This is a genomic window from Pseudoxanthomonas sp. J35, from assembly GCF_000513995.1.
GTDB lineage: Bacteria > Pseudomonadota > Gammaproteobacteria > Xanthomonadales > Xanthomonadaceae > Pseudoxanthomonas.
The window spans coordinates 112873-222638 of record NZ_AZVB01000001.1 but is presented as its reverse complement, the minus strand read 5'-3'; the positions used below and the strand labels follow the sequence as shown (position 1 = coordinate 222638).

108 protein-coding genes and 3 tRNA genes (2 of these 111 only partly in view) are annotated in these 109766 nt (G+C 71.3%); 44 read left to right on the top strand and 67 right to left on the bottom strand.

All coding sequences use genetic code 11. The features are described from left to right. The 7 genes from PSEJ35_RS0101060 to PSEJ35_RS0101030 all read left to right on the top strand — a co-directional run. Positions 1-1653 carry the 3' portion of a TonB-dependent receptor gene (locus PSEJ35_RS0101060; RefSeq protein ID WP_028916164.1) on the top strand. Its footprint begins 1308 nt before the window's first position, so only the last 1653 of its 2961 coding nucleotides appear in the window; its start codon lies off the left edge, out of view; the stop codon is at positions 1651-1653. A gap of 106 nt (positions 1654-1759) precedes the next feature. Beyond that, the gene (locus PSEJ35_RS15035; RefSeq protein WP_037081981.1) at positions 1760-3979 is read left to right on the top strand and encodes a cellulase; all 2220 of its coding nucleotides are present in this window, start codon (positions 1760-1762) and stop codon (positions 3977-3979) included. Then, on the top strand, positions 3976-5913 hold the full coding sequence (locus PSEJ35_RS0101050; protein WP_028916163.1) for a sialate O-acetylesterase: 1938 nt from the start codon (positions 3976-3978) through the stop codon (positions 5911-5913). The genes PSEJ35_RS15035 and PSEJ35_RS0101050 overlap by 4 nt, the downstream gene beginning before the upstream one ends. Positions 5914-5966: 53 nt before the next feature. Next, positions 5967-7664 (top strand): DUF5597 domain-containing protein, encoded by a 1698-nt coding sequence (locus PSEJ35_RS0101045; protein WP_156924691.1) that lies wholly within the window; start codon positions 5967-5969, stop codon positions 7662-7664. A gap of 34 nt (positions 7665-7698) precedes the next feature. Then, positions 7699-10542, top strand: coding sequence for a TIM-barrel domain-containing protein (locus tag PSEJ35_RS0101040; protein ID WP_037081978.1), 2844 nt, complete (start codon positions 7699-7701; stop codon positions 10540-10542). 67 nt (positions 10543-10609) lie between these two features. After that, a complete protein-coding gene (locus PSEJ35_RS0101035) occupies positions 10610-12988 on the top strand; it encodes a glycoside hydrolase family 95 protein (RefSeq protein ID WP_028916160.1) in 2379 nt (792 codons plus the stop codon). Between the two features lie 349 nt (positions 12989-13337). Then, on the top strand, positions 13338-14771 hold the full coding sequence (locus PSEJ35_RS0101030) for a sugar porter family MFS transporter (RefSeq protein ID WP_028916159.1): 1434 nt from the start codon (positions 13338-13340) through the stop codon (positions 14769-14771). Between the two features lie 161 nt (positions 14772-14932). Here the strand turns inward: PSEJ35_RS0101030 and PSEJ35_RS0101025 are convergent. Further along, positions 14933-15007: transfer RNA gene (locus tag PSEJ35_RS0101025), tRNA-Glu, on the bottom strand. Between the two features lie 57 nt (positions 15008-15064). On the opposite strand from PSEJ35_RS0101025, the gene pcnB reads away from it, so the two are divergent. From pcnB to pgi, 6 genes are all read left to right on the top strand, one after another. Then, positions 15065-16435 (top strand): polynucleotide adenylyltransferase PcnB, encoded by a 1371-nt coding sequence (pcnB, locus tag PSEJ35_RS0101020; protein WP_343122505.1) that lies wholly within the window; start codon positions 15065-15067, stop codon positions 16433-16435. Beyond that, complete coding sequence (gene folK / locus PSEJ35_RS0101015; RefSeq protein ID WP_037081976.1) at positions 16432-16962, top strand: 2-amino-4-hydroxy-6-hydroxymethyldihydropteridine diphosphokinase; 531 nt, start codon at positions 16432-16434, stop codon at positions 16960-16962. Before pcnB ends, folK begins: the two co-directional genes overlap by 4 nt. Before the next feature lie 70 nt (positions 16963-17032). Next, positions 17033-17848 carry a 3-methyl-2-oxobutanoate hydroxymethyltransferase gene (gene panB / locus PSEJ35_RS0101010; RefSeq protein WP_028916156.1) on the top strand — a complete coding sequence of 272 codons (816 nt, stop codon included), beginning with the start codon at positions 17033-17035 and terminating at the stop codon, positions 17846-17848. A 39-nt stretch (positions 17849-17887) separates the two neighbouring features. After that, the gene (gene panC / locus PSEJ35_RS0101005; protein ID WP_028916155.1) at positions 17888-18730 is read left to right on the top strand and encodes a pantoate--beta-alanine ligase; all 843 of its coding nucleotides are present in this window, start codon (positions 17888-17890) and stop codon (positions 18728-18730) included. A gap of 131 nt (positions 18731-18861) precedes the next feature. Then, positions 18862-19242 carry an aspartate 1-decarboxylase gene (gene panD / locus PSEJ35_RS0101000; RefSeq protein WP_028916154.1) on the top strand — a complete coding sequence of 127 codons (381 nt, stop codon included), beginning with the start codon at positions 18862-18864 and terminating at the stop codon, positions 19240-19242. Then, positions 19242-20756, top strand: a complete 1515-nt coding sequence (gene pgi / locus PSEJ35_RS0100995; RefSeq protein ID WP_028916153.1) for a glucose-6-phosphate isomerase — start codon at positions 19242-19244, stop codon at positions 20754-20756. The genes panD and pgi overlap by 1 nt, the downstream gene beginning before the upstream one ends. Positions 20757-20800: 44 nt before the next feature. Here the strand turns inward: pgi and PSEJ35_RS0100990 are convergent, their stop codons facing one another. The 17 genes from PSEJ35_RS0100990 to PSEJ35_RS0100905 all read right to left on the bottom strand — a co-directional run bounded on the left by PSEJ35_RS0100990 (position 20801) and on the right by PSEJ35_RS0100905 (position 34734). Next, positions 20801-21073, bottom strand: a complete 273-nt coding sequence (locus tag PSEJ35_RS0100990) for a hypothetical protein (RefSeq protein WP_028916152.1) — start codon at positions 21071-21073, stop codon at positions 20801-20803. Further along, complete coding sequence (locus tag PSEJ35_RS0100985) at positions 21070-21831, bottom strand: prolyl oligopeptidase family serine peptidase (protein WP_084635390.1); 762 nt, start codon at positions 21829-21831, stop codon at positions 21070-21072. Before PSEJ35_RS0100985 ends, PSEJ35_RS0100990 begins: the two co-directional genes overlap by 4 nt. 106 nt (positions 21832-21937) lie before the next feature. Then, entirely contained in the window at positions 21938-22552 is a 615-nt protein-coding gene (locus PSEJ35_RS0100980; RefSeq protein ID WP_028916150.1) for a DUF1294 domain-containing protein, read from the bottom strand. 10 nt (positions 22553-22562) lie between these two features. Further along, complete coding sequence (gene mgtE, locus PSEJ35_RS0100975; protein ID WP_028916149.1) at positions 22563-23924, bottom strand: magnesium transporter; 1362 nt, start codon at positions 23922-23924, stop codon at positions 22563-22565. Between the two features lie 95 nt (positions 23925-24019). After that, entirely contained in the window at positions 24020-24952 is a 933-nt protein-coding gene (locus PSEJ35_RS0100970) for a 2OG-Fe(II) oxygenase (protein WP_028916148.1), read from the bottom strand. A 36-nt stretch (positions 24953-24988) separates the two neighbouring features. Then, on the bottom strand, positions 24989-26704 hold the full coding sequence (ptsP, locus tag PSEJ35_RS0100965; protein WP_028916147.1) for a phosphoenolpyruvate--protein phosphotransferase: 1716 nt from the start codon (positions 26702-26704) through the stop codon (positions 24989-24991). A gap of 97 nt (positions 26705-26801) precedes the next feature. After that, positions 26802-27071, bottom strand: coding sequence for an HPr family phosphocarrier protein (locus PSEJ35_RS0100955; protein ID WP_024868180.1), 270 nt, complete (start codon positions 27069-27071; stop codon positions 26802-26804). Further along, on the bottom strand, positions 27064-27456 hold the full coding sequence (locus PSEJ35_RS0100950; protein ID WP_028916146.1) for a PTS fructose IIA component family protein: 393 nt from the start codon (positions 27454-27456) through the stop codon (positions 27064-27066). The genes PSEJ35_RS0100955 and PSEJ35_RS0100950 overlap by 8 nt, the downstream gene beginning before the upstream one ends. Positions 27457-27555: 99 nt before the next feature. Further along, entirely contained in the window at positions 27556-28428 is an 873-nt protein-coding gene (rapZ, locus tag PSEJ35_RS0100945) for an RNase adapter RapZ (protein ID WP_028916145.1), read from the bottom strand. Continuing rightward, positions 28425-29378, bottom strand: a complete 954-nt coding sequence (gene hprK, locus PSEJ35_RS0100940) for an HPr(Ser) kinase/phosphatase (protein WP_028916144.1) — start codon at positions 29376-29378, stop codon at positions 28425-28427. Before hprK ends, rapZ begins: the two co-directional genes overlap by 4 nt. An 83-nt stretch (positions 29379-29461) precedes the next feature. Further along, positions 29462-29779: a ribosome-associated translation inhibitor RaiA gene (gene raiA / locus PSEJ35_RS0100935; protein ID WP_028916143.1), complete on the bottom strand. Its 318-nt coding sequence runs from the start codon at positions 29777-29779 to the stop codon at positions 29462-29464. A gap of 55 nt (positions 29780-29834) precedes the next feature. Next, entirely contained in the window at positions 29835-31292 is a 1458-nt protein-coding gene (locus PSEJ35_RS0100930; RefSeq protein ID WP_028916142.1) for an RNA polymerase factor sigma-54, read from the bottom strand. A 54-nt stretch (positions 31293-31346) separates the two neighbouring features. Continuing rightward, on the bottom strand, positions 31347-32066 hold the full coding sequence (gene lptB, locus PSEJ35_RS0100925) for an LPS export ABC transporter ATP-binding protein (RefSeq protein WP_024868186.1): 720 nt from the start codon (positions 32064-32066) through the stop codon (positions 31347-31349). Next, positions 32066-32590: a lipopolysaccharide transport periplasmic protein LptA gene (gene lptA / locus PSEJ35_RS0100920; RefSeq protein ID WP_028916141.1), complete on the bottom strand. Its 525-nt coding sequence runs from the start codon at positions 32588-32590 to the stop codon at positions 32066-32068. Before lptA ends, lptB begins: the two co-directional genes overlap by 1 nt. Further along, on the bottom strand, positions 32571-33128 hold the full coding sequence (lptC, locus tag PSEJ35_RS0100915; protein ID WP_028916140.1) for an LPS export ABC transporter periplasmic protein LptC: 558 nt from the start codon (positions 33126-33128) through the stop codon (positions 32571-32573). The genes lptA and lptC overlap by 20 nt, the downstream gene beginning before the upstream one ends. Then, positions 33125-33694, bottom strand: a complete 570-nt coding sequence (locus PSEJ35_RS0100910; protein ID WP_028916139.1) for an HAD hydrolase family protein — start codon at positions 33692-33694, stop codon at positions 33125-33127. The genes lptC and PSEJ35_RS0100910 overlap by 4 nt, the downstream gene beginning before the upstream one ends. Before the next feature lie 26 nt (positions 33695-33720). Then, complete coding sequence (locus PSEJ35_RS0100905) at positions 33721-34734, bottom strand: KpsF/GutQ family sugar-phosphate isomerase (RefSeq protein WP_028916138.1); 1014 nt, start codon at positions 34732-34734, stop codon at positions 33721-33723. Positions 34735-34800: 66 nt separating this feature from the next. Here PSEJ35_RS0100905 and PSEJ35_RS0100900 point away from each other — a divergent pair, with 66 nt between their 5' ends. From PSEJ35_RS0100900 to PSEJ35_RS0100890, 3 genes are read left to right on the top strand one after another with little or no spacing between them, the layout of a single operon-like run. After that, complete coding sequence (locus PSEJ35_RS0100900) at positions 34801-35031, top strand: BolA/IbaG family iron-sulfur metabolism protein (protein ID WP_028916137.1); 231 nt, start codon at positions 34801-34803, stop codon at positions 35029-35031. Between the two features lie 48 nt (positions 35032-35079). Then, on the top strand, positions 35080-36354 hold the full coding sequence (gene murA, locus PSEJ35_RS0100895) for a UDP-N-acetylglucosamine 1-carboxyvinyltransferase (RefSeq protein ID WP_028916136.1): 1275 nt from the start codon (positions 35080-35082) through the stop codon (positions 36352-36354). Further along, the gene (locus tag PSEJ35_RS0100890; protein ID WP_028916135.1) at positions 36354-36653 is read left to right on the top strand and encodes a hypothetical protein; all 300 of its coding nucleotides are present in this window, start codon (positions 36354-36356) and stop codon (positions 36651-36653) included. The genes murA and PSEJ35_RS0100890 overlap by 1 nt, the downstream gene beginning before the upstream one ends. Before the next feature lie 33 nt (positions 36654-36686). Here PSEJ35_RS0100890 and PSEJ35_RS0100885 read toward each other — a convergent pair whose 3' ends face one another. The 5 genes from PSEJ35_RS0100885 to purM are packed head-to-tail and all read right to left on the bottom strand — an operon-like array spanning position 36687 to position 40504. Next, positions 36687-37379: a DUF3108 domain-containing protein gene (locus PSEJ35_RS0100885; protein ID WP_051412396.1), complete on the bottom strand. Its 693-nt coding sequence runs from the start codon at positions 37377-37379 to the stop codon at positions 36687-36689. 2 nt (positions 37380-37381) lie between these two features. Then, positions 37382-38176 carry a DUF3108 domain-containing protein gene (locus tag PSEJ35_RS0100880; RefSeq protein WP_028916133.1) on the bottom strand — a complete coding sequence of 265 codons (795 nt, stop codon included), beginning with the start codon at positions 38174-38176 and terminating at the stop codon, positions 37382-37384. A 46-nt stretch (positions 38177-38222) separates the two neighbouring features. After that, the gene (gene purN, locus PSEJ35_RS0100875) at positions 38223-38888 is read right to left on the bottom strand and encodes a phosphoribosylglycinamide formyltransferase (RefSeq protein ID WP_028916132.1); all 666 of its coding nucleotides are present in this window, start codon (positions 38886-38888) and stop codon (positions 38223-38225) included. 43 nt (positions 38889-38931) lie between these two features. Beyond that, positions 38932-39366 carry a hypothetical protein gene (locus PSEJ35_RS0100870; RefSeq protein ID WP_028916131.1) on the bottom strand — a complete coding sequence of 145 codons (435 nt, stop codon included), beginning with the start codon at positions 39364-39366 and terminating at the stop codon, positions 38932-38934. Between the two features lie 7 nt (positions 39367-39373). Continuing rightward, positions 39374-40504, bottom strand: coding sequence for a phosphoribosylformylglycinamidine cyclo-ligase (purM, locus tag PSEJ35_RS0100865; RefSeq protein ID WP_028916130.1), 1131 nt, complete (start codon positions 40502-40504; stop codon positions 39374-39376). An 80-nt stretch (positions 40505-40584) separates the two neighbouring features. Here purM and PSEJ35_RS0100860 point away from each other — a divergent pair, with 80 nt between their 5' ends. The 3 genes from PSEJ35_RS0100860 to hda are packed head-to-tail and all read left to right on the top strand — an operon-like array spanning position 40585 to position 43561. Then, positions 40585-41676, top strand: coding sequence for a DUF2066 domain-containing protein (locus PSEJ35_RS0100860; protein ID WP_037081968.1), 1092 nt, complete (start codon positions 40585-40587; stop codon positions 41674-41676). Beyond that, positions 41673-42854: an AI-2E family transporter gene (locus tag PSEJ35_RS0100855; RefSeq protein WP_028916128.1), complete on the top strand. Its 1182-nt coding sequence runs from the start codon at positions 41673-41675 to the stop codon at positions 42852-42854. Before PSEJ35_RS0100860 ends, PSEJ35_RS0100855 begins: the two co-directional genes overlap by 4 nt. Further along, entirely contained in the window at positions 42851-43561 is a 711-nt protein-coding gene (gene hda / locus PSEJ35_RS0100850; RefSeq protein WP_037081965.1) for a DnaA regulatory inactivator Hda, read from the top strand. The genes PSEJ35_RS0100855 and hda overlap by 4 nt, the downstream gene beginning before the upstream one ends. Before the next feature lie 12 nt (positions 43562-43573). Here the strand turns inward: hda and PSEJ35_RS0100845 are convergent, their stop codons facing one another. The 9 genes from PSEJ35_RS0100845 to PSEJ35_RS0100805 all read right to left on the bottom strand — a co-directional run bounded on the left by PSEJ35_RS0100845 (position 43574) and on the right by PSEJ35_RS0100805 (position 50113). Beyond that, the gene (locus tag PSEJ35_RS0100845; protein ID WP_028916126.1) at positions 43574-44059 is read right to left on the bottom strand and encodes a hypothetical protein; all 486 of its coding nucleotides are present in this window, start codon (positions 44057-44059) and stop codon (positions 43574-43576) included. 29 nt (positions 44060-44088) lie between these two features. Then, positions 44089-44862, bottom strand: coding sequence for a PDZ domain-containing protein (locus tag PSEJ35_RS0100840; protein WP_028916125.1), 774 nt, complete (start codon positions 44860-44862; stop codon positions 44089-44091). Continuing rightward, positions 44853-45353, bottom strand: coding sequence for a hypothetical protein (locus PSEJ35_RS17375; protein WP_028916124.1), 501 nt, complete (start codon positions 45351-45353; stop codon positions 44853-44855). Before PSEJ35_RS17375 ends, PSEJ35_RS0100840 begins: the two co-directional genes overlap by 10 nt. A gap of 11 nt (positions 45354-45364) precedes the next feature. After that, entirely contained in the window at positions 45365-45748 is a 384-nt protein-coding gene (locus tag PSEJ35_RS0100830; protein ID WP_028916123.1) for a hypothetical protein, read from the bottom strand. Further along, on the bottom strand, positions 45745-46284 hold the full coding sequence (locus tag PSEJ35_RS15030) for a sigma-70 family RNA polymerase sigma factor (protein ID WP_051412392.1): 540 nt from the start codon (positions 46282-46284) through the stop codon (positions 45745-45747). The genes PSEJ35_RS0100830 and PSEJ35_RS15030 overlap by 4 nt, the downstream gene beginning before the upstream one ends. A gap of 38 nt (positions 46285-46322) precedes the next feature. After that, positions 46323-47018 carry an N-acetylmuramate alpha-1-phosphate uridylyltransferase MurU gene (gene murU, locus PSEJ35_RS0100820; protein ID WP_028916122.1) on the bottom strand — a complete coding sequence of 232 codons (696 nt, stop codon included), beginning with the start codon at positions 47016-47018 and terminating at the stop codon, positions 46323-46325. After that, positions 47015-48031, bottom strand: coding sequence for a phosphotransferase (locus PSEJ35_RS0100815; protein ID WP_028916121.1), 1017 nt, complete (start codon positions 48029-48031; stop codon positions 47015-47017). The genes murU and PSEJ35_RS0100815 overlap by 4 nt, the downstream gene beginning before the upstream one ends. A 166-nt stretch (positions 48032-48197) precedes the next feature. Beyond that, positions 48198-48467, bottom strand: a complete 270-nt coding sequence (locus tag PSEJ35_RS0100810) for a GlsB/YeaQ/YmgE family stress response membrane protein (RefSeq protein ID WP_037081961.1) — start codon at positions 48465-48467, stop codon at positions 48198-48200. A 140-nt stretch (positions 48468-48607) separates the two neighbouring features. Further along, positions 48608-50113 carry a M20 family metallopeptidase gene (locus PSEJ35_RS0100805; RefSeq protein ID WP_028916119.1) on the bottom strand — a complete coding sequence of 502 codons (1506 nt, stop codon included), beginning with the start codon at positions 50111-50113 and terminating at the stop codon, positions 48608-48610. Positions 50114-50323: 210 nt separating this feature from the next. Between PSEJ35_RS0100805 and PSEJ35_RS15025 the strand changes: the two genes are divergently transcribed. Together PSEJ35_RS15025 and PSEJ35_RS15020 are read left to right on the top strand one after the other, a co-directional pair. Continuing rightward, positions 50324-50695 carry a ComEA family DNA-binding protein gene (locus PSEJ35_RS15025; RefSeq protein ID WP_037081958.1) on the top strand — a complete coding sequence of 124 codons (372 nt, stop codon included), beginning with the start codon at positions 50324-50326 and terminating at the stop codon, positions 50693-50695. Positions 50696-50935: 240 nt separating this feature from the next. Further along, a complete protein-coding gene (locus PSEJ35_RS15020; protein WP_051412390.1) occupies positions 50936-51571 on the top strand; it encodes a HutD family protein in 636 nt (211 codons plus the stop codon). Here the strand turns inward: PSEJ35_RS15020 and PSEJ35_RS0100790 are convergent. The 15 genes from PSEJ35_RS0100790 to PSEJ35_RS15015 all read right to left on the bottom strand — a co-directional run bounded on the left by PSEJ35_RS0100790 (position 51565) and on the right by PSEJ35_RS15015 (position 66557). After that, positions 51565-53193 carry a sulfite reductase flavoprotein subunit alpha gene (locus PSEJ35_RS0100790; protein WP_051412389.1) on the bottom strand — a complete coding sequence of 543 codons (1629 nt, stop codon included), beginning with the start codon at positions 53191-53193 and terminating at the stop codon, positions 51565-51567. The two genes, PSEJ35_RS15020 and PSEJ35_RS0100790, sit on opposite strands and share 7 nt — an antisense overlap. Next, positions 53190-54170 (bottom strand): FAD:protein FMN transferase, encoded by a 981-nt coding sequence (locus tag PSEJ35_RS0100785; protein ID WP_028916117.1) that lies wholly within the window; start codon positions 54168-54170, stop codon positions 53190-53192. The genes PSEJ35_RS0100790 and PSEJ35_RS0100785 overlap by 4 nt, the downstream gene beginning before the upstream one ends. A 14-nt stretch (positions 54171-54184) precedes the next feature. Next, entirely contained in the window at positions 54185-55048 is an 864-nt protein-coding gene (locus PSEJ35_RS0100780; RefSeq protein ID WP_028916116.1) for a DUF4198 domain-containing protein, read from the bottom strand. Between the two features lie 22 nt (positions 55049-55070). Next, positions 55071-55580 (bottom strand): DUF2271 domain-containing protein, encoded by a 510-nt coding sequence (locus PSEJ35_RS0100775; RefSeq protein WP_028916115.1) that lies wholly within the window; start codon positions 55578-55580, stop codon positions 55071-55073. A gap of 13 nt (positions 55581-55593) precedes the next feature. Next, entirely contained in the window at positions 55594-56238 is a 645-nt protein-coding gene (locus PSEJ35_RS0100770; RefSeq protein ID WP_028916114.1) for a PepSY-associated TM helix domain-containing protein, read from the bottom strand. A gap of 113 nt (positions 56239-56351) precedes the next feature. Beyond that, positions 56352-58814 (bottom strand): TonB-dependent receptor, encoded by a 2463-nt coding sequence (locus PSEJ35_RS0100765; RefSeq protein ID WP_028916113.1) that lies wholly within the window; start codon positions 58812-58814, stop codon positions 56352-56354. Between the two features lie 119 nt (positions 58815-58933). Continuing rightward, positions 58934-59299 carry a hypothetical protein gene (locus PSEJ35_RS0100760; protein ID WP_037081955.1) on the bottom strand — a complete coding sequence of 122 codons (366 nt, stop codon included), beginning with the start codon at positions 59297-59299 and terminating at the stop codon, positions 58934-58936. A gap of 289 nt (positions 59300-59588) precedes the next feature. Beyond that, positions 59589-59921, bottom strand: coding sequence for a non-heme iron oxygenase ferredoxin subunit (locus tag PSEJ35_RS0100755; RefSeq protein ID WP_028916111.1), 333 nt, complete (start codon positions 59919-59921; stop codon positions 59589-59591). Further along, positions 59918-60460 carry a GNAT family N-acetyltransferase gene (locus PSEJ35_RS0100750; RefSeq protein WP_028916110.1) on the bottom strand — a complete coding sequence of 181 codons (543 nt, stop codon included), beginning with the start codon at positions 60458-60460 and terminating at the stop codon, positions 59918-59920. The genes PSEJ35_RS0100755 and PSEJ35_RS0100750 overlap by 4 nt, the downstream gene beginning before the upstream one ends. Before the next feature lie 37 nt (positions 60461-60497). Next, on the bottom strand, positions 60498-61766 hold the full coding sequence (locus PSEJ35_RS0100745; protein WP_051412388.1) for a cysteine desulfurase: 1269 nt from the start codon (positions 61764-61766) through the stop codon (positions 60498-60500). Beyond that, entirely contained in the window at positions 61763-63070 is a 1308-nt protein-coding gene (gene sufD, locus PSEJ35_RS0100740) for a Fe-S cluster assembly protein SufD (RefSeq protein ID WP_028916108.1), read from the bottom strand. The genes PSEJ35_RS0100745 and sufD overlap by 4 nt, the downstream gene beginning before the upstream one ends. Then, the gene (gene sufC, locus PSEJ35_RS0100735; protein ID WP_028916107.1) at positions 63070-63834 is read right to left on the bottom strand and encodes a Fe-S cluster assembly ATPase SufC; all 765 of its coding nucleotides are present in this window, start codon (positions 63832-63834) and stop codon (positions 63070-63072) included. Before sufC ends, sufD begins: the two co-directional genes overlap by 1 nt. A gap of 109 nt (positions 63835-63943) precedes the next feature. Beyond that, the gene (gene sufB, locus PSEJ35_RS0100730) at positions 63944-65422 is read right to left on the bottom strand and encodes a Fe-S cluster assembly protein SufB (protein WP_028916106.1); all 1479 of its coding nucleotides are present in this window, start codon (positions 65420-65422) and stop codon (positions 63944-63946) included. A gap of 16 nt (positions 65423-65438) precedes the next feature. Further along, positions 65439-65903, bottom strand: a complete 465-nt coding sequence (locus PSEJ35_RS0100725) for an SUF system Fe-S cluster assembly regulator (RefSeq protein ID WP_028916105.1) — start codon at positions 65901-65903, stop codon at positions 65439-65441. A gap of 78 nt (positions 65904-65981) precedes the next feature. Further along, on the bottom strand, positions 65982-66557 hold the full coding sequence (locus PSEJ35_RS15015; RefSeq protein ID WP_084635380.1) for a hypothetical protein: 576 nt from the start codon (positions 66555-66557) through the stop codon (positions 65982-65984). Between the two features lie 197 nt (positions 66558-66754). Between PSEJ35_RS15015 and PSEJ35_RS0100715 the strand changes: the two genes are divergently transcribed. Beyond that, on the top strand, positions 66755-67222 hold the full coding sequence (locus PSEJ35_RS0100715) for an SET domain-containing protein-lysine N-methyltransferase (protein ID WP_028916104.1): 468 nt from the start codon (positions 66755-66757) through the stop codon (positions 67220-67222). A 4-nt stretch (positions 67223-67226) separates the two neighbouring features. Here PSEJ35_RS0100715 and PSEJ35_RS0100710 read toward each other — a convergent pair whose 3' ends face one another. From PSEJ35_RS0100710 to PSEJ35_RS15005, 6 genes are all read right to left on the bottom strand, one after another. Next, positions 67227-67811, bottom strand: coding sequence for a DUF1439 domain-containing protein (locus tag PSEJ35_RS0100710; RefSeq protein ID WP_051412387.1), 585 nt, complete (start codon positions 67809-67811; stop codon positions 67227-67229). A 126-nt stretch (positions 67812-67937) separates the two neighbouring features. After that, complete coding sequence (locus PSEJ35_RS0100705; protein ID WP_028916102.1) at positions 67938-68240, bottom strand: DUF3861 family protein; 303 nt, start codon at positions 68238-68240, stop codon at positions 67938-67940. 104 nt (positions 68241-68344) lie between these two features. After that, a complete protein-coding gene (locus PSEJ35_RS0100700; RefSeq protein WP_028916101.1) occupies positions 68345-68893 on the bottom strand; it encodes a M23 family metallopeptidase in 549 nt (182 codons plus the stop codon). Between the two features lie 156 nt (positions 68894-69049). Then, positions 69050-69454, bottom strand: coding sequence for an HU family DNA-binding protein (locus tag PSEJ35_RS0100695; protein WP_028916100.1), 405 nt, complete (start codon positions 69452-69454; stop codon positions 69050-69052). Positions 69455-69606: 152 nt separating this feature from the next. Continuing rightward, on the bottom strand, positions 69607-70416 hold the full coding sequence (locus PSEJ35_RS15010; RefSeq protein WP_037081950.1) for an alpha/beta fold hydrolase: 810 nt from the start codon (positions 70414-70416) through the stop codon (positions 69607-69609). Continuing rightward, positions 70400-71515 (bottom strand): DUF3182 family protein, encoded by a 1116-nt coding sequence (locus tag PSEJ35_RS15005; protein ID WP_051412418.1) that lies wholly within the window; start codon positions 71513-71515, stop codon positions 70400-70402. Before PSEJ35_RS15005 ends, PSEJ35_RS15010 begins: the two co-directional genes overlap by 17 nt. Positions 71516-71656: 141 nt before the next feature. Between PSEJ35_RS15005 and PSEJ35_RS0100680 the strand changes: the two genes are divergently transcribed. Continuing rightward, a complete protein-coding gene (locus tag PSEJ35_RS0100680; RefSeq protein WP_028916099.1) occupies positions 71657-72523 on the top strand; it encodes an SDR family oxidoreductase in 867 nt (288 codons plus the stop codon). A 30-nt stretch (positions 72524-72553) separates the two neighbouring features. On the opposite strand, the gene PSEJ35_RS0100675 is transcribed toward PSEJ35_RS0100680, so the two are convergent. The 3 genes from PSEJ35_RS0100675 to PSEJ35_RS0100665 form a co-directional block, all read right to left on the bottom strand. Continuing rightward, positions 72554-74167, bottom strand: a complete 1614-nt coding sequence (locus PSEJ35_RS0100675) for an alpha-glucosidase family protein (RefSeq protein WP_028916098.1) — start codon at positions 74165-74167, stop codon at positions 72554-72556. 129 nt (positions 74168-74296) lie between these two features. Next, positions 74297-77044 (bottom strand): TonB-dependent receptor, encoded by a 2748-nt coding sequence (locus PSEJ35_RS0100670; RefSeq protein ID WP_028916097.1) that lies wholly within the window; start codon positions 77042-77044, stop codon positions 74297-74299. A 383-nt stretch (positions 77045-77427) separates the two neighbouring features. Next, on the bottom strand, positions 77428-79467 hold the full coding sequence (locus tag PSEJ35_RS0100665) for a glycoside hydrolase family 97 protein (RefSeq protein ID WP_037081947.1): 2040 nt from the start codon (positions 79465-79467) through the stop codon (positions 77428-77430). A gap of 280 nt (positions 79468-79747) precedes the next feature. On the opposite strand from PSEJ35_RS0100665, the gene PSEJ35_RS0100660 reads away from it, so the two are divergent. Both PSEJ35_RS0100660 and PSEJ35_RS0100655 read left to right on the top strand, forming a co-directional pair. Continuing rightward, positions 79748-81244 (top strand): MFS transporter, encoded by a 1497-nt coding sequence (locus tag PSEJ35_RS0100660; RefSeq protein ID WP_028916095.1) that lies wholly within the window; start codon positions 79748-79750, stop codon positions 81242-81244. Continuing rightward, on the top strand, positions 81241-82905 hold the full coding sequence (locus PSEJ35_RS0100655) for an alpha-amylase family glycosyl hydrolase (RefSeq protein WP_028916094.1): 1665 nt from the start codon (positions 81241-81243) through the stop codon (positions 82903-82905). Before PSEJ35_RS0100660 ends, PSEJ35_RS0100655 begins: the two co-directional genes overlap by 4 nt. A gap of 24 nt (positions 82906-82929) precedes the next feature. Here PSEJ35_RS0100655 and PSEJ35_RS0100650 read toward each other — a convergent pair whose 3' ends face one another. Next, complete coding sequence (locus tag PSEJ35_RS0100650) at positions 82930-83961, bottom strand: LacI family DNA-binding transcriptional regulator (RefSeq protein ID WP_028916093.1); 1032 nt, start codon at positions 83959-83961, stop codon at positions 82930-82932. Between the two features lie 377 nt (positions 83962-84338). Between PSEJ35_RS0100650 and thrS the strand changes: the two genes are divergently transcribed. The 10 genes from thrS to PSEJ35_RS0100600 all read left to right on the top strand — a co-directional run bounded on the left by thrS (position 84339) and on the right by PSEJ35_RS0100600 (position 94134). Beyond that, positions 84339-86243, top strand: a complete 1905-nt coding sequence (gene thrS / locus PSEJ35_RS0100645; protein WP_028916092.1) for a threonine--tRNA ligase — start codon at positions 84339-84341, stop codon at positions 86241-86243. A 61-nt stretch (positions 86244-86304) separates the two neighbouring features. After that, positions 86305-86826, top strand: a complete 522-nt coding sequence (gene infC / locus PSEJ35_RS0100640) for a translation initiation factor IF-3 (RefSeq protein WP_081720891.1) — start codon at positions 86305-86307, stop codon at positions 86824-86826. A gap of 810 nt (positions 86827-87636) precedes the next feature. After that, positions 87637-87834, top strand: a complete 198-nt coding sequence (rpmI, locus tag PSEJ35_RS0100635) for a 50S ribosomal protein L35 (RefSeq protein ID WP_028916091.1) — start codon at positions 87637-87639, stop codon at positions 87832-87834. Positions 87835-87847: 13 nt separating this feature from the next. After that, on the top strand, positions 87848-88207 hold the full coding sequence (gene rplT / locus PSEJ35_RS0100630; protein WP_024868244.1) for a 50S ribosomal protein L20: 360 nt from the start codon (positions 87848-87850) through the stop codon (positions 88205-88207). Between the two features lie 118 nt (positions 88208-88325). After that, a complete protein-coding gene (pheS, locus tag PSEJ35_RS0100625; protein ID WP_028916090.1) occupies positions 88326-89336 on the top strand; it encodes a phenylalanine--tRNA ligase subunit alpha in 1011 nt (336 codons plus the stop codon). Positions 89337-89466: 130 nt separating this feature from the next. Further along, positions 89467-91872 (top strand): phenylalanine--tRNA ligase subunit beta, encoded by a 2406-nt coding sequence (gene pheT, locus PSEJ35_RS0100620; protein WP_028916089.1) that lies wholly within the window; start codon positions 89467-89469, stop codon positions 91870-91872. A gap of 15 nt (positions 91873-91887) precedes the next feature. Continuing rightward, a complete protein-coding gene (locus tag PSEJ35_RS0100615) occupies positions 91888-92193 on the top strand; it encodes an integration host factor subunit alpha (RefSeq protein WP_024868247.1) in 306 nt (101 codons plus the stop codon). After that, positions 92186-92542, top strand: a complete 357-nt coding sequence (locus PSEJ35_RS0100610; RefSeq protein WP_028916088.1) for a MerR family transcriptional regulator — start codon at positions 92186-92188, stop codon at positions 92540-92542. Before PSEJ35_RS0100615 ends, PSEJ35_RS0100610 begins: the two co-directional genes overlap by 8 nt. A gap of 80 nt (positions 92543-92622) precedes the next feature. After that, positions 92623-92699: transfer RNA gene (locus tag PSEJ35_RS0100605), tRNA-Pro, on the top strand. Positions 92700-93021: 322 nt separating this feature from the next. Beyond that, on the top strand, positions 93022-94134 hold the full coding sequence (locus PSEJ35_RS0100600) for a TraB/GumN family protein (RefSeq protein WP_051412385.1): 1113 nt from the start codon (positions 93022-93024) through the stop codon (positions 94132-94134). Between the two features lie 145 nt (positions 94135-94279). On the opposite strand, the gene dxs is transcribed toward PSEJ35_RS0100600, so the two are convergent. The 6 genes from dxs to PSEJ35_RS0100570 form a co-directional block, all read right to left on the bottom strand. Continuing rightward, complete coding sequence (gene dxs / locus PSEJ35_RS0100595; RefSeq protein ID WP_028916086.1) at positions 94280-96196, bottom strand: 1-deoxy-D-xylulose-5-phosphate synthase; 1917 nt, start codon at positions 96194-96196, stop codon at positions 94280-94282. An 82-nt stretch (positions 96197-96278) separates the two neighbouring features. Next, positions 96279-96926 carry an HNH endonuclease gene (locus tag PSEJ35_RS0100590; RefSeq protein ID WP_028916085.1) on the bottom strand — a complete coding sequence of 216 codons (648 nt, stop codon included), beginning with the start codon at positions 96924-96926 and terminating at the stop codon, positions 96279-96281. Positions 96927-96979: 53 nt separating this feature from the next. Next, positions 96980-97456 carry an LEA type 2 family protein gene (locus PSEJ35_RS0100585; protein WP_028916084.1) on the bottom strand — a complete coding sequence of 159 codons (477 nt, stop codon included), beginning with the start codon at positions 97454-97456 and terminating at the stop codon, positions 96980-96982. Between the two features lie 48 nt (positions 97457-97504). Then, the gene (locus tag PSEJ35_RS0100580; protein ID WP_028916083.1) at positions 97505-98056 is read right to left on the bottom strand and encodes a lipocalin family protein; all 552 of its coding nucleotides are present in this window, start codon (positions 98054-98056) and stop codon (positions 97505-97507) included. Positions 98057-98161: 105 nt separating this feature from the next. Continuing rightward, positions 98162-98374 (bottom strand): hypothetical protein, encoded by a 213-nt coding sequence (locus PSEJ35_RS0100575; RefSeq protein WP_028916082.1) that lies wholly within the window; start codon positions 98372-98374, stop codon positions 98162-98164. Positions 98375-98609: 235 nt separating this feature from the next. Then, the gene (locus PSEJ35_RS0100570; protein ID WP_028916081.1) at positions 98610-99095 is read right to left on the bottom strand and encodes a DUF6491 family protein; all 486 of its coding nucleotides are present in this window, start codon (positions 99093-99095) and stop codon (positions 98610-98612) included. A 167-nt stretch (positions 99096-99262) separates the two neighbouring features. On the opposite strand from PSEJ35_RS0100570, the gene PSEJ35_RS0100565 reads away from it, so the two are divergent. Then, positions 99263-99338 (top strand) — tRNA-Phe (locus PSEJ35_RS0100565). A gap of 114 nt (positions 99339-99452) precedes the next feature. Here the strand turns inward: PSEJ35_RS0100565 and PSEJ35_RS0100560 are convergent. The 3 genes from PSEJ35_RS0100560 to ftsY form a co-directional block, all read right to left on the bottom strand. Beyond that, a complete protein-coding gene (locus tag PSEJ35_RS0100560; protein ID WP_028916080.1) occupies positions 99453-99725 on the bottom strand; it encodes an oxidative damage protection protein in 273 nt (90 codons plus the stop codon). Positions 99726-99739: 14 nt separating this feature from the next. Then, positions 99740-100792, bottom strand: coding sequence for an A/G-specific adenine glycosylase (mutY, locus tag PSEJ35_RS0100555; protein WP_028916079.1), 1053 nt, complete (start codon positions 100790-100792; stop codon positions 99740-99742). A gap of 77 nt (positions 100793-100869) precedes the next feature. Continuing rightward, a complete protein-coding gene (gene ftsY, locus PSEJ35_RS0100550; RefSeq protein ID WP_028916078.1) occupies positions 100870-102087 on the bottom strand; it encodes a signal recognition particle-docking protein FtsY in 1218 nt (405 codons plus the stop codon). Positions 102088-102144: 57 nt separating this feature from the next. Between ftsY and rsmD the strand changes: the two genes are divergently transcribed. From rsmD to PSEJ35_RS0100510, 8 genes are all read left to right on the top strand, one after another. Further along, entirely contained in the window at positions 102145-102822 is a 678-nt protein-coding gene (gene rsmD / locus PSEJ35_RS0100545; protein WP_028916077.1) for a 16S rRNA (guanine(966)-N(2))-methyltransferase RsmD, read from the top strand. A 12-nt stretch (positions 102823-102834) separates the two neighbouring features. Next, positions 102835-103329: a pantetheine-phosphate adenylyltransferase gene (gene coaD, locus PSEJ35_RS0100540; RefSeq protein WP_028916076.1), complete on the top strand. Its 495-nt coding sequence runs from the start codon at positions 102835-102837 to the stop codon at positions 103327-103329. Between the two features lie 60 nt (positions 103330-103389). Then, the gene (locus tag PSEJ35_RS0100535) at positions 103390-103893 is read left to right on the top strand and encodes a hypothetical protein (RefSeq protein WP_028916075.1); all 504 of its coding nucleotides are present in this window, start codon (positions 103390-103392) and stop codon (positions 103891-103893) included. 114 nt (positions 103894-104007) lie between these two features. Further along, a complete protein-coding gene (locus tag PSEJ35_RS0100530; RefSeq protein ID WP_028916074.1) occupies positions 104008-104286 on the top strand; it encodes a YfhL family 4Fe-4S dicluster ferredoxin in 279 nt (92 codons plus the stop codon). After that, positions 104283-106064: a gamma-glutamyltransferase gene (gene ggt, locus PSEJ35_RS0100525; protein ID WP_028916073.1), complete on the top strand. Its 1782-nt coding sequence runs from the start codon at positions 104283-104285 to the stop codon at positions 106062-106064. Before PSEJ35_RS0100530 ends, ggt begins: the two co-directional genes overlap by 4 nt. A 53-nt stretch (positions 106065-106117) precedes the next feature. Beyond that, positions 106118-107008: an MBL fold metallo-hydrolase gene (locus PSEJ35_RS0100520; protein WP_028916072.1), complete on the top strand. Its 891-nt coding sequence runs from the start codon at positions 106118-106120 to the stop codon at positions 107006-107008. Between the two features lie 45 nt (positions 107009-107053). Continuing rightward, positions 107054-107461, top strand: coding sequence for an MAPEG family protein (locus PSEJ35_RS17545; protein WP_028916071.1), 408 nt, complete (start codon positions 107054-107056; stop codon positions 107459-107461). A 38-nt stretch (positions 107462-107499) separates the two neighbouring features. Further along, the gene (locus PSEJ35_RS0100510) at positions 107500-109221 is read left to right on the top strand and encodes a glycoside hydrolase family 9 protein (protein ID WP_232207553.1); all 1722 of its coding nucleotides are present in this window, start codon (positions 107500-107502) and stop codon (positions 109219-109221) included. Positions 109222-109267: 46 nt separating this feature from the next. Here PSEJ35_RS0100510 and upp read toward each other — a convergent pair whose 3' ends face one another. Continuing rightward, positions 109268-109766, bottom strand: partial view of a uracil phosphoribosyltransferase gene (upp, locus tag PSEJ35_RS0100505; protein WP_028916069.1) — the 3' portion only. It continues 134 nt past the right edge of the window; only the last 499 of its 633 coding nucleotides appear in the window; its start codon lies off the right edge, out of view — the gene reads right to left on this strand; it ends in the stop codon at positions 109268-109270.

The window sequence follows — 109766 nt, the reverse complement described above, 5'->3', positions numbered from 1 at the left end:
GACCAGCAGTTCACCACGAACCCCGACAACTACTACTGGGGGTTCACCATGGACCACCAGGACGACAACGAGGCCGAGCAGCTAGCCTGGCGCGCCGACCTGAAGTACAGCTTCGACAGCGGCTTCATCCGTTCGATCAAGGGCGGCGTGCGCCTGACCCGGCGCGAGGCTACCAGCATCGACACCGGCTACAACTGGGTGGCGGTGATCCAGCCGTGGATGCAGTGGTGGCGCCTGCCGGGCGACCAGCCGCTGCCGGGCCTGGACCTCAACGACCAGATCAATTCCAGCCTCACCCACCTCAACACGTTCAACAACTTCTACCGCGGCAAGGCCAACACGCCCGGCGGCTTCTACGCGCCGGTGCTGTCCACCGCGCTGGGCTTCCCGGCCAGCTACCAGGCCATCCACGACGCGGCCCAGCCGTACTACCTGGACAACCCGCCGCCGTACGAGCCGACGCTGCCGGGCCCGCAGCACATCAACGACCAGGAGGAAGACACCACCGGCGGCTACCTGATGCTCAGCTTCGGCCTGGACGACGTGGCCTTCGACGGCAACGTCGGCGTGCGCGTGGTGCGCACCGAGAACTCGGCCAAGGGCTTCCTGGTCTTCCCGGACGAGTTCCGCGCGCCCTACCTGGGCGCGGGCGAATCGGAGCCGATCACCGCTTCCAACTCCTACACCGACGTGCTGCCCAGCCTGAACATGCGCTGGGAGGCGGTGGAGAACCTGATCTTCCGCTTCGCCGCGTCCAAGGCTATCGCCCGCCCGAACTTCAGCGACATGCAGGCCTACCAGGAGCTGCAGGTCGGCATCCGCGACTTCGACGATGCCGGCAACAGCTGCGACGGCACCAGCGTGGTGACGCCCGCCTGCCTGACCCTGACCGGAAGCTCGTACGACAACCCGTACCTGGAGCCGATGAAGGCCAACCAGTTCGACCTGTCGGCGGAGTGGTACTTCGATCCGGAGCACGGCGGCATGGCCTGGATCAACCTGTTCTACAAGGACATCAAGGACTACTTCCGCCGCCAGACCGAGGTGGTGTCGTTCCCGGGCGCCGACGGCAACAGCTACGACTACCTGATCAGCCGCCCGGTCAACGTCGGCACGGCCACCGTCCGCGGCGCGGAGGTCGGCTGGAACCAGTTCTTCGACTTCCTGCCGGCGCCGTTCGACGGGTTGGGCATGTCGGCCAACTACACCTACATCGACAGTTCGACCGAGGTGCCGGACAACATCGACGTGGTGCCGGTGGACACCGACGGCTCGCTGTTCGACGACCTGCCGGCCGACGGCCTGTCGAAGAACGCCTACAACGTGGCCGTGTTCTACGAGAAGGGCCCCTGGCAGATCCGCCTGGCCTACAACTGGCGCAGCAAGTACCTGCTGTCGGTCGGCCCGAACGGCTACAACGGCGACAACAACGGCATCGTCTGGAAGCTGCCGGTGTACAGCGACGACTACGGCCAGCTGGACGTTTCGATCTTCTACCGCCTCAGCGACCACGTGCAGCTGGGCCTGGAGATGAACAACCTCAACGACGCCGAGCAGCGCACGATCATGGACCAGAACGGGGCCGGCAGCCGGGTCACCTCCTGGTACCTCAACGACCGTCGCTACGCGGCGACGCTGCGCCTGACGTTCTGACCGCAGCGGGGGAGGGGAGCGCCGCTTCCCTCCCGCCGCCGGCTCCACCGGCTCCAGGGAGCGCGACCGGCCCGATGGCGGGCGCGCTCCACGAACAGAGAACCCGATGCACAGGCTCCACCCGGCGTCCGTCCTCATCGTGCTCCTGCTGGCCTGCATGGCGCCCGCGACCGGCGCCGGACAGGACCAGGTCCTCTACCGGTGGCGCAACGTCGCCATCGGCGGCGGCGGGTTCGTCACCGGGCTGGTGTTCCACCCTTCCGAGCCGGGGCTGCTGTACGCCCGCACCGACGTCGGCGGCGCCTACCGCCGCGACGCGGCAAGCGGGCGCTGGATCCCGCTGACCGACTGGCTCGGCCCGGCCGAGGCCAACCTCACCGGCATCGAAAGCCTGGCGCTGGACCCTGCCGATCCGCGCCGGGTGTACCTGGCGGCCGGCACCTATACCCACGAGCGCGCCGGCAATGGCGCGATCCTGCGCTCGGTCGACCGCGGCGCAAGCTTCGAGCGCACCGACCTGCCGTTCAAGCTGGGCGGCAACGAGCTGGGGCGCGGCAACGGCGAGCGCCTGGCGGTGGATCCGGGCGACGGCCGGGTGCTGTTCCTCGGCACGCGTGCGCACGGCCTGTGGCGCAGCGCCGACCATGGCGCCAGCTGGCAGCGCGTGGAGGGCTTTCCGGCACTGGCGACGGCGGAATCGGCCGCCGCGGTGGACCACGCCGGCCGCCGCCAGGCGATCGGCATCGTGTTCGTGGTGTTCGATCCGGCCAGCGGAACGCCGGGTTCGCCGACCCCGGTGCTGTACGCCGGCGTCTCCAGCCGGCAGAGCGGTCTGTTCCGCTCCCGCGATGGTGGCCGCACCTGGTCGCCGGTGGAAGGCCAGCCGACCGGGCTGCGCCCCAACCACATGGTCCGCGACGCGCGCGGCGACTTCCTGCTCAGCTACGGCGACGAGCCCGGCCCGGACCGGATGAACGACGGCGCGGTGTGGCGCTGGTCGCCGGCCAGCGGCCGCTGGACCGAGATCACCCCGGCGCCGCAGTCCAGCGACGGCGAGGGCGACGGCTTCGGCTGGGGCGCGGTGGCGGTGGACGCATCCGATCCCGACGTGATCGTGGCCACCACCTTCCGCCGCTGGAAGCCGCACGACGAGGTCTACCGCAGCACCGACGGCGGCCGCCACTGGACGCCGGTCCTGGCCGCGTCGGCGTTCGACCACACCGCCTCGCCGTGGACCGCGCAGGCCACGCCGCACTGGATGGCCGACATCGAGATCGACCCGCACGATCCGGACCGGGTGCTGTTCGTCACCGGCTACGGGGTGTGGGCCTCGCGCGACATGCGCGCGCTGGACCGCGGCGGTACCGTGCACTGGGTGTTCGACGATGCCGGGCTGGAGGAAACCGTTCCGCTGGACCTGCTCAGCACCACGCAGGGCGCGCCGCTGGTCAGCGGCCTGGGCGACATCGACGGCTTCCGCCACGACGACCTGGAGCGCACCACCACCCAGTTCACCGGCCCGCGCTACAGCAACACCGAAGGCCTGGACTACGCCGGCCGCGAACCGCTGCACCTGGTGCGCGCCGGCCACCTGCACCATCCGGATCCGGCGGTGGTGCGGGTGGCGCAGTCGCGCGACGGCGGCCGCAGCTGGACCGCGTTCGCGCAGGAGCCGCCGGCGACCACCGGCGAAGGGCGCATCGCGGTGGCGATGTCGGCCGACGGCGCGCGCGTGGTCTGGCATGCGCGCGGCGGCCCGCACTGGCTGACGGTCGACGCGGGACGCCACTGGCAACGCGTGGACGGCCTGCCGCGCGGCGCGGTGGTCGCCGCCGATCGGGTCGACGCAGCGCGCTGGTATGCGCTCGACCCCGCCGACGGTGGCCTCTACCTCAGCGAGGACGGTGGCGAGAGCTTCCACCGCGCGGGCGCCAGTACCGGCGCGGTCGATGCGCGCTACCGCGTCGACCTGCTGCCTGCGCCGGAGACGCGCGGCCTGGTCCATGTCGTTTCCGGCGATCGTGGCATCCTGCGCTGGAGCGGGGACGACCTCGAACGGATCCCTGGCGTCGAAGTGGTCCATGCCGCCGGCCTGGGCGCACCGGCGCCGGGGAACGAGGTGCCGGCGCTGTTCCTGGCTGGCGTGGTCGACGGCATCGACGGCCTGTTCCGCTCGGACGACGGTGGCCGGAGCTGGCTGCGCATCGACGATCCGCAACACCGCTTCGGCAGCCTGCGCATGCTCACCGGCGATGCCCGCGTATCCGGGCGCGTCTACCTGGCCACCGGCGGCCGCGGCGTCATCTACGGAGAACCTGCACGATGAAGCGACGTGTCCTCATGCTGGTCCTGGCCTGGCTGGCGCCGATGCTGGCGGCGACAGCCGCCACGCTGGAGCTGCCGCTGCTGTTCTCCGACGGCGCGGTGCTGCAGCGCGGCCGCCCGCTGCCGGTCTGGGGACATGCGGCGCCGGGCGCGCAGGTGGAAGTCGAGTTCGCGGGCAACCGCGGCAGCACCGTGGCCGGTGCCGACGGACGCTGGTCGCTGCAGCTGCCGGCGCAGCCGGCGGGCGGTCCGCACGTGCTGGTGGTGCGCGCCGGTGGCGAACTGCGCCGCATCGCCGACGTGCTGGTCGGCGAGGTGTGGCTGGCCTCCGGCCAGTCGAACATGGAATGGCCGGTGGCCAGCAGCCTGCACGCGGCCGAGGACATCGCCGGCGCCAACGATCCGCTGCTGCGCCACTTCAAGGTCCCCAAGTCCTGGGCGGCCACGCCGCAGACGCAGCTGGCCGGCGGGCAGTGGCTGGCCGCCACCCCGCAACACGTCGGCGGGTTTTCGGCGGTGGGCTACGCCTTCGCCCGCGAACTGCGCCAGGTGCTCGGCGTGCCGGTGGGCATCATCGACAGCACCTGGGGTGGCAGCGCGATCGAGGCGTGGATGGACGCTTCGATGCTCGGGCTGGATGCGGCGGCGCTGGAAGCGCGGATGGCCGAACGCCGCGCCGCCGATGCCCGCACCGAGGCGGCCACCCGCGAGCACGTGGCCCGGTGGCCAGCGGTGGATCCGGCTTCGGAAGCCTTCGCCGCCGCGGGACTGGACGACGCGGACTGGGCGCCGATCACCGTGCCGGCGCTGTGGGAAGCCGAAGGCTATGCCGGCATGGACGGCGTGGCCTGGTACCGCGCGCACTTCGACTTGAGCGATGCCGAGGCCGCCGCGGGCGTGACCCTGGGCCTGGGCCAGATCGACGACAGCGACGTGGCCTGGGTCAACGGCCAGCGCGTCGGCGCGACCACCAATGCCTACAACGTGCCGCGCGTATACCGCGTGCCCGCCGCCGCGCTGGAGCCGGGCCGCAACACCGTCGCGGTGCGGGTCGAGGACACCGGCGGTGGTGGCGGCATCGCCGGTGCCCCGGGCGAGGTCTTCCTCGAGACCGCCGGTGGCCAGCGCCGCGCGCTGGAGGGCTGGCGCTTCCGCACCGCAACGGTTGCCGTGTCCGCCGACGAGGGCAAGAACCAGATCGAGACCCTGCTGTACAACGCGATGATCCACCCGCTGCAGCCGTATCCGCTGGCGGGCGTGATCTGGTACCAGGGCGAGGCCAATGCCCACGACGATGCGGCCTTCCGTTACCGCGACCAGTTCAAGGCGATGATCGGGGGCTGGCGCGGCGCCTGGCAGTCGCCGGCGATGCCGTTCCTGTGGGTGCAGCTGGCGGCCTTCCATTCCGGCGACGACCGGCTGCGCGCGGACGGCACGGTCGCGGACAGCCCCTGGGCCACGCTGCGCGAATCGCAGTCGGCGGCGCTGGCGCTGCCGGCCACCGCGCAGGCGGTGAGCATCGACGTCGGCGACACCCACGACATCCACCCGCGGGACAAGCGTACGGTCGGCCATCGCCTGGCGCTGGGCGCGCGGCGCGTCGCCTATGGCGAGCACGACCTGGTGCACAGCGGTCCAGCATTCCGCGCGGCGCGCGCGCGGGGCCGGGAACTGGAGCTGGAGTTCGATGCCGCCGGCGGCGTGCTCGCGACCCGCGGTGGCGGCACTACGCCGCGTGGCTTCGAGGTCGCCGGCAAGGACGGACGCTTCCATCCTGCGGAAGCGCGGATCGAGGGCGCTACCGTGGTCCTGCGCAGCGCGAAGGTGGAGCAGCCGGTGATGGCGCGCTACGCCTGGAAGGACGATCCGGGCGAGGCCGACCTGGTGGGACAGGACGGCTTGCCCGCGTCGCCGTTCCGGACGCAGACGTGGTGAGCATGAAGGTCGCGAAGCGGCCGGAGGAGCAGGCGATGCGGAATGGAGCGGGAATGGCCGGCATGCGTGCCAGTCGCGCGCTGGCCGGAGTGGCGCTGGCGTTGCTGCTGGCCGCCTGCGGCGCGCGTGAGGATGCAGCGGACGCCACGGCCGATGCGGGCGCGGCGCCGACGGTGGCCAGGCCGGCGAAGCATGCGCAGGCGACCGCCGAAGCGCCGATCCCCGCCATCGTCACCCGCGACGGCCGCCACGCGCTGCTGGTCGACGGCGAACCGTTCCTCATCCTGGGCGCCCAGGTGAACAATTCCAGCAACTGGCCCTGGGCCTTGCAGCACGTATGGCCGGCGATCGAGGTCGTGAAGCCGAACACGGTGATGGTGCCGGTGGCGTGGGAGCAGATCGAACCGGAGGAGGGGAAGTTCGATTTCTCGTTCGTGGACGAGCTGCTGGCGCAGGCGCGCGAACGCGAGGTGCGCCTGGTCCTGCTGTGGTTCGCCACCTGGAAGAACAACGCCCCGCACTACGCGCCGAAGTGGGTGAAGCTGGACAACGAGCGCTTCCCGCGGGTGGTAACCGCCGACAGGCGCACGCTCAACTCGCTGTCGCCGCACGCGCCGGCGACGCTGGAGGCCGACCGCAAGGCCTTCGTCCAGCTGATGCGCCACCTCAGGGCCGTCGATCCGCAGCGCACGGTGATCATGGTCCAGCCGCAGAACGAGCCGGGTACCTACGGCAGCGTGCGCGACTTCTCGCCGCTGGCGCAGCAGGCGTTCGAAGGCCAGGTTCCGCAGGCCCTCGTGGAGAAGCTTGGCAAGCGGCCGGGCACCTGGCGCGAGGTGTTCGGCGCCGACGCCGACGAGTTCTTCCACGCCTGGCACATCGCCCGCTTCATCGACCAGGTCGCCGAGGCCGGCAAGGCCGAGTACCCGCTGCCGATGTACATCAACGCCGCGCTGCGCGGCCCGTTCAATCCGGGCCAGCCGGGGCAGTACGCCAGCGGCGGGCCGACCGACAACGTGCTGGACGTGTACAAGGCCGCCGCGCCGCACATCGACCTGCTGGCGCCGGACATCTACATGCCCGAGTACAGCCACTACACCACGGTGCTGGACCGCTACGCGCGCCCGGACAACCCGCTGTTCGTGGCCGAGACCGGCAACCGCGCCGAGTACGCGCGCTATTTCTTCTCCGCGCTCGGGCACCAGGCCATCGGCTGGTCGCCGTTCGGCATCGACTACACCCGCTATTCCAACTGGCCGCTGGGCGCCAAGGCGATGAATCCGGAGACGCTGGAACCGTTCGCGCTCAATTACCGGCTGGTGGCGCCGGCGGCGCGGGTGGTGGCCCAGGCCAGCTTCGAGGGACGCGTGCACGGCACCGCCGAGCAGCCCGGCGAGCCAGTGCAGCGGTTCCGGCTCGACGATCGCTGGAACGCCGTGGTCACCTACGGCGTGCCGCAGTTCTGGTTCCAGGGCGAGCCGCCGGGCAACCCCGAGCCGGTGGGCGCCGCACTGATCGTGCAGCTCGGCCCGGACGAGTTCCTGGTCACCGGCATCCATGCGCGCGTGGAGATCGTGGCCGCCGACCCGGCCGTGGCCGCGCGCCAGATCTACGAGTACGTGGACGAGGGCAGCTACGGCGCCGACGGCCAGTGGCGGTTCCTGCGCCGCTGGAACGGCGACCAGACCGACTACGGCCTGAACTTCACCAGCGCGACCCAGTTGCTGCGGGTGAAGTTGGCGACCTATTGACCAGGCGCGCGAGCGCCGAGGAAGGAGTGGCGAAATGCGAAAGACGAAGTCCCGGTTCCTGCTGGCTCTGGCCGCGGCGCTGCCGCTAGCCGCGGCGGCGCAGGAGGTGAAACGGCTGGCCGACGGCGTGATCGTGCGCCCGGCCGATGCGGGCGCCGCCGACGTGCGCCTGCAGCTGGTGGACCCGAGCATCCTGCGCGTCAGCGCCGACCCGGACGGCGATTTCCAGCGCAGCCCCAGCCTGATGCGCGCGCCCGTGGCCGGCCCGGCGCCGTCCTTCACCCTGGAGCGCGGCGCCGGCGCTGTGCGCCTGCAGGCCGACGGCATCGCCGCCGAGGTGGCGCTGGCCGACGGCAGCGTCCGCTTCTTCGACGCGCAGGGCCGGCCGCTGCTGGAGGAAAGCCCGGGTGGGCGCGGCTTCGAGCCGGTCGAGTTCGAGGGGCGGCCCTACTACAGCATCCGCCAACGCTTCCGCTCGCCCGAGGACGAGGCCTTCTACGGCACCGGCCTGCACCAGCAAGGCTGGATGAACCTCAAGGGCCGCGACGTGGAGCTGCTCCAGCACAACATCGACAAGGCCATCCCGTACCTGCTGTCCAGCCGCAACTACGGCATCCTGTGGGACAACAACGCCATCACCCGCTATGGCGACCCGCGCGGCCTGCGCCCGCTGCAGGAAGGCCTGCAGGTGTACGACGCGCAGGGCCGGCCGGGCGCGCTGACCGCGCGCTACTCCATCGACGGGGTGGAGAAGGTGGTGCGCCGCGAGGCGGAGATCGCCTACCAGTACATCAAAGACCTGAAGAACCTGCCCGGGGACGGCTGGAACAGGGCCCAGGGCGGGCGCACCCAGGTGGTGTGGGAGGGCGCCATCGAGGCGCGCACCGCCGGCCGCCACACCTTTTCCCTGTACAACAGCGAGTACGCCCGGGTGTACGTGGACGGCGAACGGGTGATCGACCGCTGGCGCCAGAACTGGAACCCCTGGCACCACGAGTTCGCGCTGGACCTGACGCCCGGCACCCGGCACCGCCTGCGCGTGGAGTGGGACGCTATCGACCCCTCCTACATCGCGCTGCTGCACCGCGACCCGTTGCCGGCCGAGGAGGCGCGCGACCTGTCGATCTGGTCCGAGGCGGCGCAGATGATCGACTACTACGTGGTGGCCGGGCGCGACGCCGACGACGTGATCGCCGGCTACCGCCGGCTCACCGGCAAGGCGGTGATCCTGCCCAAGTGGGCCTACGGTTTCTGGCAGAGCCGCGAGCGCTACAAGACCCAGGCCGAGTTGACCGGCGCGCTCGACGAGTACCGCCGGCGCGGCTTGCCGATCGACGCCATCGTGCTCGACTGGTCCTACTGGCCGGAGGACGCCTGGGGCTCGCACAACTTCGACCCCAAGGCCTTCCCCGACCCGGAGGGCATGGTCAGGCACGTCCACGACAACCACGCGCAGATCATGATCTCGGTCTGGCCCAAGTTCTATCCCACCACCGAGCATTTCAAGGAGCTGGACGCCAAGGGCTACATCTACCGGCGCAACATCGAGGTCGGTGAGCGCGACTGGATCGGCGAGGGCTACCTCAACTCGTTCTACGACCCGTACGCGAAGGAGGCGCAGGACATCTTCTGGCGCCAGGTGAACGAGAAGCTCAACAGCAAGGGCTTCGACGCCTGGTGGCTGGACGCGTCCGAACCGGACCTGCACAGCAACATCGACATCGGCGAGCGCAAGGCCCGCACCACCCCCACCGCGCTGGGGCCGTCGGCGGAATACTTCAACTCGTATCCGCTGGCGCATTCGGAAGGCGTGTACCGCGGTTCCCGCGAGGTCGATCCAGACAAACGCGTGTTCATCCTCTCGCGCGCCTACTTCGCCGGCCAGCAGCGCGCCGCCGCCGCGTTCTGGAGCGGCGACATCGTCCCGCGCTGGGACGACCTGCGCGAGCAGATCCCGGCGCTGGTCAACGCCTCGATGGCCGGCGCGCCCAACGTGAGCTTCGACATCGGCGGCTTCTCGCCGGAGAAGCGCTACGAGAGCAAGGACCCGGCGCACCTGGACGAGTGGCGCGAGCAGAACCTGCGCTGGTTCCAGTACGGCGCCTTCGTCCCGGTGTTCCGCCTGCACGGCCAGTTCCCGTACCGCGAGATCTGGGAGATCGCCCCGGAAGGCACGCTGCACTACGACAGCTTCGTCCACTACCTGAAGCTGCGCTACACCCTGCTGCCGTACATCTACACCCTGGCCGGCGACACCTGGCACCGCGACGGCACGATCCTGCGCACGCTGGCGATGGACTTCCCGGACGACCCGAAGGTGCGCGACATCGCCGACCAGTACCTGTTCGGCCCCGCCTTCCTGGTCGCCCCGGTCACCCGCTACAAGGCCCGCGAGCGCGAGGTGTACCTGCCGGCCGGCACCAGCTGGATCGACTTCCATACCGGCCAGCGCCACGCGGGCGGGCAGGGCATCACCGCCGCCGCGCCGCTGGAGCGCAGCCCGCTGTTCGTGCGCGCCGGTTCGATCGTGCCGCGCACGGTGGTGCAGCAGTACGTGGACGAGAAGCCGGACGCACCGCTGACCCTGGAGGTCTACACCGGCGCCGACGGCCGTTTCTCGATCTACGAGGACGACGGCCGCAACTACGGCTACGAGCGCGGCGAGTACAGCCGCATCCCGCTGGCCTGGGACGAGGCGAAGGGCGAGCTGCTGATCGGCGCGCGCGAGGGCGGGTATCCGGGGATGCAGGCCCAGCGCGAGATCCGGGTGCGCTGGATCGGCGGCCCGCGCGCCGATGCCGGCACGCTGGAGCCGGCGGCCGATGCGACCGTCCGCTACACCGGCAAGCCGCTCAGCGTGCGTCGCCCGCGCAAGTGAGCCACTTGCGCGCCCGGCCACGATTGCCCGGCGCGCAGCTTCCGCATGACAGGGACCACGTGACCGCATGAGCCTGACCCGGCGCGAACTGATCAAGGCCACCGCGGCGGCGCTGGCCACGAGCGCACGCCCGGCCGCGGCCACCGCGGCCGCTTCCGCCGCCGCGGCGGGCAGCGCCGCCGCGCCGCCACCGCTGAAGCTCTGGTACCCGCGCCCGGCCACGCAGTGGGTCGAGGCGTTGCCTCTGGGCAACGGCCGCCTCGGTGCGATGGCCTGGGGCGGAGGCCGGTACGAGCGCCTGCAGCTCAACGAGGACACGCTCTACGCCGGCCGGCCCTATGACCCGACCCCGCCCGGCGCGCTGGCCGCGCTGCCCGAGGTGCGGCGCCTGCTGTTCGCCGGCCGCTACGCGGAGGCCGAGGCGCTGGCCGAGGCGGAGATGATGGGACGGCCGAAGAAGCAGATGCCGTACCAGCCGCTGGGCGACCTGCGGCTGGATTTCCTCGAGATCGCCGAGCTCAACGGCTACCGCCGCGAGCTGGACCTGGATCGCGCGCTGGCCACCAGCACCTTCGAGGCGCGCGGCATGCAGCACACCCGGCAGGTGTTCGTCTCCGCGGTGGACCAATGCCTGGTGGTGCGGCTGTCGGGCGACCGGCCGCGCCGGATCGGCCTGCGCATCGGCCTGGACAGCGACCATGCCGAGGCGACCGTGGAGGCCGACGGCGGGGACGGCCTGCTGCTGCGCGGCCGCAACGGCGACGCCTTCGGCATCGAGGGCGGGCTGCGCTTCGCCGCCCGCCTGCGGGTGCTCCCGCGCGGCGGCTCGCTGCGCCGGCGCGGCGAGCGGATCGAGGTGCAGGGCGCCGACGAGGTCGTGCTGCTGCTGACCGCGGCCACCGGCTTCCGCCGCTACGACGACATCGGCGGCGATCCGGAGGCGATCACGCGCGCGCGACTGGATGCAGCCGCGCGCAAGTCCTGGGACGCGCTGCTGGACGCGCACGTGGCCGAGCACCGGCGGCTGTTCCGCCGCGTCCGGATCGACCTCGGCCAGAGCCCGCCGGAGATCGCCGCCCTGCCGACGGACGCGCGCGTGGCACGCTTCGCCCAGGGCGGCGATCCGGCGCTGGCCGCGCTGTACCACCAGTTCGGGCGCTACCTGCTGATCTGCAGCTCGCGCCCCGGGACCCAGCCGGCCAACCTGCAGGGTATCTGGAACGACCTGCTCTCGCCGCCATGGGAGAGCAAGTACACGATCAACATCAACACCCAGATGAACTACTGGCCGGCGGAGGCCAACGCGCTGGCCGAATGCGTGGAGCCGCTGGAGCGCATGGTCGCGGAGCTGGCCGAGGCGGGCGCCGAAACCGCGCGGCGCATGTACGGCGCCCCCGGCTGGGTGGTCCACCACAACACCGACCTGTGGCGCCGCACCGCGCCCATCGACGGCGCCAAGTGGGGGTTGTGGCCCACCGGCGGCGCCTGGCTGCTGCAGCATCTCTGGGACCGCTGGGACTACGGCCGCGACCCGGACTACCTGCGCCGGGTGTGGCCGCTGTTCCGGGGCGCGGCCGAGTTCTTCGCCGCTACCCTGGTCGAGGACCCCGGTACCGGGGCCATGGTCACCGCGCCCTCGATCTCGCCGGAGAACGAGCATCCGCACGGGGCGGCGCTGTGCGCCGGGCCGTCGATGGACGCGCAGATCCTGCGCGACCTGTTCGGGCAGTGCATCGAGATCGCCCGCCTGCTGGGCGTGGATGCGGACCTGGCCGCGCGGCTGGCGACGCTGCGCGAGCGCCTGCCGCCGCACCGCGTCGGCAAGGCCGGGCAATTGCAGGAGTGGCAGCACGACTGGGACATGGAAGCCCCCGAACTCCATCACCGCCACGTGTCCCACCTGTACGCGCTGCATCCTTCCAGCCAGATCAATGTGCGCGACACCCCGGAGCTGGCCGCGGCCGCGCGCCGCTCGCTGGAGATCCGCGGCGACGATGCCACCGGCTGGGGCATCGGCTGGCGCCTGAACCTGTGGGCGCGGCTGCGCGACGCCGAGCGCGCGTACCGCGTGCTGGCCATGCTGCTCAGCCCGGCGCGCACCTATCCCAACCTGTTCGACGCCCACCCGCCGTTCCAGATCGACGGCAACTTCGGCGGCACCGCCGGGATCACCGAGATGCTGCTGCAGAGCTGGGGCGGCAGCGTGTTCCTGCTGCCGGCACTGCCGCGGGCCTGGGCGGACGGCAGCGTGCGCGGGCTGCGCGTGCGCGGCGCGGCCGGGCTCGACCTGGAATGGGCGGGCGGCCAGCTGCGCCAGGCCCGGATCGCCAGCGACCGCGGCGGCCGCTACCGGATCGAATACCGCGGCCAGGCCATCGATCTGGAACTGGCGGCGGGGCAGGCGGCCACGCTGGCCTGGCGGGGCAGGGGGCTGGTCCGCGTATGACCACGGGAAGGCGGGGCCTGGAAGGCCGGTGCTGGCCCGGGGCAGGCGGGGCCGGCCCGCCAGCGCCCGGACCGGCCGCCCGATCGCGGCGAGCCTCCCGGAAGTCCATGGCAGTCCCGGAAAAACAAGGGATTGGGCAGTTCCGCCATACGCTTGCGGCGGGTGACGACAGCGCTGCCAATACGGGTAAGCTGTGCCGCGACGACCTGTCCGGAGACTTCCGCGGCAGGAGTGCCCGGAGCGCTGGGAGGCACCGTGACGGTGGTAGCGGGACCGCGCAGGTGGACCCGCGAGGGAGGGGCGCGCCGGCTTGCCGGCGTGTAAGACCAACACGACGACAAGGGTTGAAATGAGCAGTCCATCGATCACGGGCCATGCGGCCCCGCAAGGCGGGGAGAACACCCGCTTCATCATCCTCATCAGCCTGGTGGCCACCATCGGCGGCTTCCTGTTCGGCTACGACAGCGGCGTCATCAACGGCACGGTCGACGGCCTGAAGCTGGCCTTCGGCTCGGATGCCGCGGTGACCGGCTTCAACGTGGCCTCGATGCTGCTGGGCTGCGCGGTCGGCGCCTGGTTCGCCGGCACCCTGGCCGACCGCTACGGCCGCCGCACGATGCAGCTGTGGGCGGCGGTGTTCTTCATCGTCTCGGCCTGGGGTTCGGGCATCGCCACCTCTTCGGCCGAGTTCGTCATCTACCGCGTGATCGGTGGCCTGGCGGTCGGCGCGGCCAGCGTGATGGCACCGGCCTACATCAGCGAGGTGGCCCCGGCGCGCTACCGCGGCCGCCTGGCCACGGTGCAGCAGATCGCGATCATCTCCGGCCTGTTCTTCTCGTTCCTCAGCAACTGGTGGCTGGCCCGCCACGCCGGCGCCTCCACCGAGATCCTGTGGTGGGACTACGAGGCCTGGCGCTGGATGTTCTGGGCCGAGCTGGCCCCGGCCTTCCTGTTCCTGTTCGCGCTGTTCTTCATCCCGGAAAGCCCGCGCTACCTGGTCGCGCGCGGCCTGCGCGATCGCGCCCTCGGCGTGCTGACCCGGCTCTATGGCGCAGCCCAGGGCGAGCGCACCCTGGTGGAGATTGACGCCTCGCTGGCCAAGGACCACCACCGGCCGCGCCTGTCGGACCTGGTCAACAAGGCCACCGGCCGGATCCGCCCGATCGTGTGGGTGGGTATTGGTCTTGCCACCTTCCAGCAGTTCGTCGGCATCAACGTGGTCTTCTACTACGGCGCGGTGCTGTGGCAGGCGGTGGGCTTCACCGAGGACCAGGCGCTGATGACCAACGTGATCTCCGGCGCGGTGAGCATCGGCGCCTGCCTGCTGACCGTGGCCCTGATCGACAAGGTCGGGCGCAAGCCGCTGCTGTGGATCGGCTCGGTGGGCATGGCGATCAGCCTGGGCCTGGTGACCGTGGCCTTCGCTTCCGGCGGCCTGGACGGCTCGGGCACGCTGCAGCTGTCCGGCTCGATGGGCGTGCTGGCGCTGGTGGCGGCCAACGTCTACGTGGTCTTCTTCAACCTGTCCTGGGGCCCGGTGATGTGGGTCATGCTGGGCGAGATGTTCCCGAACCAGATCCGTGGCTCGGGCCTGGCCGTGGCCGGCCTGGCGCAGTGGACCGCGAACTTCCTGATCACCTGGACCTTCCCGATGCTGCTGGCCGGCATCGGCCTGGCCGCGGCCTACGGCATCTACACCTTCTTCGCCGTGCTGTCGGTGTTCTTCGTGCTCAAGTACGTGCACGAGACCAAGGGCAAGGCCCTGGAGCAGATGGAAGGCTGAGGCCTGGGGCACGGCCGCGGCGGCGACGCCGCGGCCGTGAAGGCGGCGGGCCGGCCTGGCTGGCCCCGCCGACGCCCGGACCTGCCGGGCCGGGCCCGGGACGGCCTCCGGGCAACAAAAAACCCCGCCTGCGCGGGGTTTTTGTCTTCTCGACGCCGGGATGGCGCTCCCTAGGGGACTCGAACCCCTGTTTTAGCCTTGAGAGGGCCACGTCCTAACCACTAGACGAAGGGAGCGTTGCGGGTGTCGCCGGCGAAGGCGCGCTAGTATATTCACGCGCCAGCCGGACGGCAATGGTCCGGCACGTTTTTGTTCACGGAAGCACGCCCATCAATCCGCAAGCCCTCCCGCAGCCCGTCCTGCGCATCATTCCCCGCGACCAGCATGTGCTCTCGCGCCGGGACGTCAGCCCCAACGCGCTCCGCGTCCTGTACCGCCTGCGCGAGGCCGGTTTCGGCGCCTACCTGGTCGGTGGCGCGGTCCGCGACCTCCTGCTGGGCCTGCACCCGAAGGACTTCGACGTGGCCACCGACGCCACGCCGGAGCAGGTCAAGCAGATGTTCCGCAACTGCCGCCTGATCGGCCGCCGCTTCCGCCTGGCCCACGTGGTCTACGGCCGCGAGATCATCGAGGTCGCCACCTTCCGTGCCAACAGCGACGACGGCAGCGGCGACCGCGAGGTCGAGGACGGCCGCCTGGTCCGCGACAACGTCTACGGCACGATCGAGGAGGACGCGGTCCGTCGCGACTTCACCTGCAACGCCCTCTACTACGCCATCGAGGACTTCTCGGTGCGCGACTACGTCGGCGGCTACGAGGACGTGCAGGCGCGGGTGATGCGCCTGATCGGCGACCCGGAGACCCGCTACCGCGAAGACCCGGTGCGCATGCTGCGCGCGGTGCGCCTGGCGGCCAAGCTGGGCTTCAGCATCGAGCCGGCCACCGCCGCGCCGATCCCGCTGCTGGCCCCGCTGCTGGGCGAGGCCGCGCCGGCGCGGCTGTTCGAGGAAATGCTCAAGCTGTTCCTGTCCGGGCACGCGGTAGCCAGTTTCGAGGGCCTGGAGCGGCACGGCCTGCTGCCGGCGCTGATGCCGGAAACCGCCGCCGCGCTGCGCTCCAACCGCAGCGGCGCGCTGCGGCGGATGCTGCTGCAGGGCCTGGCCAACACCGACGCGCGGGTGGCCGCGGACGAGCCGGTGTCGCCGGCGTTTCTGTTCGCCGTGCTGCTGTGGCCGGCGTACTGCCGCGCCCTGGCCGGGCTGCAGGCGCAGGGCATGCATGCCGAGGAGGCGCAGCGCCGCGCCGCCGACCGGGTGACCCTGCACCAGGTGCAGACCATCGCCCTGCCCAAGCGCTTCTCCCTGCCGATGCAGGAGATCTGGCTGCTGCAGTCGCGCTTCTCCGCGCGCCAGCGCAAGCGCGTGTTCCGCCTGCTGGCGCATCCGCGCTTCCGCGCGGCCTACGACTTCCTGGTCCTGCGCCAGGCCGCCGCCGATTCGCACGCGGCGGACGTGGAGTTCTGGCGCACCGCCCAGCAGGTCTCCGGCGACGAGCTGGCGGCCAGCCTCGAGGCGGACGCGGCCGGATACGAGGGGGAGGGCGGCGACGCCCCGGCCCGCCGTCGCCGCCGCCGTCGCCGGCGTCCGGCCGCGGCCGCGGAATGAGCGCCCCCGAACCCCCGCAACCGGCGGTACATGCCTGCATCGGCCTGGGCGCCAACCTGGGCCAGCCGGTGCCGATGCTGCGCCGGGCCGCCGAAGAGCTGGCGGCGCTGCCCGGCACCGGCCTGCTGGCGCTGTCGCGCTTCTACCGCACCCCGGCCTGGGGCCGGGTCGACCAGCCGGATTTCATCAACGCCGCGGCGCTGCTGCAGACCCGGCTGGAGCCGCTGGAACTGCTGGAGCACCTGCTGCGGATCGAGCGCGAGGCCGGCCGCGAGCGCGGCGACGGCCTGCGCTGGGGCCCGCGCGTGCTCGACCTGGACCTGCTGCTGTACGGCGGCCGGGTGATCGACCTGCCGGGCCTGCGCGTGCCGCACCCGCACCTGCACGAGCGCGCCTTCGCCCTGGTGCCGCTGGCCGCGATCGCCGCGGCCGAGCCGTTCCCCGGCCATGGCAGCGTCGGCGACGCCCTGCGCGGGCTGGACGCCGGCGGCATCGAGGTGCTCGACGAGCCGTCGGAAACGCAGTGATCCGCAAGGCGACGACACCCCTGGCGTGGGCCCTGGGCGATAATGCCCGCCTGCCGAACCTGGAATACCGATGAGCGTACATGCCGAGCAGAAGCCGTGGACGGTGCCCGCGCTGGCCGAGGCCAAGCGCGAAGGCCGTCGCCTGGCGATGCTGACCGCCTACGACGCCGGCTTTGCCCGGGTCATGGACCGCAACGGGATCGACCTGGTCCTGGTCGGCGACTCGCTGGGCATGGTCGTGCAGGGCCACGATTCGACCCTGCCCGTGAGCGTGGCCGACATGGCCTACCACACCGCCGCCGTGGCCCGGGTGCTGCAGCGTGCGCTGCTGGTCAGCGACCTGCCGTTCCAGTCCGACGCCACCCCCGAGCGCGCGCTGGACGCCTCGGTGGCCCTGCTCCAGGCCGGCGCGCAGATGGTCAAGCTGGAAGGCGCCGGCCACAAGCTGGAGGTGATCCGCTTCCTCGCCGGGCGCGACATCCCGGTCTGCGCCCACCTGGGCCTGACCCCGCAGTCGGTGCTCAAGCTCGGTGGCTTCAAGCTGCAGGGCCGCGACGAGAAGGCCGCCGCGCGGCTGCTGGCCGACGCCCAGGCCGTAGCCGAGGCCGGCGCCTCGCTGCTGGTCCTCGAGTGCGTCCCCACCCCGCTGGCGCAGAAGATCACCGCCGCGGTCCACATCCCCACCATCGGCATCGGCGCCGGCCCGCACTGCGACGGCCAGGTGCTGGTGCTGCACGACATGCTCGGCCTGGACAGCGGCCACCGCCGTCCGCGCTTCGTGAAGGACTTCCTGGCCGAGGGCGGCTCGGTCGCCGGCGCGGTGCGCGCCTATGCCGAGGCGGTGCGCGACGGCAGCTTCCCCGACGCCGAACACGCCTACGCCTGAGCCGGCGCCTGCCGGCCAGCTCCCCATCGAGCAGGAACAATGATCGAAACCATCACCGAACTGGATGCCCTGCGCGCCCGCGTGCGCGGGTGGAAGCGCGAAGGACTGCGCGTCGGCTTCGTGCCGACCATGGGCAACCTGCATGCCGGCCACTACTCGCTGGTGATGCTGGCCCGGCAGTACGCCGACCGCGTCGTCTCCAGCGTGTTCGTCAACCCGACCCAGTTCGGCCCGAACGAGGATTTCACCCGCTACCCGCGCACGCCCGATGCCGACACCGCCGGCCTGGAAGGCGCCGGCTGCGACGTGCTGTGGCTGCCGACGGTCGAGTCGATGTATCCGTTCGGCGTGGAGCTGGCCTCGAAAGTCCACGTGCCCGGCGTCAGCCAGGTGCTGGAAGGCGAGCACCGCCCCGGCCACTTCGACGGCGTGTGCACCGTGGTCAGCCGCCTGTTCCACCAGGTGCAACCGGACGTGGCCGCCTTCGGCAAGAAGGACTACCAGCAGCTGGCGGTGATCCGCCAGCTGGTCGCCGACCTGCAGTTCCCGATCGAGATCGTCGGCGGCGGCATCGTGCGCGAGGCCGACGGCCTGGCGATGAGCTCGCGCAACCAGTACCTGGGCCCGGACGAGCGTCCGCGTGCGGCGATCATCCACCGCGTGCTGCTGGCCATGCGCGACGCCGCGCTGGCCGGCACGCCGCGCGCGCAGGTCGAGGCGCAGGGCAGCCGCCAGCTGCAGGACGCCGGCTTCGACGTCGACTACGCCGTGGTGCGCCGCCCGGACCTGGGCGAGCCGGCCGATGGCGAACCGGGTCCGCGGGTGGCGCTGGTCGCCGCACGGCTGGGCCGCACCCGCCTGATCGACAACCTCGAGTTCTGATCCCTGCGCCGCGGCGGCCTGCCGCGGCGCCCAGGTCTTTCCCCGGCGCCATGCGGCGCCGCATTGCGTTCGGTTTCCTGCGCAACGCAGACCGCATTGCTAACATCCCCCACCCAGGAGTCGAATCCCCCATGCTGCTCACCCTGCTCAAGGCCAAGATCCACCGCGCCACCGTCACCCATTCCGAGCTCAACTACGAAGGCTCGGTGGCGATCGACGGGCTGCTGCTCGATGCCTCCGGCATCCGCGAGTTCGAGCAGGTGCACGTGTGGGACGTGACCAACGGCGCGCGCTTCACCACCTACGCGATCCGCGCCGACGAGGGCAGCGGCATCATCTCGCTCAACGGCGGCGCCGCGCGCCACGTGCAGGTGGACGACCTGGTGATCATCGCCGCCTTCGCCCAGGTCGACGCCGCCGAGGCTGCCACGTTCAAGCCGGACCTGGTGTACGTGGATTCGGCCAACCGCATCACCCATACCAACCATACGATCCCCAAGCAGGCCGCCTGATGACCGCATCCGCTCCCGGTTTCGCCCAGCTCCAGTCCCATGCCGCGCGCCTGGCCGGCGCGAGCATCGCGCAATTGCTGGAAACGGAACCGGAGCGGATCGCCGTGCAGGCGCTGCAGGTGGGGCCGCTGTACGCGACGTTCGCCCGCCAGCGCTACGACGCACAGGCCTGGGACGCGCTGCTGGAGCTGGGCCGCGAACACGACCTGGCCGGCGCGTTCCGGCGGCTGTTCGACGGCGAGAAGATCAACAGCACCGAGGGCCGCTCGGTCCTGCACACCGCGCTGCGCGGCGACCTGTCGTCGGCGCCGGTGGCGCGCGAGGCCCATCGCACCGCGGCCAAGGTGCGGCAGCGCATGCGCGGGCTGATCGAGGCGCTGGAAGCCAGCGACGTCACCGACATCGTCAGCGTCGGCATCGGCGGCTCGGACCTGGGCCCGCGGCTGGTGGCCGATGCGCTGCGCGGACCGCTGCCGGGCCGCTTCCGCGTGCACTTCATCTCCAACGTCGACGGCGCCGCCGCGCAGCGCGTGCTGGCGCCGCTGGATCCCCGGCGCACCGCCGCGATCTTCATTTCCAAGACCTTCGGCACCCAGGAGACGCTGCTCAACGGCGCCATCGTGCGCGACTGGCTCGGCGGCAGCGGCCGCATCTACGCGGTCAGCGCCAATCCCGGACGCGCCGCGTCGTCGTTCGACATCGCCCCGGAGCGGGTGCTGCCGATGTGGGACTGGGTCGGCGGGCGCTATTCGCTGTGGTCGGCGGTTGGTTTCCCGATCGCACTGGCGATCGGCTTCGAGGCGTTCGAGCAGCTGCTCGCCGGCGCCGCTGAGTTCGACCGCCACGCGCTGGAGGCGCCGCTGGAGGCCAACCTCGCCGTGCGCCACGGCCTGACCGCGGTGTGGAACCGTAACGCCCTTGGCCTGGCCTCGCACGCGGTGATGACCTACGACCAGCGCCTGGCCCTGCTGCCGGCCTACCTGCAGCAGCTGGTGATGGAATCGCTGGGCAAGCGCGTCAAGGTCGATGGCAGTCCGGTCGATGCCGATACCGTGCCGGTGTGGTGGGGCGGGGTGGGCACCGACGTGCAGCACAGCTTCTTCCAGGCCCTGCACCAGGGCACCGGGATCGTGCCGGCCGATTTCATCGGCACCGTCCACAACGACGATCCCTACGCGGTGAACCACGAGGCGCTGCTGTCCAACCTGCTGGCGCAGACCGAGGCGCTGGCCAATGGCCAGGGCAGCGACGATCCGCACAAGGTGTACCCGGGCGGTCGTCCGAGCACGACCATCCTGCTCGATGCACTGACCCCGCGGTCGCTGGGTGCGCTGCTGGCCATGTACGAGCACAGCGTCTACGTACAGTCGGTGGTGTGGGGCATCAACGCCTTCGACCAGTTCGGCGTGGAGCTGGGCAAGCAGGTCGCCAACACCCTGCTGCCGGCGCTGCGCGGCCAGGGCCAGGCATCCGATCCGGTGACCGCCGAGCTGATCGCGCGCCTGCGCCGCTGAGCCGGCGCATCGCCGCCCGCGCGCCACGCGGCGCGCGGCGCGGATCAGTCCTGCGCGCGCTGCAGGTATTCCTCGACCAGGGCCAGCTGCTCCAGCGCCTCCGGATGCCCGGCCGCGGCGGCGGCGCGCACCTGGTCGATGTCCGGGTGGCGGACGACCAGCAGGATGTCCTCGCAGCGCGGGCACAGGTACTCGCTGAGATCCTCGTGCGGTTCCAGGCTCATCTGCCGGCTGTCGCCGCGCCACTCGCAGGCCTCGCATTCGATCGTGCGGTTGCGCCAGTCGACCTGGAAATAGTTCTCGACCAGTACGGTCATCGCGTCTCCTCCGGGCGCCGCTGTGCGAACAGCCAGTCCCACATGGCCTGGCTGGCGTAGGTGGCGTCCCAGGCGTTGTGGTTGCCTTCGGGGTATTCGGTGTAGCGGAAGTCCGCGCCCACGGCGCCGGCGGCGGCGTGCAGGCGGCGATCGTCGTCGGGTCGCACCACGTCGTCCAGCGCGCCATGGAACAGCCACGCCGGCACGTGGCGCAGGCGGGTGGCCAGGGCGATGTAGGGATCGGGCAGGCCGGCGACTCCGGTGACGCGCAGGGTGGGGCGTTCGGCCCGCGGCGCGCGCACGCCGCCGCACACCGGCACCAGCGCGGCGAAGCGGTGCGGCGCCGCCAGCGCCACTTCCCAGGTGCCATAGCCGCCCATCGACATGCCGGTGGCATAGGTGCGATCGGGATCGCCGCCGAACTCGGCGCTGGCCGCGTCCAGCACGGCCAGGGCCATGCGCGCGTTGTCGCCCATCCACTCCTCGCCCTTGCCCACCTGCGGCATCACCACCAGGGCGGGGAAGGTATCGGCATGGCGGCGCAGGTACGGACCGAGGCCGGCGCGGGTCTGCGCGTCGCCGTCGTCGCCGCGCTCGCCGGAGCCATGCAGGAACAGCACCACCGGCAGCTTCGCGCCGGGCGCATGTGCCGGCACGAACACCGCGTAACGCTGGCTGCGGCCTTCGAACTCGAGTGTGCGCTGGACGAAGCCGGCCGGGAGCGTGGACGGTGCAGGGGTGGAACCGCAGGCGCTCATCAGCAGGCTCGGCAGGCAGGCAAGCAGGACACGGAGGGACCACCGGAACATGGGACGGGCCTGGTCTGGAACCGGGGGCAGGATAGGCGCTGCGGCGTGCACGGGATCAGAACAGGCCCAGCACCCAGCCCCAGAACACCGCCGCGTTCGCCAGCACCGCCAGCCAGAAGCCGATCCGGTAGGACAGCTTGCGGGTCTTGTGGCGCAGGACCTGCTGGGCCACGGCGGCGCCGGGCCAGCCGCCGAGCAGTTCCAGCAGGTGCAGGGTGCTCTCCGGGATGCGCCAGCGGCCGTGCCGGGCCGCCTGCTTGTCCAGGATGCAGGCGATCCATGCCACGCAGCACAGGCACAGCAGCACCAGCGGGACCAGCGGCTGCAGGCGACTGGACTGCAAGGCCCAGCCCAGCGCGACCAGGTGCGCGGCCACGGCCAGCCACACCGCCCAGGCGTCGCCACCGCCGGTGCGTTTCGTGGAGCCGGTTGGTGGCGTCGCCGCCGGGCGACGCGGGGCGACCGCGCGGCGCACCGCGTCGGCGCGCCAGCGTCCGTCCTCCTGGCGCCGGGCGCTGTAGCGGACCAGCTCGCCCGCTTCCGGGCGGCGCCCGTCCTGGCGGTACTCGCGGACATGGAAGAACACCCGCGGCGCGTCGGCCTGGAGCGGCTGGATGAAACCGTAGCCGCGATCCCCGTTCCATTCGGCGACCTTGCCCAGCTGCTCCATCGCCCCGGCCTCAGTGCAGCAGGATCAGCGTGGCCAGGCCGAGGAAGCAGAAGAAGCCCATCACGTCGGTGACCGCGGTGACCACCACCGTGCCGGCCACCGCCGGGTCGATGTTCATCCTTCGCAGCAGCAGCGGCAGCAGCACGCCGGCGCTGGCGGCGGCGCAGAAGTTCAGCACCAGCGCCAGCGCGATCACCAGCGACAGCAGCGGGCTGCGGAACCAGACGAAGGCGATCACGCCGACGATCCCGCCGATCAGCACGCCGTTGATCAGGGCGACGCGGATTTCCTTCCACATCAGGATGCTGGCGTTGCTCGAGCCGACCTGGCCCAGGGCCAGGCCGCGCACCATCAGGGTCAGCACCTGAACCGCGGCGTTGCCGCCGATGCCGGCCACGATCGGCATCAGCACCGCCAGCGCGACCACCTTCTCCAGGGTCGCCTCGAACTGGCCGATCACGCCGGCGGCCATGAACGCGGTGAACAGGTTGATGCCCAGCCACACCACGCGGCCGCGCACGGCGCGCCGCACCGGCGAGAACAGGTCCTCGTCCTCGTCCAGGCCGGCGGCGCCCAGCGCCTGGTGCTCGGCCTGCTCGCGGATGATGTCGACCACGTCGTCGATGGTGATGCGGCCGAGCAGGATGTTGTTCTCGTCCACCACCGGCGCCGAGACCCAGTCGTGGTCGGAGAACTTGCGCGCCACTTCCTGCGCGCTTTCGCCCACGTCGATCGCCGGCTGCTCGTCGTCGATCAGGCGGTTGATCGGGGTCGAATCCTCGTGGGTCACCAGCGCGGCCAGCGGCACGCGGCCCAGGTACTGGTGGCGGCGGCTGACCACGTACAGGTGGTCGGTGTGGTCGGGCAGCTCGCCGCGCAGGCGCAGGTAGCGCAGCACCACGTCGACGTTGACGTCGGCGCGCACGGTGACCACGTCCGGGTTCATCAGGCGGCCGGCGGTGTCCTCCGGATAGGAGAGAACCTGTTCGAGGCGCTCGCGGTTCTCGCGGTCCATCGACTTGAGGACCTCGTCGATGACCGTGTCCGGCAGGTCCTCGACCAGGTCGGCCAGGTCGTCGATGTCCAGGTCCTCGACCGCGGCGACCAGCTCGTCCGGGTCCATGTCCGCGATGAGGCTCTCGCGCACCTCGTCGCCGACGTGCAGCAGCACCTCGCCGTCGTCTTCCGGGTCGACCAGGCCCCAGACCACCTCGCGCTTGCCGGGCGGCAGCGACTCGAGCAGGTTGCCGATCTCGGCGGGGGAGAGGGTGTTGACGAGCCGCCGCACCGGGCCAAGGCGGCCGCTGTCCAGCGCATCGGACAGCATGCGCAGCTGGCGCGCGGTCTTGTCGTGGCGGACGGCTTCGGCCATGCGCGGCTCCAGTGGCGGGCGGGGGTGCCGCGGTGGAGGTGCGCGGCAGGTCAGGCGTTCATGCGCGCATTATCGCCCATGCCGTCGCCGGGCGGCTACTGCGGTCGCTGGCGCCGCACCCGGTAGCGCGCCCAGCGCCGGCGCAGCGCGCCGGCCAGGCGGTTGAGCGCGGTGCGCTCCAGTTCGGCCTGCAGGCGTTCGATCTCCCGGTACAGGCGGCGGTTGTGGCCTGTCTGGTTGGTGACCAGCGCATCGAGCTCGTCGCGGTCGGCCCGGGTGAGCGTGTAGCCGGCGACGAAGCGGTCGGGCAGGCCGCGGTCGACGTAGACGGTCGAGTGGGTCGGGCCGGTTTCCTCGGCCGGACGCTCCTCGGTGTAGAAGTACAGCGCCAGCGAGCGGCGGCTGGTGCCGGCGTGTTCCGGTGGCAGGGTGATGCGGCGGAAGCCGTGCCAGCTGTGCTCGGTGGTCTCGAAGATCACGCAGCGGTTGAACAGCGGCAGGACCTCGACCACCTCGTCGTTGGCCGCATCGTACGGGTCGCGGTGCAGTTCCAGGGCGCCGCCCCATTCCGCCCGCCAGTCCGGGTTGAGGTAGACGATCAGGTTCAGGCGCCGGTGCCAGCCGGTCGCCGGGTGGTGGTTGAAGTCGACGTGCACGTCCAGTGCCTGGCCGTGGCGGTTCTCGTGGGTGCCGCCGCCGAAGTACATCGGGTCGTAGAGCAGGCCGGGGATGCCGGTGATGCGGCCGACCAGGGCGAGGAACTCCTCCGAACGCGCGAGGTCGTCCAGCGCGGCGTAGTCCTCGCCGAGCCCGCGCAGCCGGTCGTGGGTGGACTTGCCGCCGGGGCGGCCGTCCTCGTCGAGGTGGTTGCCGCGCTCGAAGGCCGGGAAGCGCTCGAGCAGGCGCCGGGCGAAACCATCGTCGAGGAATCCGTCGATCACGCAGTGCCGGAACGGGCGTGCGCCGGCGAAAGCGCGGCGTATCTCGTCCTCCCGGCCGAGCACGGCCGGGTCGATCAGGTGCAGCATCGGTTACGTTCCCCCTGTTACTCGTTACGTCCGGGCTCAGGCCATGGCCCCGGCCAGCCAGCGCTCGATCCCGTTGCGGTCGCGCGCCTGCAGCAGTTTGCCTGCCTGCGCGCGCAGATGCTCCAGCCGGCAGTCGCGGATGGCCCGGCGCAGCTCCAGCAGGGTGGCCGGGTGCAGGCTGAACTCGCGCAGGCCCAGCGCCAGCAGCAGCGGTGCCATCCGCGGGTCGCCGGCGATCTCGCCGCAGACCGCCACCGGCGTGCGCGATTCCTCGCCGGCGCGGATCACGTGCGCCAGCAGGCGCAGCACCCCCGGGTGCAACGGCGAATAGAGGTCGCCGAGGGCGTCGTTGTTGCGGTCCACCGCCAGCAGGTACTGGACCAGGTCGTTGGTGCCGATCGACATGAAGTCGACCGCGTCGAGCAGGCCGTACACGCCGATGGCCGCGGCCGGCACCTCGATCATCGCGCCCAGTGGCGGCATCTCCACCGCGATGCCCTGTTTGCGCACCGCGGCCACCGCGCGGGCGAGGCGGCGGCGCACCAGCATCACCTCCTCGCGGCAGCTGACCATCGGCACCAGCACCCGCACCGGCCCGTAGGCGGCGGCGCGCGCGATGGCGCGCAGCTGGGTGTCGAACACCTGGTCGTACAGCAGCGACAGGCGCACGCCGCGCACGCCCAGCGCCGGGTTGTCCTCGTTGGCCAGGCTCAGCCCGGTGCGGTCGGCCTTGTCCGCGCCCAGGTCCAGGGTGCGGAAGGTGACCGGGCGCCCGCTCATGCCCAGCACCGCATCGCGGTAGACTTGGAACTGTTCGTCCTCGTCCGGCAGCTCGTTGCGCTGCAGGAACAGGAACTCGGTGCGGAACAGGCCGACCCCGGCCGCGCCCAGCGCGTGCGCGCGGCCGACGTCCTCGCGCGACTCGGCGTTGGCGTGGAGGGCGATGTCGACGCCGTCGAGGGTGCGGGTGGGCTTGCTGCGCAGGCGCTCCAGGTCGCGGCGTTCGCGCGCTTCCTGCTGTTCGCGCCGGTGGTAGCGGCGCAGGTCCTCGGCGTCCGGCTCGACCACCACCGTGCCGGCCTCGCCGTCGACCATCACAACGTCGCCGTCGTTGATCCGGGCCAGCGCCTCGGACGCGCCCACGACCAGCGGCAGGTGCAGGCTGCGGGCCAGGATCGCGCTGTGCGAGAGCGGGCTGCCACCGGAGGAGACGATCGCGACCACGCCCTGGGCCAGCAGCTGCGCCACCTCCGACGGGGCGACGTTGTCGCAGACCAGTACCTCGCCGGCGGTGCCGCGCGGCACCGGTTCGCGGCGGTGCAGGTGGGCGTTGATCCGGCCGATGACGTGGTCCAGGTCGTCCAGCCGGCTCTTCAGGTACGGGTCGTCCATCGATTCGAACACCGCGGCCAGGCGGTCGCGCTGCAGGCGCAGCGCGTAGGCGGCCGAGTAGTGCTCGTTGCGGACCAGGCCGTCGAGCGCGGACACCAGCTCCGGGTCGTCCAGCAGCAGCGCGTGCAGGTCGATGAACTCGACCGCCTCCCTGGACAGCGCGCCCTGCAGTTTCACCCGCAGCGCGCGCATTTCCGAACGGGCGGCCTCGAGCGCCTCGTGCAGGCGCTGCGCCTCGGCCGCGACCTTGGCCGCGGGCACGTGCTGTTCGGCGATCTCCAGCACGTGCGGCAGGCGCACGCGGGCGCGGCCCAGGGCCAGGCCGCGGGACGCGCCATGCCCGGCGAAGGCCTGCCTCACCGGTCTGTCTCCTGGAGGGGGATGGGGAGCGCCGTGCCGGCGACGGAGGGCGCGACGAAGGACGGCCGAGCGCGGTGGTGGCCCGGCGCGACCATGTTCAGGCGTCCTCGTCGAAGCGCCGCTCGAACAGCGAAGTGATCGCCTCCATGGCGGCGGCCTCGTCCTCGCCTTCGGTACGCACGGTGATCGGGGTGCCCTGGCCGGCCGCCAGCAGCATCACGCCCATGATGCTCTTCGCGTTGACCTCGCGTCCCTTGGCCTGGAGGGTCACCGCGCAGCGGAACGGAGCCAGCTCCTGCACCAGCTTGGCGGTGGCCCGGGCATGCAGGCCCAGGCGGTTGGAGACGGTGAGTTCACGTTCAAGCATCGTCGATGATCGCTCCATTGCGCGTGCCCGCCGCCGCGGTGGCGGGCAGGTCGTCCAGTCCCTGTTCCGGATAGTTCATTACCCGCAGCAGCATCGGCAGGCTCAGCGCCGCCACCCGCCGTACCGGCGTTCCCAGTCTGGCCACCTTCGCCGCCAGGTTGCTGGGGCTGGCGCCGTACAGGTCGGTAAGCACGAGGACACCGTCCCCCTGGTCCACCCGGCGCAGCGCCGCCGAAGCCGCGGGCAGCAACTGGTCGAGGTCGGCGTCGAACGGGACTTCGAAGGCTTCCGCCCGCAGCGGCAGGGTGCGCAGGAGGGTGGTCGCCACCGACAGCAGCGCGCTGCCGACGCCGGGATGGGTGATCAGGAGGATGCCACAGGCCATGGTGGAAAGTTAACAGACGCCCGTGACCGGCGTCAGTGTTACCGATCATGGCCTTGCGTCTGGAACCGGTACCACGGCGCCGGTCGCGCCGGCGGCCGGTCAGTCCTGCTCGCGGTGGTAGGTCGCGACCTCTTCCCAGCCCTGGTCCCGGGCGTGGGCGGCCAGGCGCTCGGCCAGGTAGACCGAGCGGTGCTTGCCGCCGGTGCAACCGAAGGCCACGGTCACGTAGGCCCGGGTCTCATTGCGCAGGCGCGGCAGCCAGGTGTCGAGGAAGCCCGAGACCTGGGCCACGTAGGTGGCCACCTCGGGGTCGGCGTCCAGGTAGTCGCGGACCCGGGCGTCGCGGCCGCTGAGCGGGCGCAGGTCGGGGTGCCAGTGCGGGTTGGGCAGGACCCGCGCGTCGAACACGAAGTCCGCTTCCTCCGGCACCCCGCGCTTGTAGGCGAACGATTCGAACAGCAGCGACAGGCCCGGGCTCTGCTCCAGGGCGAAGCCGGTGATCACCAGGCGGCGCAGCTGGTGCACGTTGAGCGCGCTGGTGTCGATCACCGCGTCGGCCTCGCCGCGCAGCGGCGCGGTGAGCTCGCGTTCGCGGGCCAGCGCTTCCGGCAGGGACAGGCCCAGGCGGGTCAGCGGGTGGCGGCGGCGGGTGTCGGCGAAGCGGCGCAGCAGCACCTCGTCGCCGGCCTCGAAGAACAGCAGGCGCGCGTCCACGCCCAGCGAGTCGGCGATCGCGCGCCATTCGGCCAGGCGGGTGAGGTCGCTGTTGCGGCTGCGCACGTCGATGCCCACGGCCATCCGCTGGGGCAGGCCGTCGGCGCTGACCATGCTGCGCACGAACGCCGGCAGCAGGTCCACCGGCAGGTTGTCGGCGCAGTAGTAGTCCAGGTCCTCGAAGGTCTTCAGCGCCACCGACTTGCCCGAGCCGGACAGGCCGCTGACGATCACCAGGGCGGGCTGGCCGGCGTTCATGAGCCGCGCCGCTCCAGCAGGCTGCTGTGGCGGGCGATGAACATCGCCGCCGGGTCGATGCCCTTGGTGCGCAGGATGTGCAGGCGGGTGGCGGCTTCCGTGAGCACCGCCAGGTTGCGGCCCGGCATCACCGGCAGGGTGATCAGTGGCACGTCCAGGTCCAGCACGTGGCGGGTGCCGGAATCGCCGGTCAGGCGCTCGTAGCCATGGGGGTTGGGCTCGGTCATCGGCCGGGTCAGGTGCACGATCAGGCGCAGGTACTTGTTCTTCTTCACCGCGGTGTCGCCGAACATCTCGCGCACGTTGAGCACGCCCAGTCCGCGCACTTCCAGCAGGTCCTGCAGCAGCTCCGGGCAGGTGCCGTCGAGCACGTCCGGCGCGATCTGGGTGAACTCCGGCGCGTCATCGGCGACCAGGCGGTGGCCGCGGCTGAGCAGTTCCAGCGCCAGCTCGCTCTTGCCCGACCCGGCCTCGCCGGTGATCAGCACGCCGATCGAATAGATCTCCATGAACACCCCGTGCAGGGTGACCCGCGGTGCGAGCGTGCGCGCCAGGTGGTAGGAGAGGTGGTTGAGCAGTTCATGCCCGCGCTTGGGCGAGACCCACAGCGGGGTGTCGCTTTCCTCGGCGGCGGTACGCAGGTCCTCGGGGCAGGACTGGTTCTTGCTGATCACCAGCGCCAGCGGGCGGAACTGGATGATCTTCTCGATGGTTTCCCAGCGCAGGCGCGCGTCCAGCGAATCGAGCCAGGCCAGTTCCTCGCTGCCGAGGATCTGCACCTTGTTGGGGTAGACGGCGTTGAGGTAGCCGGCCAGCGAGGGGCGGCGGGCGTTGGTGTCGCCGGATTCGATGCTGCGGTTGCCACCGCCCTGGCCGGCCAGCCAGCGCAGCCCGAGTTTCTCCTGCTGCTGCTCGAACAGTTCGCGCGCGGTGATGCTGGCGTTCCTCATGCGGCCCTGGCCTCGGCTGGGAAGTGCGCGCATTGTCGCCCAAACCGGTGGCGCGTGGGCCACCGGCGGGCGCGCCAGCGGGGTCAGAGGGCGTCGGACACCGCCCGCGGGGCGTGGCGGTCCTGCTGCTTTTCCTTGTGCTTTAGGATCAGGCGGTTGAGCTTGTCGGCGAGCACGTCGATGGCCGCGTACATGTTCTCGCCGGCGGCGTCGGCGTGCATGGTCCTGCCGGGGACGGTGACGGTGGCTTCGGCGCGGTGGTCGGGCTTGCTCACGGCGAGCTGCACGCGGACCTCGATGGGCTGGTCGAAATGGCGGTCGAGGCGCTGCAGCTTGCTCTCGACATATTCCTGCAGCGCGGGCGTGATCTCCAGCTGCTGGCCGTAGGTTTCGATGCGCATCATGTACCTCCTGGTCGTTGCCGCGTGGGCGGCTCCGCCGGGGGCGGTATCCGATTCAGGCGATCCGGACCCGCTCGTGCGAAGCCGAAATGTTCATGGCTTCACGATACTTCGCCACGGTCCGCCGCGCCACCGGAATTCCAGCTTCCTTGAGCAGGTCAGCCAGCTTGGCGTCAGACAACGGCTTGCGCGGGTTCTCCCCTTCGATGAGACGGCGGATCATGGCCTGGATCGCGGTGCTGGACGCCTCGCCGCCGCCCTCGGTGTCGATGCCGGATGCGAAAAAAGCCTTGAGCGGCAGGGTGCCGCGCGGGGTGCGCACGTACTTGCGCGCGATCGCGCGGGAAACGGTGGATTCGTGCAGGTCGATCTCCGCGGCGATCTCGCGCAGGGTCAGCGGGCGCAGCGCCTGTTCGCCGAACTCGAGGAAGCCGGACTGCATGCGCAGCAGGCAGCGCATCACCTTCAGCAGGGTCTCGCCGCGCGCCTCCAGGCTCTTCAGCAGCCAGCGCGCCTCCTGCAGCTGGGTGCGCAGGTAGCCGGCGTCGCTTTCGCCGCAGCGGCGGATCATCTGTTCGTAGCCGCGGTGGATCGACACCTTCGGCATCGCCTGCTGCGACAGCGCCACCTTCCACACGCCGCGCTGGCGCCAGACCACGCAGTCGGGGATCACGTAGGCGTCGGTTTCCACCTCGCCGATCTGCTTGCCCGGGCGCGGGTCCAGCGAGCGCACCAGCTGCACCGCCTGTTCGACCTCGTCGACCGCGGCGTGCAGTTCCTGGGCGATGCCGGCCACGCCGCTGCGCGGCAGGCGCTCCAGCGGGCCGTCGACGATGCGCAGGGCGAGGGCGCGGCCGGGCGTGCATCCGGGCAGCACTTCCAGCTGCAGGCGCAGGCATTCGCCGAGGTTGCGCGCGGCCACGCCGACCGGGTCGAAGCGCTGCAGCTGGTGCAGCACGGTGAGGATCTCGTCCTCGTCGGCCACGGTTTCCGGCAGCAGGGTCTCGGCGATCGCCGACAGCGGCTCGCGCAGGTAGCCGTCCTCGTCCAGGGCGTCGATCAGCGCCGCGCCGATGCGGCGGTCGCGTTCGGACAGGTGCGACAGGTGCAGCTGCCAGAGCAGGTGGTCGGCAAGGTTCTCCGGCTCGGCCATGCGCTCGGCGGCGTCCTCGCGGTCGTCGTCCTGGCCGCCGCCACCGCCGCTGCCGGAACTCCCTTCCCAGACACCGCCCTCGTCGGGCGACCAGTCGTCGGTGGCCTCGCGGATCGCGTCGGCCTCGCCGTCGGCATGTTCGCGGTCGCCGTCGCCCTCGCCCGGGGGCGAGCCGTCGGCCGGCGCGGCGGCGTCGTAGCCTGCGTCCTCGGACCACTCCAGCAGCGGGTTGGTCTCAATCGCCTGGGTGACCTCGGCCTGCAGTTCGAGGGTGGACATCTGCAACAGGCGGATGGCCTGGCGCAGCTGCGGCGTCATGACCAGGTGCTGTCCCAGCGATGTCTGCAGCCGTGCCTTCATGTCCCTGCCAGGTTGGGTGCCATGGGCTGCCGGCCAGCCGGGGGTGCGGGCGGACTACAGGCGGAACGCGTCCCCGAGGTACACCCGGCGCACGTCCGGGTTGGCCAGCAGTGCGTCCGGCGCCCCCTGCGCCAGCACGCTTCCTTCGTTCAGGATATACGCCCGGTCGCAGATTCCCAAGGTCTCGCGGACGTTGTGGTCCGTGATCAGGACCCCGATGCCCCGGTTCTTCAGGTGGGTGACGATGCGCTGGATCTCGCCGACCGAGATCGGGTCGACGCCGGCGAAGGGTTCGTCCAGCAGGATCAGGCGCGGCCTGGCGGCCAGGGCGCGGGCGATCTCGCAGCGGCGGCGCTCGCCGCCGGACAGGCTGGCGCCGAGCTGGTCGGCGACGTGGCCGATCTGCAGTTCGTCCAGCAGCGAGGACAGCTCGCGCTCGATGCCTTCGCCGTCCAGGTCCTCGCGCAGCTGCAGGACCAGGCGCAGGTTGTCGGCCACGGTGAGCTTGCGGAACACCGAGGCTTCCTGCGGCAGGTAGCCCACGCCCAGGCGCGCGCGGGTGTACATGGGCTCGCCGGTGATGTCGCGGCCGTCGAGCACGATGCGCCCGGCGTCGGCGGCCACCAGGCCGACGATCATGTAGAAGCAGGTGGTCTTGCCGGCGCCGTTGGGGCCGAGCAGGCCGACCACTTCGCCCGCGTCCAGGCTCAGCCCGAACTCGCGCACCACTTCGCGCTGGCGGTAGCGCTTGCGCAGGCCCTCGGCGACCAGCATCAGTTGCCCCCGTCCTTGGCCGGCGCCTGCGCGCGCGGCTGGATCACCGTGCGCACGCGGGTGCCGTCGCCGCCGCTCTGCATCTGCCCGGTGGCCATGTTGTAGACCATGCGCTGGCCGCTGTTGCTGCCGCGCGGCGACTCGATCCTGAAGTTGCCGGTCAGGGTCAGGATCTCCTTGCGCGGCTCGTAGACGATGCGGTCGGCGCGTGCGTTCATCATCGTGCCGTCGTCCAGCTCCTGGCGCATGGTGGCCTGCTTGCCGGTGAGCACTACCTGGTCGACGTCGCCGCCGCGGCGCAGCACCTCGGCGCGCGAGGCGCGCACGTCCAGGGTGCCCTGGCGGATGATCACGTTGCCGGAGAACACGCACTTGCTGTTCTCGTCGGCGACGTTGCAGTCCTGGTGGTCCGACTCGAGGTCCATCGGCTGGTTGCGGTCGGCGGAACGGGCCGCGGCCAGCCCGGGGACCAGCAGCAGGCAGGCCAGGGCCAGTGCGGTCCCTCTAGCGCTTGGAGAGCTCATAACGGACCTTGACTTGGGAAAGCAGGCGGTAATTGCGGTTGCGGAGGTCGGCTTCCATGCCGACGCCGGTCTGGATGATACCCGGCTGGGTCAGGGTGACGCGGTCGCCGGTGCGCGCCTGGTGGGTGTCCGGGAGCAGTTCCAGCCATCCGGTGCGCAGGGACACCTGCGAGGGATTGTCGCCTTCGCCGTCGCCGGCGACATTGCCCTCGAGGCGGGCCAGGTCGCCGCCCGGCGCCACCCAGCCGCGGTCGGCGCTGAGCCGCCACATGCCTTCGTGCGCGGGGACCAGGAACACCGGCTCGGTGATCGCCAGGCTCTCGTCCTCGCGGCTGCGCTGCAGTTCCGGTGCCTTCAGGCGCACGGATTCGGTGCCTTCGCGGGACAGGGTGACCATTTCGAAGTCGCGCAGCACGTAGTCGGAACGCTGCCCGGCCTCGACGGGGGCGGCGCCGCGATCGCGCATGCGCCAGGCCGACCAGCCGCTGACAATGGCAGCGGCCAGCAGGACCAGGCCGAGGACGGTGCGCCAGCTCATGCGCGACGTCCGTCGCGCGCGCCGTGGCCGCCGGCGAGGATGTCGCCGACGTGGCCCTGCGCGGCCAGCAGCACGTCGCAGACCTCGCGGACCGCGCCTTCGCCGGCGTTGGCGCGGGTGCGCCAGTGCACGATCTCGGCGATCCACGGATGCGCGGTGGCCGGCGCCACCGCCAGGCCGACGGCGCGCAGGCAGTCCAGGTCGGGCAGGTCGTCGCCGACGAAGCAGGTCTGCTCGCGCGACAGGCCGTGCCGGGCGATCAGCTCGTCCATGCAGGCCAGCTTGTCGAGCACGCCAATGTGCGTTTCCAGCCCCAGGTCCGCGCCGCGCTTCTGCGCCACCAGGCTGGGCCGCGCGGTGATCAGCGCGACCTGGAAGCCGAACCGGCGCAGCTGCACCAGGCCCTGGCCGTCGAGCACGCTGAAGGACTTCATCTCGTTGCCGGCGCTGTCGAAATACAGGCGGCCGTCGGTCAGGGTGCCGTCCACGTCCAGGCACACCAGGCCGATGCGGCGGGCGCGCTCGTGGATGTCGGGGGCGACGGTCGCGAGGGGGTCGTAGGGCACGTAGGGGTCCGTATGCAGGAAGCCGGTTAAACCACGCGCGCGCGCAACAGGTCGTGAATGTTGAGCGCGCCCACCGCGCGGCTGGCGTCGTCGACCACGATCAGGCCGTTGATGCGGTGCTGCTCCATCAGCCGCGCCGCCTCGGTGGCCATCTGCCCGGCGCGGATGGTGCGCGGGTTGCGGGTCATCACTGCGTCGATCGGGGTGCCGCGCACGTCCACGCCCTGGTCAAGCGCGCGGCGCAGGTCGCCGTCGGTGAAGATGCCGAGCAGGCGGCCGTCGTCGTCGACGATGCCGGTCATGCCCAGGCGCTTGCGGCTCATTTCCACCAGCGCCTCGGCGACGGTGGCGCCGGTGCGGACCGCCGGCAGCGCCTCGCCGCCGTGCATCACGTCGTCGATGTGCAGCAGCAGGCGGCGGCCGAGGCTGCCGGCCGGGTGCGAGCGGGCGAAGTCGTCGGCGGTGAAGCCGCGCGCCTCGAGCAGCGCGACCGCCAGCGCGTCGCCGAGGGCGAGGGTGGCGGTGGTGCTGGAGGTCGGCGCCAGGTGCAGCGGACAGGCCTCGGCCGGCACCGACACGTCCAGGTGGACGTCGGCCTCGCGCGCCAGGCTGGACTGCGGGCGCCCGGTCATCGCGATCACCGCGTTGCCCTGGCGGCGCAGCGCCGGCAGCAGCATCAGGATCTCGTCCGATTCGCCTGAGTAGGAGATCGCCAGGACCACGTCGGCGTCGGTGATCATGCCCAGGTCGCCATGGCCGGCCTCGCCGGGATGGACGAAGAAGGCCGGGGTGCCGGTGGAGGCGAGGGTGGCGGCGATCTTCCGTCCGACATGGCCGGACTTGCCCATGCCGGTGGCGACCACGCGGCCGGTCCCGGCCAGCACCAGTTCGCAGGCGCGGGCGAAGTCGTCGCCGATGCGGGCGCCGACGGCGGCCAGGGCCTGGCCTTCGATTTCCAGCACGCGACGGCCGCTGGCCACCAGTCCGGCGGGGTCGGCGGAGACGGGGCGTGGGGCTGCCGGGAGTGGGGACTGGCTCATGCAGGGCTCGGTCCGGAACGGCCGGATTCGCTAGAATGCGGGGCTTCATTCTAGGCCAAGCGCTACATGGACGCCGACACCATCCGCCGCATGATCGAAGACGGCCTGCCTGGCGCGCGTGCGCAGGTGCATGGCGACGACGGCGTGCACTTCGAGGCCACCGTGGTCTGCGAGGCTTTCCGCGGCAAGCTGCCGCTGGTCCGCCACCGCATGGTCTACGCCACCCTGGGCGAACTGATGGGCGGGGCGATCCACGCCCTGGCCCTGAAGACCGTCACCCCCGACGAGGCGGCCTGAGCCGTCCCGCCACCGCCCCCCGCGGGCGCCCGGATACAGCAGGTTCCAATGCAGAAGATCGTAGTCAGCGGTGGTACGCCGCTCCACGGCGAAGTCGCCATTTCCGGCGCGAAGAACGCCGTCCTTCCCATCCTCTGCGCGACACTGCTGGCCGATGCGCCGGTGGAGGTGCTCAACGTCCCCTACCTGCACGACGTGGTCACCACGATCAAGCTGCTGCGCGAGCTGGGCGCCGGGGTCGAGCTGGAGCGGGGCACGCTGGCGCGCGGCAGCCGCCTGGTGGTCGACCCGTGCAGCGTGGACCAGCACGTGGCGCCCTACGAGCTGGTCAAGACCATGCGCGCCTCGATCCTGGTGCTGGGCCCGCTGCTGGCCCGCCACGGCGCCGCCGAGGTCTCGCTGCCGGGCGGCTGCGCGATCGGCTCGCGCCCGGTCGACCAGCACATCCGCGGCCTGCAGGCGCTCGGCGCGGAGATCAGCGTCGAGAACGGCTTCATCAAGGCCCGTGCCGAGCGCCTCCGGGGCGGCCGCTTCGTGTTCGACATGGCGACGGTGACCGGCACCGAGAACGTGATGGCCGCGGCGACCCTGGCCGAGGGCACCACCGTGCTCGAGAACGCGGCGATGGAGCCGGAGATCACCGACCTGGCCGAATGCCTCAACGCGCTGGGCGCGCGGATCGAGGGCGCCGGTACCCCGCGCATCACCATCCACGGCGTCGAGCGCCTGGGGGGTGGCCGCCACACGGTGCTGCCGGACCGCATCGAGACCGGCACCTTCCTGGTCGCCGCGGCGATGACCGGCGGCCGCATCACCGCGCTCAACGCGCGCGCGGATACCCTCGACGCGGTGCTGGTGAAGCTGGCCGAGGCCGGCGCCGAGGTCACCACCACCGCCGACAGCATCACCCTGGACATGCACGGCAGGCGGCCGAAGGCGGTGAGCCTGACCACCGCGCCTTACCCGGCGTTCCCGACCGACATGCAGGCGCAGTTCATGGCGCTCAACTGCATCGCCGATGGCGTGGGCGTGATCAGCGAGACGATCTTCGAGAACCGCTTCATGCACGTCAACGAACTGCTGCGCCTGGGTGCGGACATCCGTGTCGACGGGCATACGGCGATCGTGCGCGGCGTGCCGCAGCTCAGCGGCGCACCGGTGATGGCCACCGACCTGCGCGCCTCCGCCTCGCTGGTGCTGGCCGGCCTGGTCGCCAGCGGCGAGACCACCATCGACCGCATCTACCACCTGGACCGCGGCTACGAGAACATCGAGGAGAAGCTCGGTGCGCTCGGCGCCCGCATCCGCAGGATCGACGGCTGATGCTGCTGCGGGGCAAGCTGACGCCGCGCCGCAAGCTGCTGCTGGCCCTGCTGGCGGCGCTGCTGCTGCTGGTCGGGTGGATGGGCTGGGTCGGGATGGCGGTGACCCGTGGCGTCGAGACCCGCGACATGGACTGGGACGGCGACGGCACGGTGACCCGCGCCGAGATCCTGCAGTCGTTCTACGCGGTGACCGCGGAGCGTTCGCGCGAAGGCAACCGCGAATGCACCACGTTCCGCCGGTTCTCCGGCGGCGAGGCGATCCGGGTGGATTGCCGCACGGTGTTCCGCGAGGAGTAGGCGGAGCGGGCGCCGTGGCCGGCCCCGGCGGGTTCAGCGCACCGAGCGCAGGACCAGGTTGATCGTGTCCATGCCGTTCTCGCGCTGCAGGACCCGTGCCGGCACCGGCAGCTCCGGCACGATCCACACCAGCATCTCGCGCTTGTCGGTGCGCCGCACCAGCTTGGTCGCCTGCTTGCTGGCGCCGCCGATGGTGACCGCTTCCTTGCCGGCCACTTCCCACTCCATTTCGCGCACGCGGCCCTCGTCGACCATGCGGTACCTGAGCGGGCGCCCGGCGGCCAGGTCACGGACCACGGCCAGGTTGATCAGCAGCGCGTCCATGTCGCCGGGCTGCAGTTTCACCGGGCCCCGGCGCTCCGGCTTGACGTCGCCGCTCCAGGTGGCGGTGCCGGCCTTCCAGTCGTAGGTCGCGTCGACGTTCTTCTTCTTGAACACCGCCGCCGAGCGGTCGCTGCTGCTGAGCGGACGCAGCCGGCCCTGGTGTTCCTCGAATACCGTGTTCTGGCTCAGGTCGGCGACCTGGTTGCGGATGGACAGGCTGTACTTCCAGCGGTTGCCGCCTTCCTGCGCCAGGCTCATGGTGCCGGTGGCCTGCATGCCCAGGTAGCTGGCCTGGTAGTCGGCGGTGAACGGCTCCAGCGACGCGGCCTGCGCGGTGGTGGCGGCCAGCGCCAGCAGCACGGCCAGCCAGGGGGCGTAACGGAAGCGGATGCGTCGCAACATTTTCAGGCTCCTCGGTATTCGACCAGGCGCAGGTCGATCTCGTCCTCGCCATCCTTGCGCTGCAGGATGCGGACGGGGGTGGGCACGCCACGGGCGACCCACAGGACGGTCTCGTCGCCGGGCTTGTCGGTGCGGGCCACGCGCAGGGCGTCGTAGCTCATGTCGCCGACGGCCATGATCTCGGGTTCGGCGGAGACCACGTAGGTGTGGTCGCGGGCGCGGCCCACGTCCACGAGGCGGTAGTGCAGGGTATCGCCGGGATCGGCGTCGCGCATGATCGCCAGGTTGAGCAGCAGCGCGCTCATGTCGCCGGGCTTCAGGGCCAGCGGCTGGCGGCGGTCCTTCTTCAGCTTGCCCTGCCACTGCGCCTGCATGCGCGACCAGTCGTAGGTGCCGGTGGCGCGCTGGTCGAACAGCAGTGCCTTGCGCACCGTGCTCTGGCTCAGCGGCCGGTAATACCCGCCGGCCTCGTCGAAGACCGTGCTCTGCTCGATGCGCAGGCGGGTGGCGCCGGCGATGCCGCGGTCGCCCAGGATCGACAGGTCCAGCCGCCAGCGTCCGTCGCCCGTGTGCACCAGCTGCATGCTGGCGTTGCCGGCCGGCTTGCCCTGGTAGTGCGCCTCATAGGTCGCGGAGAACGGCTCCAGCGCCCGCGGCGGCTCCGCGGCTGCGGGCGCCTCGACGGCCGGTCCGTCCGGCTGCGCGCCGGCACCGGCGAGGGCAGCCGCATGCCAGCCGGCGCCAAGCAGGCACAGGCCGAGGATCGGGAGGCGGAAGAGGTTCGCGGGAATGGGCATGCAGGCGGATCGGCAGGAAAGGCTGCAGCATGCCCGGATCAGCGGCTCAGCCGCGTGATTCCGGATGCAGGATGCCAGCGGAATCTAGTTGCAGCGGTCTAAACAGGGTCTGACCATCGACCCGGACCTGGCCGTCCTGTTCAGCCAGGCGGCCGGATGCGGCGAGGGCCATGACTGCGACCACCAGCCGGTGTTCATGCGGGAGCAGGCGTGCGGCCAGCGTTTCGGGCGTATCGCCGGCCTCGACCGGGATGCGCACCTGCGCCACCACCGCGCCGGCATCCAGCTCCGGCACCACGAAGTGCACGCTGGCGCCATGCTCGGCGTCGCCGGCTTCCAGCGCCCTCGCGTGGGTATGCAGGCCCTTGTACAGCGGCAGCAGCGAAGGATGCACGTTCAGCAGGCGGCCCTCGAAGCGGCGCACGAAGGCGTCGCCGAGGATGCGCATGTAGCCGGCGCAGAAGATCCAGTCCGGCCGCAGGGCCGCCACCGCGTCGCCAAGCGCGGCGTCGAACGCGGCGCGGTCGGGGAAGGCGCGCGCGTTGGCGCTCCAGCGCAGCGGCTCGGGCACCTTGGCCAGCGCCGGCGCGCCGGGGCGGTCGGAGAGCACGCCCACCACCTCGGCGCCAAGGCGGCCATCGGCGATCGCATCGAGCAGGGCCTGCAGGTTGCTGCCGCGGCCGGATACGAGCACGGCGATGCGCGCGCTCATGCGGCGGCTCCCGCGGCCGGGAGGCGGGCGGACACCGGCGGCATCACGATTCCGGGAACAGTGCGCGGACCCGCGGCCGGGTCAGCACCACCAGGGTGAACACGCCCAGCACCGTGCCCAGCGGCATCATCATGCAGGACAGGGCGGCGACCACCAGGCACAGCAGGTGCCGGCGGCGGCGGGCGATGCAGCGGCCGGCGTAGACCATCAGGCCGGCAAGGGTCAGGCCGAACCCGATCATCAGCGAGGCGATCGCCACGAAGATCCAGCCGACCATCCGCGGGTCGAACGGGGCCGCGCCGGCGTCCTCCATCGGCAGGCGGCCGCTGACGATGGCCAGGCCCATGACCAGGTGGATCACCGGGAACAGCGCGAACAGGCCGGTGATGCCGCCGACCACGTAGTGGAATACCGACAGCAGCTGCAGGTGGCGCAGGTCGTCGGCCGTCGCTTCCAAGGGGGGCGGCGCGGTGTCCACGGCCGGATCAGCCGATGCGGACGCGTTCGCCGTCGCCGCTGGCGCGCACCACCTGGCCGATCGCACGGTGGGCCAGGCCCTGCGCGTCCAGGCTGGTGGACACCGCGGCGACCGCGTCCTGCGGCAGCACCAGCACGAAGCCGACGCCACAGTTGAAGGTGCGCCACATCTCCACGTCGGCCACCGCGCCCTCGCGCTGCAGCCAGTCGAACACCGGCGGAAGCACGATCGCCGAGGCCTCGATGTCCAGGCCCAGGCCTTCGGGGATGACCCGGATGATGTTCTCGGTCAGGCCGCCGCCGGTGATGTGGGCCATCGCATGGATCGCCTCGCCGTGTTCGCGCAGCAGCGCCAGCACCGGCTTCACGTACAGCCGGGTCGGCGCCATCAGCGCGTCGACCAGTTTCGTCCCGTCCGCCAGGACCGCCCCGGCCGGGCGGCCGGCGCGGTCGTAGATCCTGCGGATCAGCGAATAGCCGTTGGAATGCGGGCCGGAGGAGGCGATGCCCAGCAGCACGTCGCCCTCGCGCACCCGGGCGCCGTCCAGCAGCTGCGACTTCTCCACCGCGCCGACCGCGAAGCCGGCCAGGTCGTACTCGCCCGGCGGGTACATGTCGGGCATCTCGGCGGTCTCGCCGCCGATCAGGGCGCAGCCGGACTCCTCGCAGCCGCGGGCGATGCCGCCGACCACCGCGACGGTGGTGTCCACGTCGAGCTTGCCGGTGGCGAAGTAGTCGAGGAAGAACAGCGGTTCGGCGCCCTGGACCAGGATGTCGTTGACGCACATGGCCACCAGGTCGATGCCGATGGTGTCGTGGCGGCCCAGCTGCTGGGCCAGCTTCAGCTTGGTGCCGACGCCGTCGGTGCCGGAGACCAGCACCGGCTCGCGGTACTTGTTGGACAGGTCGAACAGGGCGCCGAAGCCACCCAGGCCGCCCATCACCTCGGGGCGGAAACTGCGCCGCACCAGCGGCTTGATCCGTTCGACGACCTCGTTGCCGGCGTCGATGTCCACGCCCGCGTCGCGGTAGGTGAGAGGGGCGGGCGTCGGGGTCTGGCTCACGTTCAGGGCCTGCGGCAGCGCTAGCGGGAAGGCGCGCATTCTACCAGCCGCGTCCGCCCGGCGGCCGGGCAGCAGCGGCGCCTTCGCGTCTTGATTGGCGCGATACGGGCATTCGGGCAACAATTCACCGCATCCGCCCCCGGCAAGGACACCGCATGCGAGCCCACCGCGCTACCGCTGGCCTGACCCCGCTGCTGTGGCTGTGCCTGGCGCTGGGCGCGGCCGCCGTGCCCGCCCGCGCCCAGGACGGCCTGCGCACCGAGGGCGACGTGGCCCGCGCCGAGGGCCTGTACGCGGCCGAGGTCCCGGTCAACAGCCAGACCGCCGAGGCCCGCGAGGCCGGCTATGCGCGCGCGCTGGCGCGGGTGCTGGAGAAGCTGTCCGGCGATGCGGGGGTGGTGAACCGCCCGGGCGTGGCCCAGGAACTGCGCAACGCCCGCAACTACGTCGATTCCTACGACTTCCGCCAGGACCAGGGAGTGGGCGCGACCGGCGCGACCACCTTCCGCACCATGCTGGTGGTGCGCTTCAGGCCCGAGGCGGTGGACGGGATGGTCGCCGCGCTGGGCCTGCCGGTGTGGCCGCAGCCGCGGCCCAAGCCGGTGCTGTGGCTGGCGATCGACGACGGCAGCGGCCCGCGCCTGCTGACCACCGCCCAGGTCAACGCCGCGCGCAGCGTGCTCGACCGTGCACAGGAGCGCGGCTTCCGCCTCGGCCTGCCGGCCGGGGCGGCCGCCGAGCAGGCGGCGGTCGGCGCGATCTGGCGCAACGATCCGGCGGCGGTGGCCCGCGCCTCGGCGCGCTACAGCCCGCCGATGCAACTGATCGGCAAGCTGTACCGCAACGGCCCCGGCTGGACCGCCGACTGGACCTTCGTCGACGCCGGCCGCGTGCTGGCCACGCGCACGGTGAACGAGGCCGATGCGCGCCGCGCGATCGCCTCCGGCGCCGACGTGGCTGCCGACGCGCTGGTCCAGCGCTACGCCAAGGCGCCGCCGTCCGAGCCGGCTGGCACCTACCGCCTGGTGTTCACCGGCCTGCACAGCGCCGAGGACTACCTGCGCCTGTCGGCGGCGCTGCAGCGCATGCCGGTGGTCCGCGGGATCGTGCCGGCGCGCGCCGAGGGCGACCGCGTCGAGTTCGACCTGGAACTGCTGACCGGGGTGTCCGGCTTCAACCGCATGCTCGGCCCCGACGCGCCGGTGGTGGCGGTGGAAGGCGCGACCGCGGAGTACCGCATCCGATGAGCGCCACGCCCGACAACACCCCCGAATACGAGATCGCCCGCTTCCTGCGCCAGCTGCGCTGGCTGGCCGTGGGCCTGGGCGCGCTGTGGCTGCTGTGGATGCTGGCGCCGATCCTGACCCCGTTCGTGCTCGGCGCGCTGCTGGGCTGGCTGGGCGACCCGCTGGCCGACCGCCTGCAGCGGCGGGGCTATTCGCGCAACGTCGCCGTGGGCCTGGTGTTCTTCCTGATGACCCTGGTCCTGCTGCTGGCGCTGCTGATCCTGGTGCCGTTGCTGGAACGGCAGGTGCGCACCCTGGTCGAGGCCGCGCCGGGCTACCGCGACTGGTTCATGCAGGTCGCGCTGCCGTGGCTGGAGGCGAAGACCGGGATGGACCTGCTGGGCTGGTTCGATACCGAACGCCTGTACGGCTGGGTCCGCGAGCACTGGAGCCAGGCCGGCGGCTTCGCCGCGACCCTGTTCGGCTACCTGTCGCGCTCGGGCGTGGCGATGATCGCCTGGGTCGCCAACGTGGTGCTGGTGCCGATCCTGACCTTCTACTTCCTGCGCGACTGGGACCTGCTGGTGGAGCGCGTCGCCTCGCTGGTGCCGCGCGACCACGTCGGCACGGTGTCGCGGCTGGCGCGTGAATCCAACGAGGTGCTCGGCGCGTTCCTGCGCGGCCAGTTCCTGGTGATGCTGGCGCTGGGCGCGATCTACGCGATCGGCCTGCAGCTGGTGGGGCTCAAGCTCGGCGTGCTGATCGGCCTCATCGCCGGCCTGATCAGCTTCATTCCCTACCTGGGTGCGACCACCGGCGTGGTCCTGGCGCTGGTGGCGGCGCTGGTCCAGGCGCAGGGCTTCGACCTGAAGCTGCTGGCGCTGGTCGGCGTGGTGTTCACGGTCGGCCAGCTGCTGGAGAGCTACGTGCTGACCCCGCGCATCGTCGGCGACAAGATCGGCCTGCACCCGATGGCGGTGATCTTCGCGATCCTGGCCGGCGGCCAGCTGTTCGGCTTCCTCGGCATGCTGCTGGCGCTGCCGGTGGCGGCGGTGGCCAACGTGCTGCTGCGCTTCGCCAACGAGCGCTACCGCCAGAGCGGGCTGTATACCGGCGACCATCCGGCGATCCTGCTGGATCCGTACGTGGACACCGGCGCGGTCGAGGAAGCGGCGGTGCGGGAGCGGAGCGAACCGTGAGTGGTGCTCCCGGGGCCACGCCCCAGCTGCCGCTGTCGCTGAGGTATCCGCCGGACCAGCGCCTGGAGGGTTTCGTGCGCGCGCCCGAAGGCGCGATCGCGCAGCTGCGCGCGCTGGCGCGCGAGGCCGGCGCCGACTGGCTGTACGTGGAAGGCGCCAGCGGCACCGGCAAGACCCACCTGGGCCTGGCGCTGTGCGCCGAGGCCGAGCAGACCGGGCGCCGCCCGGCCTACCTGCCGCTGCGCGCGGCCGCCGGCCGCCTGCACGAGGCGCTGGAAGCGCTGGAGGCGGCCGACGTCGTCGCCCTGGACGGGCTGGAGGCGGTGGCCGGCAACCGCGACGACGAGGTCGCGCTGTTCGACTTCCACAACCGCGCCCGCGCCTCCGGCCGCGGCATGCTCTACCTGGCCTGCGCCAGCCCCGCGCTGCTGTCGCTGGTGCTGCCGGACCTGCGGTCCCGGCTGGGCCAGTGCACGCGCATCGCCCTGGCCACGCTGGACGACGAGGGGCGCCGCGAGGTGCTGCGCGACCGCGCCCGCCGCCGCGGCCTGGTGCTGGAGGAAGCGGCGATCGACTGGCTGCTGACCCGCACCGGCCGCGACCTGGCGCAGCTGCTGGCGCTGCTGGAGCGGATCGACCGCGAATCGCTGGCGGCGCAGCGCCGGGTCACCGTGCCGTTCCTGCGTCGCGCGCTCGGCCTGGACTGAGCGCGCGCGGGCTCACGGGCAGCGCTCGGCGCGCTCGTCCCACACCACCGGTTCCCAGTAGGCGTTGTCGCGGATGCTCTGCGCGTCCAGGCGGTCGCGCAGCAGGCGTGCGCCGATGGCGTAGCTGACGCCCGGCTTCACCTCGACGGTGAAGGTCTTGTACGCGCGCTGCATCTCCAGCTTCTTCATCCGCTCGATCTGGGCGATGGCGGCGCTTGGCAGCCAGTTCGCCTCGATCCGGTCGGCGACGGTGAGCACGCGCTGGCCGGGCTGGACGCGATGCCGCGGCACCGGGTGCAGCGGCGTGCTGTCGCCGTCGATGCGGGTGATCTCCACACGGAAGATGTCCTGGCTGCGCGGCACGGCCGGGCGTTCGCCGGTCACCCAGCCGCAGGTGCTGGTGGCGTCGCCGGGCAGCGGCGGGGTGTCGGCGCGGGCGAGGGCGGCCGGCTGCGTGGCGGCCAGCATCACGGCGAGCAGCAGGATCGGTCGGTTCATGGTCGTTCTCCTGGACCTGGGGGACTGCCTCAGCGGCAGGGTTCGCTGCGTGCCTGCACCACGACCGGCTGCCACACCGGCGCGTTGCCCGGCGCGGTCGGGCCGTGGATGCGGCCGGCCAGCACGTAGCGGGTATCGGCGGCGACGTCGATGACGACGGCGCGCGACGCGTAGCTGTTCAGGGCGCGGGAGCGCTGCGCGGCAGGCGGGACGTGCTCGCGCACGATCACCACGCGTGGGCCGGGCGGAAGCCGGTACGGCTCGCTTCCATCGGCCGGGACGCCGCGACCTTCGACCTGGACGATGTCCACCGCCAGCAGGCCCGTCGGCAGCGTGCCGCCGGGCGGGTACGTGGCGACCAGGCCGCACTGCGCCGAGCCGGTCGCGCGTTGCAGGTCGGCGGTGCCCGCCAGGTCGAGTTCTTCGCCGTCGCGCCGCACGCGTACCTGCAGGCGGCCGTCGCCAGCCTGCAGCGCACGCGCCAGCGCCTCGCGCGGCGCGTCCACGCCAGCCAGGGCCTGGCCGTTGAGCGACAGCAGGCGGTCGCCGGCGCGCAGGCCGAGCCGGTCGGCGGCGCCGCCCGGTGTCACCGCCATCACCCGCAGGCCTTCGGCCTGGGGACGCCGCACGTCGACCACCGCGCCCAGCTCGAAGGCGTCGCGCGGGGCCTGCGTCGCAACCGGCGCAGGCTGGGCCAGTACGCCCGGTGCCCAGGACAGGCACAGCGCAGCCAGCAGCAGCGCGCGGCCGCGATGGCGGCCGGGCGGCGCGGTGTGCCTGGAAGGGGAAGGGTTCAGCGGCATGCCTGCGGGATCTCCTCCCACACCACCGGGTGCCAGTACTCGTTGTCGCGGATGCTTTCCGGGTCGAGGCGGTCGCGGCGCAGGTGCACGCCGATGCGGTAGAGCCGGTCGGCGCGCACGTCGAGGATCAGCGGCTTGTAGATCTCGCCGAAGCTGCGTCGGCGCTTCATCTTCTGGATCTGCACCTGCTTGGCGCTGCCCAGGCGATAGGACGGGATGTTCTCGGCGACCACCAGCACGTGCTTGCCCGGCTGCAGGCGGTAGGTCTCGCGCACCGCGTTGATGCCGTCGTTGTCGATGCGCATGATCACGCCGGGAAACAGGTCCATGCTCTCCGGGACCGGCCGCGCGGCGCTGCTGACCAGGCCGCATCCGGGCGTGTCGACAGGCACGCCGTCGACGGGGATCGCCGGATAGGCCTGCGCGTACGCGGCGCCCGGCATGGCGGTGGCCAGCAGCAGGAGCAGGGCACGGAGCGGGATCTTCGACATGGAACCTCCGGTCAGATGCTGCTGCCGGGACGACCGCCGCCGTCCAGCTGCGCGGCCAGGGCCTGGCGCACTTCCCACAGCGGCGCCAGTTCGTCGTCGCTGGCACCGCGGTCGTAGGCGACCTGCAGGGCGCGGTCGAGCGCGCGCAGCTGCGCGTCGACGTCCGGCGTGGCCTGCACGATCGCCGGTGCGTCCACCGCCGGCTGCGGCGGTTGCAGGCGCGGCCACAGCGCCACGACCAGCAGCGCGGCCAGTCCGAACGACGCGGCGCCGGCGACGACGCGCCGTTGCCGGCGCTGGCGCCGGCGCGCGGCGAGCACGCGCGGCCACAGGTCCGGCTCCGGTGGTTCCGGCAGCGACTGCAGCAGTTCGTGGAGGCGGTCGGGGGGGGTCATGCTTCGTTCTCCGGATCCAGGCCGGCGCGCAGGCGGGCCAGCGCGCGGGACAGGATCGACTTGGACCAGCTCGGGCTGCGCCTGAAGCGCTGCGCCAGTTCCTCGTGCGACCAGCCTTCCATTTCGTGCAGCCATACCAGGGTACGGACCAGCGGCGGCAGCCGTCGCAGCAGGGCATCGGCTTCGGCGAGGGTGGCCGGCGGCGCGGCCGCGTCGACCGCTTCAGCCAAGGCCTGGTCGTCGGACAGGCGGTGTTCGCGGCGCAGGCGGTCGATCGCCAGGTTGGCGGCCACGCGCTTGAGCCACGGACGCAGCGGGGTGTCGTCGCGCAGGCCGGAGAGGAAGCCGAACATGCGCAGGAAGGTCTCCTGGACGATGTCCTCGGCCGCGGCGTTGTTGCCGGTCAGGCGCAGGGCCAGGGCATGGATGGCGCGGGCGTGCTCGCGGTAGATGGCCTCGAACGCGGCGTCGTCGCCGCGCCGTGCCCGGCGCAGTCGTTCCGTTTCGCTTGCCTGGTTCCCTGGCGGTTCGCCCATCGTCCTGCCATACGTAGCCGGCGGCCGGACCGTCGCAGTCAGCCCGCGCGCAGTTGCCGGTCCAGCGCCTGCAGGCGCTCCGGCGTGCCGACGTCGGTCCAGCGGCCGCGGTGGTGTTCGCCGCTGGCCGCGCCGCGCGCCATCGCCGCGCGCAGCAGCGGGGCGAGGCGGAAGCGCGGCGGATCGCCGGGATCGCGGTCGACGGTCTGGCGCCAGCCCAGCAGCAGCGAGGGCCGGTACACGCCGATGCCGGAGAAGGTGAGGCGGGCGCCGCCGTCGGCATGCACGCGGCCTTCGGTGTCCAGCACGAAGTCGCCCTGCGGGTGGTGCCGCGGATTGTCGACCAGGACCAGATGGGCGTCGCCGGCCGGTTCGCGCGGCAGGCGGCCGAAGTCGTAGTCGGTCCAGATGTCGCCGTTCACCGCCAGGAACGGATCCTCGCCCAGCAGCGGCAGGGCGTGGAGGATGCCGCCGCCGGTTTCCAGTGGGGTGGGGCCTTCGTGGCTGTAGTGCAGGCGCAGGCCCCAGGCCGCGCCGTCGCCCAGCCGTTCCGGGAAGCGGTCGGCGAGCCAGGAGGTATTGACCACGACTTCGCGCACGCCCAGCGCCGCCAGCTTCTCCAGGTGCCAGGCGATCAGCGGCTTGCCGCCGGCCTCGAGCAGGGGCTTGGGCGTGTGGTCGGTGAGCGGGCGCATGCGTTCGCCCAGCCCGGCGGCGAAGACCAGGGCCTTCATGCCGCGGCCTGCCTGGCGTCCAGCGCCGGGCGGATGCGCGCGTCGAGCAGGCGCCGCAGCGGTTCCAGCTGCGGATAGCGCGGCAACACCTCGTCGAGGTAGGCGATGAAGCGCGGCACGTCCGGCAGGTAGCGGCTCTTGCCGTCGCGGTAGTGCAGGCGGGCGAAGATGCCGAGGATCTTCAGGTGGCGCTGCACGCCCATCCAGTCGGCGTCGCGCAGGAAGGTAGCCAGCGCCGGCACCGGCAGGCCGGCGGCCGCGGCGCGCGCGTGGTAGCGCGCCAGCCAGCCGTCGACGCGCTCCAGCGGCCAGGACAGGAAGGCGTCCTTGAACAGGCTCATCGCGTCGTAGGCGACCGGGCCGATCACGCAGTCCTGGAAGTCGAGCACGGCCGGGCCGGGTTCCACCGGCATCAGGTTGCGCGGCATGAAGTCGCGGTGCACCAGCACGCGCGGCTGGCCGAGGGCGTTGTCCATCAGCCGGCGCTGCACCAGCTGCAGCGATTCGACCTCGCCGCAGTCCAGTTCGATGCCCAGGTGGCGGCGCAGGAACCATTCCTCGAACAGGCCTGCGTCGCGTTGCAGCAGCGCCTCGCCGAACTCGCCCATGCCCTCCGGCGGGGCGATCGCCTGCAGGCGCAGCAGCTGGCCGACGGCGGCGTCGAACCAGGCGTCGGCGTTGTGCGCGTCGATCACCTGGGCGAGGGTGGGGCCGCCAAGGTCTTCCAGCAGCAGGAAGCCGAGTTCGACGTCGCGCGCCAGCACCTGCGGCACGCGCACGCCGCCGCTTTCGAGGAGGTCGCGCATGGCCAGCCAGGGGCGCACGTCCTCCAGCCCTGGCGGCGAATCCATCACGATCCGACTGGGGCCGCTGCCCTGGCTGCGCCAGTAGCTGCGGAAGCCGGCATCGACCGAGGCGCGCTCCAGCGTGGCATGAGGATCGCCGAGCGCGCCGCGGGCCCAGTGGAGCCGCTGCGCCTCGCGTCCGGAAGCCGCCTGTTCGTCGCTGGCCATGCCGCAGCCCTGGTGCCCGTATGAAAGTGCACAGGGTAACCGGCGCGCCCACGGGCCGCGAGCGGTGCTGGCGCCGCCGCGCGCAATCCATGCGCCCCGCCGCGATCGCGACGCGCGAGAAGCGGAAGCCCCGCGCGTGGCGGGGCTTCCTGTCACGCGTCCGGCCTCAGGCCTTTTTCCTGCGGAGCATTCCGTACAGGACCAGCAGCACGATCGCGCCGACCACCGAGGCGATGAACCCGGCCGGCTCGCCCGGTTCGTACCAGCCCACCAGACCGCCGATGTACCAGGCCAGCAGCGCACCGCCGATGCCCAGGATGATGGTCCAGAACAGGTTGAGCTTGTCGTTGCCCGGCTTGATCGCCCGGGCCAGCAGTCCGGCGATGAGCCCGATGAAGATCGTCCAGATGATGCCGCCACCAAAGATCTGTTCCATTCGCAGACTCCGGTTTGGGGATGTGGGGGCGGGGCCAGCGTAACGCGGACGGCGGCCGGGGGCGAATGCGGCGGCGGCCGGCCAGAAGGAAAAGGCGCCGGGCCAGCCGACGCCTTTCCTCCGGTTCGCCGATGTGGGGTTCAGCAGCAGCCGTGGCCGCCGTGCTGTTCGCCGCCGGCCACCGCGCCCACGCCGGTGGTCTCGCCGCGGACGCTGGCCCGGTAGTGCTCGGCGATCACGTGCGACACGCACTGGGTGACCTTCTTGCCCATCGGGATGTGCAGGAACTCGTTGGGGCCGTGCGCGTTGGAGTGCGGGCCCAGCACGCCGGTGATCATGAACTGCGCGCCCGGGAACTTCTCGCCGAGCATGCCCATGAACGGGATCGAGCCGCCTTCGCCCATGTACATCGCCGGCTTGCCGAAGGCCGCCTGCGAGGCCGCCTCGATCGCCCCGGTCAGCCACGGCGACTGCGCCGGGGCGTTCCAGCCCGAGGAGGCCTTCTCCAGCTCCAGCTCGACCTTGGCGCCGTTCGGCGGATCCTTCAGCAGCACCTCCTGCAGCAGCTCGCCGGCGCGCTTGCCGTCCAGCGTCGGCGGCAGGCGCAGCGACAGCTTCACCGCGGTGTGCGGGCGCAGCACGTTGCCGGCCGAGGACAGCGCCGGCATGCCGTCCACGCCGGTCACCGACAGCGCCGGGCGCCAGGTGCGGTTGAGCACCAGCTCGGTGAGGTCGTCGGACATGGGCTTCATGCCCTCGAGGAACGGGAACTTGCTGTACACCTCGTCGCCCAGCACCGCGGCGACCTTGCCGGCCTGCTCCAGGCGCTCGGCCGGGATTTCCACGTACAGGCCCTCGACCTTGATCCTGCCGGTGTTCTCGTCCTCCAGCCGCGACAGCAGCTGGCGCAGCAGGCGGAAGCTCGACGGCACGATGCCGGAGGCGTCGCCGGAGTGCACGCCCTCGCTGAGCACCTTGACCGTCAGGTTGCCGCCGGCCAGGCCGCGCAGCGAAGTGGTGCACCACAGCTGCTCGTAGTTGCCGCAGCCCGAATCCAGGCACACCACCAGCGAGGGCTTGCCGATGCGCGGGGCGAGGTGGTCGACGTAGGCGGGCAGGTCGTAGCTGCCGGATTCCTCGCAGGCCTCGATCAGCAGCACACAGCGGGCGTGCGGCACGCCCTGCTTCTGCAACGCCTGGATCGCGGCCAGCGAACCGAAGATCGCGTAACCGTCGTCGGCGCCGCCGCGGCCGTAGAGGCGGTCGCCCTTCAGCACCGGCTTCCACGGGCCCAGGTCCGGATCCCAGCCGGTCATTTCCGGCTGCTTGTCGAGGTGGCCGTACAGCAGCACGGTGTCCTCGCCCGAATCCTTGCCGCTGGCCGGCACTTCCACGTAGATCAGCGGGGTGCGGCCTTCCAGGCGCACGACCTCGACCTGCAGGCCGGGGATGTCCTGCGCCCTGGCCCAGTCCTCCATCAGGCGGACGGCGGCGTCCATGTGCCCGGCGGCCTGCCAGTCCTTGTCGAACATCGGCGACTTGTTGGGGATGCGGATGTATTCGACCAGCTGCGGGACGATGTCGTCGTCCCACTTGGAGGAGAGGTATTCGGCCGCAGCCTGCGGATCGAGCCGGTTGGCTTCCATGGTGTTCCCAGCGTGTAACGGAGAGACGGACATTCTACGCCCCGCCCCGGGACGGGAAATTTCCTACAGGTGAACGGGGCGGCTTCCCGCGCCAGGGCGCGCAGCAGGCCGATGGCCCGGCGCCGGCGCGTGCGGGAAGCTGACGGCACCGGCGCGCGGGGCATGAGGCCCGGCCGGTCCACCACCCATCACCAGACAAGGAGCGTTGCCATGAAGTCCGTTTCCCTCCTGCTCAAGTCGCTGCTGCTGACGCTGCTGCTGGCCGTGGCCGGCGGCGCCCTGGCCGGCGAACAGGTCGACATCAACACCGCCGATGCGGCCACGCTGGAAAAGGTCCTGGTCGGGGTCGGCCCGTCCAAGGCCGAGGCCATCGTCCAGTACCGCGAAGAACATGGCCCGTTCAAGAGCGTCGACGAGCTGGCCAACGTCAAGGGCATCGGCCTGAAGACGGTCGAGCGCAACCGCGACCTGATCAAGGTCGGCGAGGCGGGGCCGGCGCCGAAGCCGGCGCAGCCGGCCGCGTCCGCGGCCAAGGGCACTGCGGCCGAGGGCGCTGCCCCGGCCCCGGTGGCGCGACGCTGAGCTGGCCGGTTTCCCGCGCCGCCTGCGTCTTCCGGGCCGCAGGCCTGCAAAGGATGCAGGGACCCGCAGCGCCCATCGGGCGGAGGGGCAGGCAGGGAGCCACGGCACCGGATCGCGCATGGACGCGCGTCCGGTGCCGGTCTGCCGGGTTCGCGCCTTCCATGGCCCCCCGCGCCAGGCAGGTCCGCGCCGCCGCGTCGAGGCACGCGGCATCTTCGCTGCCTGGGGCACAATGCGTGCATGAGCGAGCACGGCATCCTGCCCATCCCGGCCACCGAATACCGGCGCGCGCGCTGGCGCAACGGCCGCGGCTGGACCCGCGAGATCCTCGCCCTGCCGGGCGATCCGGACTGGAACCTGCGGCTGTCCATCGCCGAGCTCGACGCGGTGGCGGATTTCTCGCCGTTCCCGGGGCTGCGCCGCGAACAGCTGCTGCTGTCCGGCAACGGCGTGTGCCTGCACTTCGACGACGGCGAGACGTGCGAGCTGCTGCCGCCGCACCAGCGCGCCCATTTCGACGGTGCGCGCCCGGTGACCGGCATCCCGGTGGATGGCCCGGTGCAGGTGTTCAATCTGATGTGGCGTCCCCCGGCGCTGGCCGCGGCGCTGTTCCACCGTCCGCTGGTGGGCACGATGCTGTGCTTCTGCGATCCGCGCACGGCCTGGGCGGTGCATGTGCTCGCCGGCTCGGCGCGTATCGGCGACGGTGGTCGCGAGCTCGCCCTGGCCCAGGGCGACAGCGCATGGCTGCCGGCCAGCGCGGACGGACGCCGGCGCCATGCGATCGACGGCGCCGGCGCGCTGCTGCTGGTCCAGGTGGAATGGCCTGCGGGCGTTGAGCCGCCCGCGCTGGATCCCGCCGGCCGCGATCAGTAGACGTCGCGGCGGTAGCGGCCTTCGGCGCGCAAGGCGTCGCGTCGCTCCCCGCCAAGCACTTCCGCCAGCACCGCATCGACCGCCGGGGCCATGCCGGTGGCATTGCCGCAGACCAGGATGGTGGCGCCGCGGTCCACCCAATCGCGCAGCAGGTCGGCGGCGGTGCGCAGGCGGTGCTGCACGTAGGCAGGTTCGGGGCCGCGGGAGAAGGCCAGGTCCACGCGGTCCAGCCAGCCCTGCGCCTGCCACTGCTGCAGGTCGGCGTCGTAGTAGCGGTCGTGTTCCGGGCTGCGTTCGCCGAACAGCAACCAGTTGCCGCGCGCGCCAGCGGCCACGCGCGCCTGCAGGTGCGCGCGCAGGCCGGCGATGCCGGTGCCGTTGCCGACCAGGATCAGCGGCCGGTCGAACGGTGGCGGCTGGAAGCCGGGGTTGGCGCGCAGGCGCAGGTCGACGGTATGGCCCGGAGCGATGCCTTCGCACAGCCAGCCGCTGCCAAGACCGGGACGGTCATCGGTGTGGGCCATGCGCCGCACGAGCAGGCGCAGGCTGCCTTCGCCGGGAATCGAGGCGATCGAGTACTCGCGGTGCGGCAGTGGCGCGAGTGCATCGACCAGGGCTTGCGGCGCCAGCCCGGCGAGGCTCTCCGCCGCGGGTAGCTGCAGGCACGAGAGCGCCTGCGCCAGCGGTTCGCGCACGCCGGCGCGTTCAACCGGTTGCGTGCCGTCCAGGCCGAGACGATCGACCAGCGCCTGCACCTGCGCGGGCAGGTGGCGTGGTCCGACTTCGACCACGTCGCCGGCCTGCCATTCCGGCAGCCTGCCATCGGCGGGCTGCAAGGCGAGGTCGAACACGGGCGCGCCGGGGCTGCCGGGATTGAGGCAGCGGCGCTCGCGCAGGATCCACGGTTCGTAGGCCGGCGGCGCCCAGTCCGGCAGTTCGTCCACCCCGCCGATCCGGCCCAGTTCGTACTGCCAGTGGCGCAGCGCGGCCTCGTCGGCGTTGTCGACCTCCACGCGGTCGTACAGCGGCCGCGCGCCACAGGCGCGCAGCCATTCGTCGAGCTGGCGGCCGAAGGCGCAGAAGTCGTTGTAGCTGCGGTCGCCGAGCGCCAGCAGGGCGTACTCCAGGTCCAGCGTGGGGTGCTGTGCCATCGTGCCGCGCAGGAAGGCGAGGGCGTGGTCCGGCGGGTCGCCTTCGCCGGTGGTGCTGGCCACGAACAGGGCGCGGCGCGTGCCTGCGAGCAGGTCCGCATCCACCGCCTCCAGCGCGACCACCCGTACCGCGGTGCCGGATTCGCGCAGCAGCGAGGCGCTGCGTTCGGCCAGCTCCCGGGCGAAGCCGGTCTGGCTCGCCCAGCAGACCAGCAGCGGCGCTTCGCCCTGCGCCGGCGCGGCTTCGGCGACGCGACGCCTGCGCAGGAACAGCGCGGACGCGGCCAGCCACGCCAGCAGCGTGAAGCCGGCCAGCCACCAGCGGCGCGGACGCGGCGCCGCCAGCCACCAGACATCGCCGTGCAGCGGCAGCAACAGCAACGCCGCCAGCACCAGCACGCCGGCGACCAGCAGGTTGCCGGCCAGCGACCTGGGGATGGCACGGGCCACCTTGCCGGAATCTGCGCTCATGGCTGCACCAGCCGTGCGTTGAAGGCGTCGGTCATCGCTTCGCGAAGTCCGCCGGCTTCGCGGATGACGAAGCGCGCGGCCAGGCCGTGGCTGCGGGCGAACTCCAGCCCGGCCTGCGCGCCCATCACCGTCAGCGCGGTGGCCCACGCGTCCGCATGCATGGCATCGGCCGCGACCACGGTGACCGCGGCGGCGGCATCGGCGACCGGGACGCCGGTGCGCGGATCGATGGTGTGCGCGTAGCGGCGCCCGTCCTGTTCGAAGCGGTGCCAGCGGTCGCCGGAGGTGGCTACCGCCGCGTCATCGAGCTGCAGCACGCGTGGCGGCATCGCCTCGACATCGGCCTGTTCGTCGGCTGCCGACTCGACCAGCACGCGCCACGGCGTGCCATCCGGCTTGCGGCCGAAGGCGTGGATCTCGCCGCCCACTTCCACCAGCGCGGCGGTAATGCCGCCGGCGCGCAGGTGCGCGGCGACCAGGTCGGCGCCGTAGCCCTTGGCGATCGCCGACAGGTCCAGGTGCAGTCCGCCCGGCTGCAGCAGTTCGCGGCCACCGGCGCGGCGTTGCAGCCGCTGCCAGCCGCAGCGTTCGCGCGCCTGCCCGATCTCGCTGTCCGCGGGCACGCGTCGTCGCGCGCCGGCGCTGCCGAAGCCCCACAGGTCGACCAGCGGGCCGAGGGTGGGATCGAAGGCGCCGTCGCTGGCGGTGGCTACTTCCAGCGCGCAGTCGAGCACCGTGGCGAATTCCTCCGGCAACGCGATCCAGCTGCCGGCGACCGCATCGCGGTAGCGGCGGATATCCGAACGCGCTTCCCAGGTGCTCATCTGCGCCACCACCCGGTCGAGCCTTGCCTGGATGCCGGCGTGCAGCGCGTGCAGGTCGGCCCGGGCAGGCGCCAGCAGGCGCACGCTCCAGGTCGTCCCCATGGTCTGGCCGCCGAGGGTCGCCAGATCCGCGGCGGCCGCCGTCGGTTGCATCGCGTCGCGTCCGCTTACTGCGGCAGCACTTCCAGGGTCGCCACGTACATCAGGCGACGCTTCGTGGCCTGCGGCACGCGGGAGCGGGCGTCCTCGCTGGACACTTCCAGCCAGTAGCGGCCCGGCTGCGGGAACGTGACGGCGAAGCTGCCGTCGGCGCCGCTGGTCGCCCTGATCTCTTCCTGGGCGTTGCGGAAGCGGGTGTCGCCGCGGACCACTTCGACTTCCAGGCCGGCGGCCGGTTTGCCGTCGACATGCAGGACGAACTTCGCCTCCTCGCCCTCGAACAGGTCGTTCGGGTGGGTGACCGGGACCAGTTCCAGCCCTTCGCCGACCGCCTTGAGGTCGGTGGTGCGGCCGTTGGTGACGAAGGTCTCCACGCGGCCGATGACCTCGGTGACCTGCAGGTTCCTGGCGTCGGCCGGGATCTTCGTCGCCAGCTCCTCGGCCGTGGCGTTGCGCAGGAAGCCGCCGCGCGGCGCCCCCGGCCCGCTCACCGGCTTGCCTTCGGCCTTGGCCTTCTCCTTCGCCGCCAGGCTCGAGGCGGTATCCCAGCTGGCCGACACGCCGCGGTTGACGTTGGCCACGCGGTAGGTGCCTTCCTGCTCCAGGCGCAGGTCGAAGGTGCTGCGGTACTTGCCGGTGCTGGCGTTCTGCAGCTCGACCGGGCTGCCGTCGGGGGCAATGGCGACCACGTTGTCCAGGCGCATCGGCACGTGGTCGGGGAAGAACAGCTGGTTGGAGACGGCACCGTCGAAGGTCACCCAGACCTCCTTGCCGTTGACCGTGGCCTGCGAGGGCAGCAGCCACTGCTTGTGCGCGGCGGCGGGGAAGGACAGCGCCAGCGCGAGGGCGACGACGAAGGCTTGCTTCTTCATGCGGGTGCTCCGGGAAAGAGGGTTACTTGATCGACAGGCCGACCGCGCCAAGCTCGCTGGCGCCCTGCGCCTTGCCGGACTGCGGCTTGCCGTTCCATTCGAAGGGGATCTTCAGCAGTTCGCGGCCGCCGACCTCGCGCACCGCTTCCACCACCAGGGTGTACTGGCCGGGCGCGAGCTTGCCCAGCTGCGGGCTGCGCCCGTCGAACTTCAGCACGTGCCTGCCGACCGGACGGGTCGGGCCGGTCACGCCGTCCACCGGCAGGTCCAGGTTGCGGCCGGACTTGCGCCACCACTGGCGCAGGTCGGGCAGCCACTTGGTGCCGTGGCCCTCGGCGGTGTCCTTCTGCTGGTACCAGACGGCCAGGTTGGCCGCGACCTTCTGGTCGGTGCCTTCCAGCCAGACCGCCACGTAGGGGCGGTGGTACTCGGCGACGTTGAGCTTGGGGATCTCGACGTCGACCTGCAGCTCGGCCGCGTAGGCCGGGAGCGTCAGCAGGCCACTGACCGCGAAGAACAGCTTGGCGCGCATCGATGGAACCTCGTCAATGGATGAAAAGCAGGGCCAGCAGCACCGGCACCACCAGGCCCAGGCCGACCAGCGGCCAGGTCAGGCGGCGTTGCCGCGCGTGCAGGTGCAGCAGGAACAGCCCGGTGATGCAGAACACCAGGCAGGCGATGGCGAACACGTCGATGAACCAGCCCCAGGCCGGTCCGGCGTTGCGCCCCTTGTGCAGGTCGTTGAAGTAGGAGACCCAGCCGCGGTCGGTGCGCTCGAATTCCACCGTGCCGGTTTCGCGGTCGATGCTCAGCCAGGCGTCGGCGCCCGGCGCGGGCATGGAAACGTAGGCTTCCTCCGCCGACCACTCGGCCGGACGACGGCCCACCGGCGCGTCCAGCGCGTCGTCGAGCCAGCGCGCTACCGGTTCCGGCAGCGGGGCGTTGCCTTCCTCCGGCGCCGCGGCCAGCGCTTCGAGCAGCGGCGCCGGCAGCTCCAGCACGCGGTTGTCGACCGCGGGCCTGGCCTCGATCCGCGCGGCGTGGTTGAGGGTGATGCCGGTGACGGTGAACAGCAGCATGCCGACCAGGCAGACCGCCGAGCTGATCCAGTGCCACTGGTGCAGGGTGCGCAGCCAGAAGCCGCGGCGCTGCTGGGTGGAAACGGGATCGTGGCGGGGAGTGGCAGGCATGGGCACGCGGTCGTCAGGGGTCGCCCAGTATAGGGGATCGATGAGAACTGTTCTCATTGTTCCCCATGACGCGCCGCGGCCCGGGCGGTTGACCGCCCGGGCCGCGTACGACGTCAGAAGCGGACGTTGAGGCTCAGCCAGAAGCTGCGCGCCTTGTCCTTGTTGTTGTAGTCGTCGAAGTAGAGGACTTCGTTGCTGCCGTCCAGATAGGCGCCGTCGCCGTCCAGGTCGCGGAACTCGGTGGCGTAGGTGGTGAAATCGCGGTCGAGCAGGTTGTTGATCCGCGCGTTCATCGTCAGCGTGTCGGTGACCTCGAACGAACCGCCCAGGTGCAGGACGGTGTAGTCCTTGTAGTACAGCGGCTCGCCGGTGATCGCATGCACGCCGCGGTAGCGCTTGGCCCGCGACTCGGCGGTCAGGAACAGGCCCAGCCGGTCCGAGGCCTGCCATTCGAAAGTGGCGTTGGCCATGTGCCGGGCGCTGTCGCCCAGCGGCAGGCCGATCTCGGCGCCGCTGCGCTGCTCGCTGTCGGTGTAGGTGTAGTTGGCGCGCAGGCCGACCGCATCGGCGACCTGCCAGCGGCCGGACACTTCGGCGCCCTGGATCACCACCTTGTCGATGTTCACCGTGCGGGTGCTGGTGGCGTAACCCAGCTCGGCGTACTCGCCGGTGTCCGAGCACGGCTGGGCCAGGCCGGCGCCGCACGGCTGCGAGGAGATCTTGTCGTCGAAGGTGTTGCGGAACACGGTGGCGTTGAAGTTGTGGCCGTCCGGATGCTGCCAGTACACGGCCAGCTCGTAGCTCACGCTGGTTTCCGGCTTCAGGTCCGGGTTGCCGAACATCGGCGAGGTGCCCTGACCGCCGAAGCCGACCACGCCGTCGTACAGCTGGGTGGTCTTGGGCGTCTTGAAGCCGGTGCTGGCGCCGCCCTTGATGGTCCACTGGTCGTTCAGCGTGTACACCGCGTACAGGCGCGGGCTGACGCGGCTGCCGAACACCTGGTGGTCGTCGTAGCGCAGGCCGGCGGTGAGCGACAGCGGCTCGAGCACCTTCCAGGTGTCCTCGGCGAACAGCGAGTACATGTTGTGCTCCTGCACGCCGCCAGGCTGGCCGGCCTCCATGCCGAACACGCCGTCGGTCAGCTCGCCGCGGATCACCTGGGTGCCGACCACGGCCACGTGCTCGCCGGCGGCATTGAACGGGATCTCCAGCTTGGCGTCGAGGGTGTACTGCGCGCTTTCCAGGGTGCGGCGGGGGCGCGGGAGGTAGGCCAGCAGTTGCCCGTACTGCTCCGGGGACAGGTTGGCCTGCATGATCGCCAGCTTCTGCGCCTCGGACTGGTTGTTCCAGGCGTTGGCGTTGCGGAAGCCGATCGCGGCCGACGGCGCGCAGTAGCCGCTGGAACCGACGTTGCCGCCGAGGCTGGTGCAGGCCGCGTTCCACAGCTGCTGCAGCTGCTTGCGCTCGTCCACGGTGAACGGCAGGGTGCGGCCCTTGTTGTTGGTCTCCACGTGCGACAGCGAGACGAAGCTGTTGCCGAAGCTCCACTGGCCCTCGTGGGTCAGCGACCAGCTGTCGCGGGTGAATTCCTGGGTCGGCGCGTACCCGGCGCGCGGTTCGATGCGGCCGTTGTTGCCGATGCGCAGCATCGCGCCGTGGTTGTCGACGGTGCCGACCGGGTATTCCTCGACGCCGGCGTCGTTGATCTTGATCGCGTTGTCGTATTCCTGGCGCGAGACGTCGTAGTCGAAGGTGACGGTCTGGGTGTCGGACGGGGTCCAGGCCAGGCTGATGCCACCGGCCTTGTTGGTGTTGTCCACGGTCTTGCCGCCGCCGCCGAAGCCAAGGGCGCGGCTGTGCACTTCGCCGGCCGGGTCGACCACGTCGCCATAGGTCGGGTTGGAGGCATCACGCCGGTACCAGCTGCCGCGCACGGCCAGGTCGAGCACGCCGCGCACCAGCGGGCCGGTGACGAAGAAGTCGGCCGTGGTGTCGTCGCCGTAGTCGCTGTTGCTCTCGAAGGTGCGGCCGACGGTCACCGAGCCGGACCAGCTGTCCAGGCCCTTCTTCGTGATGATGTTGACCACGCCGCCCATCGCGTCGGCGCCGTACAGGGTCGACATCGGGCCGCGGATCACCTCGATGCGCTCGATCGCGTCCAGCGGCGGGATGTGGTTGAACTGGTTGCCGCCGAAGGAGTTCGGGTAGATGTCGCCGTGGTTGTTCTGGCGCTTGCCGTTGATCAGGATGAGCGTGTAGTCCGCGCCCATGCCACGGATCGAGATCGTGCCCTGGCCGGTCTTGTCGCGGGTTTCGCCGATGTCCACGCCTTCCAGGTCGCGGACCGCGTCCAGCAGGGTGATGTACGGACGCCTGGCCAGGTCTTCGGGGGTTATCACGCTGATGCTGGCCGGGGCGTCGGTGATCTTCTGCTCGAAGCCGGCGGCGGTGACCACGACGGTGGCCAGGTCGACCGGCTCACCGGCCGGGTCTGGATCGGCCTTCGCGTGCGGGGGGGCGAGGATGCTGCCCAGCGCGATGGCGAGGACGGCGGGGCGGAAAGGATGCTGCTGCATGGTTGTGGGTGCTCCGAAGGTGGGGCGCGCACGGCAGCCTGGCGACCTGCTGGGTCGGCGGCGCGGGGGTGCGTTGCTGGGAAAGCCGGGATGGCCCTGGCGTACGCGGGCGGGATGGCTCAGGTCGCAGGCGGCGCCTGGCCTGGATGCAGGTACAGCGCGGGATCCGGCTGCAGCGCTTCGGCGGGGGGGAGGGCGGTCGCCAGCTGCGGGCGGGGGGAGACCACCGCGGTGGCCGCAGGTGGGGTGGGCGCGGCAGCTGCGAACTCCGGGAAGGCGGGCGGCTGCGGCGCGCTGCCCGAGCGCGGCTTGCCTTCCGGCTTCGGGAGAGAAACGACGCCACCGTGGGGGCCGGGGCTGGCCGGGCCCGGATCATCGGCGGCAAGTGCCTGGACCTGCGGAGCCGGCCGGGTGGCCGTGCCCGTGGCGGTCGTGGTCGGGCGGGGAAGCAGGACCACGGCCGAGAAGAGCAGCACCATCGCCATGCCTGCGAGCACCGCGCGGGCGCGGAGCGCCGCGGCCCGGGCGGCGCAGGAATCGGTTGGGCAGTGCTGGTTCAAGCGTTCCCCACGGGTTCGGCCACGCCAGTCGGGCCGATCGTGAATAGCTTAAACAGGAATAGTTATCAAATGCAATCGAGGATGAATCCTGTTCCTTTGGCTTTCGCAGCCGCGGGGCGGCGAGGGCCCGGAAGCGGGCAGGCATGCCCGCCCCGGCACCGGGTACGGCGCCAGGAACCAGGAGCTTGCGGGGGTTGGCGCCAGACCCGGCGGCTCAGCCGCGGTCGTCGCGGGTCCAGACGCCACCGTGCTCGAGCTTCACCGGGAACGTGGGCACCGGCGAATAGGCGGGGGCGCAGAGCGCGCGCCCGTCGCGCAGGTCGAAGCGGGCGCCGTGCAGCACGCATTCGATGCTGCCCTCGGCCGGGTCGACCGTGCCGGAGGACAGTTCGAAGTCCTCGTGGCTGCAGCGGTCCTCCAGCGCGTAGAACTCGCCGTCCAGGTTGACCACCAGGATCGGGGTACCGGTGACTTCGTCGAAGACCGGGCGCATCTCGCCGGGCAGCAGCTCGCTGGTGGCGCAGACGAAGGTCCAGGTCTCGCTCATGCCACCGCCTCCTGGCGCAGCGGCTTCTCCAGCACCTCGAAGCGCAGGTCGTCGCGCAGCGGGATGCCGAAGCGCTCGTCGCCGTAGGGGAAGGGCTTGAGGATGCCGGTGCGGACGTAGCCGCGACGCTGGTAGAAGGCGATCAGGCTCTCGCGCACGTCGATCACGGTCATGCGCATGACCGGCAGGCCCCAGTCCGCCGCGGCGATGCGCTCGGCCTCGGCGATCACCGCCTTGCCGACGCCACCGCCCTGCAGGTCGGGGCGCACGGCGAACATGCCGAAATAGCCGGCGCCGTCCTCCTCGGCCACGTGCGCGCAGGCCAGCAGCCCGCCTTCGCGCTCGGCCAGCAGGACCACGCTGCGCGGCCGCGCCAGGTCCGCGGCCAGGACGTCCGGATCGATGCGCTGGCCGTCGAGCAGGTCGGCCTCGGTGGTCCAGCCGCGGCGGCTGGTCTCGCCCCGGTAGGCCGAAGTGACCAGGGCGACGATGGCGGGGATGTCGGCGTGGGTGGCGTGGCGGAACGTCAGTGGAGTCATGGACGGCTTGTGCGGCTGGATCGACAAGGCTGGCCGGTCACCCGAGCAGCCGGCGCACCTTGACCAGGGCGGCGGCGAAGCGGTCGATCTCGTCGTGGGTGTTGTAGAAGGCCAGCGAGGCACGCAGCGTGGCCGCTACGCCGAAGAACTGCAACAGCGGGTGGGCGCAGTGCTGGCCCGAACGCACGGCCACGCCTTCCAGGTCGAGCAGGGTGGCCAGGTCGTGCGCGTGCGCGCCTTCGACCAGGAACGAGATCACCGCCGCCTTGCCCGGCGCGGTGCCGAGGATGCGCAGCCCCGGGATCGCCTGCAGCGCCCCGGTGGCGTGGGCCAGCAGCTCGGCCTCGCGCGCCGCGATGGCGTCCATGCCGACCGATTCGAGGTAGTCGACCGCGGCGCCCAGGCCGACGAAGCCGGCGATGTTCGGCGTGCCGGCCTCGAAGCGGTGCGGCGGGTCGTTGAATACGGTGCCGTCGAAGCTCACTTCCTTGATCATCTCGCCACCACCGATGAACGGCGGCATCGATTCCAGGTACTCGCGGCGCGCCCACAGCGCGCCGGTACCGGTGGGGCCGCACATCTTGTGGCCGGTGATGGCGTAGAAGTCGCAGCCGATCGCGGCCACGTCCAGCTTCAGGTGCGGCGCGGCCTGGGAACCGTCGACCACGGTGATGATGCCGCGGCGGCGCGCCTCGCGGCAGATCTCGCGTACCGGGTTGACCGTGCCCAGCACGTTGGACACGTGGGCCACGGCCAGCAGCTTCACTTCCGGGGTCATCGCCCGGTACAGCGCGTCCAGGTCCAGCTGGCCGTCGGGCAGGATCTCGGCGACGCGGATCGTGGCGCCGGTGCGCTGGGCCACCAGCTGCCAGGGCACGATGTTGGCGTGGTGCTCCATCCGCGAGACCAGGATCACGTCGCCGGCCTTCAGCCGCGGCAGCGCCCAGGAATAGGCCACCAGGTTGATCGCGAAGGTGGTGCCGCTGCACAGCACCAGCTCGTCGGCGCGGACGTTGAGGAAGCGCGCCAGCTTGCCGCGCGCGGCCTCGTAGGCCTCGGTCGCCTCGGTGCCCAGCGCGTGCACCGCGCGGCTGACGTTGGCGTTGTGGCGCCGGTAGAACTCGTCCTGCGAGGCGATCACCTGCAGCGGCTTCTGCCCGGTATTGGCGTTGTCCAGGTAGATGAGCGGCTTGCCGTGGACCTCGCGCATCAGCAGCGGGAAGTCGGCGCGGACGCGGGCCCAGTCGACCCCGTTGTCGTGGTTGCCCAGCGCTGCGTCGTGGACGGCTGCCGGCAGCGTGCTCATGCGGTTTCTCCCGGGGTCAGGGCCTTGGCCAGGGCGGCGTCGAGGCGGGCCAGCAGGAACTGGCGCAGGCCGTCGTCCTCCAGCGCCATCAGCGGCTCGCGGCAGAACGCCACGGTCAGCAGGCGTCGCGCCTGCGCCTCGGGCAGGCCGCGCGAGCGCAGGTAGAACAGCGCGTTGGCATCGAGCTGGCCGACGGTGGCGCCGTGCGCGGCCTTGACCTCGTCGGTGTCGATCACCAGCACCGGCTGCGCGTCCACCTCGGCGTCGGCCGACAGCAGCAGGTTCTTGGTCGACAGCGCCGCGTCGGTGCCGTCGGCGCCGGGGCGGATGTGGATGCCGCCGTGGAACACCACCCGGCTGCGGCCTTCGCCGATCCCGCGCCAGACCAGCTCGCAGCCGGTGTCGCGGGCGATGTGCTCGATGCCCAGGCGGGTGTCGACGTGGCGGCGGCCGTCGCCGAGCAGCACGCCGTTGGCGACCAGCCGCGCGCCGTTGCCTTCCAGGCGCACGTTGAGCTCGTGGCGGCTGAGGGCCGCGCCCAGTTCCAGGTCGATGCGCTGGTAGCGGGCGTCGCGGGCCAGCACCGCGTCGGTGCGGGCGAACAGGCTGGCGCGCGCGGCCTCGTCCTGGACCCGGGCGTGGCGCACGATCGCGCGCTGGCCCAGGTGCAGGTGCAGCACCGCCGTGCCCAGGTTGGCGTGGTCGCCGGCGGCCAGCTGGTGCTCGACGATGTCCAGGCGGGCGTCGTTGTGCAGTTCGATGAAGTGGCGCAGGTGCCAGGCGCGGTCGCCCGGCTGCGCGGTGCCGACGCTGACCAGGTGCAGCGGCGCGCCGGCCGCCACGCCGGTTTCCAGCCGCACCACCGCGCCGTCCTCGGCGAGGGCGGCGTTGGCGCGGGCGAACAGGTCGGCGCGCTGCTCGTAGCGGCGCAACAGGAAGTTGGCGTCGCGCGGCTGGCCATGGACCAGCACCTGTGACAGCGCCTGCACCTCGATGCCGGCGGGCAGGCCGGACAGGTCGCTCAGCGCGGCGTCGTGGCGGCCGTTGACGAAGACCAGGCGTGGCGCGGGGATGCCGGCCAGCAGGGCCGGGTCGATCGCCGCCGGCGCCGGGTCGGGCGCGGCGAAGCTGCGCCGCTCCAGGGCGCGCAGCGGGGTGTACTTCCAGGCCTCCTCGCGCGGGCCGGGGATGCCGTCGGCGAGCAGCGCCTCCAGCGCCTCGCGGCGGCCGGGGCCCAGCTGCTGGGCCTCGGCGTCGCGCAGGCCCGCGAACGCGTCGCGGAACGAATCCAGCAGTGCCGACATCAGCCCACCGCCTCCGGCGCGATCCGGTCCTTCAGCCAGGCGTAGCCGTGCTTTTCCAGTTCCAGCGCCAGCTCCGGGCCGCCGGTCTGGACGATGCGGCCGTCGGCCAGCACGTGGACCACGTCCGGCTTGATGTAGTCGAGCAGGCGCTGGTAGTGGGTGATCACCAGGAACGAACGCTCCGGCGTGCGCAGCGCGTTGACGCCGTCGGCGACGGTCTTCAGCGCGTCGATGTCCAGGCCCGAGTCGGTCTCGTCGAGGATCGCCAGCTTCGGTTCGAGCACGGCCAGCTGGAAGATCTCGTTGCGCTTCTTCTCGCCGCCGGAGAAGCCTTCGTTCACGCCGCGGTGCAGCAGCTCGTCCTTCAGGTGCAGCACGGCCAGCTTCTCGCGGACCAGCTTGAGGAACTGCATCGAGTCCAGTTCGGACTGGCCGCGCGCCTTGCGCTGGGCGTTGAGCGCGCTGCGCAGGAAGTAGGTGTTGTTCACGCCCGGGATCTCGACCGGGTACTGGAAGGCCAGGAACAGGCCGGCGGCGGCGCGTTCCTCGGGCTCCAGCTCCAGCAGGGCCTGACCGTCGAACTCGACCGAGCCGGCGGTGACTTCGTAGCCGTCTCGTCCGGCCAGCACGTTGCCGAGGGTGGACTTGCCGGCGCCATTGGGGCCCATGATGGCGTGCACCTGGCCCGGCTTCACTTCCAGCGAGAGGCCCTTGAGGATTTCCTTGCCGGCGACGCTGGCGTGGAGGTTGTGGATCTTGAGCATGGGATTGGGGATTCGGGATTCGGGATTGGGTGGGGTCCGGAAGCGCCGGGGCCGGGAGGGGCGCTCGCCCCGATCCCGGTCTCCAGGTCGAACCCGGGGCGGTGGCGGCTCAGCCGACGCTGCCTTCCAGCGAGACTTCCAGGAGCTTCTTGGCCTCGACCGCGAACTCCATCGGCAGTTCGCGGAAGACCTGCTTGCAGAAGCCGTCGACGATCATCGACACCGCGTCCTCCTGGGAGATGCCGCGCGACCGGCAGTAGAACAGCTGGTCGTCGCTGATCTTGGAGGTGGTGGCCTCGTGCTCGACGGTGGCTCCGGGGTTCTTCACCTCGATGTAGGGGAAGGTGTGGGCGCCGCACTGCTTGCCGATCAGCAGGCTGTCGCACTGGGTGTAGTTGCGCGCGCCGTCGGCATTGCGGTCCACCTTCACCAGGCCGCGGTAGGTGTTCTGGCCGCGGCCGGCGCTTATTCCCTTGGACACGATCTTGGACTTGGTGCGCTTGCCGACGTGGATCATCTTGGTGCCGGTGTCGGCCTGCTGGCGGTGGTGGGTCAGGGCCACCGAGTGGAACTCGCCCACCGAGTCGTCGCCCAGCAGCACGCAGGACGGGTACTTCCAGGTGATGGCCGAGCCGGTCTCCACCTGGGTCCAGGTGACCTTGCTGCGCGCGCCGCGGCACTCGGCGCGCTTGGTCACGAAGTTGTAGATGCCGCCGCGGCCTTCCTCGTCGCCGGGGTACCAGTTCTGCACCGTGGAGTACTTGATCTCCGCGTCATCCAGCGCCACCAGCTCCACGACGGCGGCGTGCAGCTGGTTCTCGTCGCGCATCGGCGCGGTGCAGCCTTCCAGGTAGGAGACGTAGGCGCCTTCCTCGGCGATGATCAGGGTGCGCTCGAACTGGCCGGTGTGGCCGGCGTTGATCCGGAAATAGGTGCTCAGCTCCATCGGGCAGCGCACGCCCTTGGGGATGAACACGAAGCTGCCGTCGGAGAACACCGCCGAGTTGAGCGCGGCGAAGTAGTTGTCGCCGGTCGGCACGACCGAGCCCAGGTACTTGCGCACCAGATCCGGGTGCTCGCGGATGGCCTCGGACATCGAGCAGAAGATGATGCCCTTCTCGGCCAGCTCCTTGCGGAAGGTGGTGCCGACGGAGACCGAGTCGAACACCGCGTCCACCGCCACGCCCGCCAGCTTCGCCCGCTCGTGCAGCGGCACGCCCAGCTTGTCGTAGGTGTCCAGCAGCTCCTTCGGCACCTCGTCCAGCGACTTGTACTTCGGGCCCTTGGGCGCGGAGTAGTAGCTGATGGCCTGGAAGTCGATCGGCGCGATCTGCAGCTTGGCCCAGTTGGGCATTGGCATCTGCAGCCAGCGGCGGTAGGCTTCCAGGCGCCAGTCGGTCATCCACTGCGGCTCGTCCTTCTTCGCCGACAGGGCGCGGATCACGTCCTCGTCCAGGCCCGGGGGCAGGGAGTCGGACTCGATCTCGGTGACGAAGCCGGCGTCGTAGCGGCGGCCCAGGCGCTCGAGAATCTCGGCGTTCTGCACCGGCGCTTCGGCCGTGGTGGGGGTTTCGGTTTCGGTGGCCATGGGCTGCCTACGGGTTTCAGCTGTCGACGCGCACGGCGATCTCGCGCCGGCGTGCGCTGGGGGGAGGGGAAACGGGGGGGAGCGGGCGCAGCATCTGCGCCAGGGTGACGCCGCGCAGGGCGTCGGCGACCACGTCGTTGATCAGCCGCCAGTTGCTGCGCACGCCGCACTGGTGGGCGATGCCGCAGTTGCTCTCGTGCTGGCTGCACTCGGTCATCGCCAGCGGCCCTTCCATGGCCTCGACGATCTCGATCAGGCTGATCCGGTCGGCGGCGCGGCTCAGGCGGTAGCCGCCGTGGACCCCGCGCAGACCCTCGACCAGGCCGGCCTGGGCCAGCGGCTTGAGCAGCTTGCTGACGGTGGGCTGTTCCAGCCCGGAGTGCTCGGCCAGGTCGGCCGCGCTCAGCACCTGGCCCGGCCGTGCGGCGAGCACGGTCAGGACCACGGTGGCGTAGTCGGTCAGTTTGGTGACGCGGAGCATGGCGGGGCGGGGCTTGAAAGCGTACCGAAATTGTACGCTTTCGACGCCGCCCGGCCAACTGCAGGGGTCAGGCGGGCTTCAGTCGGCCTCTGCGCCGGTGGGCGGGGCCACGCCGGCGGGGGCCTCCGGCAGGACCAGGGCCAGCACCGGCGGCTTCGCGGTCTGGCCCGGCGCCAGCGCCGGCGGGGCCTTCTCGCCGGCCGGGCCGAGGCCGCGGATGAACCGGTACAGGGCGCGGCGGTCGTCCTCGGTCATCGCGCGCAGGTTGAAGTCCGGCATCAGCGGGCGCGCGCGCAGGTGGGCGCTGTACTCCAGCCACTGCTCCTCGCTCAGCTCCTGCATGCGCAGGCGCAGGTTGGTCGCATAGGTGGTGCCCCAGGGGCCGGTGTAGCCCAGCGGGGCGGAGCCAATGAGCCACTGCTCCTTCGGCACCTCGCCCTGGGCCGGGCCATAGCCGGGGGTGTGGCAGTCGTTGCAGCCGGCGATCCGGACCAGGTACTCGCCGCGCGCGACCAGGTCGACGTCGGCGGAGGCCTTCGGCGACGTGGCCGCGGTGGCTTCCGGGGCGCCGCCGCCGCAGGCGGCGAGCAGGGGCAGGACGGGCAGGAGCAGCAGGAGCACGCGCAGCGCGTGCCGGGGCAGAGCGAACGGCATGGTGGGACCTTGCGGGCGGTGGACGTTGCGCGATTGAACGCGGGCCACGGCGGCGCCAGGGCAGCCGGAAGCCATGCCGTGGCGAGGGTCACCCTGACTTCCGGCACGACGGCCGTGCCAGCGTCCGGCGCCGGGCTTGGGTTGTGGAGGTGCATGGGCGAGAATCGGCCTTTCCCCCGCCAGCCACTGGAAACCCGATGCCCCGCAAGATCGTCGCCCGCAAGTCGCCCATCCACGGCAACGGCGTGTTCGCCGCGATGCCGATCCGCAAGGGCGAGCGCATCATCGAGTACAAGGGGCGCCGCCGCACCCACGAGGAGGTCGACCAGGACAGCGGCGGCGACGTGGAAAGCGGCCACACCTTCCTGTTCACCCTCAACGACGACTGGGTGATCGACGCCAGCTACGAGGGCAACGACGCGCGCTGGATCAACCACAGCTGCGACCCGAACTGCGAGGCGCTGATCGACGAGAACGAGGACGGCGACAGCCGCAAGGACCGGGTCTTCATCGAGGCGATCCGCGACATCGCCCCGGGCGAGGAGCTGACCTACAACTACGGCATCACCCTGGCCGAGCGGCACACGCCGCGGCTGAAGAAGATCTGGGCCTGCCGCTGCGGCTCGCCCAAGTGCACCGGCACGATGCTGCAGCCCAAGCGCTGAGCGCTCAGGGCGCCGGCGCGGCCATCCCGACCTCGCGGTCGAAGGTGACCACCAGGTGCCCGTCCTCGATGCCGGCCGATTCGACCTGCATCCCGCCCAGCAGCGCGGCGATGGCCGGGTCGATCCGGTAGACCGGCTCGGACGCGGCGTAGTCGGCCAGCCAGGCGTTGAGCAGGGCCTGGGTCTTCGCGTCCAAGCCTTCGCCGCCATTGGCCGGGTGGAAGGCCTCGACCCGCGGCTGGTCCAGGAAGAACGCCTGCCGCGCGGCGTCGTAGCGAAGCGCGCTGCTCAGCTCGGCGCGCCCCATCGGTACCGGCGCGCCGCCCATCGTGGTCAGGGCCAGGTCCAGCGAGAGCCGGACCCGCGAGCCGGGCGGGATCTCCAGCTGCGGCCGGCTGGCGGTGACGGCGACCAGTCCACCCAGTGCGTCCTGGGTGACCGGGAAGCGCCTCTCCAGGAACAGCCGCGCGTCCTCGGCGCCGACGCTGACCCGCTGGCCGTCCACCTGCGGTGCGGCCACGGCAGGCAGGGCGCCAGCCAGGGCGAGGCAGGCACACAGGAACCAGGGCAGGGAAAGGCGCGATCGCATGGGCAGGCTCCATCGGGGGACGGGGCATGATGGCCGCGGCCCGGCTGGACGCAGGATGAAAGCGCGGTTGGCGGGGGACGGGGGCGCCGCGTGCGCGGGCGCGATGATGCGCGGCGCCGCGCCGGATCAGGCCGTGCGCGGGCCGATCCGGGCCAGCAGTCTTTCCAGCGGCGCGCGCAGTTCGGCCAGCGGGTCGTCCGGGACCTCGCGGCGGCTGCGGGCCAGGGCATCGAGCAGGCGCGCGCCGACCACCAGGGCGATGCGCTCGTCGCCGCTGTAGCCGGGCAGGCGCTGGGTGTTCTCGATCATGCGCATCCAGTCTTCGCCGCAGGCCTGTTCGAATTCGATGCTGCAGCGGCCGCTGCAGGGCAGGCCGTCGCGTTCGACCGGGGTGACGGTGACCCGGTAGCGTTTGGGAGTGGAAACCATGGTGGAACGGTCTGGCGGATGGGATGACCACACCATAGGCCCGCCCCCCCGCAGGAACGAGGGCCATGGTCACGATGGACCGTTCCACGTCGGCGGAAAGCCGTTCAGTGGCCGGCACGCATCCGTGGCAGGGGGGCGATGGCGCCCTCGCTGCCGTAGATGCCGTAGTGCAGGTGTGGCGGGGTGGTACGGGCGTTGCCGGTATTGCCCACCGTGCCCAGCGGGGTGCCGGGCTGGATGATGTCGCCTTCGGCCAGGCCCGGGGCCCAGTCGTCCAGGTGTGCGTAATAGTGCCGTTCGCCGCCGGGCCCGAGCCCACAGACCTGGCGGCCGCCGAGCCCGCGGTCGGCGATGGTGCGGACCACGCCGCGGGTGGTGCTGGTCACCGGCGTGCCGCGTGCGGCGAAGATGTCGACGCCGGCATGGCTGCGTCCGCCATCGCGTGGTGCGCCGAAGGTCGCGGCGATGCGCCCGGCCTGCACGCCGTGCACCGGCACCGCGAGGGTCTCCGGCGGCGGCATCCGCGACAGTTCCCACAGCGTGCGCGGGGTGTCGAACAGCGGCTGCTGCCACGCCCACAGCGCGGTCAGCGCCAGCAGGCAGGGCAGGGCGACGGCGAGCAGCAGGCGGCCGAGCGATCGAAGCAGGCGGATGGCCGGGCGCGTGCGCCGGGGACTCGGAGTGGCTATGCCAGCAGTGTGGCGACCGCCCCGCGCCGGCCGCGTGATCGGGCGCGGGCGGCCAGGGCGCTGGAAAAAAAACGGGGCGGCATCGCTGCCGCCCCGCGGGAAAGCTGGGTGTCGCGCGACTTACGCCGCGGCGTCCTTGAGCTTCTTCAGCGGACGCACTTTGACCTTCACCGAAGCCGGCTTGGCGGCGAACCACTGCTCTTCCTTGGTGAACGGGTTGATGCCCTTGCGCTTCGGCTTGGCCGGAACCTTGACCGCGGTGACCTTGAACAGGCCCGGCAGGGTGAAGGCGCCAGCGCCCTTCTTGCTGATCGCGCCGGAGATGGCGCCCTCGAGCGAAGCCAGCACGGACTTGACGTCCTTGGCGGCGACGCCGCTGGCCTCGGCCAGGTGCTTGACCAGGGCGGACTTGCCCAGGACTTCCTTCAGCGGCTTGGCGGCAGCCGGAGCCGCCTTCTTCGGGGCGGCCTTCGCCGCTTTCGGCGCAGCCTTCTTGGCGGCCGGCTTCTTGGTGGTCTTCGCCATAACTTTCCTGTTCCGTTGGATTGGATGGTTTTGTTGACCGACGGCGTCGGCAACGCGAATGTAGGCCATGCGCGGCCGTCCGCCAAGGGGAAAATGCGGAGAAAACGCAGCAAACGCGCTCCGGGACGCCGCGCGTCGCACCGGCCGGCCGGCTAGCCCCTGCCGCCGGACTCGCCGGACTGGCGCATCCGCTTGCGTTCGGCGACCCGTTCGCTGGCCTCCCGCTCGCGTGCACCGGTGACCATTTCCCGCAGCCAGCCGACCAGGACGCCGGTGTATTCCTTCTGCTGCGGCTTGCCGGAGAACGCGTGGTCGGCGCCGGCGATGCGGCGCCGGGTGAGCGAGGACGCGGCGGAAAACGCGTTGGCGTAGTTCTCGATCACCGCATGCGGCACGACCGGGTCGTGCTCGGCTTCCACCAGCAGCACGTCGCCCTGGAAGGCGCGCGCGGCACGCAGCGCCCGGTTCTCCTCCCACGCCACCTTGCGGCGGCGGAACGCGGCCAGGTCCGGGTCGTCGTGCAGGCGCCGCTTCGGCAGTTCCCAGCCTTCGTCCTTGTAGAGCGCCGGCGAACGCAGGGCCAGCCAGCGCACCGGGCGCAGCTCGGTCAGCAGTGCGGCGAGGTAGCCGCCGTAGCTGATCCCGACCACGGCCATCGAACCGGGATCGACGCCGGGCTGCGCGGCGAACCAGTCGTAGGCCGACAGCAGGTCCTGCAGGTTCTGCGGTCGGCTGACGGTTTCCCATTGCGAGGCGGTGCGCTCGTGGCCGCGCAGGTCGAAGGTCAGGCAGACCGCGCCGATGCCGGCGACCTGGCGGGCGCGGCCGAGGTCGTGTTCCTGGCTGCCGCCCCAGCCGTGCACGAACAGCACGCCGGGGAAGGCCAGCGCCGGGTACAGCACGGTGCCGCCGACGCGGTCGCCGTTGGTGCCGATCTCTACCGGATCAAGCCGGATCTGCATGCAACCTCCTCGCGACCAGGGCGTATTTCAGCGCCGGCCCGCTCGCGGCGGCCGGGTCGCTGAAGTGCACCTCGGCGCCGGCGGGCAAGTGTTCGGCTGGATCGTGGGATTCGTGGCAGGACACCTCCACCACCAGCGGCGGGTCGGCGCCGAGGAAGGCCGCCAGCGCCACCATCTCCGCCGGCGAGGCGCCGCCGACGCGCCAGGACTGTTCCAGCACGCCGCAGCGCCAGCGCCCGCCGCCGTCGTGGCCGCAGACCACGTCGTAGTTGCGGCGCGAGGCGAAGAAGCCGGGCCAGGTCGCCGCCACCGCGGCGTCGTAGCGGCGCGCCTGCCGCAGTGCCGCGTGCGCCTCGGGAGCCAGCGGCAGTTTCTCCAGCGCTTCCAGCCCGCCTTCGACCACGCTGAGCGCGGAGCCGCCGTAGACCTCGTCGCCCTCGCGGTCGCGCACGTGATGCTGGGTGCCCAGGTAGGCCAGGCGCAGGCCGCCGATGCGGACCTCGCCCACGCTGCAGGTGGTGGCGTCGCCCAGGTCCAGTTCCAGCACCACGCCGTCGTGGCGAACCCGCTCCGGGTCCAGCTCGGCCACGGTCATGCGCAGCGCCGTCGCGTCGGCGACCCGGTACTGGCCGTGGCCGCCCCGTGCTGCCGCCTCCTTCAGGCGGATGCCGCCAGCGCTGAGCAGGCGCAAGCCGGCCGGATTGATGTCGGCCGGTTCGAACACGCTGAAGCCGGGCAGCACTGCGTCGCCGAGCCGCGTGGCCAGGCCGTGGTCCCAGCCGTGCGGGGCCGGGGCGCCGGCGCTGGGCAGCGGGTGGGTGATGACCTTGCTGGCGACGAAGCCGTGCGGCACGACGCCGCCGAACAGGTCGCCTTCGCCGGCGATGCCCAGCGCCATGGCCTGCGCCGTGGTCAGGGTGTCGTCGGGGACGAAGAACGCGTCGGGCGGTGCCTCGCCATGGCGGTACTCGCCGCCGTACTCCCAGTCGAACAGCGTGGCCAGCCGGCGCGCGATCCAGGCTTGCGTGGTCGCTTCGTGCGCGCAGCGCCCGTTGCGCGTGCCCAGGGTGAATACGGTGCGTCGCGTGCGGCTGGGCATGGCGGCGGCTTCCCGCGTGGTGAACGCGCACGCTGCCGCGCCGGCGGTGAAACCATCGCGAAGGCGGCGGCCTCCGCGCACACGGTACGCCGACGCCGCCATTCCTAGGCTTGGCGCGTTACCCGTGCGAAGGAGACCGGCATGCCCGGCAAGAAGAAGATCAACCCGCCGCAGCGCCAGAAGCGCCAGCCGGGCGTCCAGTCGAAGATGGACCCCGAGCCGCTGGTGATTCGCGACAGCTACCTCGGCAGCGGCAAGCTGCAGGGCCGCGTCGCCCTGGTCACCGGCGGCGACAGCGGCATCGGCCAGGCGGTCGCCGTGCACTTCGCGCGGGAAGGCGCGCGGGTCGCCATCGCCTACCTGTCGCCGCGCGAGGCCGGCGATGCCGACCGCACCGTGCGCATGGTCGAGGAAGCCGGCGGCGAATGCCTGGCCGTACGCGTGGACCTGCGCACGCCGGCGCGCTGCCGTGCGCTGGTGGAGCGGGTGGTGAAGCACTTCGGCCGGCTCGACGTGCTGGTCAACAACCACGCCCGCCAGTACCCGGTGGCGAAGGCCACGGAGCTGACCCCGGAACGGGTGCGCGACACCTTCGCCAACAACCTGTTCTCGTTCTTCTACCTGGTCGACGCGGCGCTGCCGCACCTGCGCCGCGGCGCCAGCATCATCAACACCGGTTCGATCACCGGCGTGCGCGGCCACGCCACCTTGCTGGACTACGCCTCGACCAAGGGCGCGATCCACGCCATGACCTTCTCGCTGGCGCAGTCGCTGGCCGAGCGCGGGATCCGGGTCAACGCGGTGGCGCCGGGGCCGATCTGGACGCCGCTGATCCCGGCCTCGTTCAAGCCCAAGGAGGTCGCCGAGTTCGGTTCGGACACGCTGATGCAGCGGCCGGGCCAGCCGGCGGAGGTGGCCCCGGCCTACGTCTACCTGGCCAGCGACGACGGCAGCTTCGTCACCGGCCAGGTGCTGCACGTCAATGGTGGCAGCCGCACCGGGACGTGACCGGCGTGGCTGGAAGGCGCAAGGTCGGCGTCAGCCCGCCTGCGCGTGCAGGTAGCCCCACGGCGGCAGGATCGCCTGCGACTCGCCGACCGCCGCCAGCGGCGCGCCGTGGCCATGCAGCGCCGTCCAGCTGCCGGCCGGCAGCTGCAGCGTCGCCGGCCGGTCGGAGAGGTTGAACGCGGCCAGCAGGCGCTGGCCCTCGCCCTCGCGCACGAAGGCCAGCACCGGCTCGGGCGTGTCGAGGAAGGCGATCGAGCCGCGTACCAGCGCCGGCTGCGCCTTGCGCCAGCGCATGAAGGCACGGAACGCGTTGAGCACCGAGTCCGGGTCGGCTTCCTGCGCCGCCACCGCCAGCGTGCGGTGCGCGTCCGGCACCGGCAGCCACGGCGTGCCGCTGCTGAAGCCGGCGTCGGCCGAGGAGGTCCACGGCATCGGCGTGCGGCAGCCGTCGCGGCCCTTGAAGTTCGGCCAGAAGGTGATGCCGTAGGGGTCGCGCAGCGATTCGTAGGGGACGTCCGCTTCGGGCAGGCCCAGCTCCTCGCCCTGGTAGATGCAGACCGAACCGCGCAGCGAGCAGACCATCGCCACCAGCATCTTGGCCAGCGCTGGGGAGGGCGAGTCGCCGCCCCAGCGCGTCACCGCACGGCGCACGTCGTGGTTGGACACCGCCCAGCACGGCCAGCCTTCGGTCATCGCCGCTTCCAGGCGTTCGACCGTGCCGCGGATGTAGGCCGCGCTGAAGTCGTCCACCAGCAGCTCGAAGCTGTAGCCCATGTGCAGGCGGTTGCCGGAGGTGTACTCGGCGGTCGTGGCCAGCGAGTCCTCCGCGGAGATCTCGCCCAGGCTAACCGCGCCGGGGTACTCGTCCAGCAGCCCGCGCACCTTCTCCAGGAAGGGCAGGTTCTCCGGGCGGGTGTTGTTGTACCAGTGGTACTGGAAGGCGTAGGGGTTGTCGACGCTGAAGCCGCGGCCGACGCGCTGCGCCACCGGCTTGGGCGGGTTGTCGCGCAACTGCGCGTCGTGGAAGCAGAAGTTGATCGAGTCCAGGCGGAAGCCGTCCACGCCGCGGTCCAGCCAGAAGCGCACGTAGTCCAGCGTGGCCTGCTGCACTTCCGGGTTGTGGAAGTTCAGGTCCGGCTGCGATGCCAGGAAGTTGTGCAAGTAGTACTGCGCGCGGCGCGGCTCCCAGCGCCAGGCCACGCCGCCGAAGATCGACATCCAGTTGTTGGGCGGGGTGCCGTCTTCCCTGGCGTCGGCCCACACGTACCAGTCGGCCTTGGGGTTGGTGCGGTCCTGGCGGCTCTCGCGGAACCACTCGTGCTGGTCGGAGGTGTGGCTGAAGACCTGGTCGATCATCACCTTCAGGCCCAGCGAATGCGCCTTGGCCAGCAGGCGGTCGAAGTCGTCCAGCGTGCCGAACAGAGGATCGACCGCGCGCTGGTCGGCGATGTCGTAGCCGAAGTCGGCCATCGGCGACTTGAAGAAGGGCGAGATCCAGATCGCGTCCACGCCCAGCGAGGCCACGTAGTCGAGCCGCTCGACGATGCCGGGCAGGTCGCCCACCCCGTCGCCGTCGGTGTCGAGGAAGCTGCGCGGGTAGATCTGGTAGATGACGGCGCCGCGCCACCACGGGGACTGGTTCATCGGGTTCCGTTCCGGTCGGCGGGAACCGCCGTCCCGGCGGCTCCCCTGGTCGGTCGTGGAGAAAGACCGCCGCGCCGCGGGGGCGGCGCGACGGAACCCGCCGCGCAGGGCGCGGCGGGGGGAGGGACGTCAGAAGCGGTAGTTCACCCCGAACAGGATCGTGCGGCCCCATTCGATGTACTCCAGCGGGCGGTCCTTGCTGCCGGCGTAGGTGCGGTAGGCCTCGTTGGTGAGGTTGCTGCCCTGCAGGAGCAGGGTCATCCCCGCCAGGCTGCCGCTGCTGAAGGTGTAGCTGACCTGCGCGTCGGTGATGTTCTCGCCGACCACGTAGCGCAGCGTGCGGTTGCCGTTGAAGTTGCCGATCTCGCCGATGAAGTCCGAACGGCGGCGCTGGTTGACGCGCGCCTCGAAGCCGTTGCGCTCGTAGTACAGGGTCCAGTTGTACACGCGGTCGGACAGGCCCGGCAGGGTGATCGGGTCGCTGCCGACGCTCGAGGCGCTGTCCGGATCCAGGATCTCGATGTCGCTGTCGAAGAAGCTGGCGCTGGCGACGATGCCGAAGCCGGCCAGCGTGTCGCTGAACAGGTCCAGCGGCAGCGAAGCGGTCAGCTCCAGGCCCTGCAGCGAACCGCCCCTGCCGTTGAACGGCGCGGTGAAGTTGCCGGTGTTCTGCACGACGGTGCCGGGCGGCAGGGTGCCGGCGTTGGCCTCCATCCACGCGGCGACCTGCGGGGTGAAGTCGTAGTCGTCGCGGGTCTGGGTGTAGATGTAGCTGCGCAGGTCCTTGTAGAAGTAGGCCGCCGCCACGTAGGCCTTGGTGCCGAAGTACTTCTCGTAGGAAATGTCGAACGCGTTGGCGCGCCACGGATCCAGCTCCGGGTTGCCGCCGCTGGCGCCGGGCTTGAGGTTGGCGGTGTCCACGCCGAACTCCATCGACGAGCGCAGCTGGTCGACGCGCGGGCGCGCGACCTGGCGGGCCAGGGCCACGCGCAGCATCTGCTCGTGGTCGAAGGAGAACGCCAGGTTCAGGCTGGGCAGCACGTCGGTGTAGGTCTTGCCCTTCTCGATCGGGATCACCTGGCTGCCGGCTGGCTGCGAGCCGTCCCAGTAGTTGGACGAGGACGACTGGTCGACGTGCTGGACCTGGAAGCCGATGTTGCCGGTGACCGGCAAGCCGCCCCATTCGGTGTCGAGGTTGGCGCGGGCGTAGCCGGTGGTGATCTTCTCGTTGACCGTCCACGCCTTGGAGATCAGGTAGTCGAGGTCGTCGACCGGCTCGAAGCTCATGTAGCGGGCGACCGCCGCCGGCACGTTCCAGGACGGGATGTAGCCGATGCCGGCGAAGCCGAGCTTGACCAGGCCGTACTGCAGGTCCTGGCCGATCGCTACCGGGCCCTGCGCGCCGAGGTTGATGTTGCCCTCCGGCTGGACCTTGTCCTTCTCGCGGTCGGCGTAGTTCAGGCCGACGTCGACGTCGGCGAACCAGCCGCCGGCGGGGATGCTGGCCGACAGGCGGAAGGTCTTCAGCTCGTCGTCCACGCTCGGCACCTTGCCGTAGCCGGAGCCGTAGATGGTGTTGTTGAGGAACAGCGCGGCCGGGTTGGAATAGTCCAGGCCCGGGACCAGCCGCGAGAAGCCGTTGCTGCGGAAGTCGATGGCGACCGAATCCAGCTGCGGCATCGGGTACAGCTGGGTGTTGTTCTCCAGGTTCAGCTCTTCACGGGTGGACTTGGACCAGCCGATGTCGGCCACGACCTCGACGCTGCCGGCGTTGAACTCGTTGGTCCAGCCGAACGCCTTGATCCGGTCGTCGCGCTTGTTGTACATGCCGCGGACCAGCGGGTAGACGTTGTGCGCCACGCCGCCGGTGAAGCTGCCGTTGCCGTTGACGGTCACGCCGGTCAGCTCCAGGCCCGGATCGAAGCCGCCATTGTAGCCGCCGAGGTGGACCTCGAACTGGTTGGCGGTGTCCTCCTGCTCGGCGCGGGTGTAGAACAGGTCCAGGGTGCTGGTCCAGGCATTGGACGGGCGGAACTGCAGGGTCGCCATCACGCCGTCGCGGTCGGTGTAGCCGGTGCGGCGCAGCGCCTTGGCGCCGTCCGAATACCAGGTGCCGGCGGGCACGCCCGGGCGCCAGCCGTCGCCCAGCTGCTGCCAGGGCTCGTACAGGCCGACCTGGTTCTCCTGGATCGGGGTATTGGAATGCGAGTAGCCCAGCGCGATGCCGAAGGTGTCGTCGGCGAACTTGCCGATCCAGGTCGCGTTGAGGCGGTGGCCGTCGGCATCGGCGTTGGCCGCCGAACCCAGCGAGTTGCGCTGGTAGCGGCCGCCGACCATCACCGCGCTGCCGTCATGGGCCAGCGGACGGATGGTGCGCATGTCGACCGTGCCCGACAGGCCCTGGCCGACCAGGCCGGCGTCGGGGGTCTTGTACACGGTGACGCCATTGACCAGCTCGGACGGGTACTGGTCGAACTCGACGCTGCGGTTGTCGCCGGTGCTGACCATCTCGCGGCCATTGAGCAGCGTGGTCGAAAAGTCGGGCGACAGGCCGCGCACGCTGATCACCTGGGCGCGGCCGGCGACGCGCTGTGCGGCCAGGCCGGGCAGGCGCGCGATCGATTCGGCGATGCTCACGTCCGGCAGCTTGCCGATGTCCTCGGCGGAGATCGCCTCGACGATCGAGCTGGAATCGCGCTTGGTGGAGATGGCGCCCTCGATGCCGCGGCGGATGCCGGTGACGACCACCGTGTCCAGCTGGGTGGTTTCGTCCTGGGCGGCAGTGGCGGTGGCGGCCTGCGCGTGCGCGCCTTGGGCGGTAAGCAGGATCGCGGACGCAAGCGCCGCGCTCAGCAGGTTGCGCTGAAGGTTCAACATTTTCCCCTCCCAGGTAATGTCGGATTCGGTTGTGGTGTGCCGGGTCGCCGCGTGTATCGGTTGCGCGGATGGCGGCGTGACGGTGCGTGGCTATGGTAGGCATGCGTTGCCGCGCGGGAAGATGGCTGCATACGTATTCATTGCCCTTCGCGCATGCCGCACGCCCTGAATGCGCGCCTGTAGAGCGGGGCTTGCCACACTGCACCTGTGGTGGCGTTGCGCTGCCAGGCGTGGGAGTCGGGCAAGCCCGACTCTACGGGGCGTGGCGATGCCTCGTGCGTTGGTGATCGGTTCCTGTAGAGCGGGGCTTGCCCCGCTGCCCCTGTGGTGCGCGGTAAAGCGGGGCAAGCCCCGCTCTACAGCAGAGGCGGCGAGGGTGGCGGTCAGTCCAGCGGCACGAAGCGCACCGCTTGGCCACCGCCCGCGGCCAGCTTCAGCGTGTAGCGGTCGCTGCTGCGCACCTCGCGCGTCTCGCGCACGAACTCGAACGGCGCGGTCTTCCAGTGCGCGCGGTCGCCGTCGCGGTAGATCTCGGCGCGGTAGCGGCGGCCCGGATCCAGGAACGACAGCGAGATCTCGACCGTGCGCGCCTCCTCGTCGGTGACGCTGCCGAGGAACCACTCGTCGCCGCCTCGCACCTTGCGGGCGAAGGTGACATGGTCGCCCACCTCGCCGGCGAGCACGCGGCTTTCTTCCCAGTCCACCGCCACGTCCTTGATGAACTGGAACGCTTCCGGATGCTCGGCGTAGTGCTCGGGCAGGTCGGCGACCATCTGGATCGGGCTGTAGATCACCACGTACAGCGCCAGCTGCTTGGCCAGGGTGCTTTCGATCTGCTGCCCGCCGCGCCCTCGGAGGCTGACGATGCCCGGGGTGAAGTCCATCGGCCCGGCCAGCATGCGGGTGAACACCAGGTTGGCCTCGTGTTCCGGCGGGTTGGGCGGCTGGCCCCAGGCGTTGAACTCCATGCCGCGCGCGCCCTCGCGCGAGACCCAGTTCGGCCAGGTGCGGTGCAGGCCGGTGCCCTTGATCGGTTCGTGCGAGTTGATCGCGATGCGGCGCGTGGCCGCCGCTTCCAGCACGCGCACGTGGTGGTTGCTCATCCACTGGCCTTCGTGCCATTCGCGCACCACCGGGCCGCCGGCCTTGTCCTGGCGCTGGATGTCGCCGGCGTCACAGACGTAGCCGGTCTTGACCACGTCCACGCCGTTGCGCGCGTACAGGTCCAGCGCGGCCGGCAGCTGGCGCTCGTAGTGGCTGACCGCGCAGGCGGTTTCGTGATGGCCGATCAGGTGCACGCCGCGTGCGGCGCCGTAGGCGGCCAGGCCTTCCAGGTCGAAATCGGCAGTGGGGCGGGTGAAGTCGAAGTTCCAGCCGTTGGCGAACCAGTCGCCGTCCCAGCCGGGATTCCAGCCTTCCACCAGTACGCCGCGGAAGCCGTTGGCGGCGGCGAAATCGATGTAGCGCTTCGTGTTGGCGGTGGTGGCGCCGTGGCGCGGGCCGGTGCCCCAGGTTTCCACGTCCAGGTGCAGCGACCACCACACCCCGACGTACTTGGCCGGCTTGAACCAGGACACGTCGCCGATCCGGTTGGGCTCGTTGAGGTTGAGCATCAGGCTCGATTCGGCCAGGTCGCCGGCGCGTTCGCCGACCAGGATCGTGCGCCACGGCGTAGTGAACGGCGCCATCCGGACCACGGCCGGGGAGTGGTCGTTGCCGGGGGTCAGGGCCGCGCGCAGCACGCCGTCGCCGCCCCTGGCCAGGTTCATGCCGGCGTAGTCGATCAGCGCGGCCTCGTGGATCGAGATGTGCAGTCCGTCGTCGCTGCGCAGGGTGATCGGGGTCTGCGCGATGCCGACCTCGGACAGCGGGGTGCGCGCGTACAGGTATTCCTCGCGGTTCCATTCGAACGCCGGGATCCACCAGGCGGTGGCCGGGCGGGCGACCGCGAACTCGGTCAGCTCCTGGCGGATGCGGACCTCGTCCATCGCCGGCTGGCGCGGGAACTCGTAGCGGAAGCCGACGCCGTCGTCGTAGACGCGGAACACCACGTCGAAGCGGCGGCCCTGGTCGCGGCCCCCGTGCGGCTTCTCGGCGAAGCTGGCGCGCAGCTCGTTGTAGTGGTTGCGCACCAGGCGGCGTTCGCCCCACGGCTGTTCCCAGGTCCCGTCGAAGCTGCGGCTGGACTGGCCGACCAGTTCCAGGTTGCGTTCGAGGCGGCCGTCGCCAAGCAGGAAGCCCAGCCGCGAAGGTGCGATCACCGGGCGGCTGCCGCGGTCGACGCGGTAGGCGAGGCGGCCTTCGTGCTGCGATTCCAGGGTCACCGACAGGGTGCCGCCGGGCGAGGCGACGCGCGCCAGCGTTTCCGCCTGGGCCGGCAGGCTGGCGGCGAAGAGCAGGATGAACAGGCCGCGCAGGCCCATGCGTCCAGCGGCGCTGCGCGGGAAAACGCCGGGTGCGGCCGGCGCGCAAGGAAGCGTGCGGACGTCGCCGCCGCAGGTTGGATCGTGCATGTCCCCTCCCGGGATCCGCTGTACGTGGTAGCGCCGCGCAGGCGTGGCCTTTCCACTATTCCCGCAGACGGCCGCGCGTTTCCAGCCTCCGGGCAATGAATACGTATGCACCGGCTGTGCGCCGCGCGCACCGCGCCCCTACCATGGCCCCACATCGCATCCCGTGATTCCCGGAGGGGGGAACCGCCTGATGGAACGCAAACCGCGTCTGTCGTTCTGGCAGATATGGAACATGTGCTTCGGCTTCCTGGGCATCCAGTTCGGATTCGCCCTGCAGAACGCCAATGCCAGCCGCATTTTCCAGACCCTGGGCGCGGACATGGACCAGGTGCCGGGGTTGTGGATCGCCGCGCCGCTGACCGGCCTGCTGGTGCAGCCGGTGGTGGGCTACCTGTCCGACCGCACCTGGACCCGCCTGGGCCGGCGCCGGCCGTACTTCCTCGCCGGCGCGCTGCTGGCGACGCTGGCGCTGTTCGTGATGCCCAACTCGCCTGCGCTGTGGATCGCCGCCGGCACGCTGTGGATCCTCGACGCCTCGATCAACGTGGCGATGGAACCGTTCCGCGCCTTCGTCGGCGACCAGCTGCCCACCTCGCAACGCGCCAGCGGCTATGCCATGCAGAGTTTCTTCATCGGCGTCGGCGCGGTGGTGGCGAGCATGCTGCCGTGGCTGCTGGCCAAGGCCGGCGTGGCCAATACCGCCGGGCCCGGCGAGGTACCCGGGACGGTGCGCTACGCCTTCTACCTCGGCGGGGCGGTGCTGTTCGCGGCGATCGGCTGGACCGTGCTGCGCAGCCGCGAGTACCCGCCGGAAGTGCTGGCCTCGTTCGAGGAGCCCGGTGACGCCGCCGCGCATGCCGCGGCCCCCGCAGCGAAGGCCTCCGTGGGCCCGGCGCTGGCCTGGCTGGCTGCAGGCCTCGCCTTCGCCGCTGTCGTGGCCGCGCACGGCTGGGACCGGATGCTCTACGTGCTGGCCGGCATGCTCGCCGCCTACGGCGTGCTGGTGCTGGTCTCGCGCCTGCTGCGGCCGGGCGGCATGCTGCCGGCCATCGTCGCCGACCTGCACGCCATGCCCGGCGCGATGCGGCGCCTGGCCGTGGTCCAGTTCTTCTCCTGGTTCGCGCTGTTCGCGATGTGGATCTACACCACCGCGGCCGTGGCCGGGACCCACTTCGGCAGCAACGATCCGACGTCGGCCGTCTACAACGAGGGCGCCAACTGGGTCGGCGTGCTGTTCGCCGCCTACAACGGCTTCGCCGCGCTGGCCGCCATCGCCATCCCGTGGATGGTGCGCGCGCTCGGCCTGCGCGCCACCCACCTGGTCAACCTGCTGCTGGGTGCGGCCGGCCTGCTTTCCTTCCTGGCCGTGCGCGACCCGCAATGGCTGCTGCTGTCGATGGTCGGGGTCGGTTTCGCCTGGGCGTCGATCCTTTCCCTGCCGTACGCGATGCTCTCCGACAGCGTGCCGGCCGCCAAGATGGGCATCTACATGGGCATCTTCAATTTCTTCATCGTGATCCCGCAGCTGGTCGCGGCCAGCCTGCTCGGCTTCCTGCTGAAGTCGCTGTTCGGCAACCAGCCGCTGTGGGCGCTGGCCATCGGCGGCGCCAGCCTGCTGCTGGCGGGCCTGTGCACGCTGGCGGTGCCGCGCGCCGTGGAAGTGCGTGCGGTGGAGGCGGGGGCATGAGCCGCCGTCGCATCCTCGCGCTGTGCGCCCTGCTCGGTCTGGCTGGCAGCGCGCTTGCCGACGACTACTACGGCACGTTGGAGCCGTTCGCCAGCGAGTCGATCTACTTCGTGATGACCGACCGCTTCGCCAACGGAGATCCGGCCAACGACCACCGCGACCAGAGCGTGGACCCGGCGCGGCCGGAGCTGCGCACCTTCGACATCCCGCTGAAGGAGGCCTGCGACGGCGAGGTCGGCAATGTCGGCTACCTCGGCGGCGACTTCCGCGGCCTGCTCGAGAACGCCGGCTACATCCGCGACCTGGGCTTCACCGCGGTGTGGATCACCCCGATCGTGGACAACCCGGACCAGGCCTTCACCGGCGGCGACGAGATCAGCTGCGACGGCTTCCTCACCGACCGCGGCAAGACCGGCTTCCACGGCTACTGGGGCGTCAATTTCTACCGGCTGGACGAGCACCTGCCGAGCACGGACCTGGACTTCGCCGGGCTGACCGCCGGCCTGCGCGCGCAGGGGCTGAAGACGGTGCTGGACATCGTCGGCAACCACGGCTCGCCGGCGTGGACCATGCCGGTGGCGCAGCCGCAGTACGGCCAGCTGTTCGACGCGAACGGGAAGCTGGTGGCCGACCACCAGAACCTGCCGCCGGAAGAGCTCGACCCGACGGGTAATCCGCTGCACGCGTTCTACAACACCAGGCCCGACCTGGCGCAGCTGTCCGACCTGGACGCCAGCAATCCGGCGGTGATGGACTACCTGGTCGGCGCCTACCTGCAGTGGATCGGGCAGGGCGTGGACGCGCTGCGCATCGATACCATCCGTCACCAGCCGCTGGCGTTCTGGAAGGAGTTCGCCGAACGCATCCGCGCCAAGCACCCGGGCATGTACATGTTCGGCGAGGCCTTCGATTACGACGCGGCGAAGATCGCCCAGTTCACCCTGCCGGAGAACGGCTCGATCAGCGTGCTCGACTTCCCGATGCGCCAGGCCATGGAGGACGTGTTCGGTCGCAAGGGTGCCGGCTTCGAGCGCCTGGAAGAGGCGCTGCACCTCGATGGCGGCCCGTACGCGAACGTCTACGACTTGGCCACGTTCTACGACAACCACGACATGCGCCGCCTCGACGCCGACGATGCCGGCTTCATCGACGCGCACAACTGGCTGTTCACCGCGCGCGGGATCCCGGTCGTCTACTACGGCTCGGAGACCGGGTTCATGCGCGGCCAGGCCGAGCACGGAGGCAACCGTGCCTACTTCGGCCAGGAGCGGATCGCCGCCGCGCCGGCCAGCCCGATCCACGCCAACCTCAAGCGCATCGCCAGCCTGCGCCGCGAGTCGCCGGCGCTGCAGCGCGGGCTGCAGGTGCCGGTTCGCCTGCGCGGCGACCAGGCGGTGTTCTACCGCGTCTACCAGCACGACGGGCAGGCGCAGACCGCGCTGGTCCTGCTCAACAAGGGCGGCCGCGCGCAGGCGATCAGCGTGCGCGAGTACCTGCAGCCGGGGCGCTGGCGCGACGGCTTCAGCGGCGAAACGCTCGAGGTCGGGCGGGAGCTGCGCGCCGAGGTGCCGGCGCACGGGGTGCGGGTGTTCTTCCTCGACGAACCGGTGACCCGGGCCGACCTCAAGGCGCGGCTGGCCGCGCTGATGGCCGGGCGGTAAACCGGCCGGGAGGCGGCGCCGGCCTCAGCCCGCGCCGCTGGAGCCGCGCAGCACCACCTTCACCGGCAGGGTGCGGCTTTCCACCCGCTCGCCCTGGATCAGCCGGATCAGGCTGTCGACCAGCACCTCGCCGGCCTGCTTGGTGTCCTGCTGCACGGTGGACAGGCCCGGCTGGACGAAGCTGGCCATGGCGATGTCGTCGAAGCCGGCCACCGCCACGTCCTCCGGGATCCGCGCGCCGTGCTCGCGCAGGGCCTTCATCGCCCCCAGCGCGATCAGGTCGCTGGCCGCGAACAGGGCGTCGAACTGCGCCCCCGCGTCGAGCAGCGCCCGCGCGGCGGCATGGCCGGCCTGCTCGGTGGTGATGGCGTCGGCCTGCAGCGCCGGGTCCGGCTCCAGCCCGGCCGCGCGCAGCGCCCCGGCATAGCCGCGGTAGCGCTCGAAGAACTCCGGGTAGTGGTTCGAGGCATGGCCGAGGAAGGCGATCCGGCGGCGGCCCCGGGCCAGCAGGTGGGCGGTGATGTCGTGGCCGCCCTGGAAGTTGTCGCAGCCGATCGACACGCCCGGCTCGCCGGGCAGGGCCGCCCCCCAGCGCACGAAGTGGGTGCCCTGGGCCACCAGCTGTTGCAGCTTCGACTCCGATTCCAGGTAGTCACCGTAGCCGAGCAGGATCAGGCCGTCGGCCTTGTGGCTGTCCTCGAAGTCGGCGTGCCAGTTGGTCGACAGCTGCTGGAAGGAGACCAGCAGGTCGTAGCCGCGCAGGGCGCAGGCCCGGGTGATCGAGCCGAGCATCGAGTGGAAGAACGGGTTGATCAGCGAGTCGTCCGGGGTCGGGTCCTCGAAGAACAGCAGGGCCAGGGTGCCGGACTGCTGGCAGCGCAGGTTGGAGGCGTTCTTGTCGACCTTGTAGTTGAGCTGCCGGGCGATGGCCAGGATCCGCTCGCGGGTCTCCGGGTTGACCGAGGGGCTGCCGCGCAGGGCGCGCGACACCGTCGGCTGGGAGACCCCCGCCAGGTGCGCGATGTCCAGCGATGTGGCCTTGCCCTTGATGCTCATGCGCCCGGCCCCCCCTCCGGACCGGATCCCGTGGTGCAGGTGGCATGATGCCACCGCCGGCGCCGGGTTTGCGCCGTCCCGGGGGCGGGGTAGAATCGGCGCCATCGCGGCCGGCAGGGTGCCGGCGCGGCAGTCACAAGGTGGCCCGCGGAAACGCCGGCCGAGCGTGCGACATGAGCACTACCACCGCCCACCGCTGAACGCCGCCGAGGCCCCGGACTTCCAGCTGGCGCCCTCGAGGCGCTTTTTTGTTGGCCGCGATGCGGCCAACGGGATTCGGGATTGGAGATCCGGGGTCGGCCAGGCCGTCCCGCCCGCCCGGCTCCCGCCACTCGAATCCCCAATCCCCAATCCCGAATCCCGAATCCCGGCTCCAGATGATCACGATCACCCTTCCCGACGGCAGCCGCCGCGAGTTCGAAGCCCCCGTCACCGTCATGCAGGTCGCCCAGTCCATCGGCGCCGGCCTGGCCAAGGCCACCGTGGCCGGCGAGGTCGATGGCCGCCTGGTCGACGCCTCCGACGTCATCGACCACGACGCCACCCTGCGCATCATCACCCCCAAGGACGAGGAGGGCGTGGAGATCATCCGCCACTCCTGCGCGCACCTGGTCGGACACGCGGTCAAGCAGCTGTACCCGGACGTGAAGATGGTCATCGGCCCGGTGATCGCCGAGGGCTTCTACTACGACATCTATTCCGAGCGCCCGTTCACCCCCGAGGACCTGGCCGCGATCGAGCAGCGCATGCGCGAGCTGATCGCCCAGGACTACGACGTGGTCAAGAAGATGACCCCGCGCGAGGAGGTCATCAAGGTCTTCAAGGAGCGCGGAGAGGACTACAAGCTGCGCCTGATCGAGGACATGGGCCCGGAGGTCACGGCGATGGGCCTGTACTACCACCAGGAATACGTGGACATGTGCCGCGGCCCGCACGTGCCCAACACCCGGTTCCTCAAGGCGTTCAAGCTGCTGCGCATCTCCGGCGCCTACTGGCGCGGCGACGCCAGGAACGAGCAGCTGCAGCGCATCTACGGCACCGCCTGGGCCGACGAGAAGCAGTTGAAGGCCTACATCCAGCGCATCGAGGAAGCCGAGAAGCGCGACCACCGCCGCATCGGCAAGCAGCAGAACCTGTTCCACCTGCAGGAAGAGGCCCCGGGCCTGGTGTTCTGGCACCCGAAGGGCTGGTCGGTGTGGCAGGTCGTGGAGCAGTACATGCGCCGGATCTACCGCAGCACCGGCTACGGCGAGGTGCGCTGCCCGCAGATCCTGGACGTGAGCCTGTGGAAGCAGTCCGGCCACTGGGACAACTACAAGGACAACATGTTCTTCACCGAGTCCGAGAAGCGGACCTACGCGGTGAAGCCGATGAACTGCCCCGGCCACGTGCAGATCTTCAAGCAGGGCCTGCACAGCTACCGCGACCTGCCGATCCGCTACGGCGAGTTCGGCTCCTGCCACCGCAACGAGCCCTCCGGCGCGCTGCACGGCATCCTGCGCGTGCGCGGCTTCACCCAGGACGACGGCCACATCTTCTGCACCGAGGACCAGGTCGAGTCGGAGGTCCGCGCCTTCCACGAGCAGGCGCTGAAGGTCTACGCCGACTTCGGCTTCGAGGACATCCAGATCAAGATCGCGCTGCGCCCGGATTCGCGCCTGGGCGACGATGCCACCTGGGACAAGGCCGAGGACGCGCTGCGTTCGGCCCTGCGCGCCTCCGGCGTGGAGTGGCAGGAGCTGCCGGGCGAGGGCGCCTTCTACGGCCCGAAGATCGAGTACCACCTCAAGGACGCGATCGGCCGTACCTGGCAGCTGGGCACCATGCAGGTCGACTTCATGATGCCGGGCCGCCTGGGTGCCGAGTACGTGGACGAGAACAGCCAGCGCCGGCACCCGGTCATGCTGCACCGGGCCATCGTCGGCTCCATGGAGCGGTTCATCGGCATCCTGATCGAGCACCACGCCGGCTCCTTCCCGGCCTGGCTGGCCCCGGTCCAGGCGGTGGTCATGAACATCACCGACGCCCAGGCTGAATACGCGGACGAGGTCCGGAAAACCCTTGCAAATCAAGGGTTCAGGGTCGAGGCCGATTTGCGCAACGAGAAGATCGGCTTTAAGATCCGCGAGCACACGCTGCAGCGGGTGCCGTACCTGCTGGTGGTCGGGGACCGCGAGAAGGAGAACGGCGCCGTGGCGGTGCGTACGCGTTCCGGGGAAGATTTGGGCACAATGTCGGTGTCCGCCTTCGCCGAGACGCTGCGTTCGCAGCAGTTGGCGTAAGACACAGAGGCGCCGCCGGCCCGGCCGGCGCGCCGTCCAGACCACCCCCGGAGACTGAACAATCAGCACCCCCGAGAAGCTAAACCGAAAGAACCACGAGATCCGCGTCCCGCGCGTGCGCGTGATCGGATCCGATGGCGAGATGATCGGCGTCCTGTCGCGCGACGAAGCCCTGCGCATGGCCGAGGACGAAGGCCTCGACCTGGTCGAGATCCAGCCGAATGCGGACCCGCCGGTCTGCAAGATCATGGATTTCGGCAAGTTCCGCTTCGAGCAGCAGAAGCGGGCCAACGAGGCCAAGAAGAAGTCCAAGCAGGTCGAGATCAAGGAACTCAAGTTCCGCCCGGTCACCGACGAGGGCGACTACCAGATCAAGCTGCGCAACATGCGCCGCTTCCTGGAAGAGGGCGACAAGGTCAAGGTCAACATCCGCTTCCGTGGCCGCGAGATGAGCCACCAGGAGCTCGGCCGGCAGATGGCGGCGCGGATCGAGGCCGACCTGGGCGAGGACATCGTGATCGAGTCGCGTCCGCGCCTTGAAGGCCGGCAGATGGTCATGATGATCGCGCCGAAGAAGAAGTAACGGCACCCGCTGCGGAGACCCGGCCTCGTGCCGGGTCGCGAGCGAAGGGCGTCCCTCGGGGGCGCCCTTTGCTTTTGAGGCCGGGGGCTCTTGGCGGGGCCAGCCAAAGCCGAAAGCCAAAGGCCAAAGGCCAAAGGCCAAAGGCCAAAGCGGGAAGGCGTGGTCGGCTTCGGACGGAGCCGCGGCAGTGCGGGGGGGGGTATGGCATCGCGCCCTCCGCCATCCATGGCTCCGAAGCGCGAACGCAGGCCATCCATGGCCTGCTTGCGCCATACCCCCGCACTACCGCGTCTTCGGGCGCTTTCAGGTCGTGGCTTCGTTCTTTGCTCCCCTCTCCCTCCGGGAGAGGGGCTATCGACCGCGTAGCCCGGATAAGCGAAGCGCATCCGGGGCAGGGGCGGGTGCGCCGTGATCGGGTGGTGGTGGCGGGCGGACATTCCCGGATGCGGCCTGCGGCCTTATCCGGGCTACGACTGCTTGCCGCGACCCAATTGGAACGAAGCCGCGGCCTGGAGCCACCAGGGTGCGGCGGCCCCGTCCGGAGCCCGCGCTCCTGCTTCTGGGTGCGCGGGTTTCAGGTCGCCGCCCGATGCGGGTGTCCCGGCCCCCCCGGAACCCCATGATTTGCATGGGAATCCACCGGCTGCCATAATGCGCGGCTCCGGTTCGCCGGAGGGGCTGGCAACAGCCACAGGACCTGCCGAGATTCTCCAGTGGAATCAAAGGCTTACAGACCGGTATGGGCAAGGATGGAAAGCGTGGGGAAACCCGCCGCCCGCACCAGTGACAGATCCCATCAAGGACATAGCAATGCCCAAGATCAAGACCAACCGGGCGGCGGCCAAGCGTTTCCGCAAGACCGCCTCCGGCAAGTTCAAGGCCGGCCACGCCAACCGTAGCCACATCCTCACCAAGAAGGCGACCAAGCGGAAGCGCAACCTGCGGCAGACGAACCACGTTCGTGCCGAGGACGCGGGCCGTCTGGACCGCATGCTGCCGTATCTCTGAGGAGGACTGACCAATGGCACGAGTCAAGCGTGGCGTCCAGGCGCGCCGCCGTCACAAGAAGGTCCTCAACCTCGCCAAGGGCTACTACAACGCCCGCCGCAAGGTCTTCCGCGTCGCCAAGCAGGCGGTCATCAAGGCGCAGCAGTACGCCTACATCGGCCGCAAGCAGAAGAAGCGCAACTTCCGCTCGCTGTGGATTACCCGCATCAACGCGGCTGCCCGCAGCAACGGCCTGAGCTACAGCCGCTTCATGAACGGCCTGCTGAAGGCCGGCATCACCCTCGACCGCAAGGTGCTGGCGGACATCGCCGTGCACGACGCGGCCGGGTTTACGGCGCTGGCGGAGAAGGCGAAGAGCGCCCTGGCGGCATAAGTGCGAGTCCCTCGCAGGCGCCCGCGCATCCGTGCGCGGGCCCCTGTCCGAGGACACGACTGAGCATGGGGAAGGGCGCGAGTCCTTCCCCATTTGTTTTTCCGGAAGGCGAAACTCCATGAGCGAAATCGAATCCCTGTTGGCGCAGGCGCTGGCCGACATCGCCGCGGCGCAGACCCCCGAGGCGGTGGAAGCGCTGCGTGTCGGCCTGCTCGGCAAGCAGGGCAGCATCACCGCGCAGCTCAAGCAGCTGGGCGCGCTGCCGCCGGAGCAGCGCAAGGCCGCCGGCGAGGCGATCAACCGCGCCCGCGACGCGGTGGGCCAGGCCCTCGCCGCGCGCAAGGCGGTACTGGAGGAGGCCGCGCTGGACGCGCGCCTGGCCGGCGAGGCGGTCGACGTGACCCTGCCGGGCCGTGGCGCCGCGCGCGGCGGCATCCACCCGGTTTCGCGCACCCTGGAACGCATCGCCGAGATCTTCGGCCGCCTCGGCTACGAGCTGGCCGACGGCCCGGAGATCGAGGACGACTGGCACAACTTCGAGGCGCTGAACTTCCCGCCGCACCACCCGGCGCGCGCCATGCACGACACCTTCTACTTCCCGCCGGACGCCAGCGGCGTGGCGCGCCTGCTGCGCACCCACACCTCCGGCGTGCAGGTGCGCTACATGGATGATCACGCGCCGCCGCTGCGCATGATCGCCGCCGGCAAGGTCTACCGCTCGGACTCCGACCAGACCCATTCGCCGATGTTCCACCAGGTCGAAGGCCTGCTGGTCGACGAGCATTCCACCTTCGCCGACCTCAAGGGCACGCTCAGCGAGTTCGTGCGCGCCTTCTTCGAGCGCGACTTCGAGATGCGCTTCCGCCCCAGCTACTTCCCGTTCGTGGAGCCGGGCGCCGAGGTCGACATCGCCTGGCAGCAGCCCGACGGCAGCGTGCGCTGGCTGGAGGTCCTCGGCTGCGGCATGGTCCACCCGAACGTGCTGCGCAACTGCGGCATCGACCCGGAGCGCTACACCGGCTTCGCCTTCGGCCTGGGCGTGGAGCGCTTCGCCATGCTGCGCTACGGGGTCAACGACCTGCGCGCGTTCTTCGAGAACGATGTGCGGTTCCTCAGGCAGTTCGCTTGAGGAACCTGATTGGTGATTGGTAATTGGTGATTCGAGAATCGTGCGGGCGAGTCGCCCGTGCCTGACCAGTACCAGCACCATTCCACGGCTACCGCATTTCCAATCACGAATCACCAATCACGGCCCCCCGATGAAATTCTCCGAGAACTGGCTGCGCAGCCACGTGCCCACCTCCGCCAGCCGCGACGACCTGGCCGCGACGCTGACCGCGATCGGCCTGGAAGTCGAGGACGTCACCGCGCTGGGCGACGGCCTGGCCGGCGTGGTGGTGGCGCGCATCGTGGAAGCGGTGAAGCATCCCGAGGCCGACCGACTGCAGGTGTGCAAGGTCGACATCGGGCGGGGCGAACCCCTGCAGATCGTGTGCGGTGCGCCGAACGCGCGCGCCGGCCTGGTCGCACCGCTGGCCACCGTGGGTTCGAACATCGGCGGCATCGCGATCAAAGCGGCCAAGCTGCGCGGCGTCGAGTCCAACGGCATGCTCTGCTCGGCCAGGGAACTGGGCCTGGACGCCGACGCTTCCGGCCTGCTGGAGCTGCCGGACGACGCGCCGGTCGGCACGCCGCTGGTCGAGTACCTGGGCCTGCCGGACGCCAGCATCGAGATCAAGCTGACCCCGAACCGCGCCGACTGCTTCAGCGTGCGCGGCATCGCCTACGACGTGGCCGCCGCGCTGGCCAGCGAGGTGCTGCCGCTGGACGTGGCCGAGGTGCCGGCCGCGACCGCGCGCGCGCTGGAGGTGAAGTTGCAGGCCGGCGCCGACGCGCCGCGCTTCGTCGGCCGCGTGGTCGAGGGCGTGGATCCGACGGCAAAGACCCCGGTGTGGATGGCCGAGCGCCTGCGCCGCGCCGGCGTGCGCCCGGTGTCGCTGCTGGTCGACATCACCCAGTACGTAATGCTGGAACTGGGCCAGCCGATGCACGCCTACGACCTGGACAAGCTGGACGGCGCGATCGGCGTGCGCCATTCGCGCGCCGGCGAGACGCTGCCCCTGCTCAACGGCCAGGAAGCGAAACTGGACGACGGTGCTTTTCTGGTGATCTGCGACGGGCAGGGCGGCGACCGCGCCATCGGCCTGGCCGGCATCATGGGGGGCGAGTCCACCAAGGTCGGCGACGCCACCCGGAATGTCTTCCTCGAGGCCGCGCATTTCGCCCCGGCCGCGATCATGGGCCGCAGTCGCCGCCTGGGCCTGCACACCGACGCCAGCCACCGCTTCGAGCGTGGTGTCGACCCGGAGCTGCCGCGCGTGGCCATCGAGTACGCCACCCGCCTGGTGATGCAGCTGGCCGGCGGCACGCCGGGCCCGGTCACCGAGGCGGTGCTGCCGGAGCACCTGCCGCAGCCGGCGACGATCCTGCTGCGGCGCGCGCGCATCGCTCGCGTGCTGGGCGTCGCGATCGCCGACGCCGAGGTCGAGCGCATCCTGCGTGCGCTGGGCATGGAGGTCGTCGCCACTGCCGACGGCTGGCAGGTCACCGCGCCGAGCCGTCGCTTCGACATCGCCATCGAGGAAGACCTGATCGAGGAGCTGGCGCGCATCCACGGCTACGACCGCATCCCGGCCACCGTCCCCGGCGGCCCGGCGCGCATCGCCGCGCCCAGCGAGTCGCGCGTGGCCGAGTCCGACCTGCGCCGGCAGATGGTTGCCCGCGACTACCTGGAGGCGGTGAGCTTCGCCTTCGTCGAGGCCGCGCTGCTGGAGAAGTGGCACAGCAGCGCCGGTACCGTGCCGCTGGCCAACCCGCTCAGCGCCGAGCTGGCGGTGATGCGCCCGCGCCTGCTGCCGGGCCTGGTCGACGCGCTGGCGCGCAATGCCGCGCGCCAGGCCGGCCGCGTGCGCCTGTTCGAGCTTGGCCGCGTGTTCGCCGCGCCCGCCGCGGGCGAGACGGCGCCGCTGGAGACCCGCCGCATCGCCGCCGTCGCCTGTGGCGATGCCGCCGCCGAGCAGTGGGGCCTGGCCGCGCGCAAGGTCGATTTCCACGACCTGAAGGGCGACCTGGAATCGCTGGCCGCCGTCGCCGGCGCGAAGCTGGAGTTCCGCCCGTCGGCCGAGCCGTTCGGCCACCCGGGCCGCAGCGCCGACGTGTTCCGCACCGACCTGGAAGGCGGCGAGGTCCGCCTGGGCTGGATCGGCCAGCTGCACCCGCGCCTGGCCAGGGCGCTGGACCTGGACGTGGAGGTGGTCGGCTTCGAGCTGGACCTGGAGCCGCTGCAGCCGCGCGCCCTGCCGCGCGCCGAAGCGCTGTCGCGCTTCCCGGCCGTGCGTCGCGACCTGGCCTTCGTGGTCGCCGAGCAGGTGGCCTGGTCGGCGCTGGCCGCCAGCGTGCGCGAGGCCGCCGGGCCGGTCCTGCGCGACCTGCTGCTGTTCGACCGCTACCAGGGCCCCGGGGTTGAATCCGGATGCAAGAGTCTGGCTATGGGCTTGATTTTGCAGGACAACACGCGCACTCTGACCGACCAGGACGCGGATGCGGTCGTGGAGCGGGTAGTGGCCGGCCTTGGCCGCGACCACGGCGCCCGGATCCGCGGCTGATACAGGGGACAGGGAATGGCATTGACCAAGGCTGAGATGGCCGAACGTCTCTTCGACGAAGTGGGCCTGAACAAGCGCGAGGCGAAGGAATTCGTCGACGCCTTCTTCGACGTGCTGCGCGAAGCGCTGCAGGACGGCCGCCAGGTGAAGCTGTCGGGCTTCGGCAACTTCGACCTGCGCCGCAAGAACCAGCGTCCCGGCCGCAACCCCAAGACCGGCGAGGAAATCCCGATCTCGGCCCGCACCGTGGTCACCTTCCGCCCCGGCCAGAAGCTGAAGGAACGCGTGGAAGCCTATTCGGGAGCCGAGCCGCATGCTTGATCCCGGCAGCAACCGCGAGCTTCCGCCGATCCCGGCCAAGCGCTACTTCACCATCGGCGAGGTCAGCGAGCTGTGCGACGTGAAGCCGCACGTGCTGCGCTACTGGGAAACCGAGTTCCCCAGCCTCAGCCCGGTCAAGCGCCGCGGCAACCGCCGTTACTACCAGCGCCACGACGTGCTGATGGTCCGGCAGATCCGCGGCCTGCTGTACGAACAGGGCTACACCATCGGCGGCGCGCGCCTGCGCCTGGAAGGCGAGGGTGCGAAGCAGGAATCGGCGCTGAGCAGCCAGATCGTGCGCCAGGTGCGCATGGAGCTGGAGGAAGTGCTGCAGCTGCTGCGGCGCTGAGCGCGATTTATAACGGCCGGCTCGCGCCGGCGGGCGCCAAACCGGTATAATCGCCGCCCCGCCTCGGCGGGAATGCTTCCCGGGGTATAGCGCAGCCTGGTAGCGCACTTGTCTGGGGGACAAGTGGTCGTCGGTTCGAATCCGGCTACCCCGACCAAATCCAGCGACACGGATCCGCCAAGGATCCCGAAGAGGCCCCGGGGAACCGGGGCTTTTTTGTTGCCCGGTGTTCCCGCCGCATGCGTTGCATGCCGCGCCTGCTTCGGCGAGCATCGCCGCGTCCGGCGGCGCGGCGAGACTTGTCATCCGCGCCCGGAAGCCCGCCAGTGTCCACCCTCGTGGCGGCGCCGGACCCGGTAGCCTGCGCGGGCGCCGAGGGGCGGGCGCCGGCGGAAGCTGAACGCCCCCGCCAGCTGTCTGCCAATCGCGGCCCCGCACTGCTTATGCTCCGGCGATCTTCCGTCGGGGCGAGGGCAGGGATGTCGGCACGGACGTTGGCGCTGGTCTTCGGTTTTGCATTGGCGGTCGCCGCCCCGCTCGGGGCGCAGGAGGCCGGGCCGCCGGTCGTCGACATGGACGCGGTCGTGGTCAGTGGCGTGCAGCCCGGTCCCGGCCTGTGGCGGGTGAGCAAGGGCGACCACGTCCTCTACATCCTCGGCACCCAGTCGCCGCTGCCGCGCGACATGGACTGGGATGCGCGCGAGGTGCGGCAGGTGCTGGCCGAGGCCGGCGCGGTGCTCGGTTCGCCCGGGATATCGGTGGGCGCGGACATCGGCTTCTTCCGCGGACTGACGCTGGCGCCGGCCGCGCTGAAGGCGATGCGCAATCCCGATGGCGCGACCCTCGAGCACGTGTTGCCGCCTGAGCTGTACGCGCGCTGGTCGGCGCTCAAGGCCTACTACATGGGACGCGACCGCGGGGTGGAGAAGAAGCGTCCGCTGATCGCCGTCTACGAACTCTACAAGGCCGCGCTGGAGCGCAACCGGCTGCGCCAGGGCGGCATTGTCGGCCCGGTGCTGGCGAAGGCGATGAAGGCGCGTGGCCTCAAGTCCACTCCGACCGTGCTGGAGCTGAAGATCGAGGACCCGCGGCAGGCGATCGCGGACTTCCGGGGCGAGCGGCTCAAGCCGCAGGACCTGGAGTGCTTTGCCGGGACCTTGGACGTGGTCGAGCAGGACCTGCCGCGGATCGCCGCGCGCGCCAATGCCTGGGCGGTGGGCGACGTCGCCGCGCTGCGCGCGATGCCGCAGAACCGCCAGCAGCTGGCCGACTGCATGGACGCATGGATGCAGACCGAAGCGGCGCGCAAGCGCGGCTTCACCGGCATCGACGCCAGGATCCGCGAACGCTGGCTGGCCGCCGCCGAGAAGGCGCTGGCCGAACACCGGGTCTCGTTCGCGACGATGTCCATCGACACGTTGCTGTACGACCGCGAAGGCTACCTTGCCGCGCTGGCCGCCAAGGGCTACCGGATCCAGGCGCCGGACGAGCTGGAAGCGGCGGACGAAGCAGGTCAGGCCGATGGGGAGCCGGATGCGCCGCCGGCGCCGGCGACGCAGGTGGAAGACGTGGCGCCGGCGACGGCTCTCTGACAGCGCATTGCCCCGCGGCTCCTCATCGCCTCCGTAGAGCGGGGCTTGCCCCGCTGCTCTTTCGCGGGGCGCCGGCACATCAGGCGTGGGAGCCGGGCAAGCCCGGCTCTACGGGGCGTCGGCGGCCGGCGGGCCGGTGGTGGGTTTAGGCGCCGGCGGCCAGCGGCAGGTGGCCTTCGCCCGCGGCCAGCTGCGGCCAGCGCTTGATCACGGACGCACGGATGCCGGCCGCGTCGATGCCGGCCTCGGCCAGCAGTTCCTCGCGGCTGGCGTGGTGCTGGAACGCGTCCGGCAGGCCCAGCTGCAGCAGCGGCATGGTCACGCCCTCGGCGTTGAGCAGCTCGGATACCGCCGAACCGGCGCCGCCGGCGACCACGTTGTCCTCGATGGTCACGAAGCCTGCGTGGGTGCGTGCCAGTTCCAGCAGCAAGGCGCGGTCGAGCGGCTTGATGAAGCGCATGTTGACCACGGTCAGGCCCAGCTCGTCGCCCACCGCCTCGGCGGCCGGCACGGTCGCGCCGAATGCGAGCAGGGCCACGCGCGAACCGCTGCGGCGCAGCTGCGCCTTGCCGATCGGCAGGGTGTCCAGGGTCGGCTGCACGGCCACGCCGGGGCCGGTGCCGCGCGGATAGCGCACCGCCGCCGGGCCTTCGTGGGCCAGGCCGGTGCTGAGCATCTGCCGGCACTCGTTCTCGTCGGCCGGGGCCATCACCACCATGCCCGGCACGCAGCGCAGGAAGCTCAGGTCGAGGTTGCCGGCGTGGGTGGCGCCGTCCGGGCCGACCACGCCGCCGCGGTCGATCGCGAACAGCACGTCCAGATGCTGGGTGGCCACGTCGTGGACCAGCTGGTCGTAGCCGCGCTGCAGGAAGGTCGAGTAGATCGCCACGACCGGCTTGGCGCCCTGGGTGGCCATGCCTGCGGCCAGCGTCACCGCGTGCTGCTCGGCGATGGCCACGTCGAAGTAGCGCTGCGGGTATTCCTTGCTGAAGCGCACCAGGCCCGAGCCTTCGCGCATCGCCGGGGTGATCGCCAGCAGCTTCGGCTCGGCCGCGGCGGCGTCGCACAGCCAGTCGCTGAAGACGTCGGTGTAGGTCGGCTTCTTCGCGCCGGGCTTGGCGACCAGGCCCTTGGCCGGGTCGAACGGGCCCACCGCGTGGTAGCCGATCTGGTCGCCTTCGGCCAGCTCGTAGCCCTTGCCCTTGGTGGTGATCACGTGCAGCAGCTGCGGCCCCTTGAGGGTCTTGAGCGTGCGCAGCGCGCCGACCAGCGCGGGCAGGTCGTGGCCGTCGATCGGGCCGGTGTAGTGGAAGCCCATTTCCTCGAACAGCGTGGACGGCACGAACATGCCCTTCCAGTGTTCTTCCCAGCGGCGCACGAAACGCGCTGGCGGCTTGTTCTTGTCGCCCAGCAGCTTCTTGCCGCCCTCGCGCAGCTTGTTGAGCGTCGCGCTGCCGGACATGCGCCCGAGCATCTTGGTCAGCCCGCCGACCGCCTCGGAGATCGACATGCGGTTGTCGTTGAGAATGACCAGCAGGTTCGGCTCCTCGTCCATGCCGCCTGCATGGTTGAGCGCCTCGTAGGCCATGCCGGCCGTCATCGCGCCGTCGCCGATCACCGCGACCACCTTGCGGTCGTCGCCGGCCTGCTGCAGGGCGATGGCCATGCCCAGCGCGGCGGAGATCGAGGTCGAGGAATGGCCGACGCCGAAGGTGTCGTACTCGCTTTCCTCGCGCTTCGGGAACGGCGCCACGCCGTCCTTCTGCTTGACCGTGTGGATGCGGTCGCGGCGGCCGGTGAGGATCTTGTGCGGGTAGGTCTGGTGGCCCACGTCCCACACCAGCTGGTCGACCGGGGTCTCGTAGAGCCAGTGCAGGGCGACGGTCAGTTCGACCACGCCCAGGCCGGCGCCGAAGTGGCCGCCGCTGCGGCCGACCGATTCGATCAGGTAGGCGCGCAGCTCCGCGGCGATCGCCGGCAGCTCGGCCTCGTCGAACCGGCGCAGGTCGGCGGGCGAATCGATGCGCGACAGGCGCGGGTAACGGGAGGCGTCGATACTCATCGGGCAGGCACCATACGGGTGCCCATTTTCCTCCCCGCGGGCGTGACGGGGCAAGCAAGGCCGTTCAGCGGCCGGGGAGGGGTCAGGCGGCGAGCTTGGAGCGCCTGGGCAGCTGGGCCCGCAGGAAGGCCATCTGGTCGGCCAGGATGTTGCGGTTGGACAGGATCAGATGCTCGATCCAGCTGGGCCGGTAGGGCACGGCCAGCAGCGGCATGTGCGCCTGCTGCGGGGTGCGGTTGCCCTTGCGCGAGTTGCAGTGGAAGCAGGCGGTGACCACGTTCTCCCAGGCGTCGCGGCCGCCCTTGGACAGGGGCACGACGTGGTCGCGGGTCAGGTGCGGGCGCGGGAACTGCTGGCCGCAGTACAGGCACAGGTGCGAGTCGCGGGCGAACAGCGCGGTGTTGGTGAGGCTCGGGGTCGGGTCCAGGGCGCGCGCATGGGCCTGGCCGCGGGTGGCGATGATCGGGTGCAGCTCGATGATGCTGCGCGCGCCGGTCAGCCGGCACACGCCGCCGCGGATGCGCAGGCAGGGATCGCCAAGTGTCCAGGCGACGGCATCGCGTGCATAGAGGCAGGTGGCGTCCTGCCATCCGATCCAGTCCATGGCGCGGCCATGGGCGTCCAGCGACAGTACCCTCACCGCCGGGGCATGCTCCCGCGGGGGAGGGGCGGCAACCGGAGCCGGGGCCCCGGTGCAGACCAGACCTGCTTGCGCTGTGTCCGTCTCCATCGGGGACACAGCTTATACCCGAATGGCGCGGACTTGGGTAGGCGGCTGCCCGGTCAGCGCAGCACGCCGTCCAGGCCAGGAGCGGGATTGAGCGCGCTGCGGCCGTCGACCTCGAACTCGCGCGGCTTGCTCGCCTCGTCCGGCGTGGCGCTGACCTTGCCTTCCAGCCGGTACGACAGCGAGCGGCGCGTGGCCAGGGCGTCGGCCACCGCGATCTTCGCCATTGCCGACGGCTTCAGCGTCACCTGGACCACGTCGGCGGAGGTCGGGCCGATCGACATCGCCGGCGTGGCATGCACGGTGCCGGCGGCGTGTTCGTCCACGCTCAGTTCCAGGCGCACGCTGTCGAAGCGCATGGAGATGCTGCTGTAGTTGTGCAGGCGCAGGTCGACCCGCCAGTCGCCGTTGGCCTGCACGGTCAGCTGCTGGATCGCCGCCGCCGGCGGCGAGACGCGACGGACGTTGCCCCCGCACGAGGCGAGGACCAGCAGGGCGCAGAGGGCCACGAACAGCTTGAGGGTCGACTTCATGCCGGCTCCGGAATCACAGGTCGGGCGATGTTAGCCGGCGCGGGGCATTCAGCGCAGCGGGGCGGCCACCACCAGCGGCGCCAGGTCGTAACCCATGGCCCTGGCCCGGGCCTGCAGGCGGGCGAACAGGGCCGCGTCCATCGCCGGTTCGCGCGCGAGGATCCACAGGTATTCGCGGTCCGGGTCGCCGACCATCGCCCACCGGTAGTCAGGATCCAGCTCGATCACCCAGTAGTCCGCCCAGGTCCATGGCAGCCACGACATCCACGCCGGGGCGAAGCGCACCTGCAGCCGCCCGGGGTGGCCGGGCACGGTGCGGGCGGTGCCGTGGACCTGGAGCTGCTCGCCATCGGCCGTGCGGCAGGCGTTGCGCACCTCGATGCGGCCGTCGGCGCGCAGGGCGTAGCTGGTGGTGATGTCGGCGGCGCACTTGCGCTGGAACGAGACCGGCAGGTGGGCGATCTCGTACCAGTGCCCGGCGTAGCGGGTCAGGTCCATCTCCGGCACGGACACCACCGGTTCGGCGGCCCGGGCCGTGAGCGCGAAGGGCGCGGCCAGCGCGGCGGCGCAGGCCAGGAGCAGCGTGGTCGGGGCGCGCATGGAGCCTCCACGGATCGACCGGGCGATCCTAGCATCGGCCGCCAGGATGGCCGCCAGGATGGCCGCCGGGAGGCCGGACGGGTTGCCGCTACCGCGCCCCGCTGCTCATGCGCGCCAGTAGAGGTGCCGGGGTGCCTGGCCGCGCTCGCACAGTTCCACCCGCGCCGGCGCGCCGAAGCGCAGGGCATTGGCCTCGGCCAGCAGTCCTGCCATCGCCAGGGCCTGGCCGAGCTGGGGGTACCACGCCAGTGGCCTGCCGCCGTCCAGCAGCGTGCAGCCGCGGAGGTCCCTGCGTACGACGAGCTGTCGCTGGTCCATGTCGGTTCCCCGGCTTGCCGGCGCGCGGTGGCATGCCGGACCGGCCTAGTCTTGAACGCGCCGCGCCGCTGCTGGAATCAGGCTTCCATGGAAGCTGCTGTAGGAAAGCTCCGAATCCGTCCCGCCACGCCGCGGACGAAGCCGTTCCCCGCGCCTTGCGGCGCGTGGCTGGCGATCTTCGTCATCAGGCGAAGGAACGGGCACGGGTGGACCGTGCCCGTTCCTTCGGCGGCGCTCAGTTGGACGGCGGTTCCTCGGCCGGCGGCGCCTCGGAGCGCGCTTCGGCCTCGGCCTGCCGCATCTCCTCGCGGGTATCCCTGACGGCCTGGGTGTCAATCGGCCGGATCTGGGTGATCCGGCACGGGATGCGCCCGGGCGCGGTCAGCCCTGCGCCATGCGGGGTCACCGTATCGAAGCGGGCGGTGACCGTGCTGGCGAAGTGCGACAGCGAGATCGCGGAGGCGAACGGCAGGTCCTGGCAGGTGGTCACGTCCAGGAGGTACGCCTGGTTCGGCCGGGGCCAGACCAGCAGCGCCGAATTGCCCAGGGGAGTCCACCCGGTAAGCCGGCCGAACAGGCGGAAGTTGCGCACCGGTTCGCCGGCATGTGCCTCGTAGAACGCCAGCCGTTCCGCATCCGTGGCCCGCGGCGTGCTCCTGCATCCCGCCAGGCCCGCGACCACGGCAATCGACAGCACCATCAGCGTCAGGATCCTCTTCATGGTTTCCTCCCTGCGGTGGGTTCCCCGTCGGGGATGATGCGCCCGGCCGTGGGGGATGCCAATAGAAGGTGCGTGGAAGCGGATCGGGGTGACCGATGCACGACACGCTTGTCGTTCGCTTTTCGCCCCGGTATGATTCCGCACCTCGCCGCGGTCATGCCGCGCATGGCCGGGTAGCTCAGTTGGTAGAGCAGGGGATTGAAAATCCCCGTGTCGGGGGTTCGATTCCCTCCCCGGCCACCATTTACAACAGGTGGTAGCGAGAAAAGGCGCCGATGGCGCCTTTCTTTCTGCCTGTCCGTTGCCGCTCCGTCGCGGGAGGCGGGCGATGGCGCGGCGATGCCGCGCCGCGCGCGATCACTCTTCCGGCGGCACGTAGCCGGCCGGCTTCTCCGCGCCGCCGCCGAACAGGAACTTCTCCATTTCCGCCTGCAGGAAGGCGCGGTGCTGCGGGTCGCGCGGCGACAGCCGGTTCTCGTTGATCAGCATGGTCTGGTGCGCCAGCCACCTGGCCCATGCGGCCTTGCCGATGCTGTCGTGGATGCGCCGGCCCAGCTCGCCGGGCCAGGGCGCGAAGTCCAGGCCTTCGGTCTCGCGTTGTTCGTACTGGCAGAAGACGGTGCGGGTCATGGCGGTTTCCGTGGTCAGAGGCTGTCGAGCAGGCGGCGGATCGGCGCGGGCAGGCCCAGCGAGGCCAGGTCGGTGCGCGATACCCAGCGCTGGTCGCCATTGTCGCCCACGCCGGGTCGCGGCGTGGCGCGGCGCAGGCGGCGGGGCTGCAGGTGCAGGCGGTAGTGGCTGAAGGTGTGGACGATCAGCGGCAGGTCGTCGGCGGCGTCGTAGTCGCCTTCGATCTGGCGTTCGAACCACGCGCGCAGCTCGGTTTCGGTGTCGGCCTGCGGCAGGGTCCACAGCGAGGCCCAGATGCCGGTTGGCGGACGACGCTGCAGGAGCAGTTCGCCGCGCGCGTTCTCCAGCAGCAGTGCCACTGCCTCGCGCTCGGGCAGGGCCTTGCCGGGGCGCGGCGTCGGCAGCGCTTCGACCAGGCCTTCGCGCAGCGCGGTGCAGCCGGAAGACACCGGGCATTCGCCACAGGCCGGGCGCGCGCGCCGGCACAGCGTGGCGCCGAAATCCATCTGCGCCTGGGTGTAGTCGGCGAGCCGCCCTTCGGGAACGGTGGCGACGTGCGCTTCGGCCAGCGCCCACAGCTGCTTCTCCACCGCCGGCGTGCCCGGCCAGCCGTGCACGCCATGCCAGCGGGCGAGTACGCGCTTGACGTTGCCGTCGAGGATGGCGAAACGGTCGCCCCACGCCTGCGAGAGGATCGCCGCGGCGGTGCTGCGGCCGATGCCGGGCAGCGCCCGCAGGGCGTCGAAATCGCGTGGCAGGTCGCCAGCGTGCAGCTCGACGCAGCGGCGCGCGGCCGCGTGCAGGTTGCGGGCGCGGGCGTAGTAGCCGAGGCCAGCCCAGTGCGCCATCACCTCGTCGGTGGAAGCGGCGGCCAGGTCGGGCAGGGTGGGGAAGCGCCCGACGAAGCGCAGGAAATAGGGAATAACCGTGGCGACCTGGGTCTGCTGCAGCATGATCTCCGACAGCCATACCCGGTACGGCGTCCGCGGATGCTGCCAGGGCAGGTCGTGGCGGCCGTGCCGGTCGAACCAGGCCAGCAGCGGGCGCGCGAAGCGGTCGCCGTCGATCCACGGCGGAGGATCGGTTGCCACTGCCTGCGCCGCGCCGCGCGCGCGGCGCGCGCCACGCCGGGTCGCGTCCATCCTCAGTTGCCGCCCAGCGCTTCCGGCAGCAGCGCGTCGACGAAGGCTTCGGCGTCGAACACGCGCAGGTCCTCCGGCCGCTCGCCGATGCCGGCGAAGCGGATCGGGATGCCGAACTCGCGGGCCAGGGCGAAGACCACGCCGCCCTTGGCGGTGCCGTCGAGCTTGGTCACCACCAGGCCGGTGACGCCGACGGCGGCGTTGAACTGGCGCAGCTGGTTGAGCGCGTTCTGGCCGGTGGTGCCGTCGATCACCATCAGCACCTCGTGCGGCGCGGCCGGGTCCAGCTTCTGCAGTACGCGCTTGATCTTGCCCAGCTCGTTCATCAGGCCGACCTGGGTGTGCAGGCGGCCGGCGGTGTCGGCGATCAGTACTTCGGTGCCGCGCGCCTTCGCCGCCTGCAGGGCGTCGTAGGCGACCGAGGCGGCGTCGGCGTTCTGGCCCTGCGCGATCACGCTGACGCCGTTGCGTTCGCCCCACGCCTGCAGCTGGGCCACGGCGGCGGCGCGGAAGGTGTCGCCGGCGGCCAGCATCAGGCCGCGGCCCTCGTCCTTGAAGCGGCGCGCCAGCTTGCCGATGGTCGTGGTCTTGCCGACGCCGTTGACGCCCACGGTCAGCAGCACGAAGGGCCTGGCGCCGCGGTCGATGGCCAGCGGCACCGCCACCGACTTGAGCATCGCCACCAGCTCGGCGCGCAGCGCGGCCAGCAGCGCGTTGGCGTCGGCGAACTCGCGCGCCTTCATCCGCTTGCGCAGGCTTTCGACCAGCGCGGTGGTGGCGGTGACGCCGACGTCGGCGGTTAGCAGGGCGGTCTCGATCTCGTCCAGCAGGTCGTCGTCGAGCTTCGGGTTGCGCGAGAACAGGCCGCCGAAGCTGCGCGCGAACACGCTGTTGCGCAGGCGCTCGCGCCAGCCGGGTTTGCCGGCGGGGGCGGGCGGCGCGATCGCGGCTTCCGCGTCGGCGATGTTGCCGGCCTCCGTTTCGACCACCACGGTCGCGGTTTCCTCCACCGGGGCCTGCTCGACCACCACCGGCTCGACGGCGGTCGCGCCCGCGGCCGGCTCCACCGGCGCGGCGGCGGACTCTTCGGGTGCGGACGGGACGGCGGGAGCGGAGGGCGCCTGCGGGAATGCCGCGGCCAGCTCCTCGGCCGTGAACCGGTTGCCCTGGGTGCTGGACGGGGTGTCCTGCGGCTTCTTGCGGCGGAAGAAACTGACCATTGCCTGCGGATGTCGGAGAATGCGCGTCATGCTAGCACCGCGCCCCGCATTCCCCCGATGAACAGGTTGCCTCCGCGCCGTCCCGCGCAACGCCCGGCCGCGCCCGCGCGCGGCGCCGGCAGCGTGCGCATCGTCGGCGGCCGCTGGCGCGGGACCCGGCTGCCGGTGCCGGACATCGACGGCCTGCGCCCGACCTCCGACCGGGTCCGCGAGACCCTGTTCAACTGGCTGCAGGCGGTGACCCCGGGCGCGGCGGTGCTGGACCTGTTCGCCGGCAGCGGCGCACTGGGCCTGGAGGCGGTATCGCGCGGCGCGGCCAGCGCGGTGCTGGTCGAGCGCGACCCGGCGCAGGCCGAGGGGCTGCGCGCGATCGTCCGCAAGCTGGACGCCGCGGCGAAGGTGCAGGTCGTACAGGACGATGCGTTGCGCTGGCTGGCGCAAGCCGGCCCGCAGCCGCGCTTCGACCTGGCCTTCGTCGATCCGCCGTTCGCCGGCAACCTGTGGGAGCCGGCGCTGGTGGCGCTGCTGCCGCGTATCGCGCCCGGCGGCTGGCTCTACGTCGAATCGCCGGCGGCGCAGGCGCCGTCGCTGCCGCCGGGCTGGACGCTGCACCGCGAGCTGCGCACCGCGCAGGCACGCGCGGCGCTCTACCGCGGCCCGGCGGAGGCCGCGGAGGGCGATACACCCTCGCCTGAAGGCGCTGATACACTTGCCGGTGCCAATCCGGCGACCTGAAAGACCCGAACCGTGGCCCATCGCCGCATCGCCGTATATCCCGGCACCTTCGACCCGATCACCAACGGCCACATCGACCTGGTCGCGCGCGCCGCCCCGCTGTTCGAGAAGGTGATCGTCGGCGTGGCCGCCAGCCAGGCCAAGGGCCCGACCCTGCCGCTGGACCTGCGCGTGGGCCTGGCCCGCACCGCGCTGTCGGCGCACGACAACGTCGAGGTGCGCGGCTTCGATTCGCTGCTGGCCCACTTCGTCCGCGACGTCGGTGCCGGCGTGCTGCTGCGCGGCCTGCGCGCGGTGTCGGACTTCGAATACGAGTTCCAGATGGCGAGCATGAACCGCCACCTGATCCCGGAGGTGGAGACGCTGTTCCTCACCCCGGCCGAGCAGTACAGCTTCATTTCCTCTTCGCTGGTGCGCGAGATCGCGCGCCTGGGGGGCGACGTGTCCGGCTTCGTGACCCCGGAGGTGGCTTCGGCCCTGCGGGATGCCAGGCGCGGCGGTGCGTGACCGACGGCGGCACGGGCAACAAACGAGTAACTTCACATTAGCAACGACGGGAGGTTCCTGATGAACAAGACGACGCGCGCGCTTCTGCTCGCAAGCCTGCTGGTTTCGCCGCTGGCGCTGACTGCCTGCAAGAAGGAGGCGCCGGTGTCCAACGAGGCCGCGGAGGCCAAGGTGCTGGCCGCGCCCGCCAAGGACGACGACGCCGGCTGGAAGGCGTACCTGCCGGCCGTGGTGCAGGAAAACATGGGCAACATCACCACCAACCCGTTCCTGTACTACCTGCCGCCGGAATCCGATCCGGAGTTCGAGGCCAAGTACGAGCGCCAGGTGGAAGCGGCCAAGACCGCGATGGCCCGCGGCGTGCAGAAGGGCAACCTGCTGGCCTTCGGTTCGCCGGCCTCGGCGAAGATGGCCGACCTGATCGAGATCGCGTTCAAGGACGTGCCGCCGGACACCATGAAGGGCGTGCGCATCCTGTTCATCGGCGACGCGGCCGACAATCCGCGCGTGCAGGTCGCCCTGCAGCCGACCGGTGCCGACTACGTCTTCGTCGAAGCCAAGTAAGCGCCCCCGCGCCCGGCCGTCAGCGGCCGGGCGCATGCGGGGCCGGGTTCCCGCGCAGGCGCGCGTCCGTCGCGCAGCGCGTACGCACCCCGGTGCGCCGGGCCCCGTGAAAGCATGTCCCTGAAGATCAACGAACTCTGCGTCAACTGCGACGTCTGCGAGCCGGCCTGCCCCAACCAGGCCATCTCGATGGGCGAGACGATCTACGTGATCGATCCGGCCCGCTGCACCGAATGCGTCGGCCATTTCGACGAGCCGCAGTGCGTGGTGGTCTGCCCGGTCGAATGCATCGACCCGGATCCCGAACGTCCCGAGAGCCACGAGGCGCTGCTGGCCAAGCTGCGCCGGCTCCAGGAAGAACATCCCGAGCTCTACCTCCCGGAGGCACGATGACCCGTCCGCTGCCGCGCCTGCTGCTGGCGCTGTTCCTGCTGCTGCCCGGCCTGGCCCTGCCGGCCCTCGCCGCCGACACCGGCCGCGTCCCCGAAGCGCTCGCCGCGGCCGCGAGGGCGCCCGGCCAGGCCGCCATCGCCAGCGCCCACCACCTGGCCACCGATGCCGGCTTCGAGGTGCTGGAGCGCGGCGGCAACGCCTTCGACGCCGCGGTCGCGGTCTCGGCGGCGCTGTCGGTGGTGGAGCCGATCAGCTCGGGCCTGGGCGGCGGCGGCTTCTTCCTGCTGCACCAGGCCGACAGCGGCCGCGACGTGTTCATCGACGCGCGCGAGGCCGCGCCGGCCGCCGCCACCACCGAGCGCTACCGCACCGCCGACGGCAAGCTGGATTCCTCGCTGGCCGAGGACGGCCCCTGGGCCGCGGCCATCCCCGGCCTGCCGGCCGCGCTGGTCCACGTCGCGGAGAAGTACGGCCGCCTGCCGCTGTCCGAAAGCCTGGCCCCGGCGATCCGCCTGGCCCGCGACGGCTTCCCGGTCTACCGCCGGCTCGAGCGCGGTTACGCCGCGCGCCGCGAGGTGATGGAGCGCTTCCCCGGCACCCGCGCCGTGTTCCTGATCGACGGGCAGCCGCCGAAGGTCGGCCAGGTGCTAAAGCAGCCGGACCTGGCGCGCACCCTGGAACTGCTGGCGAAGAACGGCTTCGACGGTTTCTATCGCGGCCCGGTGGCGAAGAAGCTGGTCGCCGGCGTGCGCGCCGAGGGCGGCCAGTGGACCGCCGAGGAGCTGGCCGCCTACCGGGTCAAGGAGCGCGAACCCCTGCGTTTCGGCTACCGCGGCTGGGAGGTGGTGACCGCGCCGCCGCCGTCTTCCGGCGGCGTGGCGCTGGCGCAGATGCTGCAGATCCTGGCCGGCTGGGACCTGGCGAAGCTGGACCCGGCGCAGCGCGTCCACCTGACCGTGGAATCGATGCGCCGCGCCTTCCGCGACCGCACCTTCTACCTGGGCGATCCGGACTTCGTCGACGTGCCGGTCGACGTGCTGACCAACCCGTACTACGCCGCCGGCCTGCGCGCCACGATCAATCCGGAGAAGGCCACGCCGAGCGATTCGTTCTCCGGCCTGCCGACCCCGCTGGAGGACGAGGAGACCACCCACTTCTCGATCGTCGACGCCGACGGCAACCGCGCCGCGGTCACCCAGACGGTGAACCTGCTGTTCGGCTCGGGCCTGGTGCCGCCGGGCACCGGCGTGCTGCTCAACAACGAGATGGACGACTTCGCCCTGGTCCCGGGCCAGCCCAACGCCTTCGGCGTGATGGGCTACGAGGCCAACGCGCCGCAGCCGGGCAAGCGGCCGCTGAGCTCGATGACCCCGACCTTCATGGTCTCGCCGGAGAAGATCGCGGTGATCGGCACGCCGGGCGGCACCCGCATCATCACCATGGTCCTGCTCGGCGCGCTGGGCGTGGCCGATGGCCTGGGCGCGCAGGAGGTGGCCGCGCTGCCGCGCTACCACCACCAGTGGTGGCCCGACCTGATCGACGCCGAAAGCGGCGCCTTCGACGCCGCCACGGCGGCGAAGCTGCGGGCGATGGGCCACACGGTGAAGCTGCCCGAGGACACCGTCAGCGGCCGCGCCTCCAGCCACGTCTGGGGCAACATGCAGACCGTGGTCTGGGACCGGGTGGACAACCGGCTCGAAGGCGGCACCGATCCGCGCAACGACGTCGGCAGCGCCCGCGTCGGCGCGGAGCGCGAAACCGCCGCGGCCAGGCCCTGAGGGACGCGGCCGGATTCCGGATTCTTAACCGGCCGGCCGCTAGCATTCGCCCCATGAAACTCTGGTCCATCCGCGGCAACACGCAGAAGCTCGACGGCGGCTCCATGTTCGGCAACGCGCCGAAGGCGATGTGGGAAAAGTGGGCGCCGCCGGACGAGCACAACCGCATCGACCTTGCCTGCCGCGCGCTGCTGGCCAGCCCGCTCAACGGCAGGACCGTGCTGTTCGAGACCGGCATCGGCGCGTTCTTCGAGCCGAAGCTGCGCGAGCGCTACGGCGTGCAGGAGGACCGGCACGTGCTGGTCGACTCGCTGCGCGCGGCCGGCTTCGAGCACGAGGACATCGACGTGGTGGTGCTCAGCCACCTGCACTTCGACCACGCCGGCGGCCTGCTGGCACCCTGGGCCGAAGGACGCGCGCCGGAACTGCTGTTCCCCAACGCGACCTACCTGGTCGGCGCCGCGCACTGGGAACGCGCGCGGCATCCGCATCCGCGCGACCGCGCCAGCTTCATTCCGGAGCTGCCGGGCCTGCTCGAGGCCAGCGGCCGCCTGGAGATCGTCGACGGGCCGTATTCGCGCAGCCTCGGCCAGGCGGTGCGCTTCAGCTTCAGCGACGGCCATACCCCGGGGCTGATGCTGGCCGAGATCGTCGGCCCGGCCGGCGTCGACGGGCAGCCGCACGGCGGCGTGGTGTTCTGCGCCGACCTGATTCCCGGCCGTTCCTGGGTGCACCTGCCGATCACCATGGGCTACGACCGCAATGCCGAGCTGCTGATCGACGAGAAGCGCAGCTTCCTCGAGGACAAGCTGGCCCGCGACGTGCGCCTGTTCTTCACCCACGACCCGCAATGCGCCCTGGCGCGGGTCGTCCGCGACGAAAAGGGCCGCTTCGGCACCACCCAGGAGCTGGCCGAACTGCAGGCCCGCCCGCTGGCGGCCTGAGGCTGGCACAATCCCCCCCCCGGGCACGTCCTGGGGATAAGTCGCATGGCCGCAACGCCGCGCATCAGCCTGCTGGTCGCATCGCTCCACCTGCTTCTCTTCCTGTACCTGTCGCTGCGCGTGATGCTGCAGCGCCGGGCGCAGCGCATCGGCATCGGTGCCGGTGGCGATCCCGAGCTGCAACGCCGGATCCGCGTCCACGCCAATTTCGCCGAGTACGTGCCGCTGGGCCTGCTGGTGCTGGCCCTGCTCGAGCTGGCCGGCACCCGCGCCGAAGTCCTGTGGACCTTCGGCCTCGCCCTGCTGGGCGCGCGGCTGATGCACGCGGCCGGGCTGGGCGGTTCGTCCGGCTATTCCGCCGGCCGCGCCGGTGGCGCGGCTCTGACCCTGCTGGTGCTCGCGGGCATGGCCCTGCTGGGGCTGTGGCGCTTCGTCGCGCAGGCCAGCCTGTGAGCGCGCGCGACCGCATCCTGCCGGTGCTGCCGCTGGCGCTGGCCTGCCTCGGCATCGCCTGCGGCCTGCCGGAGTCGCCGGCGGCGGACGGCGGGCAGGTGCGGCTGAACCAGATTGGCTTCCTGCCCGGCGCGCAGAAGCTCGCCGTGCTGGAGAGCGGGCGGCCGCGCAGTTTCGAGGTCGTCCGCGAGGCCGACGGCGAGGTGGTGCTGCGCGGCGAAACCGGCGACCCCGGCGTGTGGGTACCGGCCGGGCGCCACGCGGCGATCGCCGACTTCAGCGCGCTGGCCGTGCCCGGCCGCTACCGCATCCGCGCGCAGGGGCTGCCGCCCTCCGATCCGTTCCCGGTCGATGCGCAGGCCTACTCGGCGCTGGCCGACGCCTCGCTCAAGGCGTTCTACCTGATGCGCTCCGGCACCGCGCTCGATGCCGCGCATGCCGGAGCCTACGCGCGCGCGGCCGGCCATCCGGACACCGAGGTGGAGATCCATCCCTCCGCCGCCACGGCGGCGCGCCCGGCCGGCACCGTCGTCTCCGCGCCGGGCGGCTGGTACGACGCCGGCGACTACAACAAGTACGTGGTCAACTCCGGCATCACCACCTGGACCCTGCTGGCCGCCTACGAGCATTTCCCGGAGTTCTTCGGCGGGCGCGAACTGGGCATCCCGGAAAGCGGCAACGGCGTGCCCGACATCCTCGACGAAGCGTGGTGGAACCTGCGCTGGATGCTGGCGATGCAGGACCCGGCCGACGGCGGCGTCTACCACAAGCTCACCAACCTCGCGTTCGATCCGGTGGTGATGCCCGACCAGGCGCGCGAACGCCGCTACATGGTCGGCCGCTCCACCGCCGCGGCGCTGGATTTCGCCGCGGTGATGGCCACCGCCAGCCGCATCTACGCGCCGTACGAGGCGCAGTTCCCGGGCCTGCCGGGGCGTATGCGCGAGGCGGCCGAAGCGGCGTGGCGTTGGGCACAGGCCAATCCGGATGTGGTCTACCGGCAGCCGGATGATGTCAGCACCGGCGCCTATGGCGACGGCAAGCTCGACGACGAATTCGCCTGGGCGGCGGCCGAGCTCTACGTCACCACTGGCGAGGCCTCGTACCTCGACGCGTTCCGCAAGCATGCCGGCGACCTGGCCATCCCGGACTGGAACGACGTCGGCAGCCTGGGCTGGATCTCGCTGGCTCAGCACCGCGCGCGCCTGCCGGAAGCCGAACGCAGGAAGGTCGTGCGGAAGGTGCAGGAGGCGGCCGACCGCCTGGTCGCGCGTTCGCAGCAGTCGCCCTGGCGGGTCTCGATGGAAGCCTGGGATTTCGTCTGGGGCAGCAGCGCGGTGGCGCTGAACCAGGCGCTGGTGATGCTGCAGGGATACCGCATCGACGGCCGGCGCGAATACCTGGATGCGGCGCAGTCGCAGCTGGATTACGTGCTCGGCCGCAATCCGCTGGGCATCTCCTTCGTCACCGGGCACGGGTTGCGCACGCCGATGCACATCCACCATCGCCCGTCGCAGGCCGACGGCGTCGAGGCGCCCGTGCCGGGCCTGCTGTCGGGCGGACCGAATCCGCGCCAGCAGGACCTGGTCGACTGCAAGGGCGTGCCTTATCCCTCGTCGCTGCCGGCGCTGTCGTGGATCGACCACGACTGCAGCTACGCCAGCAACGAGATCGCGATCAACTGGAACGCGCCGCTGGTCTACGTGAGCGCGGCGATCCAGGCGCTGGCGCCGCCGGTGCAGGACGCCGGAAGGAAATGAGCAAGCCGTCCACGCCGCCGCTGCGCGGCGGGGCAGGGGCCGTGCGTCAGTCGACCCGCGTGCCGAAAATGCGGTCGCCGGCGTCGCCCAGGCCGGGCAGGATGTAGCCCTTGTCGTTGAGGCGCTCGTCGATCGCGGCGGTGTAGATCTGCACGTCCGGATGCGCGGCCTCGACCGTGGCCAGGCCTTCCGGCGCGGCGACCAGGAAGATGCCCTTGATCCGGCGCGCACCGGCGCGCTTGAGCATGGCGATGGTCGCGACCAGCGAGCCGCCGGTGGCCAGCATCGGGTCCAGGATCAGCGCATCGCGCTCGTCCAGGCGGCCGGTCAGGCGTTCGAAGTAGGGCACCGGCTGCAAGGTGGTCTCGTCGCGCTGCAGGCCGACCACGCTCACCTTCGCCGCCGGGATCAGCGCCAGCACGCCGGGCAGCATGCCCAGGCCGGCGCGCAGGATCGGCACCAGGGTGATCTTGGCGCCGGCGATGCGCTTGACCTGCACCGGTCCGGCCCAGCCCTGCACCGTGGTTTCCTCGGTGGCCAGGTCC

Excerpts from the sequence above, each read along its gene's own strand:
- PSEJ35_RS0100880 (WP_028916133.1), bottom strand. The coding sequence starts at position 38,176 with ATGCCCATTCCCGCGAACCTCTTCCGCCTCCCGATCCTCGGCCTGTGC.
- PSEJ35_RS0100670 (WP_028916097.1), bottom strand. The coding sequence starts at position 77,044 with ATGTTGAACCTTCAGCGCAACCTGCTGAGCGCGGCGCTTGCGTCCGCG.
- PSEJ35_RS0100810 (WP_037081961.1), bottom strand. The coding sequence starts at position 48,467 with ATGGAACAGATCTTTGGTGGCGGCATCATCTGGACGATCTTCATCGGG.
- pheT (WP_028916089.1), top strand. The coding sequence starts at position 89,467 with ATGAAATTCTCCGAGAACTGGCTGCGCAGCCACGTGCCCACCTCCGCC.
- PSEJ35_RS0100655 (WP_028916094.1), top strand. The coding sequence starts at position 81,241 with ATGAGCCGCCGTCGCATCCTCGCGCTGTGCGCCCTGCTCGGTCTGGCT.
- PSEJ35_RS0100680 (WP_028916099.1), top strand. The coding sequence starts at position 71,657 with ATGCCCGGCAAGAAGAAGATCAACCCGCCGCAGCGCCAGAAGCGCCAG.
- PSEJ35_RS0100760 (WP_037081955.1), bottom strand. The coding sequence starts at position 59,299 with ATGGCGATGGTGCTGCTCTTCTCGGCCGTGGTCCTGCTTCCCCGCCCG.
- PSEJ35_RS15035 (WP_037081981.1), top strand. The coding sequence starts at position 1,760 with ATGCACAGGCTCCACCCGGCGTCCGTCCTCATCGTGCTCCTGCTGGCC.
- lptB (WP_024868186.1), bottom strand. The coding sequence starts at position 32,066 with ATGCTGGTCGCCGAGGGCCTGCGCAAGCGCTACCGCCAGCGCGAAGTG.
- murU (WP_028916122.1), bottom strand. The coding sequence starts at position 47,018 with ATGAAGGCCCTGGTCTTCGCCGCCGGGCTGGGCGAACGCATGCGCCCG.
- PSEJ35_RS0100710 (WP_051412387.1), bottom strand. The coding sequence starts at position 67,811 with ATGCGATCGCGCCTTTCCCTGCCCTGGTTCCTGTGTGCCTGCCTCGCC.
- PSEJ35_RS0100985 (WP_084635390.1), bottom strand. The coding sequence starts at position 21,831 with ATGAGCGCCTGCGGTTCCACCCCTGCACCGTCCACGCTCCCGGCCGGC.
- lptA (WP_028916141.1), bottom strand. The coding sequence starts at position 32,590 with ATGAGCTCTCCAAGCGCTAGAGGGACCGCACTGGCCCTGGCCTGCCTG.
- PSEJ35_RS0100900 (WP_028916137.1), top strand. The coding sequence starts at position 34,801 with ATGGACGCCGACACCATCCGCCGCATGATCGAAGACGGCCTGCCTGGC.
- PSEJ35_RS0100725 (WP_028916105.1), bottom strand. The coding sequence starts at position 65,903 with ATGCTCCGCGTCACCAAACTGACCGACTACGCCACCGTGGTCCTGACC.
- PSEJ35_RS0101035 (WP_028916160.1), top strand. The coding sequence starts at position 10,610 with ATGAGCCTGACCCGGCGCGAACTGATCAAGGCCACCGCGGCGGCGCTG.
- PSEJ35_RS0100535 (WP_028916075.1), top strand. The coding sequence starts at position 103,390 with ATGAACAAGACGACGCGCGCGCTTCTGCTCGCAAGCCTGCTGGTTTCG.
- PSEJ35_RS0100705 (WP_028916102.1), bottom strand. The coding sequence starts at position 68,240 with ATGGTTTCCACTCCCAAACGCTACCGGGTCACCGTCACCCCGGTCGAA.
- PSEJ35_RS0100755 (WP_028916111.1), bottom strand. The coding sequence starts at position 59,921 with ATGAGCGAGACCTGGACCTTCGTCTGCGCCACCAGCGAGCTGCTGCCC.
- thrS (WP_028916092.1), top strand. The coding sequence starts at position 84,339 with ATGATCACGATCACCCTTCCCGACGGCAGCCGCCGCGAGTTCGAAGCC.
- ftsY (WP_028916078.1), bottom strand. The coding sequence starts at position 102,087 with ATGGTCAGTTTCTTCCGCCGCAAGAAGCCGCAGGACACCCCGTCCAGC.
- PSEJ35_RS0100570 (WP_028916081.1), bottom strand. The coding sequence starts at position 99,095 with ATGAAGAGGATCCTGACGCTGATGGTGCTGTCGATTGCCGTGGTCGCG.
- PSEJ35_RS0100575 (WP_028916082.1), bottom strand. The coding sequence starts at position 98,374 with ATGGACCAGCGACAGCTCGTCGTACGCAGGGACCTCCGCGGCTGCACG.
- hprK (WP_028916144.1), bottom strand. The coding sequence starts at position 29,378 with ATGAGGAACGCCAGCATCACCGCGCGCGAACTGTTCGAGCAGCAGCAG.
- PSEJ35_RS0100860 (WP_037081968.1), top strand. The coding sequence starts at position 40,585 with ATGCGAGCCCACCGCGCTACCGCTGGCCTGACCCCGCTGCTGTGGCTG.
- rapZ (WP_028916145.1), bottom strand. The coding sequence starts at position 28,428 with ATGAACGCCGGCCAGCCCGCCCTGGTGATCGTCAGCGGCCTGTCCGGC.
- PSEJ35_RS0100660 (WP_028916095.1), top strand. The coding sequence starts at position 79,748 with ATGGAACGCAAACCGCGTCTGTCGTTCTGGCAGATATGGAACATGTGC.
- PSEJ35_RS0100815 (WP_028916121.1), bottom strand. The coding sequence starts at position 48,031 with ATGGCCAGCGACGAACAGGCGGCTTCCGGACGCGAGGCGCAGCGGCTC.
- PSEJ35_RS17545 (WP_028916071.1), top strand. The coding sequence starts at position 107,054 with ATGGCCGCAACGCCGCGCATCAGCCTGCTGGTCGCATCGCTCCACCTG.
- PSEJ35_RS0100980 (WP_028916150.1), bottom strand. The coding sequence starts at position 22,552 with ATGGAGCAGCTGGGCAAGGTCGCCGAATGGAACGGGGATCGCGGCTAC.
- PSEJ35_RS0100955 (WP_024868180.1), bottom strand. The coding sequence starts at position 27,071 with ATGCTTGAACGTGAACTCACCGTCTCCAACCGCCTGGGCCTGCATGCC.
- PSEJ35_RS0100585 (WP_028916084.1), bottom strand. The coding sequence starts at position 97,456 with ATGAAGTCGACCCTCAAGCTGTTCGTGGCCCTCTGCGCCCTGCTGGTC.
- murA (WP_028916136.1), top strand. The coding sequence starts at position 35,080 with ATGCAGAAGATCGTAGTCAGCGGTGGTACGCCGCTCCACGGCGAAGTC.
- PSEJ35_RS0100805 (WP_028916119.1), bottom strand. The coding sequence starts at position 50,113 with ATGGAAGCCAACCGGCTCGATCCGCAGGCTGCGGCCGAATACCTCTCC.
- rpmI (WP_028916091.1), top strand. The coding sequence starts at position 87,637 with ATGCCCAAGATCAAGACCAACCGGGCGGCGGCCAAGCGTTTCCGCAAG.
- PSEJ35_RS0100695 (WP_028916100.1), bottom strand. The coding sequence starts at position 69,454 with ATGGCGAAGACCACCAAGAAGCCGGCCGCCAAGAAGGCTGCGCCGAAA.
- mgtE (WP_028916149.1), bottom strand. The coding sequence starts at position 23,924 with ATGGCCGAAGCCGTCCGCCACGACAAGACCGCGCGCCAGCTGCGCATG.
- pcnB (WP_343122505.1), top strand. The coding sequence starts at position 15,065 with ATGGTCCGGCACGTTTTTGTTCACGGAAGCACGCCCATCAATCCGCAA.
- dxs (WP_028916086.1), bottom strand. The coding sequence starts at position 96,196 with ATGAGTATCGACGCCTCCCGTTACCCGCGCCTGTCGCGCATCGATTCG.
- PSEJ35_RS0100890 (WP_028916135.1), top strand. The coding sequence starts at position 36,354 with ATGCTGCTGCGGGGCAAGCTGACGCCGCGCCGCAAGCTGCTGCTGGCC.
- PSEJ35_RS0100650 (WP_028916093.1), bottom strand. The coding sequence starts at position 83,961 with ATGAGCATCAAGGGCAAGGCCACATCGCTGGACATCGCGCACCTGGCG.
- PSEJ35_RS0101045 (WP_156924691.1), top strand. The coding sequence starts at position 5,967 with ATGGCCGGCATGCGTGCCAGTCGCGCGCTGGCCGGAGTGGCGCTGGCG.
- sufB (WP_028916106.1), bottom strand. The coding sequence starts at position 65,422 with ATGGCCACCGAAACCGAAACCCCCACCACGGCCGAAGCGCCGGTGCAG.
- PSEJ35_RS15030 (WP_051412392.1), bottom strand. The coding sequence starts at position 46,284 with ATGGGCGAACCGCCAGGGAACCAGGCAAGCGAAACGGAACGACTGCGC.
- panB (WP_028916156.1), top strand. The coding sequence starts at position 17,033 with ATGAGCGTACATGCCGAGCAGAAGCCGTGGACGGTGCCCGCGCTGGCC.
- raiA (WP_028916143.1), bottom strand. The coding sequence starts at position 29,779 with ATGCGCATCGAAACCTACGGCCAGCAGCTGGAGATCACGCCCGCGCTG.
- PSEJ35_RS17375 (WP_028916124.1), bottom strand. The coding sequence starts at position 45,353 with ATGTCGAAGATCCCGCTCCGTGCCCTGCTCCTGCTGCTGGCCACCGCC.
- PSEJ35_RS0101030 (WP_028916159.1), top strand. The coding sequence starts at position 13,338 with ATGAGCAGTCCATCGATCACGGGCCATGCGGCCCCGCAAGGCGGGGAG.
- PSEJ35_RS15010 (WP_037081950.1), bottom strand. The coding sequence starts at position 70,416 with ATGCAGATCCGGCTTGATCCGGTAGAGATCGGCACCAACGGCGACCGC.
- PSEJ35_RS0100560 (WP_028916080.1), bottom strand. The coding sequence starts at position 99,725 with ATGACCCGCACCGTCTTCTGCCAGTACGAACAACGCGAGACCGAAGGC.
- panD (WP_028916154.1), top strand. The coding sequence starts at position 18,862 with ATGCTGCTCACCCTGCTCAAGGCCAAGATCCACCGCGCCACCGTCACC.
- PSEJ35_RS0100990 (WP_028916152.1), bottom strand. The coding sequence starts at position 21,073 with ATGACCGTACTGGTCGAGAACTATTTCCAGGTCGACTGGCGCAACCGC.
- PSEJ35_RS0100885 (WP_051412396.1), bottom strand. The coding sequence starts at position 37,379 with ATGTTGCGACGCATCCGCTTCCGTTACGCCCCCTGGCTGGCCGTGCTG.
- PSEJ35_RS0100970 (WP_028916148.1), bottom strand. The coding sequence starts at position 24,952 with ATGCTGCACCTGATCGACCCGGCCGTGCTCGGCCGGGAGGACGAGATA.
- PSEJ35_RS0100845 (WP_028916126.1), bottom strand. The coding sequence starts at position 44,059 with ATGAACCGACCGATCCTGCTGCTCGCCGTGATGCTGGCCGCCACGCAG.
- purN (WP_028916132.1), bottom strand. The coding sequence starts at position 38,888 with ATGAGCGCGCGCATCGCCGTGCTCGTATCCGGCCGCGGCAGCAACCTG.
- PSEJ35_RS0100950 (WP_028916146.1), bottom strand. The coding sequence starts at position 27,456 with ATGGCCTGTGGCATCCTCCTGATCACCCATCCCGGCGTCGGCAGCGCG.
- PSEJ35_RS15015 (WP_084635380.1), bottom strand. The coding sequence starts at position 66,557 with ATGCCGTTCGCTCTGCCCCGGCACGCGCTGCGCGTGCTCCTGCTGCTC.
- PSEJ35_RS0100930 (WP_028916142.1), bottom strand. The coding sequence starts at position 31,292 with ATGAAGGCACGGCTGCAGACATCGCTGGGACAGCACCTGGTCATGACG.
- PSEJ35_RS0100770 (WP_028916114.1), bottom strand. The coding sequence starts at position 56,238 with ATGCCTGCCACTCCCCGCCACGATCCCGTTTCCACCCAGCAGCGCCGC.
- PSEJ35_RS0100775 (WP_028916115.1), bottom strand. The coding sequence starts at position 55,580 with ATGCGCGCCAAGCTGTTCTTCGCGGTCAGTGGCCTGCTGACGCTCCCG.
- ggt (WP_028916073.1), top strand. The coding sequence starts at position 104,283 with ATGACCCGTCCGCTGCCGCGCCTGCTGCTGGCGCTGTTCCTGCTGCTG.
- PSEJ35_RS0100675 (WP_028916098.1), bottom strand. The coding sequence starts at position 74,167 with ATGAACCAGTCCCCGTGGTGGCGCGGCGCCGTCATCTACCAGATCTAC.
- PSEJ35_RS0100615 (WP_024868247.1), top strand. The coding sequence starts at position 91,888 with ATGGCATTGACCAAGGCTGAGATGGCCGAACGTCTCTTCGACGAAGTG.
- PSEJ35_RS0101050 (WP_028916163.1), top strand. The coding sequence starts at position 3,976 with ATGAAGCGACGTGTCCTCATGCTGGTCCTGGCCTGGCTGGCGCCGATG.
- sufC (WP_028916107.1), bottom strand. The coding sequence starts at position 63,834 with ATGCTCAAGATCCACAACCTCCACGCCAGCGTCGCCGGCAAGGAAATC.
- PSEJ35_RS0101040 (WP_037081978.1), top strand. The coding sequence starts at position 7,699 with ATGCGAAAGACGAAGTCCCGGTTCCTGCTGGCTCTGGCCGCGGCGCTG.
- PSEJ35_RS0100840 (WP_028916125.1), bottom strand. The coding sequence starts at position 44,862 with ATGCCGCTGAACCCTTCCCCTTCCAGGCACACCGCGCCGCCCGGCCGC.
- rplT (WP_024868244.1), top strand. The coding sequence starts at position 87,848 with ATGGCACGAGTCAAGCGTGGCGTCCAGGCGCGCCGCCGTCACAAGAAG.
- PSEJ35_RS15005 (WP_051412418.1), bottom strand. The coding sequence starts at position 71,515 with ATGCCCAGCCGCACGCGACGCACCGTATTCACCCTGGGCACGCGCAAC.
- sufD (WP_028916108.1), bottom strand. The coding sequence starts at position 63,070 with ATGTCGGCACTGCTGGATTCGTTCCGCGACGCGTTCGCGGGCCTGCGC.
- PSEJ35_RS0100785 (WP_028916117.1), bottom strand. The coding sequence starts at position 54,170 with ATGCAACCGACGGCGGCCGCCGCGGATCTGGCGACCCTCGGCGGCCAG.
- lptC (WP_028916140.1), bottom strand. The coding sequence starts at position 33,128 with ATGAGCTGGCGCACCGTCCTCGGCCTGGTCCTGCTGGCCGCTGCCATT.
- PSEJ35_RS0100600 (WP_051412385.1), top strand. The coding sequence starts at position 93,022 with ATGTCGGCACGGACGTTGGCGCTGGTCTTCGGTTTTGCATTGGCGGTC.
- PSEJ35_RS0100790 (WP_051412389.1), bottom strand. The coding sequence starts at position 53,193 with ATGAGCGCAGATTCCGGCAAGGTGGCCCGTGCCATCCCCAGGTCGCTG.
- PSEJ35_RS0100665 (WP_037081947.1), bottom strand. The coding sequence starts at position 79,467 with ATGGGCCTGCGCGGCCTGTTCATCCTGCTCTTCGCCGCCAGCCTGCCG.
- PSEJ35_RS0100520 (WP_028916072.1), top strand. The coding sequence starts at position 106,118 with ATGAAACTCTGGTCCATCCGCGGCAACACGCAGAAGCTCGACGGCGGC.
- rsmD (WP_028916077.1), top strand. The coding sequence starts at position 102,145 with ATGAACAGGTTGCCTCCGCGCCGTCCCGCGCAACGCCCGGCCGCGCCC.
- PSEJ35_RS0100590 (WP_028916085.1), bottom strand. The coding sequence starts at position 96,926 with ATGGAGACGGACACAGCGCAAGCAGGTCTGGTCTGCACCGGGGCCCCG.
- PSEJ35_RS0100715 (WP_028916104.1), top strand. The coding sequence starts at position 66,755 with ATGCCCCGCAAGATCGTCGCCCGCAAGTCGCCCATCCACGGCAACGGC.
- PSEJ35_RS0100610 (WP_028916088.1), top strand. The coding sequence starts at position 92,186 with ATGCTTGATCCCGGCAGCAACCGCGAGCTTCCGCCGATCCCGGCCAAG.
- PSEJ35_RS0100765 (WP_028916113.1), bottom strand. The coding sequence starts at position 58,814 with ATGCAGCAGCATCCTTTCCGCCCCGCCGTCCTCGCCATCGCGCTGGGC.
- pgi (WP_028916153.1), top strand. The coding sequence starts at position 19,242 with ATGACCGCATCCGCTCCCGGTTTCGCCCAGCTCCAGTCCCATGCCGCG.
- folK (WP_037081976.1), top strand. The coding sequence starts at position 16,432 with ATGAGCGCCCCCGAACCCCCGCAACCGGCGGTACATGCCTGCATCGGC.
- PSEJ35_RS0100855 (WP_028916128.1), top strand. The coding sequence starts at position 41,673 with ATGAGCGCCACGCCCGACAACACCCCCGAATACGAGATCGCCCGCTTC.
- PSEJ35_RS0100750 (WP_028916110.1), bottom strand. The coding sequence starts at position 60,460 with ATGACTCCACTGACGTTCCGCCACGCCACCCACGCCGACATCCCCGCC.
- PSEJ35_RS0100830 (WP_028916123.1), bottom strand. The coding sequence starts at position 45,748 with ATGACCCCCCCCGACCGCCTCCACGAACTGCTGCAGTCGCTGCCGGAA.
- pheS (WP_028916090.1), top strand. The coding sequence starts at position 88,326 with ATGAGCGAAATCGAATCCCTGTTGGCGCAGGCGCTGGCCGACATCGCC.
- PSEJ35_RS0100780 (WP_028916116.1), bottom strand. The coding sequence starts at position 55,048 with ATGAAGAAGCAAGCCTTCGTCGTCGCCCTCGCGCTGGCGCTGTCCTTC.
- PSEJ35_RS0100530 (WP_028916074.1), top strand. The coding sequence starts at position 104,008 with ATGTCCCTGAAGATCAACGAACTCTGCGTCAACTGCGACGTCTGCGAG.
- PSEJ35_RS0100580 (WP_028916083.1), bottom strand. The coding sequence starts at position 98,056 with ATGCGCGCCCCGACCACGCTGCTCCTGGCCTGCGCCGCCGCGCTGGCC.
- PSEJ35_RS0100745 (WP_051412388.1), bottom strand. The coding sequence starts at position 61,766 with ATGAGCACGCTGCCGGCAGCCGTCCACGACGCAGCGCTGGGCAACCAC.
- panC (WP_028916155.1), top strand. The coding sequence starts at position 17,888 with ATGATCGAAACCATCACCGAACTGGATGCCCTGCGCGCCCGCGTGCGC.
- PSEJ35_RS15025 (WP_037081958.1), top strand. The coding sequence starts at position 50,324 with ATGAAGTCCGTTTCCCTCCTGCTCAAGTCGCTGCTGCTGACGCTGCTG.
- PSEJ35_RS15020 (WP_051412390.1), top strand. The coding sequence starts at position 50,936 with ATGAGCGAGCACGGCATCCTGCCCATCCCGGCCACCGAATACCGGCGC.
- PSEJ35_RS0100905 (WP_028916138.1), bottom strand. The coding sequence starts at position 34,734 with ATGAGCCAGTCCCCACTCCCGGCAGCCCCACGCCCCGTCTCCGCCGAC.